Source organism: Jannaschia sp. W003 (assembly GCF_025144335.1).
GTDB lineage: Bacteria > Pseudomonadota > Alphaproteobacteria > Rhodobacterales > Rhodobacteraceae > Jannaschia.
The window spans coordinates 1,400,634-1,509,542 of the sequence record NZ_CP083539.1 but is presented as its reverse complement, the minus strand read 5'-3'; the positions used below and the strand labels follow the sequence as shown (position 1 = coordinate 1,509,542).

The following is a 108,909-nucleotide window of genomic DNA, read 5'->3' as shown; positions in this document are numbered from 1 at the left end:
CGGCCCACGCGGCAGTGCGCCTCGGCGTCGCCCGCCGGCGCGCCCATCTTGGCGAGGCGCCCGCGGGCGATGGCCTCCAGGCGGTCCTTCTCGGCGCGGTCGTCGATGAAGGCCTCGATCTCGGCGCCCGAGTAGCCCAGGGCGCGGGCCTCGTTGCGCAGTGACAGCAGCGCCGCGATGCCGCGGAAGCGGCGGGCGTCGATGGAGGCGCAGCGCTCGCTGATCTCGTAGGCGATGCCGATCGTGATCAGCCCTTCGGTGATGGCGCGCTCGTCGCGCAGCCCCGCCGAGGCAGGGGCGGCGACGGTGGCAATTGCGAGGGCGGCTAGCAGGGATCGGGTCATGGGACCTCCGGGGGCTGGAGCCGCAAGAGGTCGGGGCTGGGCCGCCGATATTCAATGTCGCCGCGCCGAGGGGCGGTGACGTCACCCCGGCGTCAGCGCGACACGCAGAGGCCCGCGACGGTGACGGTGTCGCCCGCGCCCGGCGAGACGCCGGCGCGGCCCGGAGGCAGGCTCCAGAGGATATCCGAGGCGCCCGCCGTCTCGAGGCAGTGGCGCACGGCGCGCACGCGTCCGGCCTCCAGCGCGGCGGCGGGACCGCGCGAGGCGGGACGGGTGGCGACGGCGAAGCGGCGCGCGTCGCCGGCGTCCACCGCGATGCGCGAGCGGAACGTGGCGCCGCCGATCTCGGTGGCCTCGCCGCGCAGGTTGTCGAGCCGCGGCAGGCGCGGCACCCGGTCACCCACGGCCGAACCGACCGCGGCGACCTGCCCGCAGCCCGCCAGCACCAGGAGAAGCGGGAGCGCGAGCCTCACGGCGCGACCTCCACCAGCAGCGCGCCGAGGGGCGTGGCTTCGGCGATCTCGGCCCGGCCCGCAGCGCAGACCGCCGCCTCGGGCGCGCCGTCGGCGAGTTCGTGCCGCGCGAGGAACGCCGCCTGGCGCTCGGCGATGGCGTCCGCCGGGTCGTCCATGCGCTCGGCCAGCGTCTCGGGGGTGAAGCCGTCGGCGGTGAGGCGGCCCAGAACGTCCTCGGTCACGCGGGCGGCGGCGATGGGGTCGACCGACAGCGCGGCGCAGCCCCTGGCCAGCGCCTGGGCCGTGGTGGTTTCGAACACGGCATCCACGAAATAGCCGGGCGCCGGCTCGGCCGCATGCGCCGGCGCGGCGGCGAGGATCAGCGCGAGCGCCCCGATGCCCCTCACGCGAAGGCCCCCGCGAGGGCGAGCACGGCCAGTCCCAGAACGCAGAGCAGCGCCAGCGACCAGAAGGCCGAGCGGGCGGGCTGGTTCTCGGTCATGACGTGCACGGCGGCCATGGCGACGCGGAGCACGATGAAGAGCGAGGCCAGCAGGTTGACCCAGAAGGGCGCCGCGCCGGCCAGGATCGCGGCCACCGTGGCGGCCACGAAGGGCCCCGAGATCTCGACCGCGTTCGCGAAGGCCCGCTCGCGCCGGTACCACGGATCGGCGTAGTCCCGCACCGGCTTGCCGCAGGGCGCGCGGTCGGACGTGCGCCCGCGCGTGGAGACGGCGGCCAGCACCGGCACCACGACCGCCCACAGGGCGAGCGCGGCGATGGCGTGGGCGTAGGGATCGAAGGCGTCCAAGGGGGCCTACTCTGCGGCCACGGCGGGCGCGCGGCCCGCGCGCTTGTGCTTGATGCGGTCCTCGATCTCGTCGCGGAAGTGCCGGATCAAACCTTGGATCGGCCAGGCCGCGGCGTCGCCGAGGGCGCAGATCGTGTGGCCCTCGACCTGCTTGGTGACGTCCAGCAGCATGTCGATCTCCTCGACCTCCGCCTCGCCGCGCACCAGCCGGTCCATGACGCGCATCATCCAGCCGGTGCCTTCCCGGCAGGGCGTGCACTGGCCGCAGCTCTCGTGCTTGTAGAAGGCCGCCAGCCGCCAGATCGCCTTGATGACGTCCGTCGACTGATCCATCACGATCACCGCCGCCGTGCCCAGGCCCGACTTCTGCTCGCGCAGCCAGTCGAAGTCCATGATCGCCTCCTTGGCGATCGCCGAGGGCAGCAGCGGCACCGAGGAGCCGCCGGGGATGATCGCCTTGAGGTTCTTCCAGCCGCCGCGGATGCCGCCGCAGTGGCGGTCGATCAGCTCCTCGAACGGAATGCTCATGGCCTCCTCGACCACGCAGGGGTGGTTCACGTGGCCCGAGATCGCGAACAGCTTGGTGCCCGCGTTGTTGGGCCGCCCGAACGACGAGAACCAGTCCGCGCCGCGCCGCAGGATGGTGGGGACGACGGCGATGCTCTCGACGTTGTTCACGGTGGTGGGGCAGCCGTAGAGGCCCGCGCCTGCCGGGAAGGGCGGCTTCATGCGCGGCATGCCCTTCTTGCCCTCGAGGGACTCAAGGAGGGCCGTCTCCTCGCCGCAGATGTAGGCGCCCGCGCCGTGGTGGAGGTAGAGGTCGAAGTCGTAGCCCGAGCCGCAGGCGTTCCGGCCGATCAGCCCGGCGTCGTAGGCCTCGTCCACGGCGATCTGCAGCGCCTCGCGCTCGCGGATGTACTCGCCGCGCAGGTAGATGTAGCAGGCGTTCGCGCCCATCGCGAACGAGGCGATCAGGCAGCCTTCGATCAGCGTGTGCGGATCGTGGCGCATGATCTCCCGGTCCTTGCAGGTGCCCGGCTCGGACTCGTCGGCGTTGACCACGAGGTAGGCGGGGCGCCCGTCGGATTCCTTGGGCATGAACGACCACTTAAGGCCGGTCGGGAAGCCCGCGCCGCCGCGGCCCCGCAGGCCGGAGTCCTTCATGACCTGGACGATGCCGTCGCGGCCCATCTCCAGGAGCCGCTTGGTGCCGTCCCAGTGCCCCCTCTCCTTTGCCCCGGCGAGGCTGCGATCGGCCATGCCGTACAGGTTGGTGAAGATCCGGTCTTCGTCCTTCAGCATCGCGTCTACTCCTTGCGGGTGCGCCAGAGGCCCACCGCCATCACCACGGCCCAGCCCAGCGCCGCCAGCGCCGCGAGGTCGGCCAGGGCCACCCAGCGCACCGGCCAGCCCAGGCGCGAGGCCGCGAACTGGACCGCGATCCACAGGGCGAAGGTGCCTAGGATCACGGCTCCGATGCGGCGCTGCTGCGTGGCGGCGTGGCGGGCGGGGTCGCTCATGTCCGGCTCTCTTGACCAGCCGGGGCGGGCGCCGTCAAGCGCGCGGGGGTGCGGCGGATCGGTGCGGCGGGAGGGGGGCGCCCCCCGTACACCCCCCGTACGCCCCCCGTGCATACCCGGGAGCGCCGGGGCTCTGCCCCGGACCCCGAGGTATTTCGGGCAAGATGAGGATGGGGCGGCGGGTCGAGGGCGTGCCCCCCCCTACCCCTTCGTCTCGCTCAGGAGCTTCGCCTGCGCAACCCACTCGTCGCGGCTGGCGCGGCCGCGGAAGCCCTCGAGGTGGGAGTCGACCCAGGCCAGCTCCTCGTCGTCCCAGGCGGCGATCTGCCGGAAGTGGAAGACGCCCATGTCGTGGAGCATGGTCTCCAGCTTCGGGCCGACGCCGCGGATCAGCTTGAGGTCGTCGGCGCCGCCGCGCGGCTCCTTGAGGGCCTCGGGGCGGCGGCCCGCGCCGGCGGAGCCGCCGATCTCGGGCCCGCCCGAGACGCCGCCCGCGTCGGTCTGGGCGTCGTGGCCCGTGGCGCTGCCGGCGGCGGGCGCGGAGCCGCGCGCTTCGGACCGCGCACCCGGGCCCACGGGCGCCTGCTGAGCGTCGGCGCGGGGGGGCGAGATGTCGCCGGACTTGCCGTGCGGGTCGGCGGCGCCGGTGGAGCCGTCGGGGGTGGAGGTGGACTCGGCCGCGGTCTCGGTGCCCTTGGGCTCGCCGTCGTCGTCGGTGGTGCCGGTGATCTGGGGCGAGGGATCGACGCCGCGCTCGGCGGCGGTCGCGGCCTCGCCCAGCCCCTCGCCGGGATGGCCCTCGGGGTCCTCGGCCACGCTGTCGAGCGCGGGGCGGGCGATCGAATCGCCCTCGGAGCCGTCGACGTTGGCATAGCCGTCGGAGCTGTCGCCGCGGTCCCGGTCGGCGGGCACGTCGTCCGGCGCGCGGCCGTCGGGGCGCCCGTCGGGGCCGTCGGGGTGCATCATGGGATCGCGCGAGGCGGCCTCGGGGTCGGGGTCGGCCTGCTCGGCCACGTGCCACGGGGTGCGCAGCGGCACCTCGGTGCCGTCGATGCGCTTGAGGGTGTCGCCGATCTCGCGCGCGAGGGCCACGGAGGCGTTGGCAGCCTCGCCCGCCGCATCCTTCAGCGAGGTCAGCCCGCCCGCCGGCTCCGAGGCCCAGCGGCCCTTCTGGGGCCCCGGCTCGGGCACGTCGCCGCGGCGGAAGGCGTCGAGCAGCTCGACCATGCGCTCGGGCGTCAGGTCCTCGTAGTAGTCCTTGCCGATCTGGGCCATGGGCGCGTTGGAGCAGGCGCCGAGGCACTCGACCTCCTCCCACGACAGCATCCCGTCCTCACTGATCTGGTGGGGCTTGGGCGCGATGCGCTCGCGGCACACGGCCACCAGATCCTCGGCGCCGCAGATCATGCAGGACGTGGTGCCGCAGATCTGGATGTGCGCGGCCCGACCCACGGGCTGGAGCTGGAACATGAAGTAGAAGGTCGCGACCTCGAGGGCGCGGATGTAGGCGAGGCCCAGCCGCTCGGCCACGTGCTCGATGGCGGGGCGGGTGAGCCAGCCCTCCTGCTCCTGGGCGCGCCAGAGCAGCGGGATGATCGCGGAGGCCTGCCGGCCTTCGGGATACTTCGTGACCTGCGCCTCGGCCCAGGCCTCGTTCTGGGGCGTGAAGCGGAAGCTCTCGGGCTGCTGGGCGTGGAGGCGGCGGAGCATGGGCGTCCCCTTCAGGTGTCGGCGCGGGCACCTCCTACCCGCCGGGCGCGGGCGGAGGCAAGCGGCGGCGGGCGGGCTAGTCGCCGCAGTCCGCGAGGGCCAGCGTCGCGCCGCGGCGGTCCACGGCGAGCACGCCGCGCGCCTCCAGCGAGTCGATGGCCGCTTGCAGGGCGCGGTAGTGCGGCGAGCGGCGGTCGGCGATCTCGATGGCGGGCACGCGCAGGCTGCGCGAGACCTGCCGAGCGAAGCGCACGCGCTCGCCGTCCTCGGCCAGCCCGAACGAGCAGCCGTGGACGCGAAGCGCCTCCACCAGCGCCCCCTCGTAGCGCAGCGACTGGGCGCCCGCGGGCGCGGCGAGGGCGGCGAGCGCGAGGGTCAGCAGCGCCTTACGCACAGCCCGGCCCCCGCGAGGTGACGATCCGGGGGTCGGCCGCGTCGGGCACCAGCACGCCGCGGTCGATCAGCGCGAAGGGCGCGGCGTCCACAAGCGCGGCGGTCTGCAGGAGCGCGATGCCCCCCGGCCCGGCCAGTTGCGCTTCCGTAGGCGCGAGCCCGTCGGCGCGGCGCTGGGCATCCAGCGCATCGAGCGACACGGTGCAGCCGCGCCGGGCGGCGAAGTCGAGCACGTAGGCTTCGGCGTCGGCGGCCGTGAGGATGGAGACCGGCCCGGACGGGGCCGCGGAGGGCACGCCCGCGGGGCCAATGGGGGCCGGGGCGATGGGCGCGTCGGGCGCCGGGACGCACGCGGCGAGGAGCGGGAAGGCGAAGAGGGCGTGTCTCATGCGCAACCCATCCCCGCCCCCGCCCCGGAACGCAAGCCTCGGCTAGCGGTCGATCTCGCCGAACACCACGTCCATGGTGCCGATGATCGCGGCCACGTCGGCGAGCTGGTGGCCCGTGGCGACGTGGTCCATCGCCTGCAGGTGCAGGTAGCCCGGCGCGCGCAGCTTGGCGCGGTAGGGTTTGTTCGAGCCGTCCGAGACCATGTAGACCCCGAACTCGCCCTTGGGCGCCTCGACGGCGGCGTAGACCTCGCCCTCGGGGACGTGGAAGCCCTCGGTGTAGAGCTTGAAGTGGTGGATCAGCGCTTCCATCGAGGTCTTCATGTCGCCGCGCTTGGGCGGCGTGACCTTGCCGCGCGCGAGGATGTCGCCGCGGCCCTCGGGCGCGCGCAGCTTCTCGATGCACTGGGTCATGATGCGCAAGCTCTGGCGCATCTCCTCCATGCGCACGAGGTAGCGGTCGTAGCAATCGCCGTTGGTGCCCGTGGGGATCAGGAAGTCGAACTCGTCGTAGAGCTCGTAAGGCTGGGCGCGGCGCAGGTCCCACGCGAGGCCCGACCCGCGCGCCATCACGCCCGAGAAGCCCCAGTCGAGGACCTCCTGCTCGGTGACCACGGCGATGTCGACGTTGCGCTGCTTGAAGATGCGGTTCTCGGTGATGAGGCCGTCGATGTCGGCGAGCACGGCCGGGAAGTGCGCGATCCAGGTCTCGATGTCGTCGATCAGGTCGGGCGGCAGGTCCTGGTGCACGCCGCCGGGGCGGCAGTAGGCCATGTGCATGCGGCCGCCCGAGGCGCGCTCGCAGAACACCATGAGCTTCTCGCGCTCCTCGAAGCCCCAGAGGGGCGGCGTCAGCGCGCCCACGTCCATGGCCTGCGTGGTGACGTTGAGGAGGTGGCTCAGGATGCGGCCGATCTCGCAGTAGAGGACGCGGATCAGCGAGGCGCGGCGGGGGATGTCGAGGCCCATGAGCTTCTCGATCGCCAGGCACCAGGCGTGCTCCTGGTTGAAGGGCGCCACGTAGTCGAGGCGGTCGAGGTAGGGCAGGTTCTGGAGGTAGGTGCGGCTCTCCATCAGCTTCTCGGTGCCGCGGTGCAGGAGGCCGATGTGCGGGTCGCACCGCTCCACGATCTCGCCGTCGAGCTCCAGCACGAGGCGGAGCACGCCGTGGGCGGCGGGGTGCTGGGGGCCGAAGTTGATGTTGAAGTTGCGGATCGACTGCTCGTCGGTGTGCACGTCGATAGAGCCGTCGTCGTAGCGGTCCTGCCGGAGATCGCCGTCCATCATGTCGCCTCGCGGTTTCGGGGCTCGGAGAAGGCGAGCACCCACAGAAGGATCAGGGAGAGGAGCGGGAACACCGCCAGGAGGGCGAACCACTTGGAGTAGCCGAACTTCGGCAGCAGCAGCCAGAAGGGCACGACGAAGACGGCGGCGACCATGATCATCAGCAGGAGGCCCCAGAGCCCCCCGCCGGCCATCATCATGCCGCCGTCGTCCATCATGCCTGCCCCCCGGACTTCTCGTCGCCGGGCAGCACGTAGTCGGCGCCCTCCCAAGGGCTCTCGAAGTCGAACATCCGGTATTCCTGGGTCAGCTTCACCGGCTCGTAGACCACGCGCTTCTTGGCCTCGTCGTAGCGCATCTCGACGTAGCCCGTGGTGGGGAAGTCCTTGCGCAAGGGATGCCCGCGGAAGCCGTAGTCGGTGAGGATGCGGCGCAGGTCCGGGTGGTCCGTAAACAGGATGCCGAACATGTCGAAGATCTCGCGCTCGAACCAGTTGGCGCACGGATGGATCGCGGTGATGGAGGGCATCATCTCCTCCTCGCGGATGCGCGCGCGCAGGCGGATGCGCTGGTTCCGGCGCATGGAGAGGAAGTGGTAGACCACCGCAAAGCGGCGCTCGTCGCCGGGCCAGTCCACGGCGGTGATGTCCACGAGGGTGGTGAAGCGGCAGGTCTCGTCGGACTGAAGGAACTCCACCAGCGCGGGCACGTCCGAGGGCCGGACGTCGAGGGTGAGTTCGCCGCGGTCCACGGAGGCGGCGGCCACGAGGTCGGGCTGCTTGGCCTCCAGGTGGGCGGCCAGCTCCTCGAGGGCGGCGGGGTCGCCCACGTGGGCGGTGCGGACGAGGGCCATCAGCGGGTTCCCTTCGGTTGGCATGCGGCGCTCATCGCACGAGCGTCCCGGTGCGGCGGATCTTCCGCTGGAGCTGGAGCAGGCCGTAGAGCAGCGCCTCGGCCGTGGGCGGGCAGCCGGGGACGTACAGGTCCACGGGCACGATGCGGTCGCAGCCGCGCACCACCGAGTAGCTGTAGTGGTAGTAGCCGCCGCCGTTGGCGCAGGAGCCCATGGAGAGCACGTAGCGCGGCTCGGGCATCTGGTCGTAGACCTTGCGCAAGGCGGGGGCCATCTTGTTGGTCAGCGTGCCGGCCACGATCATCAGGTCGGACTGGCGAGGGCTCGCGCGCGGCGCGGTGCCGAAGCGCTCCATGTCGTAGCGCGGCATGGCGGTGTGCATCATCTCCACGGCGCAGCAGGCCAGGCCGAAGGTCATCCAGTGGAGCGAGCCGGTGCGCGCCCAGTTGATGATGTCCTCGGTGGAGGTGAGCAGGAAGCCCTTGTCCTGCAGCTCGCGGTTCAGGAGCTGCGTCGCATGCTCCTTGTCGCCGCCCGCGGTGTTCAGTCCGGTCTGCACGCCCATGGAGCATTCCCTGTCTGGAGGTCGGAGGCCTGCCGCTTCCGGTCGGGTCGCGGTGTAGCCCGCGCCCCCCGAGCGGTCAACGCGAGGGACACGGGAGAAGATAGGGGCCGGGCGCCTTCGCTCCCAGCCCCGGAGGTGCGACCGATCCGCCCGCCCTAGCCGCGGGCGAGCAGGAAGCGCACCATCTCGGCCGAGGCGTCCGGGCCGGCGGCATCGGCATAGGAGCCGGAGGCATCCCCGCCCTGCCAGGCGTGGCCCGCGCCGCGCACGCGCCACAGCTCCACCGGGGTGCCCGACGCCGTGCTGCCGGCCTCCACCTCCCAGGCGCGCCCGCCGGCGCTGCCCGCGCGGCGCTTCGCGTCCTGCAGGGCCTTCGCGTAGCCCTCGGCGTTGGCGGGCGCGACCGTGCGGTCGGCGTCGCCGTGGAACAGGATCGTGGGCACCGCGGGCGCGTGCGCCCGCCCCGCCCCGTCGCCGCGCATGGCCGCGAAGGCGCCCGGCATGTCGCGCGCCGAGCCGGGGACCAGGCCCGAGTGGATGCCGGCGGCGGCGAAGATCTCCGGGTGCGCCTCGGCGGTCTCGGCGGCCATGGCGCCGCCCGCCGAGAGGCCGGCCACCATCACGCGGCCCGCGACCCCGTGCTCGGCCGCCAGGGCGCGGGCGAGATCGGCCACGAGCGCGGACTCGCCGCTGCGGCCCTGATCCCCGGGCTGGAACCAGTTCCAGCAGGCCTGCATGTTGTGGGTCCGCTCCTGCGCCGGGTAGGCGACCACGAGCCCGTGCGTCTCGGCCAGCGCGTTCATGCGCGTGCCCCGGGCGAAGTCGTCGGGATTCTGGGTGCAGCCGTGGAGCATCACCACGAGGCCCTCGGCCGCGCCTCCCGCGGCGACCGCGGCGGGCACGTAGAGTTTGTAGGCACGGGTACCAAAGGGCGAGGCGTGGCGCCGCTCCTCCCACACCGCGCCGGGCGCGATCTCGGGCGCCGCGGCGGGCGCCGAGCGGCGGCGCAGGCGGGCGACGGTCTCGCGCAGGCTGCTGCGGGCGCGGGGCGGCGTCTCGCCCAGCACCTCGGCATCCTCGACGCGGGGCGCGCGGCGACGGGGCTTGGCCTCGGATGCCGGTTCGGCCTCGGGCGCGGAGGCGGGCGCGGTGCCCCCGCCCAGCGCGGACTGGATCATCCGCGTGGCGGCGGCGGGGTCGCCGGCGCGCACGGCGTCGAGCGAGCGGCGCATGGCCGCCATGAAGTCCTGGGACATTGGTCGTCTCCTCGGGTGGGGGATCAGCGGATGCGATCCCGCAGGGCGTCCTTGAGCGCCGGGGAGGCCTGCAGCGCCCCCAGCACGGTGATCGAGCCGATCGCGGCGCGCGCCAGCTCGGGGTCGATGTCGGAGGCGAGCCGGGCGAGCCCGACGACCTTGACGTGCAGCACCTCGCCGGCGCGGCGCGCGGCCTCGAGCTCGGCGCGGTCGATGTCGCGCAGGCCCATGTCGAGCGTGCGCCGCTCCACCAAGGCCTCGACCTCGCCGCCCTGGGCGGCGAGCTGGGCGCGGATAGCGGAGCGGATGAAGTCGGTGCGGCTGGTGTAGAAGCCCTCCTCGACCAGGAGGTCGATGCGGCCGAGGTCCACGTAGCCGAGGTTCACGGTGACCTTCTCGGTGTCCACGGGCTTGATCTTCTTCGGCACGGGGGCGGCTCCTTCCATCCACTTGGATGGTATATGGTCGTGCTGCAGTGCAGCGCAAGGGCGCGCCGGGGTGGGTCACGTCGGGGCAACGTGTTGAGATGGCGAGGGTTCACGCATTGCCGCGATGCGGCGGGGGCATGGGTGGGGAAACGCGAGAACCCCGCCGCGGGTGCGACGGGGTTCTGGGGTCGGGTCAGGGTTGTAGGTGGTGATTGCGCACCCGCGGAAATGACGGACCCCGCCGCTTGCGCGGCGGGGTTCCTCGCTTCGGTCGGTCCACTGGACCGACCGATCCGACGGTCAAACCGTCGGACCGCTCGTCATTCCCAATCCAGCGCGCCCTTCTTCCACTCGTAGGCAAAGCCCACGGTGAGCACGGCGATGAACGCCATCATCGACCAGAACGCCGCCTCGGAGATCGCCGCGAAGCTGACCGCCCAGGGGAACAGCATCGCGATCTCGAGGTCGAAGATGATGAACAGGATCGCCACGAGGTAGAAGCGCACGTCGAACTTCATGCGCGCGTCGTCGAAGGCGTTGAAGCCGCACTCGTAGGCCGAGACCTTCTCGGGGTCGGGGTTGCGCACCGCCACCACCGCGGCGGCCAGGATCAGCACCACCCCGAGCGCGATCGCCACGCCGAGGAACATCAGGATGGGCAGGTACTCGCGCAGCATCGCGTCCATGGCGGGGGCCTCCGTGGGGGTTTCGTGTGGTCTAGGGCGCGGGGGGAGCGGGAGCAAGGGTTGGGGGCGGTCCCGAGGTTCGCGGGTGCCGCACGCCCCGGCCTTGCGCCGGGGCCTCGGCCCACCGCGGGCGCTTCGCTCCGGAACGGCACCGCCTACGGCTGCCGGAGGCCCCGGCGCGGGGCCGGGGCGCGGCGGGGCGCCCCCCCTACCCGCCCAGCGCGCGCAGGAGCGCGGGGCTGGGATCGCCCGTCACCGCCACCCCGAGGCTCCGCTGCGCGGCCTCGATGGCTTCGCGGGTGCCGGTGCCGATCACGCCGTCGGGCTTGCCCGCGTCGAAGCCCGCCGCACCGAGGCGGCGCTGCAGCTCCTGGCGTTCGGCGAGCGTGAGGCCGTAGCGATCGGGGCCGAAGCTGGCCTCCAGCGGCCCCGCCCCCGCGATGCGGTCCGACAGGTAGCCGACGGCCAGCGCGTAGCTGTCGGAGTTGTTGTAGCGCTTGATGACGCCGAAGTTGCGCCCCGTGGCGAAACGCGGGCCGCCGGGGTCGGGCTGGAGCCCGCCCGAGCCGGTCTCGCCGCCCCAGCGCTCGCCCCGCCGCCAGCCGGAACGCTCCAGGTAGGCCGCCGTGGAGGCCAGCGCGTCCGAAGGGTCGTCGCTCCAGATGTCGCGTCGGCCGTCGCCGTCGAAGTCCACCGCGTAGGCCTGGTAGGAGGTGGGGATGAACTGGGTGTGCCCCATGGCGCCGGCCCAGGAGCCGACGAGGCGGTCCGGCGTGGTGTCGCCGCGCTGGAGGATCCGGAGGGCGGCCGTCAGCTGCTTCTCGAAGAACGAGCCGCGCCGCCCGTCGTAGGCCAGCGTCGAGGTGGCCGAGACCACGCCGATGTCGCCGCGCCGCTCGCCGTAGCGGCTCTCGACGCCCCAGATGGCGGCCACGACCTCGGCGGGCACGCCGTGGCGGGCCTCGATGGCCTCGAGCTTCGAGCGCTGGCGCGCGAAGGCTTCCCGGCCCAGCCGCACCCGCTCCTCGGAGGCGACCAGCTGCAGGTAGTCCTCGAACGAGCGCTTGAATTCGGTCTGGTTGCGGTCGCGCTCGACGACGCCGGCGAGGTAGCCGGCCCGCGCGAAGGCCCGGTCGATCACGCCCGCGTCGATGCCGGCCGAGCGCGCGCGGGGCTTGTAGCCCTCGACCCAGGCGAGCCAGTTGGCCGTCCGCTGGGGCACCAGCCCCGGATCGGCGCCGCGGGGCACGGGGCGGACCTGCGCCTCGGCGGTGCAGGCGGCGAGCGCGAGGGTGCTCAGGACGAAGGCGCGGCGCGTGAACATGGTTCGGCTCCCGGGACGGTGAGTCCCGGCATATGAATCGCCCGCCCCCGCGCGGCAAGCGGGCTCGTCAGCCTTCCGTCGACCAGTCGGGCTTCCGCCGATCGAAGAAGGCGCCCACGCCCTCGCGCGCCTCCGGGTCCTCCCAGCGGGCCATGAGCGCGTCGATGGAGCGGGCGACGGTGTCTTCCGTCACCGATCCGCCCAGCATCCGCGCGAGGCGCTTGGCGTCGCGCACGGCGCCGGGGGCGCAGGCGAGGTAGGGCGCGACCTCGGCCTCGACGGCGGCGTCCAGATCGGCGGCCGGCACCGCGCGGGCGACGATGCCGAGGCGCACGGCCTCGTCCGCCCCGAAGCGGCGCGAGGACATGAAGACCTGCCGCGCGCGCCCCTCGCCCATGCGGCCCACCACGTAGGGTCCGATGGTCGCGGGGATCAGGCCGAGGCGGGTCTCGGTCAGGCCGAACTTGGCCTCTTGGCTCGCCACCGCCACGTCGGCCACGCAGGCCATGCCCACGCCGCCGCCGAAGGCCGCGCCGTTGACGCGCGCCACCAGCGGCACGTCCATGGCATCCAGCGCGCCGAGCATGTGGGCGAGCCGCTCGGCCTCCCGGCGCCGCCCCTCGGGGGTCGCGTCGAACTGAGCGCGCATCCATCGCAGGTCGCCGCCGGCGCAGAACGAGGCCCCTGCCCCGGTCAGCACCACCACGCGGGCGTCGGGCGCGCGGGCGAAGGCCGTCAGCGCGTCCATCGTCGCGGCTTCGAGCGCGTTGTGGACGTCGGGGCGGTCGAGCGTCACGGTCGCCACGCCCCGTTCGTCGCAGCTTACGGTGATCGTCATGGGCGCATCTCCCTCGCCATCCGTCCCGCCTCGGCCACCTTCGCCGCATCCAGCCCGGTGGCGAAGCCCTTCGACTCGACGTGGGCGAGCACCGCCTCGGTGGCGACGTTGCCGGCGGCGCCCGGCGCGTAGGGGCAGCCGCCGAGCCCGCCCACGGCGGCGTCGAACACGCGCAGACCGCGCGCGAGGCCGACGTCGACGTTCTCCAGCGCCCGGCCGCTCGTATCGTGGAAGTGGCCGGCGAGCTTGTCCGCCTCCATCTCGCCGAGCACCGCCGAAAGCATGGCGTCCACCGCCTCGGGCGTTCCGCGTCCGATGGTGTCGCCCAGGGACACCTCGTAGCAGCCCATGTCCCGCAGGGCGGCGACCACGCGGGCCACGTCGCCCGGCGGCACGGCGCCGTCGAAGGGGCATTCGACTACCACCGAGACGTAGCCGCGCACCGGCACGCCGTCGGCGCGTGATGCCTCGGCCACGGGGCGGAACCGCTCCAGGCTCTCGGCCACGGTGGCGTTGAGGTTGGCCTTCGCGAACCCTTCCGAGGCCGATCCGAAGATCGCCACCTCGTCAGCCTTCGCCGCGCGGGCGCGTTCGTATCCCTTCATGTTGGGGGTCAGCGCGGCGTAGCGCACGCCGGGGGCGCGGCGGATGCCCGCCAGCACCTCGGCGGAGTCGGCCATCTGCGGCACCCATTTCGGGGACACGAAGCTGGCCGCCTCGATGCGGCGGAAGCCGGCGTCCGACAGGGCGTCCACGAGGGCGACCTTGGCAGCGGTGGGGATCGCGCGCGCCTCGTTCTGCAGGCCGTCGCGGGGGCCGACTTCGAAGATTTCTACGCTATCGCTCACCGCCCGCTCTCCCGCCAAGCCGCGCCGTTCCGTCCCGCGCCCCCGGCTTTCGCGGCGCCACTGGCGCCACGGTCCGGGGGCGCCTCGAATATCTCTACTGCATCGCTCATCGCTTTCCCTCCGGTGGCACCACCTCGGGTGGCTCGAAGAACTCCCGCGGGTAGAGCGCACCGCCCGCCGTCGGCAGGCTCGCCCGGAAGCCCTCGCGCGCGGCGCAGCGGTCGTACCATTCCTGGAGGCGCGGCCGCTCGCCGATGTGGGCGAAGTGGCGCGCCATGTAGACCGCCTGCGCCACGCTCACGTCCGCCGCCGAGAAGCCCCCGGCGAGCAGCCAGTCCCCCGCCAGCCCCCGCTCCACGGCGTCGAAGCACTTGCCGAGGCGGGCGGCCTCCAGCTTCATCACCACCGGAGAGCGCATCCAGTCCTCGCGCAGCATGACGTGCTGCTGGGTGAGCACCTGCGCGTGGGTCGAGATCGTCTCCGAGAAGTGGACCCAGATCAGCCAGTCGGCGCGCTCGGCATGACCCGGCGCGCGGCCCAGCCCGGCGTCCGGGAAGCGCTCGCACAGCACTTCGGTGATCGCCCCGGTCTCCCAGAGCGACCGCCCGTCCATCTCCAGCGCGGGCACCCGGCCCACTGGGTTGAGGGCTAGGAACTCGGCCGAGCGGAGCGCCTTGTCGAAGGGCCATTCGGTGACCTCGAACGGCACGCCCAGCTCGTGCAAGAGCCAGAGCGTGCGCATCGAGCGGGTCTGCGGGCAGTGGTGCAAGCGGATCATGTGGCCCTCATCTTGCCGAAAATACCTCGGGGGAGCCGCCGGAGGCGGCGGGGGCAGCGCCCCCTACCCCGCCTCGTCCTCGAGCCGCACGATCGCCGCCCCCGCCTCGACCTGGGCGCCGGCCTCGGCCAGCACCTCGGCCACCGTGCCGGCGCGGGGCGCGCGCAGGGCGTGCTCCATCTTCATGGCCTCGAGCACGGCCAGCCGCTGGCCCTCCTCGACCGCGTCGCCGGCGGCGACCAGCACCTCGCGCACGAGGCCGGGCATGGGGGCCTCGACCGCGCCGGCGCCGCCCGCGCCCTCCTCGCCGCGCGCGAGGGGGTCGGGGATCTCGAACGGGTAGGCGTTGCCCCAGAAGATCGTGAGGGTGCCGCCGTCCCGTGCCCAGTCAGCGGCCACGGGGCGGCCGTCCACGCGCCAGCCGGCGGCGGTGCGCAGGGCCTCCACGGCGCCGTCGCCGAGGTCCACGGCGTAGCGTCCCGGCCCCTCCACGGCGACGAAGCCCTCCACGGCCTCGCCGCGGTGCGTCATGGTGACGGGCCAGCGCAGCGGGGTCCAGTGGTGGGCGCCCTCGTGGGGCTGGGGGCGGTCCAGCCCGAGGGCGAGGCAGGCGGCCAGCGCGCGGGTGCGCTCGCAGGCGACCGGATGGGGGCTGAGGCTGTCCGCCTCGCGGTCGATCAGCCCGGTGTCCACCTCGCCGCGCCCGAAGCCCTCGTGCCGCGCGAGGCGGCGAAGGAAGGCGAGGTTGGTGACCGTTCCCGCGACCTGCGTATGGGCGAGCGCGCGGTCCAGTTGGCCGAGGGCCGCGCCGCGGGTCTCGCCGCGCACCACGATCTTGGCGATCATCGGGTCGTAGTGGGGGGAGATGCGGTCGCCCTCGCGCACGCCGGTCTCGATGCGCACGCCTTGCGGAAAGCGCAGGCGCGAGAGGCGGCCCGTGGCGGGCAGGAAGCCGACCGAGGGGTCCTCGGCGTAGAGGCGGGCCTCGAAGCTGTGGCCTTGCAGCGAGAGGTCGGACTGATCCAGCCAGAGGGATTCGCCCGAGGCCACGCGGAGCTGCCATTCCACGAGGTCGACGCCCGTCACCTCCTCGGTCACGGGGTGCTCGACCTGGAGGCGGGTGTTCATCTCCATGAAGTAGAAGCGGTCGGCGCGCAGGCCGTCCGAGGCGTCGACGATGAACTCCACGGTGCCGGCGCCGGCATACCCGATGGCCTCGGCGGCGCGCACGGCGGCGGCGCCCATGGCCTCGCGCATGTCCTCGGGCATGCCGGGCGCGGGCGCCTCCTCGATCACCTTCTGGTGCCGGCGCTGGAGCGAGCAGTCGCGCTCGAAGAGGTGGACCGCGCGGCGCCCGTCGCCGAAGACCTGCACCTCGATGTGGCGGGGGGTGGCGACGAACTTCTCGACCAGCACGCGGTCGTCGCCGAAGGCGCCGCGTGCCTCGGCGCGGGCGGAGGCTAGGGCATCCTGGAAGTCGGCCTCCCGGTCCACGCGGCGCATGCCCTTGCCGCCGCCGCCCGCGACGGCCTTGATCAGCACGGGCCAGCCGATCCCGGCCGCCTCCTGCGCGAGCCGCACGTCGGCCTGGTCGCGGCCGTGGTAGCCGGGGACCACTGGGACACCAGCTTCCTCCATGCGCTTCTTGGCGGCGTCCTTGAGGCCCATGGCGCGGATCGCCGACGCGGAAGGCCCCACGAAGACGAGGCCGGCCGCCTCGACCGCCTCCACGAAGTCCGGGTTCTCGGACAGGAAGCCGTAGCCGGGATGGACGGCCTCGGCGCCGGTGGCGCGCATGGCCTCGACGATGGCGTCGCCGCGCAGGTAGCTCTCGGCAGGGCTCGCGCCGCCGAGGGACACGGCCTCGTCGGCCATGGCCACGTGGCGTGCGTCCGCGTCGACGTCCGAGTGGACGGCGACAGTGCGGACCCCAAGGCGGCGGCAGGTGTCGATGACGCGGCAGGCGATCTCGCCACGGTTGGCGATGAGCAGCTTGCGGATCATGGGGCGTCCTCCAGGGCGGCGCGGAGCGTGGCCGCGGATCGGGCGTCGAAGGCGACGAGGATGGGGTGGGGCGGCTCGCCCATCTCGCGCAGGGTGGCGACGGCGATGCGCGCCGCGCGCTCGGGCGGGAAGCCGTAGATGCCGGTGGAGATGGCGGGGAAGGCGACCGTCCGCGCACCCAGGCCCCGCGCCACCTCGACCGAGTGGCGGTAGCAGGAGGCCAGCGCCGCGTCCTCGCCGGCGCCGCCGCCCCGCCAGACGGGGCCGACGGTGTGGATCACGTGAGCGGCCGGCAGGCGGTGGCCGCGGGTCGCCTTCGCGTCGCCGGTCTCGCAGCCGCCCAGGGCGCGGCATTCCTCCAGCAGCTCCGGCCCGGCGGCGCGGTGGATCGCGCCGTCCACGCCGCCGCCCCCCAGGAGCGAGCGGTTCGCGGCGTTCACGACCGCGTCCACCGCCATGCGCGTGATGTCGCCTTCGCGGACCTCGATCACAGGACCTCCACCAGCCGGAAGCGCTCGCACATCAGCCACATGTCCTCGGAGAAGCCGCCCGTGCGGCGGAAGTAGGCGACGTGCCCGGCGCGCCACTCCGCGAAGTCGCCCTCGCCTTCCGCCAGCGCGAAGGCCTCGGGCACGTCGCGGAAGCGGCACTCCGCGACCTCGCTGGTCTCGATCACGGCCGCCGGCGTCCAGTCCCACCAGCAGGCCACGTCGCGGCGCCCCACCACGGGACGGGCCGGATCGCCCTCGGGGTAGTCCTCGAGCGGCGCGCAGGTGGCGGTCTTGTCTCCCGAGCGCACGAGCTGCGTGAGCGAGGCGCACAGGTCCGGCCCGTCGCCGAAGCGGAAGGCCTGCGCGCCGGGATGGCGCGCGAGCACGCGGTCGAGGGCGCTCACGGGCAGGCTCCCTCGTGCCTGAGCGTCTGCGGCCCGTAGGGGCAGGCAACCGCACCCGCACCGGGGCCGTCGTTGCATCGGCGTGCCCGGCCCGAGGCGGCTAGCGGCAACTCGGCGGGACTTGGAAGCGGATGGCCCCCCGCATCACGGTGCCCCCCGGTTGGCAGTCCGGCTCCCGCGCCGGCGCGGTGCGAGCGGTCGGCGCGCGCGGGGACGCGCCAGGGGCCGGCGGCGTCCGCGCATCGTCCGGCGGCGCGATCGCCAGGGCTACGAGCGAAGCAACGCCCGCGATCATCCACGGCAGGACCGACGTGAGCCAATGCCGCGACCTGCCATGGGGCTTGCGGTGCGGCCCCCCAAGATTCCACACCGGCGTCGCCGCCGCGCCCCCCTGCTTCAGCTTCCGGCCGCCGTGTAGGTCGTACCGGCTGCGGAACGGCGGCTCGTCCTTCGGGTCGAACCTGTCCCAGACCGGGAGCGAACGCCCCGCGCCGGGGCCCTTCGGTTTCTTCCATGCCATGCCGAACGGATGCGCGGGGAATCCGGCGGGACGGGGGCAGCTGCGCGCACGCCCGAAGGCGAGCGACGTAACTGGCGCAAGCGCGGGAATGCCCGGACATGCGGCGGACGCCATCCTGGCGCTTGCGCGCTCGGTTCCTCGCTTCGATCGATCCACCGGACCGATCGATCCCTGCGGGAGCGCCAGCCTCGCGCTTGCGCGCTCGGTTCCTCGCTTCGATCGGTCCACTGGACCGATCGATCCCTGCGGGAGCGCTCGTCACATTCTGAAGACGCCGAACCGCGTCTCCTCCACGGGGGCGTTGAGGGCCGCGCGCAGGCTCAGGGCCAGCACCTCGCGGGAGCGGCGGGGATCGACGATGCCGTCGTCCCACAGGCGGGCCGAGGCGTAGAGGGGGTGGGACTGGCGCTCGAACATCTCCTCGGTGGGGCGCCGGAACTCGGCCTCCTCCTCGGGGAGCCACTCGCGGCCCTCCTTCTCCATCGCGGCGCGCTTCACGGTGGCGAGGACGCCGGCCGCCTGGGCGCCGCCCATCACCGAGATGCGGCTGTTGGGCCAGGTCCACAGGAAGCGCGGCGAGTAGGCGCGGCCCGCCATGCCGTAGTTGCCCGCGCCGAAGGAGCCGCCGACCAGCATGGTGATCTTTGAGACGTTCGTGGTGGCCACCGCCGTGACCATCTTGGCGCCGTGACGGGCGATGCCTTCGTTCTCGTAGCGGCGGCCGACCATGAAGCCCGTGATGTTCTGCAGGAACACCAGCGGGATGCCGCGCTGCGAGCACAGCTCCACGAAGTGCGCGCCCTTCTGGGCGGCCTCGGAGAAGAGCACGCCGTTGTTGGCGACGATGCCGACGGGGATGCCCTCCACGTGGGCGAAGCCGGTCACGAGGGTCTCGCCGAAGCGGCGCTTGAACTCGTCGAAGCGCGAGCCGTCCACGATCCGGGCGACGACCTCGCGGATGTCGTAGGGCGTGCGCAGACCGGCCGGGACCACGTCGAGGATCTCGTCGGGGTCGTAGGCGGGCGGCTCGGGCGGGGCGAAGTCCGCGTGGGCCACGGGCGCGGCGTTCAGGAACCGCAGGCTCTCGCGCGCCAGCGCCAGGGCGTGGGCGTCGTCCTCGGCCAGGTAGTCGGCCACGCCCGACAGGCGCGTGTGCACGTCGCCGCCGCCGAGGTCCTCGGCCGAGACCTCCTCGCCCGTGGCGGCCTTCACCAGGGGCGGGCCGGCGAGAAAGATGGTGCCCTGGTCGCGCACGATGATGGACACGTCCGACATGGCGGGGACGTAGGCGCCGCCGGCCGTGCACGAGCCCATCACCACGGCGATCTGGGGGATGCCCTTCGCGGACATCTGGGCCTGGTTGTAGAAGATGCGCCCGAAGTGGTCGCGGTCCGGGAACACCTCGTCCTGCTGGGGCAGGTTCGCCCCCCCGCTGTCCACGAGGTAGACGCAAGGAAGCCGGCAGGCTTCGGCGATCTCCTGGGCGCGCAGGTGCTTCTTGACGGTCATGGGGTAGTAGGTGCCGCCCTTCACAGTGGCGTCGTTGCACACCACCATGACGTCGCGGCCGTGCACGCGCCCCACCCCGGCGATGGCGCCCGCGCCGGGGGCGGCACCATCGTACATGTCGTGGGCGGCGAACTGGCCGACCTCGAGGAAGGGCGAGCCGGGGTCGAGGAGGCCCGCCACCCGGTCGCGGGGCAGCATCTTGCCGCGGCTCATGTGGCGCGCGCGCGAGCGCTCACCGCCGCCGGCCGCGGCCAGGGCGGCGGCCTCAGCGACGGGGGCCAGGGCGGCCTCGTGGGCGGCGCGGTTCGCGCGCGCCTCCTCGGAGCGGGGGACGAGGGCCGATCGGAGCTTCACTGCGCGTCCTCCGCGTGGATGTCGAACCAGTGGATCGCGCCCTGCAGCGCCACCGCGGCACGCACCGTGGGCAGGGCGCCGCAGATCACCTGCCGCGTCATGGGCGAGAGCGAGTCGGCGGGCACCGGGCACTCGGGCTCGCCGGGGATCACGGGGGTGCGGGCGGCGGCGAGGGCCTCGCCGAAGGCGCCGCCCGCCTCGGGCAGCGACTGCAGCACCTCGGGCGGGGGCATCACCGCGCGCAGCGCGGCGTAGTGGGTCGATACGTCCTCGGCCACGTGGCGCACGCAGCGCGGCACGGCGGGGCGTTCGGTGCAGGCGAGCATGGTCTCGATCACGCAGTCGGCCAGGATCGTGGCGAGCGCATCGTAGTTGCAGCCCGGCCCGCAGTCCGGGTCGGCCCAGGCCGCGCGGTCCGCGGCGGAGAGCGCGGCGAAGCAGCGCGAGACGTCGTCCGCGGCGGCCGGTGCGGCGAGGCATGCGAGCAGCAGGGCCAGACGGCGCATCATGCGTTCCCCTTGGCGTCGGCCAGCTCGGCCCCCTCGCCCAGCTCGCGCTTCACCTCGGCGAGCTCGCGGTCGAGGAAGAACGAGATCAGCGAGCGGATGACGACGAGGAGGCCGAGGAACACGAGGTCGGCCATGGCGAGGCTGAGGGCCGTGTGGATGATGTCGGAGACGATCAGCAGCTCCAGCCCGCCCAGGATGTAGCGGCCCAGCTCCACGCGCTCGGCGTTCACGCCGCGGATGCGGCGGCGTTCGTCGCGCGAGATCTCGGCGCGGGCGAAACCGACGATGAAGCGGATCGCGCCGATCAGGAGGATCGCGCAGGCGAGGATGTCGATGCCGGCGGCCAGCCACTCGAACAGGTGCACGAGCCAGTCCACCTTGCCGTGCAGCACGGTGTCCTCGCGCACGTAGTCGAAGAAGCGGAGCGGCTCGGCTCCCGGTGTGGTCTCGGCCATCGGCGTCTCCCTTCAGGCGACCTTGGGCACGGCGGCGGGCGGCGTCCAGCGCCGCCGCCGCGTCAGCCCATCGCGCCCACCAGCTCGCGCCCCACCAGCATGCGGCGGATCTCGGAGGTGCCGGCGCCGATCTCCATCAGCTTGGCGTCGCGGAAGAGCCGCGAGACCGGCACGTCGTTCATGAAGCCCGCGCCGCCCATGGCCTGCACCGCCTGGTGCGCCTGCACCATGGCCTGCTCCGAGGCGTAGAGGCAGCAGGCCGCCGCGTCCTGGCGTGTGACCCGGCCCGCGTCGCAAGCCTTGGCCACCTCGTAGACGTAGGCGCGGGCCGAGTTCATGGCGGTGTACATGTCGGCGATCTTGCCCTGCATGAGCTGGAAGCTGCCCACGGGCTGGCCGAACTGCCGCCGCTCCGAGACGTAGGGCATCACCTCGTCGAGGCAGGCCGCCATGATGCCGAGGCCGATGCCCGCCAGCACCACGCGCTCGTAGTCGAGGCCGGACATGAGGACGCGCACGCCGCGCCCCTCCTCGCCCAGCACGTTCTCGAACGGCACCTCCACGTCCTCGAACACCAGCTCGGCGGTGTTCGAGCCGCGCATCCCCAGCTTGTCGAAGTGCGGCGAGGCGGAGAAGCCGGTCATGGCCTTCTCGACCAGGAAGGCGGTGATGCCGCGGGCGCCGGCCTCGGGGTCGGTCTTGGCGTAGACCACCAGCGTGTCGGCGTCGGGGCCGTTGGTAATCCAGTACTTGGTCCCGTTGAGCACGTAGCGGTCGTTGCGCTTCTCGGCCCGCAACTTCATCGACACCACGTCGGAGCCGGCGCCCGCCTCGGACATGGCCAGGGCGCCCACATGCTCGCCCGACACGAGGCCGGGGAGGTACTTTTCCCGCTGGGCGTCGGTGCCGTTCAGGGCGATCTGGTTCACGCATAGGTTGGAGTGCGCGCCGTAGCTGAGGGAGACCGAGGCCGAGGCGCGGGCGATCTCCTCCACGGCGACCACGTGGGCGAGGTAGCCCATGCCGGCGCCGCCGAAGCGCTCGGGAACGGTGATGCCGAGCAGGCCCAGCTCGCCCATCTCGCGCCAGAGCGCGGCGGGAAACGCGTTCGAGGCGTCGATCTCGCCGGCCATCGGCTTCACGCGCTCCTGCGCCCAGCGATGGGTCATCTCGCGCAGCGCCTCGACGTCCTCGCCCAGGTCGAAGCGCATGGTGTGGGTGAACATCGCGGACCTCCCTGCCCCCGGCGCGCCCAAGGAATTGAACGCTCGTTCAGTTCATAGCGGCCGCCGCGCCCGGCGTCCAGCGGGGGCGGGGATTCCCCACTTGCCCGCCCGCCTCCGCGGCCGCAATCTGGTGCGGAGGAGCCAGGCCATGGGCGACTACACGATGGCGTTCTACCAGGGCATGGGCGACGGCAAGGACCGCATCGCCCGCGCCTTCGGCCGCGTGCAGGCTTGGATCGTGCGGGGGGCGACGCGGTCGGCGTTCAGCCACTGCGAGCTGATCCGCCACCCGGACGCGCCGCCGCCGGGCCTGCCGGTGGAGTCGATCTCGTCGTCGGGGCGCGACGGGGGGGTTCGGATCAAGTGGATCCGCTACGACGCGGGCAAGTGGGCGTTCAAGCCGGTGCCCTGGGCGCCCGCCGACGCCTGGGACCGGGCCGCCCGGCACCTGGGCAAGCCCTACGACTACGCGGGCCTCCTCAAGAGCCACGTCATCCCCCTGAACCGCGAGGACCCCGAGGCGTGGTTCTGCTCGGAGCTGTGCGCCGAGGCGCTGGGGCTGCGGATGCCCAACGCGCTCTCGCCCGGCGCGCTGCACCGGGCGCTGGAGGACGACTGCGACATCTGGCGCCGGACGCTGCGCGTCTCGCACGGACGCCGGGAGGGCGGCGCGCGGCGGGGCTGGCTGTAGGGGGCGCGGGCGGCTGGCCCGGGGAAAGGCCTCGGCACGCCGTCGCTCGGGGGGAAGGAGGAGGCGCGTGCCGCCCGCATTCCACAGATGGGGGCGCGGGGGCGCGCCTGCGAATCACGCCGGATCGCGGGCGCGTGACGGGGCGCCGAGGTGCCGCGCCGCCTCGGCGGCCACGATCCGTCCGATCAGGGCGCAGTCCGCGGCGTCGAAGGTCAGCGGCACGCGCATGTCGAGGAGCCGGGCGAGGATCGCGTCGGAGCGCGGCAAGCGCTGGGGCGCCACGTAGCCCCAGTGGTGGTGGCGCGAAGTGAACCCGTGGGCCTCAGCGCCGCCGAACCACTTCCACTCCACGCCCCACGCGGCGCAGGCGGCGAGGAAGGCGGGCACGCGGGCGGGATCATGGGCCAGCACTTGGATCGAGGAGCCGACGAAGGCTTCGGCCTGCGGGCGCTCGACGACCGCGAGGCCGGGGGCGTCCCGGAACGCGTCCTCCAGGGCGCGGTAGAGGGCGTTCCAGCGCTCCACCTGCCGGGGCAGCGCCCCGATCTGGGGGCGCAGGATCGCGGCACGCAGCTCGTCCATGCGGCCCGAGACGTTGGGGACCGTGCCCTTGTGGCGGGCGAAGACCGCCTCGGCGGGCGCGGTGCCGTGACGGGCGTAGAGCATGTAGCTGCCCGACAAGAGGATCATGCGCGCGGCGAGGTCCGGGTCGTCGGTGCAGACCAGCCCCCCCTCGCCCGCGTTCACGTGCTTGTAGGTCTGGCACGAGAAGCAGCCCACCGCGCCCCAGCGCCCCGAGGGCCGGCCGTTCCAGGCCGCGCCCATGGTGTGGGCGCAGTCCTCGACCACGGCCACGCCGGCGGCGTCGCACAGGGCCATCAGCGCCTCCATGTCGGCGAGGTGGCCGCGCATGTGGCTGACGAGGAGCACGCGGGCCTGCGGAAGCTTCACTTCGAGGTCGCCGAGGTCGATCCGCAGGGAGTCGTCCACCTCCACCAGCACGGGGCGCGCGCCCACGGCGGCGATCGCGCCGGGCACGGGCGCGAGGGTCCAGGCGTTGGTGAGCACCGGATCGCCCGGGCCCACGCCCAGCGCGCGCAGGGCGGCGGTCATGGCGTAGCCGCCCGAGGCCACGGCGAGGGCGTGGGCGGCCCCTACGCTCGCGGCGAACTCCCGCTCCAGCGCCGCCACCTCGCTCGGCTCCGCGCCGTAGCGGTGCAGCGCGCCGGAGCGCATGACGCGCACGGCGGCCTCGATCGCGGGCTCGGGGATCGGCTCCTGCCGGGTGAAGGACTTGGCGAAGCGTTCCATGGCGGCAAGCTAGGCGCGCACGCCGCGTGCATTGCAAGCGTCGTGGGGGGGCTCTGCCCCCGCCGCCTGCGGCGGCTCCCCCGAGGTATTTAGGAAACGAAGACGAGGGCGTTCCCTCATCTTGCCAGAAATATCTCGGGGGGAGGCCCGACGGGCCGGGGGGCAGAGCCCCCCTCTCAGGCGATCCGCTGCGCCTCGGCAGCGGTCAGGCGATGCGCGGCGGCATCGAGCGCGGCGAAGTCGGCGAGCAGTTCCGAGCCGTCCCGCACGAGGTGGTCGACCGGATCCATGAAGCCCACCAGCAGGCAGGGCAGCCCGGCGGCCTCGGCGGTGTCGCGGTCGGTGGTGGTGTCGCCCACGAGGATCGCGCGCTCCGGGTGCCCGCCCGCCCGGCGGATCGTCTCGCGCAGGGGCTCGGGGTCGGGCTTGCGCACGGGCAGCGTGTCGGCACCCACGAGCGCGTGGAACTCGGCCGAGGCGCCGAGGCCCTCCATCAGCGCCACCGCGAGCCCCTCCGGCTTGTTGGTGCAGATGCCGACCGCGTAGCCCGCCTCGCGGAGTCGCGCCACCGCCTCGCGGGCGCCGGGAAAGAAGGTGGTGTGGACGCAGACCGCCTCGGCGTAGGCGTCGAGCAGGGGCTGGTAGCCGCGATCGACCTCGTCTTCGTCCACCTCGCCCAAACGGGCCAGCCCCGCGCGCAGCATGGAGCGCCCGCCCTTCAGCGCCGCGGCCCGGTGCGCGGGGTCGTCCGCATCCAGCGCGGTGTCGCGGCCGAGGTGCCGGAACGCGGCGTTGGCGGCCGCGATCAGGTCGAGCGACGTGTCGCACAGCGTCCCGTCGAGGTCGAAGATGACGCATGGTTTCATCAGGCGGCTCCCTTTCGCCGACGCTCGCCTTGCGGCGCCGCCGGGGGGAGGTAGAACGGCCGGCGTTCGAGGAAAAGGGGTGCGCGCATGGCCGCCGCGTTGATCGTCCTGGCCGCCGGCCAGGGCAGCCGCATGAAGTCCGAGCGCCCGAAGGTGCTCCACGAGGTCGCCGGCGCGCCGCTCCTGCGCCACGCGCTCTTGTCGGGCGCCGCCTTGGAACCGGTGCGGACCGTGGTCGTCGTCGGCCACGGCGGCGAGGCGGTGGAGACGGCGCTACGCGGCTTCGACGAGGACGCGGTGGTGGCGGTGCAGACCGAGCAGCGCGGCACCGCCCACGCGGTGGCGCAGGCGCGCGGCGCCCTGGAGGGCTTCGACGGCGACGCCTTCGTGCTCTACGGCGACACCCCCTTCATCGAGGGCGAGACCCTCCAGCGCATGGCCGAGGCGAGGGCCGCGGGCGCCGACGTGGTGGTGCTGGGCTTCGAGGCCGCCGACCCCATGCGCTACGGCCGCCTCGTGACCGACGGCGACCGGCTGGAGCGGATCGTGGAGTTCAAGGACGCCACCGAGGCGGAGCGCGCGATCCGGCTGTGCAATTCGGGCGTGATGGCCTGCGACGCCGCCACCATGTTCTCGCTGATCGCGGAGGTGGGCGACGACAACGCCTCCGGAGAGTTCTACCTCACCGACCTGCCGGCGCTGGCGGCGAAGCGCGGCCTCTCGGCCCGCGTGGTGGTCTGCGACGAGAGCGAGACGCTGGGCGTGAACACCCGGATGGACCTCGCCGCCGCAGAGGCCGCGTTCCAGCGCCGGGCGCGGGCGGCGGCGATGGAGAACGGCGCCACGCTCGTGGACCCCGCCACGGTGCACTTCGCCTTCGACACCCATCTGGGGCGCGACGTGGTGGTGGAGCCCCACGTGGTGTTCGGCCCCGGCGTCACGGTCGAGTCCGGCGCCACGATCCGCGCCTTCAGCCACCTCGAGGGCGCTCACGTCTCGGAAGCCTGCGTGGTCGGACCTTACGCCCGCCTGCGTCCCGGCACCGAGCTGGACCGCGGCGCCAAGGTCGGCAACTTCGTGGAGGTGAAGGCCGCGCAGGTCGACGAGGGCGCCAAGATCAACCACCTGAGCTACGTCGGCGACGCGCATGTGGGCGCGCATGCCAACGTCGGCGCGGGTACGATCACCTGCAACTACGACGGCGTGGGCAAGCACCGCACCACCATCGGGGCGCACGCCTTCATCGGATCGAACACCATGCTGGTGGCGCCCGTTGCGGTGGGCGACGAGGCGATGACCGGCTCCGGCTCGGTCGTCACGCGCGACGTGCCGGACGGCGCGCTCGCGCTGTCGCGCGCGCGGCAGGAGAACAAGGACGGCATGGCGCGGCGCCTCATGGCGAAGCTGCGCGCGGCGAAGGAGGCCCGCTGACATGTGTGGAATCATCGGCATCCTGGGCGACCACCAGGCGGCGCCCATCATGGTCGACGCGCTCAAGCGCCTCGAGTACCGCGGCTATGACAGCGCCGGCATCGCCACCGTCGAGGACGGGCGCCTCGACCGGCGGCGCGCGGTGGGCAAGCTCGTGAACCTGGCCGACCTCCTGGTCAGCGACCCGCTCGCCGGCAAGGCCGGCATCGGCCACACCCGCTGGGCCACCCACGGCGTGCCGTCGGTCGCCAACGCGCACCCCCACCGCTCGGGGCGCGTGGCCGTGGTGCACAACGGCATCATCGAGAACTTCCGCGAGCTGCGCGCCGAGCTGGGCGGCACCTGGGAGAGCCAGACCGACACCGAGACCATCGTGCGCCTGTGCGAGAGCTTCCTCGACCGCGGCATGTCCCCGCAGGACGCCGCCTTCGCCACGGTCGACCGCCTGCGCGGCGCCTACGCCCTGTGCTTCCTGTTCGACGGCGAGGCGGACCTCCTGGTCTGCGCCCGCGCCGGCAGCCCCCTCGCCATCGGCCATGGGCAGGGCGAGATGTTCGTGGGCTCCGACGCCATCGCGCTCGGCCCCCTCACCGACCGCCTCACCTACCTCGAGGAGGGCGACCGCGCGGTCGTCACCCGCGAGGGCGCGACGATCTGGGACAGCAATGGTGCCCGCGCCAACCGCGACGTGGTGCGCGTGCCCGTGGACTCCCAGCGCATCGAGAAGGGCGGCCACCGCCACTTCATGGCCAAGGAGATCCACGAGCAGCCGCAGACGCTCTCGGACGTGCTCGACCTCTACCTCGACGGCGACCGCGTCTCGCCGCCCGCGGAGGTGGACTTCGCCGCGCTCTCTCGCCTCACCATCGTGGCCTGCGGCACGGCCTACATCGCCGGCACCGTGGCGAAGTACTGGTTCGAGCAGATCGCGCGCATGCCCGTGGAGTGCGACATCGCCTCCGAGTACCGCTACCGCGACCCGGTGATCGACCCCGAGGGCGCGGCGCTGTTCGTGTCGCAGTCGGGCGAGACCGCCGACACCCTGGCCGCCCTGCGTCACGCCGCCTCGGGCGCCAAGGCGATCCTGTCGGTGGTGAACGTGCCCGAGAGCTCGATCGCCCGCGAGAGCGACGTGGCCTTCCCGATCCGCGCCGGCGTCGAGATCGGCGTGGCCTCCACGAAGGCCTTCACGAACCAGCTCGCGGTGCTCCTGTGCCTCGCAGTGCTCGCCGCCCGCCAGCGCGGCGCCATAGATGCCGCGCGCGAGGCCGCCATCGTGGGCGAGCTGCGCCGCCTGCCGGGGCTGATGAGCCTCGCGCTCGCCACCGAGGGCCGCTGCGCCGAGTTGAGCCACTGGCTGGCTGAGGCCTCCGACATCCTGTTCCTCGGGCGCGGACCGATGTTCCCGCTGGCGCACGAGGGGGCGCTGAAGCTCAAGGAAATCTCCTACATCCACGCCGAGGCCTACGCCTCGGGCGAGCTGAAGCACGGGCCGATCGCGCTTGTGGACCGGACCCTGCCGGTGGTGGTCCTGGCCCCCACGGATGCCCTGTTCGAGAAGACCGTCTCGAACATGCAGGAGGTGATGGCCCGCGAGGGACAGGTTCTGCTGGTGACGGACGCCGAAGGCGAGGCGGCGGGCGGCGGGGGCTGCCGCGCGGTGCTGCGGATGCCGGCCTGCGACCCGGTGCTGGCGCCGATCCTCTACTCCGTGCCCGCGCAGCTGCTGGCCTACCACACGGCCGTCCACAAGGGCACGGACGTGGACCAGCCGCGCAACCTGGCGAAGTCCGTCACCGTGGAGTGATCCGACGAAACGGGGCGCGCAATCGCCGCTCGCCCGCCGCCGTCGCGCCCCATTCCCCCCGCAGATCACTGGGGTGGCGGACGCTCCGCCGCCCCGACCTGCGACGGAGGACGAACCCCGTGGACGCGCATACGCCCCTGACGATCCCCGCGGCCCTTCGCCGCTTCGCGCGCGCCGAATGCGGGGCGGTGGCCGTCGACTGGGCCGTGCTCACCGCGGCCGCGACCGCGATGGCCCTGGGCGCCGGCGTGCTGCTGGTCGCGGGCAGCGACGCCTTCCAGACCCACGTGCGGAGCGACCTGAGCCGCGACGTGTCGGGCGTGAAGCCTACCAGCGCGCGCACCGACGCCGCGCGCGGCCAGGAACCCGACGGCACGTCCGCCGAGGACGACGGCGAGCTACGCTTCAAGGCCGTCTCGATCCGCAAGGCCACCGCCTCCACGCGGGTGAGCTGCGGCGACTCGATCAATTGCGGCGAGAGTTCCGAGACCGTGACGCGCCGCTACCTCATGAGCGACGGCTCGGTCTGGACCCGCACCTCCGTGTACCATGCGTCGGACTCCGACCCCGAGGACCAGTGGTTCGACGGCGACGGCCGCGAGACCCGCGACGTGCCCGACATGCCCGAGGACGTGCCCGAGGCCTGGATCGACTGATCCGCGCGCCTTGCGCCCCCGCCCGCCCTTCCGTAAGGGCGGCGCGTCCGAGACGGGGGGGTGGCATGACGCGCCTGGTGATGAAGTTCGGCGGCACGTCCGTCGGGAACCTCGAGCGCATCAAGCGCGTCGCCAAGCGCGTGGGCGTCGAGGTCGCGCGCGGCCATGAGGTGATCGTGGTCGTCTCCGCCATGTCCGGCAAAACCAACGAGCTGGTGGGCTGGGTCGGCGAGACCGGCCCTCTCCACGACGCGCGCGAGTACGACGCCGTGGTCTCCTCGGGCGAGAACGTCACCGCCGGCCTGCTCGCGCTGGTGCTGCAGCACAACGGCATCGACGCGCGCTCCTGGCAGGGCTGGCAGGTGCCGGTCCGCACCACTTCGGCCCACGGCTCGGCGCGCATCGAGGACATCCCCACGGACAACCTCGCGACGAAGTTCGGCGAGGGCATGCAGGTGGCCGTGGTGGCGGGCTTCCAGGGCATCAGCCCCGAGGGGCGCATCACCACGCTGGGGCGCGGCGGCTCGGACACCACCGCGGTGGCCTTCGCCGCCGCCTTCGGGGCGGAGCGCTGCGACATCTACACGGACGTGGACGGCGTCTACACCACCGATCCGCGTGTCAGCGCCAAGGCCCGCCGCATCGACCGCATCGCCTTCGAGGAGATGCTGGAGCTGGCCTCGCTGGGTGCCAAGGTGCTCCAGACCCGCTCCGTGGAACTGGCGATGCGCTACGACGTGCGCCTGCGGGTGCTGTCGAGCTTCGAGGAAATGGACGAGAATGCCGGCACGCTGGTGTGCCGCGAGGAGGACATCGTGGAATCCAAGGTCGTATCGGGCGTCGCCTTCAGCCGCGACGAGGCGCAGATGACCCTCGTGAGCGTGGCCGACCGCCCCGGCATCTCGGCCGCCATCTTCGGCCCCCTCGCCGAGGAGGGCGTCGTGGTCGACATGATCGTGCAGAACATCGGCGAGGACGGCCGCACCGACATGACCTTCTCGCTGCCCGTGGACATGGTGCCGCGCGCCCGCCGCGCCATGGACGGCGTGAAGGCGGGCGGCGAGGTGAACTTCCGCGACCTGCTGGTCGACTCCGAGGTGGCCAAGGTCTCGGTGGTGGGCATCGGCATGCGCTCCCACGCCGGGGTCGCGGCCAAGATGTTCCGCGCGCTCTCGGAGTTCGGCGTGAACATCAAGGTCATCACCACCTCGGAGATCAAGATCTCGGTGCTGATCGACCGCAAGTTCACGGAGCTGGCCGTGCAGGCGCTGCACGACGCCTTCGAGCTGCAGAAGGCCTGACCCGCAGGCCCCGCGGGCGCCCCGTTATCGCATGACGGGGCCCCTGCCGGCGCATGACCGCGCGCCGCATTGGCCTGACGGGCGGCCCCGGGGCCACGATCGCCCCATGATGACCCGACACACCCCTCCCCCGTTCTGGCTCGCCGTGCTCGGCGCCCTCTCGCTCGCCTCCGTGGCCGTTCTGGCGCCGCCCGACAGGCCTTCGGCGGGCACGGTCCAGGCCGCGATGCAGGCCGGGCGCTAAGGCGCCGCCGAGCCCCCTCCGCCCTTTCCCCCGCCCCGCCCGGCGGGGTATGGGGGCGCGAGGGAGACAGGCGCATGACCGCACCGGACACCGAGAGCCGCAAGCTGCTGCGGCGCCTCCAAGCGGTGATGGCCGAGGAGGCGCAGGGCCAGGAGCGTCTCGACCGCATCGTCGCCCTCGTGGCCGATTCGATGGGCACCGACGTGTGCTCCATCTACCTGCACCGCGACGAGAACACGCTGGAGCTGTGCGCCACGCAGGGCCTCAACCCCGAGGCGGTCCATGTCACCCGCCTGCGCCTCGGCGAGGGACTGGTGGGCCGCGTCGCGCGGCGCCGCGGCCCCGTGAACACTGCCGACGCGCCCTCCACCCGCGGCTTTCGCTTCATGCCCGAGACCGGCGAGGAGGTGTTCTCGGCCTTCCTCGGCGTGCCCGTCCAGCGCCTCGGCGAGCGGCTGGGCGTGCTGGTGGTGCAGTCCAAGGAAGCGCGCGAGTACTCCGAGGACGAGGTCTACGCCCTTGAGGTGGTGGCCATGGTGCTGGCCGAGATGGCGGAACTCGGCGCCTTCGTGGGCGAGGGCGAGGCCCTGCGCGCGCCCCATGCCGGCCAGCGCATGTTCCGGGGTGTCACGGGCCAGGAGGGCGCGGCCGAGGGGCTGGTTCATCTCCACGACCCCCGCGTGGTGATCACAAACCCCGTGGCCGACGACCCGGACGCGGAGAAGCGCCGGCTCGCGGACGCGATCGACGCCCTGCGCCTGTCGGTGGACAAGATGCTGGATGCCGCCTCGGGCGACCGCGAGCAGATGGAGGTCCTCGAGACCTACCGCATGTTCGCCTACTCCCGCTCCTGGCTGCGGCGCATGGAGGCGGACATCGACGCGGGCCTCTCGGCGGAGGCGGCCGTCGAGAAGGAGCAGACCACCGCGCGCACGCGCATGAGCCAGTCCGGCGACGCCTACCTGCGCGACCGGCTGGCCGATCTGGACGATCTGTCAAACCGCCTCCTGCGCACGCTCACGGGACAGGGGCGCGCCACGCGCGCGGCGCCCGACGGCAGCGTCCTGGTGGCGCGCAACCTCGGCCCCGCGGAGCTTCTGGAATACGGGCGCGGGCGCCTGCGGGGCATCGTGCTCGAGGAGGGCTCGGTCGGATCCCACGCGGCCATCGTCGCGCGCGCTTGGGCGATCCCGCTGGTGATCCAGGCCCGCGGCATCCTCACCGAGGCGCTGTCGGGCGACCCGATCCTCGTGGACGGCGACCAGGCCATCGCCCACCTGCGTCCCGACGAGAAGGTGCGCGAGGCGTTCCGCGAGAAGCTGGCCATGCAGGCCGACGCCCAGCAGCGCTACGCGGCGATCCGCGACCGGCTCTGCGTCACCGAGGACGGGCAGCGCATCGAGTTGACCATGAACGCGGGGCTTATGGCCGACCTGCCCTCGCTGCCCTCCTCGGGGGCCGAGGGCGTGGGGCTCTTCCGCACCGAGCTGCAGTTCCTCGTGCGTTCCAAGATGCCGCGCCGGGGCGAACTGGCCACGCTCTACGCGCGGGTCATGGACGCGGCGGGCGGCAAGCCGGTCACCTTCCGCACCCTCGACATCGGCTCCGACAAGGTGCTGCCCTACATGAAGCCCGCCGACGAGCCGAACCCGGCGCTGGGCTGGCGCGCGATCCGGGTCGGGCTCGACAAGCGCGGCATCATGCGGATGCAGCTCCAGGCCCTCCTGCGCGCCGCGAACGGGCGCCCCCTGCGGGTAATGTTCCCGTTCGTGGCCCAGATGGAGGAGTTCCTGGAGGCGCGCGGCCACGTCCTGCGCGAGATCCACCGCGAGCGCAGCCTCGGCCACGTGCTGCCCGAGAAGGTCTGCGTCGGCGCCATGCTGGAGACCCCGAGCCTCGCCTTCGCGCCTCGCCGCTTCTTCGAGGAGGCGGACTTCATCTCGATCGGCGGCAACGACCTCAAGCAGTTCTTCTTCGCCGCCGACCGCGAGAACGAGCGGGTGCGCCGGCGCTACGACACGCTCAACGTCTCGTTCCTGTCGCTGATCGAGCAGATCGTGGCGCGCTGCGACGAGGCGGGCACGCCCGTCAGCTTCTGCGGCGAGGACGCCGGCCGGCCCATCGAGGCGCTGTGCTTCGCGGCCATGGGCCTGCGCGCGCTGTCGATGCGCCCCGCGAGCATCGGCCCGGTGAAGCACCTGCTGCTGCGCTCCTCGCTCGCGGAGGTGCGCGAGGTCATCGCCAACGCCCGCGAGGCGGGCGAGCAGTCGGTGCGCCCCGCGGTGATGGACTACCTGCGCCACCGCTGAAGGGGGCGGCGCGCGAAGCCTCAGGCCGCGGCGGCGAGCGTCTCCATGCGCGAGGCGAAGTTCGACACCCGCTCCTTGTAGCGCTTCGCCAGCGACGCGCGCGCAAGCCGGGCCGACTGCAGCAGCAGCCGCGCCGAGAGGGTGCGAGCCCTGGCCTCCGTGACCACCGTGAGCCGCGTCAGCGCCGGGCCCCGCGCCTCGAGCGCGACCTCCAGCACGACGGTCATGCCGTCGGTCCCGCCCTCGATCACGAGCTGCCGCCGGGGATCCAGCGCGACCAGCGTGGCGGCGACGTCGCGGCGCTTGCCGCTCACGGTGCCGCGCCCCATCCAGCGCGTGCCCGGGCCCGGCGGGCCGGGCGGCTGGCGCTCCAGCCGGTCGGCGCCGCGCCTGATCAGGCCCTCCCAGCGCTCGATCGCCGAGACCTCGTCCCAGACCAGGTCCAGCGGCGCGCGGATGTCCTCGGTGGCGACGAACTTCATGGGGGGTCTCCGGCTCCTGTCGGCACATCTGGTGCCCGCGGGTTAGGATTCAATTAGGGCGCCATCGCGGCGCGGGGTCAGAGCCGGTCCTCCAGCCACGCCTGCAGGAGGAACCGGGCGATCGCTCCCTCGCGCGCGGGGCTCATGTGCGGGTCGCGCCCGGCGAAGACCTCGACCAGCCGCTCGCGCGTGACCCAGCGCGCCTCGGCGATCTCCTCGGGGTCGATCTCGATGCGGTCGTCCAAGGCCTCGCCGTGGGCGCCCAGCATCAGCGAGCCGGGGAACGGCCAGGGCTGCGAGGCGAGGTAGCGGACGCGCCCCACCCGCACGCCGCACTCCTCCCAGGTCTCGCGGCGCACCGCCGACTCCACCGTCTCGCCCGGCTCCATGAAGCCCGCGAGGCACGAGAAGAACCCCTCGGGCCAGGCCGGCGAGCGGCCCAGAAGGGCGCGCTCGCCGTGGATCACGAGCATGATCACCACCGGGTCGGTGCGCGGGAAGTGCGCGTGCCCTTCGCCGCACATCCGCATCCAGCCCGCCTTGCCCGGCTCCGTGGGCGCGCCGCAGCGGCCGCAGAAGCGATGGGTGCGGTGCCATTCGAGCACCCCGCGTGCCGTGGCGGCGATCTCGGCCTCGACGGGCGCGAGGCGGGTCATCGCGGCGCGCAGCTCCGCGAAGGCGCCCGGCAGGCCCGCGGCGCGCTGGGTCGAAGGGTCCTGGAAGGCGCCGAGCGTGTCGGCGAAGCCTTCGACCTCCAGCGCGCTCACGTCGCGGGCGAACAGCGCGTGGCCGTCGATGCGGCCGATCAGGACCGGGTGGCCCGCCTCCGGGGCGTGGCCGTCGAGGATCTGGAGCGCGTCTCCGGATTCCTTCAGCAGCGGCTTGCCGCGCCAGAGGGGCAGCGTGCGGGCGGGCAGAGCGGCCAGCAGCTCGGGGTGGCGGCGCAGGTCCTCGGCCCGGTCCAGCCCGCCGCCCCCGAAGGTCACCGTCTCGGCATGGTCCATGGCGCGCGTCCCCCTCGGGCCGCGTGGTGCCCGCCGCCGCGCGCGAGGGCAAGCGGGGCGCGGTGAACCCCGCCCCCCCGGCGCGCGTTCGCCCCCGCAACCGGAGAGCCCCATGACCGTCCGCGCAGTCCTCGTCCTCGTGCTCGCCGTCGCCTTCGCGCTGGCCCCCGTGCTCGGCCCGTCCTTCGCAGGCTACGACCCCGCGCAGTTCCCGGTGCGGATCGAGGAGCCGCCCGTGCAGCCCGCGGGCTACGCCTTCGCGATCTGGGGCGTGATCTACCTGTGGCTCGTCGTCTCCGCCGCGTTCGGGCTGTGGCGGCGCCGCGACGACGCCGGCTGGGACGCCACACGCCTGCCCCTGATCGTCTCGCTCGGCGTGGGCGTGCCGTGGCTGGCGGTGGCGCTCGCCTCGCCGCTCTGGGCCACGGCGATGATCTGGACGATGCTCGTCGGCGCGCTGGTGGCGCTGATCCGCACCCCGTCCCGCGACCTGTGGCTGCTGCGCGCGCCGGTCGGCCTCTATGCCGGGTGGCTCACGGCGGCCTCGGCGGTGTCGCTGGGGCTGCTCGCCGCCGGCTGGGGCCTGCCGCCCTTCGGCCCCGTGGGCTGGGCCTTCGCCGCCCTCGCCGTGGGCATCGTGGTGGCAGCGGCGATGCTGCTCCGCCGCCCCTCGCTGCTCTATGGGGTGGCGGTGGCCTGGGCGCTGGTGGCCGTCACGGTGCGCAACGGGCTGTCGCCACTGGGCCTTTTCGCGCTCGTCGCGGCGCTGGCGGTGTTGGGCCTCGCCCTCGCCCGCCTGCGCCGCGAGCGCGCGCCTTAGATCGTCGCGTTGGTCGCCCCGCCGTCGAGCAGGATGTTCTGCCCGACGATGAACCCCGCATGGACCGAGGCGAGGAACGCGCAGGCCGCGCCGAACTCGGCCGCCGTGCCGTAGCGCCGGGCCGGGATCGTCGCCTCGCGCTGGGCGCGCGCCTCGTCCATCGTGACGCCCTGCGCCTTCACCACGCCTTCGTCGAGCGAGGTCGCCCGGTCGGTGTCGTGGATGCCGGGCAGGAGGTTGTTGATCGTCACCCCGTCGGCGGCCACCTGCCGCGCGGTGCCGGCCACGAAGCCCGTCAGCCCGGTGCGCGCGGCATTCGACAGTCCCAAGACCGGGATCGGCGCCTTCACCGACTGCGAGGTGATGTTAACCACCCGCCCCCAGCCGCGCCGCTGCATGGCGGGCAGGCAGGCCTGCATCAGGGCGATCGGCGTCAGCATGTTGGCGTCGAGCGCGGCGATGAAGTCGTCGCGCGACCAGTCCGACCACATGCCCGGCGGCGGCCCGCCCGCGTTGGTCACGAGGATGTCCGGCTCGCCCGCCGCGGTCAGCAACTCGGCCCGCCCCGCTTCCGTGGTCACGTCGCAGGCCACCGCGTCCACGCGCACGCCATGCGCCGCGCGGATCGCCTCGGCCGTCCGCTCCAGCGCTTCGGCCCCGCGCCCGTTGACCACGAGGTCGCAGCCCGCCGCCGCCAGCGCCTCCGCGCAGCCGCGCCCCAGGCCTTTCGAGCTGGCGCAGACCAGCGCCCGCTTGCCCCGGATTCCCAGATCCATGTACGTCTCCCCCTGCTTCGCGGCCCGGCCTAGCACCGCCCCGCGCCCGCGTCATCTGTACCGCGTCCGCGCAAGCCTCGGAAACGTGACCGGGATCGCCCCGCGGGGGCCGTGATTATGCCCGCGCCGTGGACGATGATGGCCCCCATGACCGACTCGCCCCTCCTGCGCATGAGCCGCTGCGCCGCGCTGCCCGCCGGCGCCCTCCTCGTCGAGACCGGCGCGCTGATGGGCGACCCCATCGGCGGGCTCGGGGACGTGGTGGCCGGCGACGTCTACGCGCTCGACCCCGGGGCCGCGGAGCGCGAGCTTGTGATCGCCCGCGGCAGCCGCGGGCCGGAGGTGGGCGCCGGCTCCTCGCTGGGCACGCCTGGCGCGGCCATCGCGCCCCTCGCGCGGCACCAGCTGATGAGCGAGCGCGGCGCCGGCGTCGAGGTGCTGGTGGTGGAGATCGAGGGCGCGCGTCACGTGCTGCCCCTCGGCCCCCTCGGGCCGCGCGACGAGTACACCCTGATCGCCTCCGAGGCCGTGGCGGGCGAGCTGGCCAGCGTGGCCTCGGTGTCGTTCACCCGCGGCACCTGCGTGACCATGGCCGGCGGCCTCCAGCGTCCCGTGGAGACGCTGGAGCCGGGCGAGCGCGTGCTGACCCGCGACCACGGCCCCCGCCCCGTCCGCTGGATCGGCCGCCAGTCGGTGCGCGCCGAGGGCGCCAACGCCCCCGTGGTCATCTCCGAGGGCGCCATGGGCAACGCCCGCACCCTGATCCTGTCGCCCGACCACCGCCTGTTCGTGTACCAGCGCACCGACGCGCTGCGCGCCGGCCGCCGCGAGCTGCTGGTGCGCGCCCGCCACCTCGTGAACGACGACACGGTCTGGCGCGACGCGGGCGGCTACGTGGAGTATTTCCACCTCCTCTTCGATGCCCACGAGATCATCTACGTGGAGGGCATCCCGGCCGAGAGCCTTCTGGTCTCCGAGGACGTGCTCGCCGGCTTCGACGAGGCCCTGAGCGCCGACGTCACCCTCCGCCTCGGCGGGCGCGCGCAGGCGCCCGCGCCGGGATTGGAGCCCAGCGCCTCGGACTTCGACGGCGTTGATGCCGCCGCGATCCTGCGCCGCGCCTCCACGCGCTGACTTGGCGCTTGCAGCCGCCGCCCCGCTGCGGTCCCCTCGCCCGCGGGAGGACCGGGCCATGAGACTCGAAGGAAAGTGCGCGATCGTCACGGGGGGCGCCTCGGGCTTCGGGCGGGGCATCGTCGAGGTGTTCCGCCGCGAGGGCGCCGAGGTCATGGTCGCCGACCTGAACCGCGACGGGGCCGAGGCGGCCGCGCGCGAGACCGGCAGCCGGGCGGCCGGCTGCGACGTGTCGAAGGACGCCGACTGGCGGGCGCTGACCGCCGCCGCGCTCGACGCCTTCGGCCGCATCGACGTGCTGGTGAACAACGCCGGCATCACCCACCTGCCCAAGCCCATGGAGGAGGTGGACGAGGCGGAGTTCGACCGTGTGCTCGCGGTGAACGCGAAGTCCGTCTACCTCTCGGCCCGCCACGTGGTCCCCGTCATGAAGAGTGCGCGGGCGGGCGCGATCCTGAACGTCGCCTCCACGGCGGGCGTCTCGCCGCGCCCCCGGCTCAACTGGTACAACGCGTCGAAGGGCTGGATGATCACCGCCACCAAGGCCATGGCGGTGGAGCTGGCGCCCGAAGGCATCCGCGTGAACTGCTTGAACCCCGTGGCCGGCGACACGCCTCTGTTGAAGTCGTTCATGGGCGAGGACACCCCCGAGATGCGCGCGAAGTTCCTCTCCACCATCCCGCTGGGCCGGTTCTCGACGCCGCAGGACATGGGCGAGGCTGCCGCGTTCCTGTGCTCCGATGCGGCCTCCATGATCACCGGCGTCGGGCTCGAGGTCGACGGCGGGCGCTGCATCTGATGCGCCTCGCGGTACGCGTCGACGTGCTGGCGGGGCGCTTCGCCTCGCAACGGCTCGCGTTCGCGCACCTCCTGGATGCGGCCGGCGCGGCGGGGCTGTCGCCCGATTTCGACCACGTCGAGGTGATCGCCCCGCCGCACGGCCCGCGCCTGCGCGGCTACTTCGACGAGGCGACCGCCGCGCGCATCGCCGACGAGGCGGGCGCGGACACCGTGATCCTCGTACTGCCCGGCGCGCTGATCACCGGCGCCTTCCGCGAGGACGCCCGCCTGCGCCGCCTGGGCCGCTTCGACGGCACCATGGTGCGCGCGTGAGGCCCGGGCCGCGCAACGCGATCACCGACGTGACGGGCCTACGCGTCGGCTCGGCCCACGACGACGCCTTGCGATCGGGCACCACGGTGCTGGTGGGAGAGCGCCCCTTCGTGGCCGGGATCGACATCATGGGCGGCGCGCCCGGCACGCGCGAGAGCGACCTGCTAGCCCCCGACAAGCTGGTGCAGGACGTGGACGCGCTGGTGCTGTCGGGCGGCTCGGCCTGGGGGCTGGCGGCCTGCGACGGTGCGATGGCGGGGCTGCGCGCGATCGGGCGCGGCTTCGCGGTCGGCGCGGCGCGCGTGCCCATCGTGCCCGGCGCGATCCTGTTCGACCTCCTGAACGGCGGCGCGAAGGACTGGGACGCGAACCCCTACCCCGCGCTCGGGCGCCGCGCGCTGGAGGCCGCCTCGGTGGACGTCCCCTGCGGCAGCTTCGGCGCGGGTTTCGGCGCGCACGCGGGCGACCTGCGCGGCGGTCTCGGCACTGCCTCCGCCGTGCTGGACGACGGCACGACGGTGGGCGCGCTAGTGGCCTGCAACGCCTTGGGCCGGGTCTGCGACGACGGGGGCCGCTTCCTGACCGCCCCTTGGGCCTTCGCGGGCGAGCTGCCCGGCGGTCCCGGCACCCTGCCCCCGGACTGGGAACCCCAGACCCCGCGGATGCCCGGCGAAAGCACCACCATCGCCATCGTCGCCACCGACGCCGCCCTCACGCAGGCGCAGGCCACGCGGCTGGCCGCGGCCGCACAGGACGGGCTGGCCCGCGCCATCGCGCCCAGCCACACGCCGCTCGACGGCGATCTGGTGTTCGCCGCCAGCACCGGGGCGCGCCCCCTCGCCGATCCGGTGTGGGACGCCATGCGGCTGGGCCATGCTGCCGCGACCTGCCTCGCGCGCGCCGTGGCGCGCGGCGTGGCGGCGGCGGCGCCCGGCGGCGCCCTGCCCGCCCACCGCGAGCGCTGGCCCGGCGCGTAGTCCGGCGCCGTTGCCGCGATCGCGCCGATCGGGCGGCGGCGTCGCGCGATCGTGGCGAAACCGTGGCGGCACCGATCGCGTTAACCTTTCGGATCAACCGGAGGACATCCCATGCGCGCCGCTCTCGCCCTCGCCGCCACCCTCGTGGCCCTGCCGGCCGGCGCGCATGTCGCGCCGGTCGTGCCGATCCTGCCCGACACCCTCGGCCTGTCCACCACGCCGCCGGTCACGGAGTTCAGGATCCGCTCCGGCGCCGACGAGATGGCGCGGCCCCAGCTCGGCGCCTACGTGGGCGCCGCCGAGGAGAACGCCACCGCGTTCCGCGGCCCCTACGGCTTCGGCCAGTGCCCTGCCGGCACGCTCCTGACCACGTTCGGCACCTGCGCCGACGAGCGCGGCCGCTAGCGCCGCGCCGCGAAGAACACCCGCAGGAGCTCGGCCGCGCGCGCGGCCTCCAGCCCCTCGATCACCTCGGGCGCGCCGTGCGCCTGCGGGTGCTCGAAGACACGCGCCCCGTGGAGCACGCCGCCCGACTTCGGGTCCGGCGCGCCGAAGCACAGCCGCGTCACCCGCGCGTGGGCGATCGCGCCCGCGCACATGGCGCAGGGCTCCAGCGTCACCCAGAGCGTGCAGCCCTCCAGCCGCTCGGAGCCGAGCGCTTCGCAAGCCGCGCGCAGCACGAGCATCTCGGCATGGGCAGTCGGGTCGCTCCACTCGCGGCAGCGGTTGCCTGCGCGCGCGATCACCGAGCCCCCGCGAGTGACGCAGGCGCCCACGGGCACCTCGCCGCGCCGCGCGGCGGCCTCGGCCTCCTCCAGCGCGACGGGCATGAACGAGCGGAACATGGGGCCGTGCCTGCCGCCCCCGGGGCGCGCGCGCAAGGCGCTTCCCATGTGGCCCGCGTGGGCGTAGGGGCGCCCCATGTCCGACGAACAGCAAGAACGTCTCGCCAAGCGCATCGCCCGCGCGGGCCTCGCCTCGCGCCGCGAGGCCGAGACGATGATTGCCGAGGGCCGTGTCGCGGTGAACGGCAAGCCCGCCGACGGCTCCGAGCCGGTCGGCCCGCGCGACCGCGTGGCGGTGGACGGCACGCCCCTGCCCGCCGCCGAGCCCGCGCGCCTATGGCTGCACCACAAGCCCGCGGGCCTCGTGACCACCGAGTCCGACGAGCTGGGCCGCCCGACCGTCTTCGACGCCCTGCGCGCGGAACTTGGGCGCGTGCTGTCGGTGGGCCGGCTGGACCTCAACTCCGAAGGCCTACTGCTGCTGACCAACGACGGCGGGCTGAAGCGCCGGCTGGAGCTGCCCGAGACCGGCTGGCTGCGGCGCTACCGGGTGCGCGTGAACGGGCACCCCGACGAGGCCGCGCTGGAGCGGCTGCGCGCGGGCATCGAGGTGGACGGCGAGCGCTTCGCGCCGATGCAGGCGGTGCTCGACCGCGAGGTGGGCGCGAACGCCTGGCTCACGGTCGGCCTGCGCGAGGGGCGCAACCGCGAGATTCGGCGTGCGATGGAGGCCGTGGGGCTGAAGGTCGCGCGGCTGATCCGCACGAGCTACGGGCCGTTCCAGCTGGGCAACCTGCGCCCCGGCGCGGTCGAGGAGGTGCGCCCGCGGGTGCTGCGCGAGCAGCTCGGCGGGCTGTGGGAGGGCGAGATCGCGCAGGCGCGCCGCCCCGGAGAGGCGGGCCCGGCGCCCGCGAGGGATCAGGCGATGAGCGACGACGAGCGACGGGGCGGCAAGGGTCCGGGCAAGGCCGGTGGGCGCGGACCGGGCAAGCCGGGTGGTGCGGGACGAGGACGGCCTGGGGATCGCCCCGGCGGCGACCGTCCGCGGAGCGGCGGTGGCGGCAAGCCGGGCGGGTTCGCGGGCGGCAAGCCCCGGCGCGACGGCGACGAGCGTCCCCGCGACGGCGCCAAGCCGCGCGGCGAGGGCCGCCCGCCCCGCGCCGAGGGCGAGCGCCGCTTCGAGCGCCGCGACGGCCCGGCGGGGGATCGCCCCCGCGGAGACGGACCCCGGGGCGAGTCGCGCGGCCCCCGCTCGGGCGGCGACCGGCCTCGCGGCGAGGGAGGCGCTCGCAAGGAAGGCGGCCCGCGCAAGGACTACGGACCCCGCAAGGACTATGGCCCGCGCCGGCGCGACGAGGACGCGGGGCGCGACGGCACGGGCGATGCCAAGGCGCGGCGGCCCCGGCCCTCGGGCGACCGGCTCGTCGACCACGGCAAGGGCCGCTCCGACGACGCCCGCCCGCCGCGCCCCCGCCGCGACGACGCCGGCCCTAAGCGGGCGGGCGGCGGCGGCAAGCCGTTCGCCGACCGGCCCCGCGGGGACGGGCCTCGCGGCGATCGGCCGGGTGGCGACAAGCCGCGCGGCGACCGGCCCTATGGCGACAAACCCCGCGGCGACGGCCCGCGCGCCCCCCGTTCCGGCGACCGGTTCGACCGGGGCGGCAAGCCGGGCGGCCCGCGCTTCGGCAAGCCGCCGGTGACGCGCAACGACGGCAGCGGGTCGACGCCCGCGCGCCCTACCTCCGACGAGCGCAAGCAGGCCATGCGCGACGACCCCTCGGTCAGCATCCGAAAGGGCGGCCAGCGCGGCGGCCCGAAGCGCGGCGGCCCCCGCAAGCACCCCAAGGGCGGCGGCAAGACGTAAGGACGGGCGCTCCCGCCGAGGAGGCGCCGCTCAGGCGTCGGGCGTGTGGCGCTTGATCATGCCGATCTGGCTAAAGATGAACACGAACATCGCCAGCGGCAGGCCGAAGGTCTTGAACGACACCCAGGCGTCGGTGCTCATGGTCCGCCAGATCGCCTCGTTGGCCACGGCCAGCGCCACGAACAGCCACATCATGCGCCGCGTGAGGATGGTCCATCCTTCGGCGTCCAGCGGCATGGTCTCGCCCAGCACCATCGACAGGTAGGACCGGCCCCGCCACAGCCCGAACGCCAGCACGGCAGCGAAGAGGGCGTAGATCAGCGTGGGCTTCATCTTGAAGAACCGCTCGTCGTTGAGCCACACCGACAGCCCGCCGAACACGGTCACCAGCACCGCCGTCACGATCTGCATCTGACTCAGCTTGCCGGTCAGCCACCACAGGGTCGCGGTGGAGAGGAGGATCAGCGGGATGAAGGCGGCCGTGACGACGATGAAGCCGTCGTACTCGGTGCCGCCCACCGTGAGGCTGCTGTCGCGCAGGCGCAGGTAGGCTAGGAAGAACAGCGCCACCGGGCCCAGCTCCAGAGCCGTCCTCACCCATCCGGGCACGCGTCGTTCCGCCATCGGTGGTCCTCCCTCGGGCCACGCGGGGGCATAGCGGAGCGGGCGACGGGGGTCCAGCATGCCACGGGACACCGTTCCGCGACGGGGACGCTACCCCAGCTCCACGAGCACCGCGCCCAGCGCGATCGCCCCCATCAGCGCCACCCGGCGCGGCCCCGTGCTCTCGCCCAGCCAGACCCAGCCGATCAGCGCGGCGAACACCGCCGAGGTCTCGCGCAGCACGGCGGCCTCGCCCACCGAGCCCAGCCGCGTCGCCATCATCACCGCGCCGAAGCTGCCCCATGCGATCACCGCGCCGGACAGGCCCAACCGGACCAGCTCGCGGGTGGGGCGGAAATGGCCCCGCGCGGCTGCGATCAGCGGAAAGTCGAGGGCGGTGAGGAAGAAGAACCAGAACAGGAAGGTGAAGGGGTTGGGCGTCGCGCGTATGCCGGCCGCGTCCCAGGTGGTGTAGATCGCCACCGTCAACCCGGTGGCCACGGCGAGGCCGAGCGCCGCCGGAAGCGTCCGGCGCGCGGCCGCATCGACGTGGCGCAGGTTGTAGGCCGACAGCCCGAACAGCCCCGCAAGCACGACGGCCACGCCGGCCCATTGCCCGGGCGAGAACCGCTCGCCGAACACGATGCCCGCAGCGATCACCGCGAAGAGCGGCCCCGTGCCCCGCACCACCGGATAGACCACGGTGAAGGCGCCGCGCTGGTAGGTCTCGGCCTGCAGCACCTTGTAGAGGAAGTGGATCACCACCGCGCCCGCGAGGAAGCCCCACTGCGCGCCGCCCTCGGGCCAGGGCACGAGGAACAGGGCGGCCGGCGCCGAAATCGCGACCAGGCCGGTGTCGATCGACGCGCGCGCGGCGTAAGGAGGAACCCGGCCCTTCTGGAGCGCGCCGAACAGGGCATGGAGGAACGCCGCCGTCAGCGCCAGCGCAGAGGCGATGGCGGCACCCGTGGGGGTGCCCTCGACGGCCATGATCCAGTCGATCACGTCAGCGCAGCCAGCGGTCGCGCGGATCGGGCCCCAGCGCGTCGAGGGTGGACAGGAGCACGGGCGCGCGCGCTTCGCCCACCCAGATCAGCGCGTCGCGGCAGGGCACGCGGATGCGGAACAGGGTGCACAGGCTGCGCACGATGCGCTCCTCCAGTCCGATCTCGCGATACTCGGGGATCACGCCGAGCAGCTCGATCAGGCCGATCGGCCCTTCCCAGCCCGCGGGCGCGAGGTGGGGGCGCGCCTCGGCGCGGCGGTGCAGCTCCAGGGCGACGCCCTGCCCCACAAGCATGTCGCGGTCCCGTGCCCACAGGGCTGCCACGCCGCGGAAGCCCTCGGGGGCGGCGGCCTTGGGCGTCAGACCGGAGGCGAGCATCATCGCCTCGTGCTCGGCGCCCGAGGGCGGGCGCTCGTCGATCCGGGGCTCGGCGAGGCGGCTCAAGCGCGCGGCATCCGGCGGAACCCCCGCCCCGCCGCGAAGGTTTTTCCGCGAGGAGGACGGAGCGTGGAGAGTTTCGCGGACGAGTTCACGGGGGCCTTCGGGTCGGTCTCGATGCCCGTGGTGGCGGCGCGGATGCTGGCCGCGCTCGTCCTCGGCGCGGTGATCGGGTTCGAGCGCGAGTGGCGCGACAAGCCCGCGGGCCTGCGCACCCACATGCTGGTCGCCGCCGCCGCGGCTCTCTTCGTGATCGTGGGCCAGCAGCTCGGCACGCTGCATCTGGATGCCGACGTCGACAAGCGCATGGACCCGCTGCGGCTGATCGAGGCCGTTACCTCGGGCGTGGCCTTCCTCGCGGCGGGCGTGATCTTCACGCAAGGCGGCAAGGTCCGGCACCTGACCACGGGCGCCTCGATGTGGATGGCGGGCGCGATCGGGCTGGCCTGCGGCGCGGGGCAGATGCCGGTGGCCGCGCTCGCCACGGCGCTCGTGGTGCTGGTGATGGTCTGCGTGCGGCAGCTCGAGAAATGGATGGGCACGTACGACTGAAGGCTCACACATCGATCTCCGCGCCCGTGAGGGCGGCAGCGAACTCCTCGGGGTCGAAGGCATCCAGATCGTCGATCTGCTCGCCCACCCCGATCGCGTGGATCGGCAGGCCGAAGCGGTCCGCCAAGGCCACCAGCACGCCGCCCCGCGCGGTGCCGTCAAGCTTGGTCATCACCAGCCCCGTGACGTCGGCGATACGCTGGAACACCTCCACCTGCGCCAGCGCGTTCTGCCCCGTGGTCGCGTCGAGCACGAGCACAGTGTTGTGCGGTGCCTCCGGGTCGCGCTTGCGCAGCACGCGCACGATCTTGGCCAGCTCCTCCATGAGGTCGGCCCGGTTCTGGAGGCGCCCCGCGGTGTCGATCAGCAGAAGGTCCGCGCCCTCGGACTCGGCCCGCCCGTAGGCGTCGAAGGCGAGGCTGGCCGGGTCGGTGCCGTGGGCGGCCGTCATCACGGGGACGCCCGCCCGCTCGCCCCAGATCTGGAGCTGCTCCACGGCGGCGGCGCGGAACGTGTCGCCGGCGGCGATCACGACGCGCTTGCCTGCGGCGCGGAACTGCGAGGCGAGCTTGCCGATGGTGGTGGTCTTGCCCGAGCCGTTCACGCCCACCACCAGAACCACCTGCGGGCGCTTCGCGTAGAGCGGCAGGGGACGGGCCACGGGCTCCATGACGCGGGCGATCTCGGCGGCCAGCAGCGCCTTGATCTCGGGGACGGACAGGCGCCGGCCCATGCGTCCCTCGGCGAGGTTCGCGGCGATGCGCGTGGCGGTGTCCACGCCCATGTCCGAGGCGATCAGCAACTCCTCGAGACGCTCCAGCATGTCGTCGTCGAGCACGCGGCGCGGCGCGCCGGCGCCGGGCACGACACGCTCCACGAGGCGACCCAGCAGGCCGGGGCGCGCGGGCGCCTCGGGCGCAGGCGCGGGCGTCTCGGGCATCGGCGCGGGGGTGACGTCGAGCGGGGGCACGACCGGGGCGGGCGCCGACACGGGCGGCGTCTCGGCGGGGGCCTCGGCGGCGGGGGCGGCCGCGGCCCCGTCCTCGACGATCTCCTCTAGCCCCTTCTCCAGCCGCGCGGAGGAGTTAAACATCCGGTCCTTGAGCTTCTTGAAGAACGACATGGCGCCTCCCCTTTCCCGCCCCCCCTAACCCGCAGGGTGTGTGGGGAAAAGCGCGGTTGACACCGCGCCGCCCCCGCCCAACCTCCTTCCCATGCTCCGTGCCTGCGTCGCCCTCCTCGTCGTCGCCCTGTCCGGGGCCGCCCCCGCGGCCGCGGCGGAAGCGGCGGCCCCCGAGGCCCCGGCGGCGCGCTGGTGCTCCGAGGGGCGCTACGGCCCCGCGCGCTGCATCCGCCGCGAGACCTTCGCGCGCGACGTCTGCGCCCAGATCGAGGCCGAGGCGCGCCAGCACGCCCTGCCCCCCGCCTTCCTCGCCCGCCTCCTGTGGCAGGAGAGCCGGTTCGACCCCAACGCCGTCAGCCCCATGGCGGCGCGCGGCATCGCCCAGTTCATCGACGGCACCGCCAAGCTCCGGGGGCTGCGCGACCAGTTCAACCCGGCCGAATCCATCGAGAAGTCGGCGCACTATCTGGCCGAGATGGCGCGGCGCTACGGCAACGTCGGGCTGGCGGCGATCGGCTACAACGGCGGCGAGCGCCGCGCCGAGGGCTGGATCGCGGGCACCGGCGGGCTCGCGCGCGAGACGCTGGACTACGTGCGCATCATCACCGGGGCCTCCGCCGAGACGTGGCGCGACGCGCCGCCCGAAGGCAAGACCTTCGCGCTCGACGGCGGCGACGACTTCCGCGCCGCCTGCGAGGCCATGGCCCGCACGCGCCGCGTCTCGCCCCTCGCCGCGCCGCCGCCGCGCCTCGCCCCCTGGGGCGTGCAGGTGGGCTACGGCGCCGACCGCGGCGCGGCGCAGGCCTCGTTCGCGCGCCAGACGAGTAGCTGCGCGGGGCTGGCCAACGCGGCGCGGCGCGAGCTGGTGACCGTGCGCGGCCGCGGGCCGGGCCGTCCCGATTACGTGGCCGTGCGCCTCGCGGCGCCGTCGCGCGACGAGGCCGAGGGCCTGTGCCGCCGCCTCGCCCGCGCGGGCTGCGTCTGCCGGGTCTTCCGCAACCCCTGAGGGCTCGGCACGCGCCGGCCCCATCGCCATCCCCTTGACGGCGCATGCCTTTCCCGTTTCCCATTCCGGCCCGAATTGGGCGTCATACCCGGCGTGTCCCGCAGCATGGTGGTGGAACCGATGCGTCCGTTGATCCCCTTCGTCCTCGCCCATGGCCTCTCGGTCGCGCTCGTCGTCGCCGGCGCGCTCTTCGACGGGGTCTGGGACTACGCCTCGTTCCTGTGGATGGCCTGGGTCACCGCGGCGCTCGACCACTTCTTCCAGGAGAACGGCCCCGCCCCCTCGGAGCGCGGCGCGCGGATCCTCTCGACCGTGCTCGGCCTCACCCACTTCGCGGTGCTGCCCCTCGCGGTCCACGCGCTCGCGCAGGGGGGCTTCTGGCTCAACTGGGCGGTCTACTTCATGGCGGTGGGCCTCTTCATGGGCCAGATCATGAACTCCACCGCCCACGAGCTGATCCATACCTCGGGCCGCTTCCGCCGCGCCGTGGGGCGCTGGATCTACGTGACCCTGCTGTTCGGCCACCAGACCACCGCCCATCCGGGCATCCACCACATCTGGGTCGCCACGCCGCGCGACTCGAACACCGCGCGCTACGGCGAGTCCTGGTGGCGCTTCGTGATGCGCGCCTGGCACCACTCGTTCTGGAGCGGGCTGGCCCTCGAGAAGGCCCGCCTGCGCCGCATCGGCCTGCATGGCTGGCACCGGCGCAATCCCTACTGGCAGTACCTCCTCGGCGCCGGCGCCACGATGCTCGCGATGGGCCTGTGGCTCGGCTGGGCCGGGCTCGGGGCCTACTTCGCGATCTGCATGCTCGCGCAGCTCCAGCTCCTGCTGACCGACTACGTGCTGCACTACGGCATGCGCCGCCGCGAGATCGGCGAGGGCCGCTGGGAGCCGGTGGGCCCGTCCCACTCTTGGAACTCTCCCCACGCGATCTCGAACCTGCTGACGCTCCACGGCCCGCGCCACTCCGACCACCACGCGCACCCCACCCGCGGCTTCGAGGCCCTGCGCCTCGATCCCGAGCTGCCGATGCTGCCCTACGCGCTGCCGGTGATGGTGACGCTCGCCTTCGTGCCGGCGGTGTGGCGCCACGTCATGAACCCGCGGGTGGACGCCCTGCACGGCCAGACCCTAGTGTCGCCCGAGCCGCCCCCCTCCGGAGACCTCGAATGCGCGCCGTCCTGATCCTCGCCCTGCTCGCCCCGCTTCCCGCCGCGGCGGCGGAGCGCGCCGTCACCGCCACCGAGTTCGCCGCGATGGTCGAGGGGCAGACCGTGCGCTTTGACCGCTACGGCGAGCCCTTCGGCGCCGAGCAGTACTTCAGCGACGGCCGCGTGATCTGGGCCTTCGAGGAGGGCACCTGCCAGCGCGGCATCTGGTTCGAGAACACCGCCGGCAAGATCTGCTTCGTTTACGACAGCGCGCCCGAGCCGCAATGCTGGGACTTCCTGGAGACAGACGACGGCGCGTTCCACGCCCGCGCCGAGGGGGAAGCGCCCGAGGCCGACCTCGTGGCACGTGCGTTCGACACCGAGGACCTGGACTGCCCGTTGCCCGATCTGGGGGTGTAAGGGGCTAGACGGTGAAGGGGGCTCTGCCCCCGGCGCTGCGCGCCTCCCCCGAGATACTTGGGGGCCAGAGGAAGGGGGGCGGCGCGCTGCTGACCCCTCGTAAGTCATCAACTGCTGAGAAGTGCTCTTAGAACAGCGAGCCCTGATCGGGGGGCGCGTCCTTCGCCTTCGCGGGGCGCGCGCCGCCGATCCGCATGCGGCCGTCGGCGAACTCCAACTCCAGCGCGGGGGCGTCGCGGGCCTCGGCGGCGGTCTTGACCACGCGCTCGCCGGAGCGGGCGATGGCGAAGCCGCGCGCCAGCGTCTCGCGGTGGCCAAGTGACTGGCGCAGACGGTCGAGCGCCCGCAGGCGATCGGCCAGCCGCGCCTGCCGCGCGCGGGCGATCGAGGCGAGCCGCGCGACGGCCTGCCCCAGCCGACGCCCGTCGCGCTCTGCAGCGCGGGTGAGCGGGCGGGACGTCAGCCGCGCTGCCGCCGTGTGGAAGCGCCGGCGGGGATCGCGGAGGAGCCGCGCGGGCGCGGGCATCGCGAGGCGGTCGAGCCGCGCGCGCAGCCGCTCGGTGCGCCGCCCCGGCGCCTGCGCGAGCCGAGCGGCCACCGCCTCCAGCCGCGCGCGCGCCGTGGCGAGGCGGGTCCGCAGCGCCTCGGGGCTGGCGCGCGCATCGAGCCGCTGGAAGTGCAGCCGCGCCCGCCCCGCCCGCGCCCGCAGCGCGGCCGGCAGCCGCTCGGCGGCCCGGTCCAGCCGCGTGCGGGGCCGCTGGAGCAGCGCCTCGGGACGCGGCAGGCCCCGCCCGACGTCGCCTAGCCGCTGCCGCGCGCGCCGCGCACGGCCTTCCGCGGCACGGCGCCCGCGCTCGCCCAGGGTGTCGACGTGGGCGGCGAGGTCGCGCCGCACCGGCACCGCCATCTCGGCGGCCGCCGTGGGCGTGGGCGCGCGGCGGTCGGCGGCGTGGTCGATCAGCGTGGTGTCGGTCTCGTGGCCCACGGCCGAGATCAGCGGGATGCGGCAGTCGGCGGCGGCGCGCACCACCACCTCCTCGTTGAAGCCCCACAGGTCCTCGACCGAGCCGCCCCCCCGCGCCACGATCAGCAGGTCGGGCCGCGGGATCGGCCCCCGGCCGTCCATCGCGTCGAATCCGCGGATGGCGGCCGAGACCTCGGGCGCGCAGGCCCGCCCCTGGACCGCCACGGGCCAGATCACCACGCGCCGCGGGAAGCGGTCGCGCAGGCGGTGGAGGATGTCGCGGATCACCGCGCCCTGGGGCGAGGTGACCACGCCGATCACCTCGGGCAGGAACGGCAGCGGGCGCTTGGCCGAGGCCTCGAACAGCCCCTCGGCGGCGAGGGCGAGGCGGCGCTTCTCGAGCATCGCCATGAGCGCGCCCTTGCCGGCGGCCTCCACGGCGTCGACGTTCATGTTGTACTTGGACTGCCCCCCGAAGGCCGAGAGCTTGCCGGTGACGATGACCTCCAGCCCCTCCTCGGGGCGCACCGCGAGGCCGGCGACCTGGCCCTTCCAGGTGGTGCAGGCCAGCACGTTCCGGTCGTCCTTCACGTCGAAGTAGAGGTGCCCCGACTTGGCGCGGAACACGCGCCCCACCTCGCCGCGCACGCGGATGCGCCCGAAGCGGTCCTCGAGCGTGCGCTTCACCGCGCCCGACAGCTCGGCCACGGTGAACTCGGGCTCGTTGCGGCCCGGGGGGCCGTCGTCTTCCAGCAGGTCGTCCATGGGGGGCGGTCTAGCGCCCGGGGCCGCGCGGGGCCAGCGCTTGCCGCCGCCCCCGCCCTGCGGCTAGGGGACGTGAAACCCAGGAGGCATGCCCCGTGAACATCCTGATCCTCGGCGGCGGCGGCCGCGAGCACGCCCTCGCCTGGGCGACGTTGCAGAACCCCAAGTGCGACCGCCTCGTGGTGGCCCCCGGCAACGCCGGCATCGCGCGCATGGCGGAATGTGCGGACCTGCGCGTGGACGATCCCGCCGCGGTCGTCGCCTTCGCCGACGAGGAGAGCATCGACCTCGTGATCGTCGGCCCCGAGGCGCCGCTGGTGGCGGGCGTGGCCGATGCGCTGGCCGAGGCGGGGGTCGCCTGCCTCGGGCCGACGCGCGAGGCGGCGCGGCTGGAGGGGTCGAAGGCGTTCACCAAGGAGATCTGCGCCGCCGCGGGGGCGCCCACCGCCGCATACGCGGTGTTCGACGATCTCGATGCGGCGCTGGACCACGTCACACAGCGCGGCGCGCCCGTGGTGGTCAAGGCCGACGGACTGGCCGCCGGCAAGGGCGTCACCGTGGCCGCGACGGTCGAGGAGGCGCACCTCGCCCTGCGCGACGTGTTCGACGGCCGCCACGGCGAGGCCCGCGCCGTGGTCGAGGACGTGCTGCGCGGCGAGGAGGCCAGCTTCTTCTGCCTCGTGGACGGCGAGACCATCCTGCCCCTCGGCTCCGCGCAGGACCACAAGCGCGTCGGCGAGGGCGACACCGGCCCCAACACCGGCGGCATGGGCGCCTACTCCCCCGCCCCGGTGATGACCCCCGAGGTGGAGCGCCGGGCGCTCGAGGAGATCGTGTGCCCCTGCATGGCGGAGATGGCGCGGCGCGGCACGCCGTTCCGGGGCGTGCTGTTCACCGGGCTGATGATCGAGGACGGGGCGCCGAGCCTCGTGGAGTTCAACGTCCGCTTCGGCGACCCCGAGTGCCAGTGCCTGATGATGCGCCTCGGCGGGCAGGCGCTCGACCTCGTGCAGGCCTGCGCCGAGGGGCGGCTGGGTGACGCGCGCGTCCGCTGGGCGGACGATCACGCGATGTGCGTGGTGATGGCCGCGAAGGGGTATCCGGGGGCCTACGCGAAGGGCTCCGCGATCGGCGGGATCGAGGATTTCGCGGGCACGTCCGACCGCATGGTGTTCCACGCCGGCACCGCGCGCGAGGGCGGACGCTACGTGGCCGCGGGAGGGCGCGTGCTGGGGGTAGCCGCGCGGGGCGACACGTTGCGCGAGGCGCGCGATGCGGCCTACGCGGTCGTCGACGCGGTGGACTGGCCCGAGGGGTTCTCGCGCCGCGACATCGGCTGGCGCGCGCTGTGACCGGCTGGCCCCGCTGGGCGCTGCTCGGCGCGCGCGTGCTGCTGGCGATGCTGTTCGTGGCGGGCACCGTGCAGAAGCTGCTCGACCCCGGCCCGGCGGGGCTGCTCTTGGCCGAGCGGGGCCTGCCCGAGGCGCTGGTCTGGCCCGCGCTCGCCTTCAACGCGGCCGTGGCGGTGGCGCTGCTCGTGGGCTGGCGGCTGGTGCCGGTGGCGCTGCTGGCGGCGGCCTATTGCGGAGCGACGAGCCTGTTTCACTTCGTACCCGAAGATGGGTGGCAGATGTCGATCTTCGTGAAGAACTGGGCGATCGCGGGCGGGCTGCTGGCGCTGGCCGTGGCGGCGGAGGCGGCGGCGCGACAGGTCACGCCCCGGACTTGATCCGGGACCTCCGGGTGCGGTTGGTTGCTTTGCAGCGGGTGCGCCCGTGGAGGGCGGAAGCCCCGGCGCAAGGCCGGGGCGTAAGGGGTGGCTTACGAGGCGCATTCGGGCACCGGCCCGCTTGCGGGGCCGAGGTCGCGGGGGATCAGGCGGCCCCGGTTGAGGCGCACGGCGACGTGGCGGGTGCGGTCCGCCGAGAGCAGCACCATCTCCGCCCCTGCCCCGCAGCGCCGCACCGTTCCGCCAATCAGCTCCTCGCCGATGGCGTGGTTGGTGAGGCCGGGCAGCTCGGCCACCGGCTCCAGCGCGCCCGCCCGCCAGCGCCAGACGCGCAGGACCTTCGCGAGGTGGGGGCGGTCGACGAAAGGAAGTTCCACCGCGCCGTCGCCGTCGAGGTCGGCGGGCGCGAGGGGCGCCAGCCAGCGGAAGCGCGTGCCGATGGGCGGCGTGGCGTCCAGGAGCCGCAGGGTGCCCGCGCGCAGGCCGTAGACGGCGAGCTGCGCCCCGCGCGAGAGCGAGGAGCGCACGGCGACGACCTCGGGCTGGCCGTCGCCGTCGAGGTCGGCGAGGCGCGGCACGGTGTCCTCGAACACGTGCTCGGGACCCGAGCCTATGGCCGCGAAGGTGCAGCCCCCGGCCGCGCCGGGCACCGCGAGGCGCAAGGTCAGCGCGTCGGGGACCGTGCCGAGGATCCCGTGGGCGTAGGCGCGCGTCGGCTCCTCGTACCAGGCGGCCCAGTCCCCCGCGACCGCCGCGCCCGGCGCCAGGGCGCGGGCGTGGACCTCGGCGAGGCAGTCCGCGGCGCCGGCCCCGCCGCCTGCCAGAAGCAGCGCGAGCGCGGCCGCCGCGAGGCGGCGCATCAGATCTGCTTCTCGGGCATCCGCACCACGAGGCCGTCGAGCGCGTCCGTCACCTTGAGCTGGCAGGTCAGGCGCGACTTGGCGGGATCGGGCTCGTAGGCGAAGTCGAGCATGTCCTCCTCCATCGCGTCCTTGGCGGGCAGCTTGTCGGTCCAGGCGGGGTCCACGTAGACGTGGCAGGTGGAGCAGGCGCAGGCGCCGCCGCAGTCGGCCTCGATGCCGGGGATGCCGTTGTCGCGCGCGCCCTCCATCACCGTCAGTCCCACGGGCACGTCGACGATGTGCTCCCGGCCGCCGTGCTCGATGTAGGTGATCTTGGGCATGGGTCTCTCCCTGGGGATTTTCGCATCAGGTAGTCCGCGGGTGGCGGCGGCGCAACAAGCCCGCGGCACGCGGCGCGCCCCCGTTCCCGCCCCGCTCCGCCCCCGGTAGCGTCCCGGCAATGATCCGCGCCCTCGCCCTTCCGCTCCTGCTGGCCGCCTGCGCCGCCGCGCCCGAGACCCGCCGCGACGCGCCCCCGCGCCAGTGCCACGCCCGCGCCGCCATGCCCGAGGCGAGCCTCGATGCCGCGCCGGGCGTCGGCGGGGCGTGGTTCCCGGCCCCCTGCCCGCTCATGGCGAACGATCCGCTGTTCGTGGCGCAGGTGCAGCGCGCGCTCGCGGCGCGGGGGCTCTACCGGGGCGAGGCGTCGGGCTTCTACGACGCGGCGACCCGCGACGCCGTGCGCCGATACCAGGGCGACGCCGGCCCCGACAGCGACTGGCTGAGCCTCGACGCGGCGCGGCGCCTCGGGCTGGTAACCGTGGCGCGCGATGCGGGCTGAGGCGCCCGGGCGCCTGCCGCTCCTCGACCTCGCGCGGGCCTTCGCACTGGTGCAGATGGCGCTGTTCCACCTCGGGCGCGACCTCGACACCATGCTGCCGCCGGCGCTGCGCGTAGCGGAGTGGGGCTTCTCGTTCGGGCCGCTCTGGCAGGGCTGGGCCGCGTCGATCGCGGGCAGCTTCGTGTTCCTGGCCGGCGTGTCGCTGTGGCTGGCGCACGGGGCGGCGTTCCGGCCCGCTTCGTTCCTGCGGCGCCTCGGGGTGCTGGTGCTGGCGGCGGCGGCCGTCAGCCTCGCGACGTGGGCAACGTTCCCGTCGCAGTGGGTTCGCTTCGGGATCCTCCACTCCATCGCCCTGAGCAGCGTCGTCGGCCTCCTGTTCCTGCGCCTGCCGGGCCCCGTCACGGTGCTGGCGGGCCTCGCCGCGGTCTGGGCGGGTCGGACCCTCGACCTCGCGGCCTTCGCGGACCCGTGGTGGCTCTGGACGGGGCTGAGCGCGCAGATCCCGCCGATGATGGACTACGAGCCGCTCCTGCCCTGGACGGGGCCGTTCCTCATCGGGCTGGGGGCCGCCAGGATCGCGGACCGGGCGGGATGGATCGATCGGCTGCGGGGCTGGCCCGAGGGGCCGGTCTGGCGGCGGCTGGGCTGGCCGGGGCGGCACAGCCTCGCCGTGTACCTCGTGCACCAGCCGGTGATCGTGGGGGCGATCCTCGCGGGGGCATGGGTGGCGGCGCGGCTCTAGAGACGAGAACGGGCGCCCGGAGGCGCCCGTCCCGTGCACGTCGGTGACCGGAGGGTCACTCGGCGTCCGCTTCCTCCAGCGACAGCGCCACGAAGCGCGGATCGCCCTGCCGGCGGACCAGCAGGAGGAAGGATTTCTGCCCGGCCTCGCGGGCCTCGGCGATGCGCGCCTCCAGCTCGCGGATCGTGGAGACGCGGACCTGCCCCGCCTCCTCGATCACGTCGCCCGCGCGCAGGCCCTTCTCGTAGGCCGCGGAGTCGGCGTCGATGTCGGCCACCACGAGGCCCTCGGCGTCGTCCTCCAGCCCGAGCTGCGTGCGGAGCTCGTCGTTCAGCGTGGCGACCGTCAGGCCCAGCAGCTCCTTGCTGTCGGGGCCCTCTTCGATCTCCTCCTCGGCGCTGGCGGGCACGGGGCGCTCCGCGTCCTCGCGGCGGCCCAGGGTGACCAGCAGCGTCTGGGTGGCCCCGTCGCGGAACACGGTGACGCGCACTGCCTCGCCCACGGGCGCGTTGCCCACGGTGCGGACCAGCTCGCGCGTGTCCTCGATCTCCTTGCCGTCGAAGCTGAGGATCACGTCGCGCGCCTCGATGCCGGCCTCCATCGCCGGGCCCTCGGGCACGTCGGTGATCAGCGCGCCACGCGCCGTCTCGAGGCCAAGCGCCTCGGCCAGCTCGGGGTCGACGTCCTGGATGCGCACGCCCAGCCAGCCGCGGCGGGTCTCGCCGAACTCCTGGAGCTGGTCGATCACGCGGGTGACCACGTTCGAGGACATCGCGAAGCCGAGGCCGATCGAGCCGCCGTTGGGCGACAGGATCGCGGTGTTCACGCCGATCACCTCGCCGTCCATGTTGAACAGCGGGCCGCCGGAGTTGCCGCGGTTGATGGCCGCATCGGTCTGGATGTAGTCGTCGTAGGCGCCCTGAAGCTCGCGCTCGCGGGCCGAGACGATGCCGGCCGAGACCGAGAAGCCCTGGCCGAGCGGGTTGCCCATGGCCATGACCCAGTCGCCGGTGCGCATCACGTCCGAGTCGCCGAACGGCACGAACGGCAGCGGCGCGTCGCTCTCGACCTTCAAGAGCGCGATGTCGGTGTTGGGGTCGGTGCCGATCACCTCGGCGGGCAGCTCGGCCCCCGACCAGAACTCGATCAGGATCTCGTCGGCGTTCTCGATCACGTGGTTGTTCGTGACGATGTAGCCGTCCTCGGAGATCACGAAGCCCGAGCCGAGCGCGGAGCCGCGGCGCGACGGGGGCCGGCGGGGGCCGTCCTCGCCCTCGGGCAGGTTGCGGCGGAACTCCTCGAAGAAGTCCTCGAGCGGGTTGCCGGGGTTGGGGCCGCGGACGCCGGCGGCGACCGTCGAGCTGGTGGTGATGTTCACGACGCTGTCGTCGACCTTGTCCACGAGGTCGGCGAAGGTGTCGGGGCGACCCTGCGCGGCGGCCGGATCGGCGGCGACGCTGCCCAGGCTCAGCGCCACGCCGAGGGCGGCGGGGGCGAGGAATCGCCGGTTCAAGGTGTCTGCGAGCAAAGCTGTCCCTCCTGCGGATCGCGTCCCTGTCGCCCCGCGAAGCCGCGCGGGCGCGGACGCCTACGTGGCATATCCGCATCACCCCTCGGGGGATCAACGCGCGGGGGGTCACGTTGCCGAGAGTGCGCGCGCGGCCTGCGCTTGGCAAGCCGCCGCACCGCCCCCCGGACGTGCGAAGGCCCCCGCGCGGGGGGCCTTCGGAAGCTTCGGTTGGGGGCCGATCAGTTGCCGGTAGTGGCGTCCGGCGCGGCGGGCTGGATCGGCACCGTGACGGTGGTGGTGCCGTCCAGCACGGTGCCCTCGGAGTCCGTGCCGTCGTCGATCGGGACGCCGTCCACGTCGACGGTACCGCCGAGCGCCGCGTCGTCGCCGGTGGCGGTGTCCTCGGATGCCGCGTCGTCGCCGCGCGGGCCGGTTAGGCCGTCCACGGGCGCCTCGGGCGTCGGATCGCCGCCGACGATTCCGTCGTCGGCGGCGGGCTCGTCGGGCTCCGACGGGGCGGCCTGCGGCTCGGACACCGCAGGGGTGGGCGCGGCGGCCTCGGACGGGGCCGGACGCGGCGCACTGCCGCGGTCGGTCTTCAGGTAGTCGAAGAACTCCGAGTCGGGGCTGAGCACCAGCGTCGAGTTGGTGCCCTTGATCGCGCGCTCGTAGGCGGTGAGCGAGCGATAGAACTCGAAGAACTCCGGGTCCGACGAGAAGGCCTCGGCGAAGATGCGGTTGCGCTCCGCGTCGGCCTCGCCTCGCGCGATCTCGCCCTCGCGGCGGGCGTCCGAGGTCAGCTCGACCACGGTGCGCTCGGCCTGGGCGCGGATGCGCTGCGCGGCCTCCTCGCCCCGGGCGACCTCGTCGGCGGCCTCGCGCTCGCGCTCGGCGCGCATCCGGGCGAAGGTCGCATCCAGGTTCTGCGGCGGCAGGTCGGTGCGCTTGAGGCGCACGTCGATGATCTGCAGGCCCAGCGCCAGCGCCTCGTTGCGCGCCGCCTGGGCGATGCGGGCCATCAGGGCCGCCCGGTCCTCGGACAGGATCTCGTTCGAAGAGACCGAGCCGAGCACCTCGCGCATCTCGGCACGCAGGATCGAGTCGAGCCGCTGCTCGGCGGCGACCACGCCGCCGGTGCCGACCGCCTGCCGGAACCGCTCCACGTCGGCGATGCGGTAGCGGGCGAAGGCGTCCACCACGAGGCGGCGGTCGTCCGAGGGCGTCACCTCGATCGGATCCACGTCGCGCGACAGGATGCGGTCGTCGTAGAACACGACGTTCTGGAGGAACGGCAGCTTGAAGGCGAGGCCGGGCTCCTCCTTCACGTCGACCACGCGGCCGAACTGGAGCACGAGGGCCTTCTGGCGCTCGTCGACCACGAAGACGGAGGCGAAGATCACGACGAGGGCGACCAGCGCCACCGGGATCAGGAGTGCGGTGCGCTTCATCAGTTGTCTCCTCCCTGGGCGGCACGGCCACCGCGGAGTTCGTTGAGGGGCAGGTAGGGCACGATGCCCTGACCGCCGCCGGCGCCACCGCCGCCGAGGTTGTTGTCGACGATGATCTTGTCGACGTCGCCGAGCACCCGCTCCATGGTCTCGAGGTAGAGGCGCTTGCGGGTCACATCCGGCGCGAGGGCGTACTCGCCGAGCACGGCCGAGAAGCGCGACGCCTCGCCCGAGGCCTCGTTCACGGTCTGGGCGCGGTAGGCCTCGGCCTGCTCCAGCACCTGCGCGGCCTCGCCCCGGGCGCCCGCGAGCACGCGGTTGGCGTAGGCGTCGGCCTCGGACTGCAGGCGGTCGCGCTGCTGCTCGGCGGCCTGCACCTCGCGGAAGGCGTCGATCACCTCGGCGGGCGGGTCGGCGCGGTCGAAGTTGACGCGCAGGATGTTCACGCCGGCGTTGTAGCTGTCGAGCGTGGCTTGGATGAGCTGGTCCAGCTCGTCGGCGATGATGCCCCGGTCCCGGTTGAGGATGGGGGCGAGCTGCGAGCGGGCCACGATCTCGCGCATGGCCGACTCGGACACGGCGCGGATGGTGGCCTCGGGGTCGCGCAGGTTGAACAGGAAGCGCGCCGGGTCGGCCACGTTCCAGACCACCTGGAAGTCGATGTCGACGACGTTCTCGTCGCCCGTGAGCATCAGGCCCTGCTCGCCGCGCGCGCCGCGGTTCACGCCCACGTCGATGGTGCGCTCGGTGGTGACATTGATCACCTCCTTGGTGACCAGCGGCCAGGGCGCGAAGTTGAGGCCAGGCTCGCCAAGCTCCGAGAACTCGCCGAGGAACAGCTCCACGGAGCGCTGCTCGGGCCGCACGGTGTAGAACGAAGCCACGAGCCAGAGCACCGCGAGGAGCGCAGCGATGATGCCGACCGTGACGCGGTTGAACTCGAAGCCGCCGCCGCCCGGGCCGCGCCCGTTCGTGCCGCGGCCGCCGCGGCCACCCATGAGCACGCGGAGCTGGTCCTGACCCTTGCGCACGAGGTCGTCGATCTCGGGGATGCCCTCGCCGCGCGGGCCGCCGGGCCGGCGCGGACGCTGGGGCGGGCCGCCGCGCGGGGGCCTGTCGTCCCCGCCGCCGCCGCCCGAGTTGCCGCCGCCGCCGCCCCAGGGGCCAGTGGGTCCTGCCATGTGCTCCGTTCCTTCGTGAAGTCCGTTGGGGGGCATTTGAGCCTTCCGGCGCCGCGGTTCAACCGCGAACCCCCCGCCCTGCGACCGCCGGGCGCAGCGGGCGCCGCCCTGCGGCCCCGGTTCCCCGCACCCTAGTCGAGCGAGCGCACCGGCTCGCGCATCAGCACCATCTCCTCGGCGAGCGTCGGGTGCAGCGCGCAGGTGCGGTCGAAGTCGGCCTTGGTGGCGCCCATCTTCAGGGTCACGCCGACGAACTGGATCATCTCCGCAGCGCCCGGTCCGACGATGTGCACGCCGAGCACCTTGTCGGTCTCGCGGTCCACCAGCATCTTGAACAGCGCCCGCTCGTCGTCGCCCCCGAAGGCGCGCTGCATGGGGCGGAAGGCGGTGGCGTACACGTCCGTCGGGCCCGCCTCCTCGGCCTCCTCCTCGGTCATGCCGACGTTGCCCATCTCGGGCTGGGTGAAGGTGGCGGTGGGGATCAGGTCGTAGTCCATCGCCGTGGGCTCGCCGCGGAACACGGTCTTGTGGAACGCCACCGCCTCGCGGATCGCCACGGGGGTCAGCTCCACGCGGCCGATGGCGTCGCCCACGGCATAGATCGAGGGCACCGCCGTCTGGCCGTACTCGTCGACCTCGATCGAGCCGTCGCGGGCTAGCGTCACGCCCGCCTCCTCCAGCCCCAGGCCGAGGGTGCTGGGCTTGCGCCCCGTGGCCCAAAGCAGGGCGTCGTAGACCTCCTCGTGGCCCGAGGAGCCCTTCACGCGGATGCCGCCCTGGACCTTCTCGATCTCGGTGGGCGCGCAGCCGGTGTGGATCTCGACACCGCGGGCCTGCATGCAGTCGGCAACGTGGCCGCGCGCCTCGTCGTCGAAGCCGCGCAGGATCTGTGCCTTGCGGATGAACATCGACACGTCCACGCCGAGGCCGTTGAAGATGCCCGCGAACTCGCAGCCGATGTAGCCGCCGCCGACGATCAGCATCTTCTTCGGCAACGCCTCCAGCCCGAACACGTCGTCGGACACCATGCCGAGGTCGGCGTTCTCCATGGGCGGCACCACGGGGTGCCCGCCGGTGGCGACCAGGATGTGCTTGGCGGTGACGCGGCGGCCGTCCTCCAGCTCCACGGTGTGGGGGTCGGCAATGGTCGCGCGCATGTGGTGGATCTCGACGCCCGCCTTCTCGGCGTTCTCGGTGTAGGCGGCCTCCAGGCGGTCGAGCTCCGTGTGGAGCTTCGTGCGGAAGTGCCCCCAGTCCAGGGCCCCGGCGTCCATGCTCCAGCCGTACTCGCAGGCGAGCCGCGCGGCGTCGCGGTACTCCGAGGCGTAGACCATCAGCTTCTTGGGCACGCAGCCGCGGATCACGCAGGTGCCGCCCATGCGGCTGGATTCGGCGAGCCCGACCTTGTGGCCGTCCTGCGCGGTCAGGCGCGCGGCGCGCACCCCGCCCGAGCCGCCGCCGATCACGTAGAGGTCGTAGTCGAAGTCCATGGGGTGCCCTTCCGGTTGGCGCTGCCGCCTCCAGCTAGGGCCGGCGCGGACGGGCTGCAACGTGGCCCGCCGCCCCGGGGCGTCAACGGCGCGCGGCTCTAGCGGTCCGCCGACACCGGGATCGGCGCGCCCTCCGGCGCCGGCACCACGATGCCTAGCTCCTCGCGCACGAAGCGCTCGCGCTCGGCAGGTGCGAGGTCCGCGATCTCGTCCTCGAGGCCCGTCATGTCGCCCAAGGGCGCGGCGGCCTGGGCGTCCAGCTCGGCCAAGAGGCGGTAGGAGACGTAGTACTTGAAGATGTTGCGCACGTAGATCGCCGGCTCGCGGCTGACGGCGCGCTGGATCGCCAGCTCCACGTTCTCGAACCACACGTCCGGGTCGAGCCCCATCTCCTCCGCGCGCCTCTGCGCCCGGCGCACGCCGCCCGGCCCGGCGTTGTAGGCCGCGAAGGCCAGCAGCGTGCGGTCGAGGGGGTCCATGTCCGGCGCGTCGAAGAAGGTGTCGCGCAGCCAGCGCAGGTACTTCACGCCCGCGTGGACGTTGTCGTCGAGCCGGTCGATGGCGGGGATGCCCACCACGGGATCGGCGGCGGTGGCGGGCATCACCTGCATCACGCCCACCGCACCCACGTGGGAGCGGCGCGTCTGGTCGAGCTGGCTCTCCTGGTAGGCCTGGGCGATCAGCAGCTCGGGGTCGAACTCGAACTGGGCGGCGTACTTCTCGATCACGGGGCCGACCTCGGCGATGCGCCCGCGGGCCTCGTCGGTGCCGATGTTCTCGATCCAGTCGGCGGTCGACATGTAGCGTTTTAGCACGACGTTGCCGAGCAGCGTGCCCTCCCTCGCCGTCTCCGCAAAGTCGTCCAGCACGGCCAGAAGCTCGGGGTTCGAGGCGCGCACGCTCCAGGCGATGCGGGCCGGCTCCGAGAGGGCGAGGTCCTCGCGCACCACCGTGCCCTCGTAGGCGGTCTGCCAGAACCGGGCCTTGAAGTCCGAGGCGACAGTGGCCGGGATCAGGCCGATCTCCACCATCTCGATCAGGTCGTAGTCGTCGAGGCGCCCGTCCACGAAGCGCAGGTCCAGCGGCGGCTCGCCCGCGGCCTCGCGCTCCGCGTTCAGCCGCAGGGCGCCGCGGGCGTAGCGGCTGTCCTCGGAGAGGTAGACGGGGATGCCGGCGAGGTCGTCCAGCGTCTCGACGCCCTCCACGCCCGCGCCCAGCACGGGCACGTCCACCACGTCCGCGATCAGCGGCCGGGTGTAGGCGAGCGCGGGATCCTCGTCGGCGCGCGAGACGGTGAGGGTGGTGAAGTCGGTCAGCCCCTCGATCACGTTGGCGGCGATCTCGCGGCGCGGCATCGGCGTAGGCACCACCACGGTGGGTGTGGGGCTCGCGCCGGGCTGCGCGGCGAGGAACAGCTCCAGCTCGCGGGCGATCTCCACGGCCACGCCGAGGGCGCGCTCGCCGTCGAAGGCGATCATCAGGGGGTCGGGCGCCACGGCCATGCGCAAGAAGCCGCGGTCCCGCATCCGCTCCAGCCCCCCGGTGCGCGGCTCGAGCACCGCCTCGATCAGAACGTCGCCGTCGAGCGGCGCGGTCTCGGCCAGCAGCGCGGCGGCGAGGGCCTCCAGCCCGTGGGGCGGAATCTCGTAGCCCGGCGCGGGGCGCGGCTCGGGCAGCACGGCGCGCAGGGCGGCGAGGTCGGGGCGGGGCATCATCTGCTGGGCGGTGGCGGGCGGCGGGGCGGTGGCGGCGGCGAGGCTCGCGACGGCGGCGGCGAGAAGGGTCGGGCGAAGCGTCATGGGCGTCTCCCTCGGTTCGGGCACGGACGGCTGCGCAAGGGGCGCGCGCGCCGGTCCGGCCGGGGGTGGGTTCGCCGAGTCAACGTGGTCCCCCGGGGGGCGGGTTCAGCGCCGTGCGGACCAGGAGGGCGCGCATGCGCCTTCCACCGAAGCTCCACGCGGGGGCCGTGCCGGCCTGCTGCAGAGGAAAACGGACGCAGCGTCAGGGACTTGCGCCGGACCCGCCGCGGGCGGTCGGCGCCATGCCGCCGACGGCACCGCGGGACCGTCCTAGTCGGTCACGCCCGCGAACAGGTTGTCGTCGTCGCGCAGGTCCACGCGCTCGTCGGTGGTGGTGCCGTGGTTGATGTCGCGCACCTCCACGGTGCCGTCCTGCCGCCCCGTGACCACCACGTCGGCGATGTCGAGGAACAGGCCGTTCTCGACCACGCCGGGGATCTGGTTGAGCAGGAGCGCGAGCTGGCGCGCCGAGCCGATGCGGCGCAGGTGCAGGTCGAGGATCATGTTGCCCTCGTCGGTGCGGAACGGCGCGTCCTGCGCGAGGCGCAACGTGACGGCGCGGCCGCCGATGTCCTGTCCGATCAGGCTCTCCTCAATCAGCGCCTTCGTGGTCTGCCAGCCGAACGGGATCACCTCGACGGGCAGCGGGAAGGCCCCCAGCGTCTCCACGCGCTTGGCGGGGTCGGCGATCACCACCATCATGTCCGAGGCGGTGGCGACGATCTTCTCCTGCAGGAGCGCCCCGCCCCCGCCCTTGATGAGGTTGAGGTCGTCGTCCACCTCGTCGGCCCCGTCGATCGTCAGGTCGAGCCACTTGGCGTCCTCGAGCGTGGTGATCGGCACGCCGCAGTGCCGCGCGAGGTCGGCGGTGCGCGAAGAGGTGGGCACGCCGGTGACGCGCAGCCCGTCCTCGCGCACGAGCTCGCCGAGGCAGCGCACCATCCACGCGGCGGTGGAGCCGGTGCCGAGGCCCACGCGCATTCCGTCCTGCACGTAGTCCACCGCGCGCCGGGCCGAGACGTACTTCGCCATGTCGATGGGGTTGGGACGTCCCATGTCGTGCTCCTCAGCGGTGTCGGCCCCGTCTTACCCCGGCGCCGCCCCCCTGCCCAGCCCCGCGAGCAGCGCGGGGAGCCGGGCGTGGTCGAGGATCAACAGGCAAGGGCCGCGGCATTCGAGGCGCACCGCGCCCTCGGCGCGGTTCGAGGTGCCCACGCGCCCCGCCGGATCGAGCGCGATGCCCTCGAGCGGCCAGCGCAGACCGGAGGAGCGCGCCCGCACGGGCCCCAGCGGCCAGAGCGACACCCGGTCGCCGGGCTGGAGCGCGAGGTCGATGCGCGGCGGCAGGAGCGCGATGCAGTCGTGCTCGCTCAGGAGGATCGCGGGCGGCGCCGCTCCGCCCCGCTCGGCGAGGTGCGAGAAGGCGGCGAGGGCGTGATCGACGCGCGCCGCAAGGAACCCCACGGCGAGCACGAACGGGGCGTCGAGCCCGCGCAGCGCCTTCGCGAAGTCGGTGCTGTCCTGCTCGGGCACCGGCACGAGGCGGTCCGCGAAGCGGCGCGCGGCCTCGGGCGACAGGCTGTCCATGTCGCCCACCACCCGTTCGGGAACCAGTCCGCGGGCGAGGCAGGCGTCGGCGCCGCCGTCGGCGGCCAAGAGGCGCGGCGCGCGCGTTAACGCGTCCTCAAGGACCGGCGTGGCAAGGGGGGCGCCACCGACGAGGGTCACCGCGTCCCTGCCCCGCCCGTTCATGAACAATTCCGGCAAGATTTCGCCCTTCGTTTCCGCAAATCGTCCCGATCCGGGCACGAATTGTCTTGAATCCTATCGTTAGGTGCGCGGTGAACGTGGTAGACAGACCCCGGGGCTCGGGGAGAAAGCGGTATGACAGCATGACACCCGCGAACAAGATCCTGACGGTTGCCTACGGAACCTTCTCCTGCACGCTGGAAGGCTTCGACGACCCCTTCTCGACCATGACCGACATCGCGGAGTACTTCCGCGATCTGGCCGCCGAGGACCGCTACTTCGGCGCCGAGCCCCCGACCCCAGACATGGCCATGCTGCGCTCCATCGCCGAGGCCCGCGCCAAGCGCCAGGTCGAGGCGCGCCCGAACGAGGGCGGCGAGGGCGTGACCCTGCGCCCCTCCGAGGACGTGGCGCCCGAGCCGGCCGCGGTGGACACCGCGACGCGCATCGCCGCCGAGGCCGCCGAGAGCGCGGCGCCGATGCCGCTGGCCGCGCCGCGCCGCGAGGCCGCGCCCGAAGCCCTGCCGGAGGCCGCCGAGGCGGCGGTCACCGAAGCGCCCGCCGCGGAGCCCGCGGCCCCCGAGGCGGAGCCCGAGGCCGCCGCGGCCGCGGCACGCGCGCCCGAGGTGATCGACCTCGACGCGATCGACGACGCCGAGGACGACGTGGGCGAGGCCGCCTTCACGGCCCCCGCCCGGCGCGCGACCTCGGACGACTCCGTGGCCGCGAAGCTCGCCCGCATCCGCGGCATGGTGGAGGCCGACCGCGCCGAGGGCGCCCGCGAGGCCGCCAGCCTCGCCGCGCGCTTCGAGGACGAGGCGGCGCGCCCCACCTTCCGCATCGACATTCCCGCCGACGAGACCGCCGACATCGACGCCTACGACGAGGACGAGCCGCTCAGCGCGTCGAGCGCAGTGGCCGCGCTCGCGCAGGCCACCGAGGCGGACCGCGCGGAAGCCTCCGAAGCCGTCTCCTCGGGGGCCGTGCCCGAGCATGTCGCCGAGGAAGCCGACGAGATGCCTGCCGGGGATGAGGAAGTGGCATTCAGCGGCGAGGCGGAAGGCGAGGACATGACCGCCGAGGACCGCGAGGCGGATGCCGGCGAGGCGTCGGCCGAGATCGTCGCCGCCGACGGCACGCTCCACGCCGAGCCGGACGGCGAGGCGGAAGCGACGGGCGCCGAAACGGTGGCTGCGGACCTCGCTTACGGCGAAGGCGATGACGGCGCCTATATCGAGGACGCGGCGACCGTCGAAGCGGACGAGATGGCCGCCCCTGCCGATGCCGCGGACCAGGAAGCCGTGGTGGGCATGGACGAGGCGCCCGAACTGGCGTTCGAATATGCGGACGTGGCGCCGGCGGCGCTCGATGGCGACGACGCGCCGGAGGCACACGACGAGGGAGCCGACGCGGTGGGCAAAGCGGACGAGGCCGATGCGGCGCTCGCCGACGACGCTGCTGCGGACGACGCATCGGACGCCCCCATGGACCCGCAGGCTGCCGACGAGGCCGCTGCGGAGACCGAGGCGCTGCCGTACGCCGTGGAGACGGCCGAGGAGGTGGTCGCCGAGGAGCTGTCCGAGGGCGCGACCGACCGGAAGCCCGCCCGCCGCCTGCGCCGCATCCGCATCCGCCGCCTCGGACGCGCGGACCCCGCGCCGATCGCCGCCGCGGACGAGCCGGCCGAGACCGCCACGGCCGCCCCGGAGGCCGAAGCGGACCTGCCGCCGGTCGAGGCCGAGGCCGACGACTTCGCGCGGGACGTTACGCCCGACACGGTTTCCGACCAGCCGGAAACGGCGCCCGCCGCCGAAGCCGACGAGGCGCCTGCGTTCGGAGAATCTGCCTTCGAGGAGCCGATCGCCGAAACGCCCGCCTTCGAGGAGCCGGCTGCCGAGGCGGACGATGCGCCCGCCGCGATGGACGAGGACGAGGACGCCGACCTGCTTGCCGAGCTCGCCCTGATCGCGGCCGAGGGCGACGAGCCCGCCGCCGCGATGGACGCGGCGGACGAGGATCAGGACGAGGACGACCTGCCCGACGACCTCGAGGCGCTGCTGGCCGCGGCCGACGCCGACCCCGTGGGCACCGAGCCCGAGGCGGAGGCCGGCGAGGACGACATCGAGGCCGAGCTTCGTCGCATCGCCGCCGAAAACACCGTGGACGAAGAGGACCGCGAAACGGACGTCGCCGAGGAGGCCGCCGAAGTGGCCGGCCCCGCCGGGGACGACGCCGCGCCGGACGCGCCTGCCACCGACCGCCGCGCGGCCCGCCCCGAGGCCGCCTCGGCCGAGGAGCCCCGGACCGACGGGGGCGAGGCGGCGCAGTCCTCCGACGGCAGCCCCGACCTCGAGCGGCTCTTCGCCGCCACCGACAGCCGCCTGTCGGGCGTGGAGACCAGCCGGGCGCATGCGAACATCTCGCACCTCAAGGCGGCGGTCGCCGCGCGCCGGGCCGACAGCTCGCTCGACCAGCCCCGCGAGGACGACACCGGCGCCTACCGCGCGGACCTCGCGAGCACGGTGCGCCCGCGCCGCGCCTCGCCGCCCGCCGAGGGCGCGGGCCGGACCGAGCGGCCGACCCCGCGCCCCGCGCCGCTGGTGCTGGTCTCGGCGCAGCGGATCGAGGAGGAGCCCACCGCCGCGACGACCGCGGGCGCTCCGAGCGAGAGCGTGCGGCCCCGCCGCGTGCGCCGTGCCATCGAGGCCGACACCGAGGAGCTGGAGATGCTGGCCGCGGTGAACGCGACCGCGGCCGAGGGCACCGCGCAGGGCGGCGCCGCAGACACCGAGTTCGAGGCCTTCGCGGCGCGGCTCGGCGCCGAGGACCTCGCCGAGGTGCTCGAGGCGGCGGCGGCCTACAGCGTGCAGGTGATGGGCGAGGAGAGCTTCTCGCGCCCCCGCCTCCTCCACCTCGCCTCGGAGGCCGACGACACGTTCAGCCGCGAGGACGGGCTGCGCGCCTTCGGCCAGCTCCTGCGCGAGGGCACGATCCGCAAGCAGCGCCGCGGCAGCTTCGTGCTCGACGAGAACTCGCGGTTCCTGGCCGCCGCCACCCGCCGCGCGGGCTGAGAGCCTTACCACGACCGATGGAGCGCCCCCGCAAGGGGGCGTTTGGCGTTCCGGGGACGGCGCGACGCGGCCCCCGGGACCGCCCCGTGGAAGGTCGCTCGTTAGCGCTCGTCCGCCGGGGGCGGCGGCGCGTCTGGATCGGGCTGGCCCACGCCGCGCACCACGGCGCGGAAGGGCAGAATCCACAGCACGCCCAGCACCGCGTAGAGCAGAAGCTCGAGCCAGATCGGGGGGCGGTCGAACCAGCCCACGACAGTGACGGCAACCACCACGTAGAGCGGCAGCCCGACGAAGATCAGCAGGTAGCTCAGTCGCTTGCGGGTCTTGTAGCGCAGGGCCATGGGCGCTCCTCGTCAGTCCTCGAACGGGTCGCGCACCAGAATGGTGTCCTCGCGCTCGGGCGAGGTGGACAGTAGCGCGACCGGGCAGCGCACCAACTCCTCGATGCGCCGCACGTACTTGATGGCCCCGCCCGGCAGGTCGGCCCAGGAGCGCGCGCCTTCCGTGGACTCGCTCCAGCCCTCCATCTCCTCGTAGATCGGCTCGCAGCGGGCCTGCGCCTCGGCGGCGGTGGGCAGGTGGTCCAGCGTCTGGTCGCCCAGCCGGTAGCCGGTGCAGATGCGCAAGCGCTCGAACCCGTCCAGCACGTCGAGCTTGGTCAGCGCGATCCCGTCCACGCCCGAGGTGGCGCAGGTCTGGCGCACGAGGGTGGCGTCGAACCAGCCGCAGCGCCGCTTGCGCCCGGTGGTGGTGCCGAACTCGTGGCCGCGGGTGCCGAGGCGCTCGCCGTCGGCGTCGTGCAGCTCGGTCGGGAACGGCCCCTCGCCGACGCGCGTGGTGTAGGCCTTCACGATGCCCAGCACGAAGTCGATCGCGCCCGGCCCGAGGCCGACCCCAGTGGCCGCCTGACCGGCGATCACGTTCGACGAGGTGACGTAAGGGTAGGTGCCGAAGTCTATGTCGAGCAGAGCGCCTTGGGCCCCCTCGAAGAGGATGCGGCGGCCGGCGCGGCGCGCTTCGTCCATGCGGCGCCAGACGGGGCCGGCGAAGGGCAGGAGGTCGGCGGCGACGGCGCGTAGGCGCGCGAGCAGGTCCTCGCGGTCCACCGGCTCCATGCCCAGCCCGCGGCGCAGGGCGTCGTGGTGCAGCAGCGCGCGGTCGACGCGGGCCTCCAGCGTGGCGGCGTCGGCGAGGTCTGCCACCCGGATCGCGCGGCGGCCCACCTTGTCCTCGTAGGCCGGCCCGATGCCCCGCCCGGTGGTGCCGATCTTCACGTTTCCGGTGGCGGCGGCCTCGCGGGCGCGGTCCAGCTCGCCGTGGAGCGGCAGGATCAGCGGCGTGTTCTCGGCCACCACCAGCGTCTCGGGGGTGATCTCCACGCCCTGCCCGCGCAAGGTGGCGATCTCCTCCATCAGGTGCCACGGGTCGAGAACCACGCCGTTGCCGATCACCGAGAGCTTGCCGCCCCGCACCACGCCCGACGGAAGCGCGTGGAGCTTGTAGACCTTGCCGTCGATCACCAGCGTGTGGCCCGCGTTGTGGCCACCCTGGAAGCGGGCGATCACGTCGGCCCGCTCCGAGAGCCAGTCCACGATCTTGCCCTTGCCCTCGTCGCCCCACTGGGCGCCGACCACCACCACGTTCGCCATGACCCGTATCCCCCGGCTGCGCGGGCGCCCCTCTAGCGCGGGGGGGCGCCCGGCGAAAGGGCGGTCGTCAGGCCGCCATCTTGCGGCATTCCTCCATGCAGCGCTTGCAGGCCTCGGCGCAGGCCCGGCAGTGCTCGTTGTCGTGGCCCGAGCAGATCTCGTGGCACCGCTCGCAGGCCTCGGCGCAGACCTTGGCGTGGGCCGGCGCCATGTCGCTGTTGGCGGCGCACAGGCGCGCGCAGGTGGCGCAGATCAGCATGCAGTCGCGGCAGGCGCGGATGCACGCCTCCATGCCGTCCATCCCGATGCACTTGTCGAGGCAGGTGGCGCAGCGGTTCATGCAGGCGGCGCAGGCTTCGGCGCAGTCGTCCATGGCGATTCTCCTTCGCGTCCAGTGACTTCACCCCAATGCGCGGCACGGCGCGCCCGTTCCGCCCCCGGGCTTGCGGCGCCGCGCCCCGGTCTCTAGACAGCGCGGGTCATTCGGAACCGGAGCGCCGCCTTGGAAAACGTCCTGCTCGTCGTGCACCTGATCCTGGCCCTCGGGCTGATCGGCATCGTGCTGCTGCAGCGCTCCGAGGGGGGCGGGCTCGGCATGGGCGGGGGCGGCGGCGCCATGACCGGGCGCCAGGCGGCCAGCGCGATGACCAAGGTGACCTGGGGCTTCGCGATCGCGTTCCTGGCGACCTCGATCGCGCTCACCATCGTGGCGGGCACGCGGTCCGGCTCGGGCTCGGTGGTGGACCTCTTGCCCCCGCCGGCGGCGGAGGACGGCGGCGTCGCGCTGCCGCCCGTGGGCGAGGGCCTGCTGCCGCCGTCCGCCACCGACGCGCCGCTGACGCCGCCGCGCTCCGAATAGACGCTCACCACGCGGGACGAGGGCCGGGCTTGACCCCGGGGCGCCGGTTGCGGCTCCCCGCGGGGCGGTGCTACGTTCGAATCCCGTGGCTACGGGCCCGGCGCGCGGCGCCGGCCGAAACGCGGGGACTTCCATGGCACGGTTCATCTTCATCACCGGCGGCGTGGTGTCGTCGCTCGGCAAGGGGCTGGCCTCGGCCGCGCTCGGGGCGCTGCTGCAGGCGCGGGGCTACACGGTGCGCCTGCGCAAGCTCGACCCCTACCTGAACGTCGATCCGGGCACGATGAGCCCCTACGAGCACGGCGAAGTCTTCGTGACCGACGACGGCGCCGAGACCGACCTCGACCTCGGCCACTACGAGCGCTTCACCGGCGTCGCCGCCCGTGCGACCGATTCCATCTCCTCGGGGCGGGTCTATTCCAACGTGCTCGAGCGCGAGCGGCGCGGCGACTACCTGGGCAAGACGATCCAGGTGATTCCGCACGTCACCGACGAGATCAAGGACTTCATCCGCATCGGCGAGGACGAGGTCGACTTCATGCTCTGCGAGATCGGCGGCACGGTCGGCGACATCGAAGGCCTGCCGTTCTTCGAGGCGATCCGCCAGTTCGCGCAGGAGAAGGACCCGGGCCAGTGCATCTTCATGCACCTGACGCTCCTTCCCTACATCAAGGCCTCTGGCGAGCTGAAGACCAAGCCCACCCAGCACTCCGTGAAGGAGCTGCGTTCGATCGGGCTGGCGCCTGACATCCTGGTGTGCCGCTCGGAAGGCCCGATCCCGCAGAAGGAGCGCGAGAAGCTGGCCCTCTTCTGCAACGTGCGCCCCGGCGCCGTGGTGGCGGCGCAGGACCTCAAGTCGATCTACGAGGCCCCCCTCGCCTACCATGCGGAAGGCTTGGATCAGGCGGTGCTCGATGCGTTCCGCATCACCCCCGCCCCGCGCCCCAACCTCGACCAGTGGGAGGACGTGGTGGACCGCATCCGCAACACCGACGGCGAGGTGCGGGTGGCGATCGTGGGCAAGTACACGCAGCTCGAGGACGCCTACAAATCCATCGCCGAGGCGCTGACCCACGGCGGCATCGCCAACCGCGTGAAGGTGCGCGCCGAGTGGATCCCCTCGGAGACCTTCGAGCGCGAGGACCCGGGCGCGCATCTGCAGGGCTTCCACGCGATCCTGGTGCCCGGCGGCTTCGGCGAGCGGGGCACCGAAGGCAAGATCCGGGCCGCTCAGTTCGCGCGCGAGAAGAAGGTGCCCTACCTCGGCATCTGCCTCGGCATGCAGATGGCGGTGATCGAGGCGGCGCGGAACACGGCCGAGCTGGCCGATGCGGCCTCCGAGGAGTTCGCGGGCGACGACCCGCGCGCGTTCACGCCCGTGGTCTATCACTTGAAGGAATGGGTGAAGGGCAACGCCAAGGTCACGCGCCAGAAGACCGACGACAAGGGCGGCACCATGCGCCTTGGCTCCTACGACGCCCAGCTCCGGAGCGGGTCCCGGGTGGCCGAGGTCTACGGCGCCACCGCCATCGAGGAGCGCCACCGCCACCGCTACGAGGTGGACATCGCATTCCGCGAGGCGCTGGAGGCGCAGGGCCTGTGCTTCTCGGGCCTCTCGCCCGACGGCCGCCTGCCCGAGATCGTGGAGTGGGCGGACCACCCGTGGTTCATCGGCGTGCAGTTCCACCCGGAGTTGAAGTCCAAGCCCTTCGCGCCGCACCCCCTGTTCCGCGACTTCGTGCGCGCCGCCAAGGAGCAGTCGCGGCTGGTCTAGGCGGCGGGCCGCCGAGCGGCGCAACGCCTTGGAACATCTATGATTCTCCGCGGTTGGGTCAGTCCAACAGGAGGACATCCCCATGGCGAACGAACATCAGACCGAAGGCAAGGGCAAGGATCTTGGCGGCAAGCTGAAGGAAGAGGCCGGCGACCTTCTGGGCAACGACAAGATGAAGCGCGAAGGCCAGGCCGACCAGGTCGAGGGCAAGGTCCAGAAGGGCTACGGCGACGCCAAGGAAAAGCTGAAGGACTGACGCCACGACCGCGCGCCCCGGAGGACCGGGGCGCCCGCGGGTGCCCCCCGCGCCGCTCCGCCGGACGGGACGCGGGGGGACTGATCGAGGCTGCGCCGCACCCCTTCGGGCACGGAAACCGACATGGCGGATTTGCGCGAGCGCCTCGACGTCCGTTCAACCGGTGTTTGCATTCGGCCATTTTCCGCCGATGCTGTCCACCCGTCACCGTGCAACGCCCGGATCGCGCAATTCCCGTTCCGCATGGCGGAATCGGGCACCTCAGCCGTCGGGGAGATAGCGCAGCACCGTCTCGCGCCCGGCCTCCGACGCCATCACCCGGAGCAGTGCGACGTTCAGCGGCTCCAGCAGCGCGGAGCCCTCGGGCAGCGCGAAGGCGATCAGCACCGGATCGAGCCGCGTGGTGGTCAGCGCGAGCTTCGTGCGCTCCGCCTCGCGCCGCAGCGACGGCGCAGCGCCGAGGGCCGCGTCGGCCCGCCCCTCCTCGACCGCCGCCACCGCCGCCTCGGGTCCGTCGTAGAGCACGAAGGCGAGCCCCTGCCGGTCGGCATAGGCCGCAGCGGCGCTGCCCTCGACCACCGCGATGCTGCGGCCCTGCAGGTCCTCGGGCAGGGTCAGGCTTCCGGCGCCCGTGCCCGCCAGCGTGACGATGGTCGCAGTGAGGGCCGCCGACACGGCGAGGCCCATCAGCATCCACAGCATCGCCACCGCGCGCCCCAGCGCCGTGACCGGGGCCTTGTCTCCGTAGCCGATCGTGGTCAGCGTGACGCCCGCCCACCAGAAGCCGTCGCCGAGCCCCTTCGACGCGGACTCCGAGAACATCTCGCCGTTCTTCCTGCGCTCCAGCGCCCAGACCACCGCGCCCACGCCGAGCAGCAGCAGCGAGAGCGACAGGAGGAGGCGCAGGAAGTCCCACGAGGCGAGGCGCGTGAGCACCGAGAGCACGCGGCTCTCGCGCTCCGAGGCGACGCCGAGCGTGGCGGAGTAGATCGGGTGGGTGAGGCTGGCTGCCGCCTCCAGCGCGGGCGAGGCCTCCACCGGCAGCACGACGTCGGCGCCCGCGTTCAAGGCCGTGAGGGCGTCATCCGCAGGCTCCAGCCGGAGCGCCATCCCCATGTCGTCGGCGGCGAGACGCAGGAGGTCCACCGCGATGCCGGTGTGCAGCCCGGCCGCGTCGCGCATGGCGAAGGGCGGCCGGTCCAGCACCGCGACGGACAGGGGCGCCGGGTCCGCGGTCTGCGCGGGGGCGGGAGCGGCGAGGAGGAGGAAGGCGAGCGCGGGGCCGAGGGTGGCGAAGGGGCGGTGCATGGGGCACCAACCCCCCGGGATGCGCCCCCGGTTCCGTCGCGTGTCCCTTCCCGTCGGTGGGATCAGAAGCCGAAGGTGAAGCGGCGGGTCACGCCGATCGAGGCCGAGACCTGATCCTGGTCGAGCACCACCGGGCTGTCGCCCGCGTCGCCGGTCAGCACGTCGTAGCGCACCGTGGCGTCCACGCCCCAGCTGTCCGACAGGCGGTAGCCCGCGCCCAGCTCCACGCCCGCGGAGATCAGGCCGCCCGACGGATCGTAGGTGGCCAGTCCGCTGGTGGCGGATTCGGCCGGGGTGACGCCGAAGTAGGTGTCGGCGTAATCGTCGGTGCCGAACAGGGCACGCGGGCCGGCGCGCAAGGTGAGGCGGTCCGTGGGGCGCGAGAACACGTCGGCCCCCAGCTCGCCCACGAAGGTCTCGTGGCCCGTCACGCCGTAGCGCACGGCGCCGAACACCTCGTAGGAGGGCGCGGCGTAGCGGACGCCCGCCCCCAGCTCGATCGCGGAATCCACCTCGTCGAGGCCCGCGAGCGCCGCGTCGTCCGAGGCCGAGCGCTCGTCCACGAAACGGAACGAGCCGGTCACGCCGAAGCCCTCGGGGCGGTAGAGCGGGTCGGGGTCGCCGAACGACAGCGGCCCGAGGTTCAGGTAGTTCAGCTCCGCGCCGAGGTCGGGGCCGACCTCGTTGCTCTCGGCGCCGAAGTACTTGGGCGTGGACTGCACGCCGCCGCGCAGCGTGAAGCCCAGCGCGGGGCCGCCGGTTCCTTGCGTGGACGGGCCGGTCCGCGCCGCATCCTGGGCGGCGGCGGGCGCAGCGAGCGCCAGGAGGGCAGCGGCGAAGGCGATGGTCTTGGACATGGGGCGGGAACTCGGAGCGTTGGCGTTGCGCGCTTCTGAAGCGTATCACGGAGAGAACCACCCGCAACGCCGCAAGGTTGCCGTGTTTTGCCAGGGAAGGACAAAATCGTTGCCAAAAGGTTACTGGATCGCCCACGGCCGGGTCGACGACCCCGCCGCCTACGAGCGCTACCGGGCCGCCAACGCCGCCCCGCTCACCGCCCACGGGGGCCGTTTCCTCGTGCGCGGCGGCGCGCGCGAGGACGTGGAAGGCGCGGCCAAGCCCCGCACGGTGGTGATCGAGTTCCCCTCCTACGAGGCCGCGCTGGCCTGCTACCGCTCCGACGCCTACCAGCAGGCGGTCGATCTGCGCCGCGGAATCTCCGAGACCGATCTGGTGATCTGCGAGGGCTGGGAAGGCGAGCCGGCCTGATGCCCTCCCCACGGGCGCGAGCGCCGCTAGTTCCCCTCGGAACTCCGACGCCGTAAGAGGCCCGCCATGATCTCCGACCTCCTCCGCCGCCTCGCGGCCCCCGCGCCCGAGCGCCTGCCCGAACCCGACAGCCGCCTCGCCCTCGCCGCCCTCCTGGTGCGCGTCGCCCGCACCGACGGCGACTACGCCGCGGTGGAGCGCCGGCGCATCGACGCCGTGCTCGCCCGCCGCCACGGGCTCGACGCCGAAGGCGCCGCCGCGCTGCGCGCCGAGGCCGAGGCGCTGGAGGCCGAGGCCCCCGACACCGTGCGCTTCACCCGCGCCATCAAGGACGCCGTGGACGTCGAGGAGCGCACGAAGGTGCTCGAGGCGATGTGGGCCGTGGTGCTGGCCGACGGCGAGCGCGACGACGACGAGGACGCGCTGCTGCGCCTCGTGGCCAACCTCCTCGGCGTGACCGACCGCGACTCCGCGCTGGCGCGCCAGCGGGTCGAGCGGGACATCCCGGGGTGATCGCCGCCCTGCCCTGGTATCCCGCCGCCCGCCCCGTGCTGGAGCGGCTGTGGCGGGCGGCCCGGGCGCACCTGGGCTTCGGCCCCGAGTCGCTGTCCTGGCCCGCCGACTGCGCGCGCCACTGGCAGCGGCCCGACATCCTCTTGACCCAGACTTGCGCGCCGGTCTGGCGCCGCCACCTCGTGGGCCGCCTCCACGTGGTCGGTGCCCTCGACTTCGGCGTGGCCGCGCCGGGCCTCTACCGCTCGGCGCTGGTCGCGCGCCTGGATGACCCGCGCCCCGTCGCGGCCCTCGCCCGCGCCGCGGTGAACGACTGGGAGAGCCAGTCGGGCTGGGGCGCGCTCGGCGGCCTGCCGCTCCGCGCCGCCTTCGCCACCGGCAGCCACGAGGCCTCCATGCGCGCCGTGGCGGCCGGCGAGGCCGACGTGGCCGCCATCGATGCGGTGTCCTGGCGCCTCGCGCCGCACCCCCGCCTCGCGGTGCGGGCGTGGACCGCTCCCACCCCGGCACCGCCCCTCCTCACGGGCGATCCGGCGCTGGTGGCGCCGCTGCGCGCGGCCCTCCGCGCGGCGCTGGCGGACCTCGCGGCGTCCGACCGCCGCCGCACCGGCCTGCGCGGGCTGGCGGAGGTTGACGCAGCGTTCACCGCCGCCTCGCCGCCCCTCCCCGCCCCGTTCGGTTGCAAATCCGCGGCGGATGCGGCGTAACTCGCCCGACCCCACCGCAGGACCCCCGTGCCCGAAGCCGCCGTCATCGAAGTCCGAGACCTCCACAAATCCTACGGGGCGCTCGAGGTGCTGCGGGGCGTGGACCTCCGGGCGCCGCAGGGGCAGGTCGTCTCGCTGATCGGCTCGTCGGGCTCCGGCAAGTCCACGCTCCTGCGCTGCGTGAACCTCCTGGAGGACAGCCAGGACGGCGAGGTCCTGTTCGAGGGCGAGCCGGTGCGCTGGCGCGGCAAGGGGCACCACCGCCACCCGGCCGACGCGAAGCAGGTGACGCGCATCCGCACCAACCTCTCGATGGTGTTCCAGCAGTTCAACCTCTGGTCCCACATGACCGTGCTGCAGAACGTCACGGAGGCACCGGTCCACGTGCTCAAGCGCGACCCCGCGGAGGTGGAGGAGCGGGCGCGCCACTACCTCGACAAGGTGGGCATCGGCGACAAGGCGGATGCCTGGCCCGCGCAGCTCTCGGGCGGACAGCAGCAGCGCGCCGCGATCGCCCGCGCGCTGTGCATGGAACCCCGCGCGCTCCTGTTCGACGAGCCGACCTCGGCGCTCGACCCCGAGCTGGAGCAGGAGGTGGTGCGCGTCATCAAGGCGCTGGCCGAGGAGGGACGCACGATGCTCCTGGTCACCCACGACATGGACATGGCCCGGGACTGCTCGGACCACGTGATCTTCCTGCACAAGGGCAGGATCGAGGAGGAGGGCGCGCCCGGCGCGCTGTTCTCGCAACCACGCAGCGAAAGACTGCGGCAATTCCTCAGCGCGACCGCCGCCTGAGGATACCAACGGGAGACCGACCATGAAGAACCTGATCGTCGCCGCGGCCGCCCTGGCCGTCACCACCGGCGCCGCCCTAGCCGACGCCCACTCGGTGGTCCGCATGGGCACCGAGGGCGCCTACCCTCCGTACAACTTCCTCAATGACGCAGGCGAGGTCGACGGCTTCGAGCGCGAGGTCGGCGACGAGTTGTGCGCCCGCGCCGAACTGACCTGCGAGTGGGTCACCAACGAGTGGGACTCGATCATCCCGAACCTCACCTCGGGCAACTACGACACGATCATCGCCGGCATGTCGATCACCGACGAGCGCGACGAGGTGATCGACTTCACCCAGAACTACTTCCCGCCCGCCGCCTCGGCCTACGTCGCCATGGACGAGGGCGCGGACCTCTCGGGCGGCGTGGTCGCGGCGCAGACCAACACCATCCAGGCCGGCCACGTAGCCGAGTCGGGCGCCACCCTCCTGGAGTTCGCCACCTACGACGAGACGGTCGCGGCCGTGCGCAACGGAGAGGCCGATGCGGTGTTCGCCGACAAGGACGCGCTGGCGCCCACGGTCGAGGAGTCGGGCGGCGAGCTGATGTTCGTGGGCGACGACGTTCCCCTGGGCGGCGGCATCGGCCTCGGCCTGCGCGAGAGCGACTCGGAACTGCGCGAAAAGTTCGACGCCGCGATCCAGTCGATGAAGGACGACGGCACGCTCAACGAGCTGATCGTGAAGTGGTTCGGCGAGGACGCCAAGACCTTCGACTGAGCGCTTCGGCAAAAGGGGGCGGATCTACGGATCCGCCCCCGGCACTCGTGAACCAACGAACTCAAACAGTCGACGCGGTTCGACGTCGTGCAGAGGTAACGCGGCTCCCGGTGTCTGGATCCACTGCCCACCCCTACGTCACCGCGCTTTCGTGCGGCCCCGCCCGCCCGGGCGGACGACGGCGCGTGGGGGCCTGAGGCGTGTTCGCCGCCTGCGCCGACCCTTCCACCCTCGAGGGCCTCGGCTGGCTCGCCTGCTACCTCACGACCGGCAAGCACCTGAGCTTCTACGCCGCCTTCGGCACCGTGCTGGTGCTGCTGGCCGTGACCGCCCCCACGGCGCTGGCCTTCGGCATGGGGGGCGCCATGGCGGCGCGCTCGCCGCTCCCGCCCCTCGCGTGGCTGGGCCGGGGCTACATCGCCATCGTGCGCGGCGTGCCCGACATCGCCTTCTTCCTGTTCTTCGTGATCGCCCTCGACCAGGGCTTCGAGTGGCTGCGCCACCACGCCCTGTGCCCCGACTGGGACCAGCCCGTGCGCCAGGGCAACGACTTCATCGTCTGCGCCGCAGCCAAGCTTCCCCTGGGCAACGCGCCCCAGTGGGTCCACGAGGTCTACGGCTTCGCGCTCGCCGTCCTCACCTTCGCGATCGTGTTCGGCGCCTTTGCGGCCAACGTCCTCTTCGGCGCCATGCGCGCCGTGCCCCGCGCGCAGGTGGAGACCGCCGAGGCCTACGGCATGACGCCGCGCCAGGCCTTCCGCCGGGTGGTGGTGCCGCAGATGTGGATCTACGCGCTGCCGGGCCTCGGCAACCTGTGGATGATCCTCGTGAAGGCCACGCCGCTCCTGTTCCTGCTCGGCGTCGAGGATATCGTCTACTGGGCGCGCGAGCTGGGCGCCTCCAAGACCGCGCGCTTCTCGGACTACCCCCACGGCGACTGGACCATCTGGTACTTCCTGGCCCTGCTGGTCTTCTACCTCGCCTTCACGAAGCTGTCCGAGATCGTGCTCGCCCGCCTCACCCGCCGCCTCAGCCATGGGCAGGCCACGGCGGGCGGCGAGGCACTGCGCCGGGCCGCGCCCGCGGGGCCGGCGGCATGAGCTGCTGGGAGACGGTCCAGTCCTACGCCCTGCGCTCGCTGGGCTACGGCGAGCGCCTGCTGCCCCGCTCCGACTTCACCTTGTGCGAGCAGTTCGTGCTGATCGGCTCGGGCATGATCTGGAACGTCTACTTCGGCGCCCTTGCCCTGCTCGCGGGCTTCGCCCTTGCCACGCTGCTGGCCGTGGGCAAGGCCAGCCCGCACCCCTGGGCCCGCAAGCCCGCGGAGTGGTTCGTGTTCCTGTTCCGCGGCTCGCCGCTCTTCATCCAGTTCTTCTTCGCCTACTTCGCGTTCCTGGCCCTGAAGGGCCCGCTGCCGGTCTTCACGCCCTTCACCTCGGCCTGGGCCGGCGCGCTGGTCGTCCTGTTCTGCAACACCGCCGCCTACTCGGGCGAGATCTTCTTCGGCGCGCTCCAGTCGGTGCCGCGCGGCGACCTGGAGGCGGCCTCGGCCTACGGGCTCACGGGCTGGCGCCGGTTCCGCCGCATCACCTGGCCCACGATGCTGCGGCTGGCCTGGCCCGCCTACACCAACGAGGCGATCTTCCTGTTCCACGCCACCACGCTGGTGTTCTTCACCGGCTTCCCGGCGCGCCAGCAGCGGGGCGACGCGCTGTATTACGCCAGCTACTTCGCGGACAAGACGTTCAACCCCTTCGTCCCCTACCCCATCCTCGCAGGCTACTTCATCCTGCTCACCCTCGGGATCATCGCGCTCATGGGCACCATCAATCGCCGCCTCAACCGGCACCTGCCCGCCGAGCGCCGCGCGCCGATGCGCCTGCGCCCCGCCTTCCTGCGATGAGCTGGCTCGAGGCGAACCCCGCGATCCACTCCGTGCGCGCGGTCGCCTGCGACCTGAACGCCCAGGCCCGCGGCAAGCGCATCCCCCGCCGCTACGCCGGCAAGCTGGAGACCGAGGGCACGCGCATGCCCTTCTCGGTCCTGAACCTCGACATCTGGGGCGAGGACGTCGAGGACTCGCCGCTCGTGTTCGAGACCGGCGACCCCGACGGCGTGCTGCTGCCCACGGATCGGGGCTACGTGCCGATGCCTTGGCTGGAGACGCCAACCGCGCTCCTGCAGCACTGGATGTTCCATGACGACGGCCGCCCCTTCGCGGGCGACCCGCGCCACGCCTTGGCCTCGGTGCTGGAGCGCTACCGCGCGCGCGGCCTCACCCCCGTGGTGGCGACGGAGCTGGAGTTCTACCTGATCGACGACTCCACGCAGGTGCTGCGCCAGCCCCCCTCGCCCCGCTCCGGCAAGCGGCGGCTCGGGGCCGAGACGCTGGCCCTGCGCCAGCTCGACAGCTTCGACCGCTTCTTCACCGGCGTCTACGATGCCTGCGAAGCCATGGACATCCCGGCCGACACCGCGATCTCCGAGGCCGGGCTGGGGCAGTTCGAGATCAACATGATGCATCAGGCGGACGCCCTGAAGGCCGCGGACGACGCTTGGCTGTTCAAGCTGCTCCTGCACGGTCTGGCCCGCGCCCACCGCTTCGCCGCTTCGTTCATGGCCAAGCCCTACCCGGACTACGCGGGCAACGGCTTCCACGTGCACTTCTCGGTGCTGGACGCCGAGGGCCGCAACGTGTTCGACGACGGCGGCCCCCACGGCACCGATGCCTTGCGCCACGCGGTCGCCGGCTGCCTGGCCGCCGCTCCCGCCACCACCCTCTGCTTCGCGCCCCACGCCAACAGCTACGCGCGGCTGGTGCCCGAGGCCCACGCCCCCACCGGCCTCGCCTGGGCCTACGACAACCGCACCACCGCCGTGCGCATCCCCTCGGGCCCGCCGGCCGCGCGCCGCATCGAGCACCGCGTCGCGGGCGGCGACATCAACCCCTACCTCGCGCTCGCGGCGATCCTGGGCGCGGCCCTCCGTGGCATTGAGGACGCCGCAGAGCCGCCGCCGCCCGTGCGGGGCAACGCCTACGCCATGGACCTGCCGCAGATCCCCGCCACCTGGGAGGAGGCCATCGACCGCTTCGAGGCCGACCCCTGGACCGCGCGCATCCTGCCCGGCGCGCTGATCGACAACCTCGTGCGCACCAAGCGCCAGGAGCTGCGAGACATCGCGGAGCTGGACGCCGCCCAGCGCACCGAGCTGTATCTCGACGTGGTCTGACCCGCGCGGCCGTCAGCCGCCGCAGCGCTTGCCCAGCACCATCGCCCACCAGATCGTGCCCTCGCGGTCGCGCACCTTCGCCACGGCGCCGTGCTGCATGCCGTCCTCCAGGATGTTGCGGCGGTGGCCCGGCGAGGCGGTCCAGCCCGCGACCACGCGGTCCGCGGTGCGCTGTCCGTAGGCCACGTTCTCGTTGGCGTCGCAGGGCCTGTAGCCCGCGGCCCGCATCCGCGTCAGCATGTCCGATCCGCCCGCCCCGCGGTGGGACATCGTGCCCGTCCGCGCCATCCACCGCGCGTGGGACTCGGCGGCCGCCTGCAGCTTCCGGTTCGCCGCCACGGGGGGAAGGCCCGCGCGCCGCCGCCGGTCGTTGACCATCGCCAGCGCGCGCCGCTCGGCCTCGTCGGCCCGCGCCGGCGCGATCCGGACCGCCGAGACGTCGCCCTTGCCCACGGGCGGCACGGTGCGGACGCTGTAGGACACGCTGGCGCAGCCGCCCAGGACGGTCGCGGCCGCGAGGGCCGCGGCGATCACGGTGTTCATCGGGATGGTCCTGCCTGCTCGTGTTCTGCTCGGTGCTCTTGCGGCACGGCGGATCGTACGCACCGGAGCCGGGTCCGGAACCGCGGCGGCGGCCCCGCCCGGATCCCGGCGGTTTCCCGCTGCCTAGCCCGCATCGCCACAGGGCCGCGCCATCACCATCGCCCAGTAGAGCAGGCCGTTCGGCCCCTCCGCCACGCCCACCGCGGCCTCCGCGAGGTTGGCGTCGAGCACGTTGCGGCGGTGGCCGGGCGACCCCATCCAGTCCGCGACCACCTCGGGGGCCGAGAACTGCCCCGAGGCCACGTTCTCGGCGCCCCAGCAGGCGTCGTAGCCGGTGGCGAGGATGCGCTCGCGCATGCCGGTGCCGCCCGCGCCGCGGTGCTTCGTGACGTTGGCGCGTGCCATCCAGCGGGCGTGCCCCTCGGCCGCGCGCGCGAGCAGCGGGTCGTGGCGCAGCGCGGGCATGCCGTGGCGCTGCCTCGCCTCCGAGGCCAGCCGCAGCGCCTTCGCGGCGTCGGGACGGGCGGCGGGCGCCACGGGACCGCGCGAGGCGCTGGTCACGGTGGAGCCGTCCATCGTGACGACCAGGGGGGGGCGGCGCGCCGCAGGCCGACAGCGCGAGCGCGGCGGCGATGGCGAGGGGGGCGAAGGCGAGACGGGTCATGGCGGCTCCTGCACGGCTCGGGAACGGGATCGGTTCCTGGCTCGCCCGCATCCGGGGCCGCCTTGCGGCGGGAAGGTGCCGGGAATACGGTCCTCCGGTTCCATTCTCCGGAGGTTCCATGCGCATCGGCATCCTCGAGGCCGGCCACGCACCCGACGCCGTGCAGCCCCAGCACGGCGACTTCGCCCAGATGTTCGAGCGCCTGCTCGCCGGCCAAGGCTTCGCGTTCCAGCGCTACGACGTGGAGGGCATGGAGCTGCCCGCGGGCCCCACCGAATGCGACGGCTGGCTCATCACCGGTTCGAAGCACGGCGCCTACGAGGACCATCCCTTCATCCCGCCCCTGGAAGCGCTGATCCGGGGCGTGGTGGAGGCGGACGTGCCCGTGGTGGGCATCTGCTTCGGCCACCAGATCGTCGCCCAGGCCTTGGGCGGGCGGGTCGAGAAGGTCGCCCACGGCTGGGCCATCGGCAAGCAGACCTACGAGACCCGCGACGGCCCCCTGCGCCTCAACGCTTGGCACCAGGACCAGGTGGTGGAGCTGCCCGAGGGCGCCGAGGTGCTGGGCGGCAACGCCCACTGCCCCACCGCCTTCCTGGGCTACGGCCGTGCCGCCTGGACCACGCAGCCCCACCCCGAGTTCGGCGACGCCCTGATCGGCGCCTACGTGGACGCGCGCGCCGGCACCGGCACCTACCCCGACGAGCTGATGGACGCCGCCCGGCGCACCGCCGCCGCCGGCGAGGGCACCGACGCCCCCCGGGTGGCGCGCGCCATCGCCGCGTTCTTCCGCGACAGGTCGCTCCATGCCGCACTCTGACTGGCTGGAGCACGCCCCCCAGCACGCCCGCGACTACGTGGACGGGCGCCGCCTCGACGAGGTGGAGTGCGTGGTGGCCGACCTCTCGGGCATCGCCCGCGGCAAGGCCATGCCGGCCGCCAAGTTCGCCACGCAGCCCTACTTCTACCTGCCCAACTCGATCTTCCAGCAGACCATCACCGGGGACTGGGCCGACGACGGCGACGCCGCCTTCACCGAGCCCGACATGATCCTGCGCCCCGACTGGGCCGCCACCCGCGCCGCCCCCTGGACCGCCGACTGGACCGTGCAGGTCATCCACGACATGTTCGACCAGTCCGGCGAGCCCGTGCCCGCCGCCCCCCGCAACGTGCTCAAGCGCGTGGTCGGCCTCTACGAGGCGCGCGGCTGGAAGCCCGTGGTGGCGCCCGAGATGGAATTCTACCTCGTGGCCCGCAACATCGACCCTGCCAAGCCGGTCGAGCCGCCCATGGGCCGCTCGGGGCGGAGGGCCGCGGGGCGGCAGGCCTACTCGATGTCCGCGATCGACGAGTACGGCCGCGTGATCGACGACATCTACGACTTCGCCGAGGCCATGGGCCTGGAGATCGACGGCATCCTGCAGGAGGGCGGCTCGGGCCAGGTCGAGCTGAACCTGCGCCACGGCGACCCGGTGCGCCTAGCCGACGAGATCTTCTGCTACAAGCGCATGATCCGCGAGGCCGCGCTGCGCCACGACTGCTACGCGACCTTCATGGCCAAGCCGATCCAGGACGAGCCGGGCTCGGCCATGCACATCCACCACTCGGTCGTCGACATCGCCACGGGCCGCAACATCTTCGTGGACGAGAAGGGCCTCGAGACCGAGCGCTTCCTCCACTTCATCGGCGGCATGCAGCGGCACCTTCCGGAGGTGATCGCCCTCCTCGCCCCTTACGTGAACAGCTACCGCCGCTACGTCCCGGACTTCGCGGCGCCCATCAACCTCGAATGGGGCCGCGACAACCGAACCACCGGCCTGCGCGTGCCGGTGTCCGAGCCCTTCGCGCGCCGCGTCGAGAACCGCATCGCCGGCATGGACTGCAACCCCTACCTCGGCATCGCCGCCTCGCTCGCCTGCGGCTACCTCGGCCTCGTGAACCGCATCGACCCCGCGCCCCAGTTCACGGGCGACGCCTACGAGAGCCAGGAGGGCATCCCCCGCGACCTGTCCGAGGCACTCGACCGCTTCGAGGCCGCGAGCGAGATCCACGAGGTGCTACACCCCCGCTTCGCCTCGATCTACGCCGCCGTGAAGCGGCTGGAATACGGGGCCTTCCTGCAGGTCATCTCGCCCTGGGAGCGCGAGCACCTGCTCCTGAACGTATGAGCTGGCTGCACGCGAACGGCGAGCGGGGCGAGTACCCCGCCAGCTTCTACGCGTCGCGCGCCCGCCCCCTCGCCCGCCTCGCGCCCCTGCGCGAGGACACGGAGGCGGACCTCTGCGTGGTGGGCGCGGGGCTGACCGGCCTCTCGGCGGCGCTCCACGCGGCGCAGGCGGGACGCCGCGTCGTGGTGCTCGAGGCGCACCGCGTCGGCTGGGGCGCCTCGGGGCGCAACGGCGGACAGATCGGCTGGGGCCTCAACTGGGACCAGCCCCGGCTCGAGCGGCGGCTGGGGCACGCCGCCGCCCGCCGGGTCTGGGATCTCTGCGCCGAGGCCGGCGACCTCACCCGCGCGCTGATCGCCGCCCACGCCCCCGAGGCCGGCTACACCCCCGGCCTCGTCCACGCCGACCTCACCGCCGCCGAGTTCGCCGAGGCCGGCGACATGGCCGCCTACCTGCGCGACCACTACGGCGCCGTGAACGCCGTCCTGGACCGGGGCGCCCTCGCCGACCTGATCGGCTCGGAGGCCTACGCGGGCGGCGTGCTCCACGAGGACGGGGGCTTCTGCAACCCGCTCGCCTACGTGCTCGGCCTCGCGCGGGCCTGCGTGGCGGCGGGCGTCACGATCCACGAAGGCTCCGAGGTCCACGCCGTCGGCCCCCACCGCGTGCGCACCGGCGCGGCCACGGTGCGCGCGGGCGCGGTGCTCCACGCCACCAACGGCTACAGCGCCCACGCCGTGGGCCGCCTCGCCCGGCGCGCGCTGCCCATCAACAACTACATCGCCGCCACCGAGCCGCTCGGGGATGCGGCCCCCATGCGCCGCCCCCTCGCCGTGGCCGACGGGCGCTTCGTGGTGAACTATTTCCACCAGACCGTCGACGGCACGCTCGTCTACGGCGGCGGCGAGAGCTACGGCCGCCGCTTCCCGCGCGACATCGAGGGGCGCGTGCGCTCGAACCTCGCGCGGGTCTATCCCAGCTTGCGGGACGCGCCCCTGCCCTTCCACTGGGGCGGCACCCTCGCGGTCACCGCGACGCGCCTGCCCTACCTCGCCGAGATCTCGCCCGGCCTCTTCGCGGCGGGCGGCTACTCGGGCCACGGGCTGGCCCTGTCGGCCCTCTTCGGCAAGCTCGTCGCCGAGGCGCTGGAGGGCGAACGCGAGCGTTTCCGCGCCATGGCCGCCCTGCCCGTGCCCGCCCTGCCCGGCGGGCGCTGGATCGGCGGGCTCGCCGCCACCGCGGGGCTGGCCGCCGCGGCCCTGGGCGACCGCATCCGCCAGCGCTAGGGCCGCGCGTCCGCTCCAAATCGCGGAAACATCGTCGCGACTCCGGCGCATCCGCCGCGCCCCGGCCACCGTCGCGCACCGCACCGCGACGCCCCCCGCCCCGACACCGTGCCCGAAGCCACGGCACGGGAGCGCGGGCGATGCGGTTCACCCTTCACGGCACCAGCGGCACCGGCGCCGCCCGCGACGCCACCGCGCCCGACCTCTGGGTCGAGACCGCGGGCGGGGCCGCGACGGTCAAGCTCCAGTCCCTCTCCGGCGCCACCGTGCAGAGCCACCGCCTTCGGGACGGCGACCTCTCGCTGCAGGGCACCGCCGCGGCACCCGGCGCTACGGTGGACGTCGCCGTCGCGGGCCGCACCTTCTCCCTGCGCGCCGACATGCTGGCGCGGATCGACGACGGCCACGGCGCCCGCATCCTGGGGGGCGGGGGCGGCTTCACCGGCGACGCGCTCCTGCTCGCAGCCGCCACCCACCGCGGCGCCCCCGCGCTCCTGGCCGCGGTGCCCGGCGAGGGCGGCTTCTACACCCTCGCCGCCGACGGCGCAGGCGGCTGGCAGCAGGCCTACTTCCGCCGCGACGGCACCGACACCTACGCCGCGCTGCCCACCGCCATGGCGGGCTACACCGCCGGCGGCCGCGACTTCGTGGTGACGGCGGACGGCGCCGAGCACGGCGTCACCGTCTGGGAGTTGGACGCCGCCGGGCGCCTCCATGCCAGGGACAGCCTCGGCGCCAACGAAGCCTTCGGCATCAACGCCCCCTCCGTGCTGCGCGTCTTGGAGCTGGAGGGCCGCACCGTCGCCCTCGTGGGCGCCGCGGGCACCGGCAGCCTCTCGGTGCTGGAGCTGGATGCCGCCGGCACGATCCACGTGCTCGACCACGTGCTCGACGACCGCACCACCCGCTTCGCCACCGCCTCCGTACTGGAGACCACCGAGGCGGGCGGCATCCACTACGTGGTTGCGGGCGGCGGCGACGACGGCCTGACGGCCTTCGCGCTCCTGCCCACGGGACGGCTGGTCGCGCTCTCGACGGTCGCCGACAGCGCGGGCGCCGCGCTTGCTAACCCGAACGCCCTCGCCCTCCACGTGGCGGGCGGACGGCTCCACGTCTTCGCCACCTCCGAGACCGAGGGCGGCGTCACCCACCTCTCGCTCGACGTCTCCGGCACCCGCGTCGTCGCGGGCGGCGACCGCGCCGAGTCCCTCGCGGGCGGCGCGGGCGACGACGTGCTATGGGACGGCGCCGGCGCCGACACCCTTCGCGGAGGTGCGGGCGCCGACCGCTTCGTGATGGATGCCGACGGCGCCGCCGACACGGTCGCCGACTTCGAAGTCGGCGTGGACCGCATCGACCTTTCGGCCTGGGACGGCCTCTACGCGGTCTCGCAGCTCCGCATCGAGACCACCGAAGGCGGCGCCGTCCTGCGCCACGGCGCCGAGACCCTGCGCCTCGTGACCCGGAACGGCGCCCCCATCGCCCGCGACGACTTCGACGCGGTCGACATGCTCGGCCTCGCCCGCGACCTGCAGGTCCTGCCCGACCCCCGCGACGCGATCCGCGGCAACCGCGTCCACGGCAGCGGCGAGCGCGACAGCCTCACCGGCACCGACGACGCCGACACCATGCGCGGCTACGGCGGCGACGACTGGATCGAGAGCGGCGCGGGCGACGACACCGTCTCGGGCGCGGACGGCCGCGACGTGATCCAGCTCGGCACCGGCGACGACGTGGCCCGGGGCGGCCTCGGCGACGACGTGATCCTCGGCGGCGAGGGCCGCGACAGCATCCTCGCCGACGAGGGCAACGACACGCTCGGCGGCGATGGCGGCGCCGACACGCTGGCGGGCGGGCTCGGCAACGACCGGATCGTGGGCGGCAGCGGCGGCGACCGGGCGTCGGGCGGCGACGGCGACGACTGGATCGAGGGCGGCACGGGGCGCGACACGCTCGACGGCGACGCCGGCAACGACACCCTGCGCGCGGGCACCGGCGGCGGCCTCGCGCGCGGCGGCGAGGGCGACGACTCCCTCGTCGGCTCCGCCGATTCCGAGACCCTGGACGGCGGCCCCGGCGCCGACGTGCTGCGCGGCGACGGCGGCACCGACCACCTGCACGGCGGCTCGGGCCACGACCGGCTCCACGGCGGCTCGGGCCGCGACCGCGCTTGGGGCGGCGCGGGCGATGATCGCATCGACACCGGCGGGGGCGCCGACACGATCCACGGCGAGGCCGGCGACGACCGCATCCTCGCCGGCGAGGGCAGCAACCACGTCTGGGGCGAGGCCGGCGACGACCGCATCGCGCTGGGCCGCGGCACCGACCGCGCCAGCGGCGGCGACGGGCGCGACACGATCGAGGCCGCGGGCGGCTCGAACCGCCTTCTCGGGGGGCGCCACGACGACCGCATCACCGCCGGATCGGGGCGCGACTCGATCCGCGGCGAGCACGGCGACGACAGCCTCATCGCGGGCGGCGGGCGCGACCGGGTCTGGGGCGACGACGGCGACGACTCCCTGCTCGGCGCCAGCGGCGACGACGCGCTCTGGGGCGGCGGCGGCGACGACCGGATCTGGGGCGGCTCGGGCGCCGACTCGGTCTGGGGCAACGCCGGGCGCGACCGCATCCAGGGCGGCAGCGGCAACGACCGCCTCCTCGGCGGCGACGACCGCGACACGCTGCGCGGCGAGGACGGTCACGACAGCATCGACGGCGGCGGCGGCGCCGACCGGGTCGAGGGCGGCGCGGGCCGCGACACGCTCGTGGGCGGCGCCGGTGACGACACGCTCGAGGCCGGCTCGGGCGGCGGACGGATCTACGGCGGCGACGGCGCCGACCGCCTCGGCGGCGGCGCGTCCGCCGACTGGCTCGACGGCGGCGCGGGCGCGGACCACTTCCTCGGCCGCGGCGGCCACGACAAGCTGTACGGGCGCGCCGGCGACGACCGCCTCTTCGGCCAGGCGGGCAACGACTCGCTCTACGGCGGCGAGGGCGCGGACACCGTGAAGGCCGGCCCGGGCAACGACTGGCTGCTGGGCCACGGCGGCGACGACGTGCTGCGCGGGCACAACGGCCACGACCGCATCCACGGCAACGCCGGGGCCGACCTGCTGGTGGGCGAGAACGGCAACGACACCATCGGCGGCGGGGCGGGCGATGACGACCTGCGCGGCGTGGCGGGCAACGACGTGCTGCGCGGCGGCGCGGGCGATGACACGCTCTACGCGGGCCGGGGCCGCGACACGATGTTCGGCGAGGGCGGGCGCGACATCATGCGCGGCCACGTCGACGTCGACCGCATGTTCGGCGGCAACCATGACGACCGCATGTTCGGCTACGGCGGCGACGACCAGATGCGCGGCGAGCACGGCGCGGACCGCCTGTTCGGCGGCAGCGGCCGGGACCGGCTCTGGGGCGGCGCGGGCGAGGACAGCCTCTACGGCGGCCCGGGGGACGACACGATCCACGGCGGCGGCGGGCGCGACACGATGCGCGGCGACGGCGGCGCGGACCGCTTCGTGTTCGACGCCCGCGGCTTCGGGCGCGACGTGATCCAGAACTACGACACCCGCGCCGACGAGATCCACATCGCCCGCGCCCTCGCCGGAGGCGCCGCGGGCGGAGCCCAGCTCGTCGACCGCTTCGCCGCCCTCGAGGGCGGCCGCGTGGTGATCGACCTCGGCGCGGCGGGCGAGATCGTGCTCGCGGGGATCACGACGACGGCGGGGCTGGCGGACGACATCGTGCTGATCTGAGGGGGCCTATCCCCGCGTGCAGTCGCGGCAGCGCGGGATGGCGGTGTCGGCCTCCAGCCGCGCGGGCTCGATGGTCTCGCCGCATTCGGTGCAGGAGCCGTACTCCCCCGCCTCCAGCCGTTTGAGCGCGGCGAGGAGGCGCGCCCGCTCGGCGCTCGGCCGTCTCTCTTGCGCCTGCGCCATGGCCTGGTTCTGAAGCGCATCCATCCGGGAGAGCCACCCGACGGCCTGCTGATCGAGCGCAAGGGCATGCGCGTGTCAGCCGAGGCCGCGTCCTCGGCGGCGCGGGGGTTATGGGTGAAGGATAGCTTGGCGAGAGAAGCATAGGCGGAGTTCCGTAGAATTATGCAATAACGCTCACACATCACCATCACAGTTTAGATTATTGAGAAGAGTCAATTACCGAATGACTAAACCAAGGGCGAGTCTTGGGCAGCATTGCGAATAGCGAATTTATCTCCTTACGAACAGTGTTCCCTCTAACTCTGCAAGCACCAATGCTGGGACTCTTTTAAAGTACTCGCTGCACAAACTTTCCGCTATCATTGCAATTCCTGCATGCGCGGAAATGCGTTCCATCCAAAAGTCAGCATAGTAGCGACACAGATTGCTAAGTATGAAGAGAGCGGCGAGAAAAGCGCCAAATTCGTTGATTGACGTCTTAACTCCGCAGATCCTCACCTCCCCGGAAGTTAGCGAAGTGACCATTGGCAAACTTAGATTCACTTTTTGGCCGCGATAGATGTTCGCCGTCAAAGCAAAGCCGCTCTGAAACTCCTCGATCTCTATGCCCGGAACTAGCGCAGGAGATACCAATATGTTTTCAGATACACCGCTTATTATCTCTTCGGGACCCGGATGAACAAGCACAGAAATTGAATGGCATTCGCCACTCTTCGTCGAAGAAATTATCCCCCGTGCGTAACTCGAGTATGCTCCATAACGCGCCAGTTCTTCTGATAGGCTTGGAATGAGCTTTATGCACTCGAGCAAGGAAACACCACCTTCGTCGAGCAATTCGAATCGTTCGTCACCGCCTATCATTAAAGGAATAGGCCCTGAGGTTTTACCGTCCTGATCGCTATGGACGCCGATGACTGGATGTTCACGAGCAGTTCGATGCCAAAGCTCAAACGTTCCTCTTCTCTTACCTGATGACACCATCGGCTTAGCCTTGCAGGCGCTCATTTGTTGCAAAGTTGTTGCATCTCGAGAGACATTAGATGGCGCACCAAAGCTTAAACCGTGATGTGAATGCTCAGCTCTCGCTAACGTGAGGCTCGAGTCGCCGCTCTGCTTCATCAACAACTCTGCAAGCGCAAAGTTCATTGCCGAATAATACAACAAAACCGGCTTTGTTGCCAGTGTTGCAACTTTGGAATTCTCCATATACTCCAAGCCCAAGGCTAGGCAGAATCCGATTTGCTTGGCTTGCTTTCTAGCATTTCGGTGATGGCGCACCGGTACATTTTGCCGGTCTATTAAGCGCTTCGATGCGTATTCCAAATTGAGGAACTGTTTCAGGCCGCGGATGCAGAATGCGTCGAAGTTATCTGGCGCGATGGAGCTAGCTCGTTTCACTATCACCCCAACAACCCCCGAAACTCCCGCCACTCCCCCTTGCTCATCCCGCTTGTCTCCTGCGTCACCTCCTCGCCCCGCGCCATCCGCCGCACGCACTCCACCCCCTTCGCCGAGAGCTGCGCGCCCCCGACCCGGTAGTCCTCGAAGGCCCGCCAGGCCATCGGGACCCAGTCGCGCACCGACTCCGCGATGGCGTCCGCATAGACGCGGATCTCCCACTGGGCGTGGGCATCCGAACGTAGGCGGAGGAAGTGGAGGAGGTTGTGGAGGTCCACCTTCCAGTACCACTGGGTGTAGACGTTCGCCGGCAGGTTCATGCGCGCCAGCTCCCGCGCCAGGCCCTGCTGGCCGTCCTGGGAGATCATCGCCTCGTAGTGGTCGTAGGCCCGGTCCGCGTCCTCGCGCAGCCAGCGCAGCACGCGCTCGGCCTCCTCGCCCTCCAAGGCGGCCCCCCGCCCCTGGTTGTTCTGCGTCGCCTGCGCCGCGAGGTGCCGCGCCTCGGGCACGTAGAACTCGCGGTCCAGGATGGAGTAGCGCGCGGAGTACTCGTTCACGTTGGCGGTCCGGTGCCGGATCCACTGGCGGGCCACGAACACGGGCAGCTTCACGTGGAGCTTCACCTCGCACATCTCGAACGGCGTCGAGTGCCAGTGGCGCATGAGGTAGCGGATCAACCCCTCGTCGTTCGACACCGCCTTGGTGCCGCGCCCGTAGGAGACGCGCGCCGCCTGGCAGATGGCCTCGTCGTCGCCCATGTAGTCGACCACGCGCACGAAGCCGTGGTCGAGGACCGGTTTGGCAACGTAGAGGTGCCGCTCCATGCCCTCGGACACGGCGCGCAGCGTGGGGCGCGGGGTGCTGCGGGTCTCGTCGATCTCGGCTTGCTGCTCGGGGGTGAGGGGCATCGGGGCTCTCGCATGGCTCGGGTCGCCGGGAACCGTAGTCTCCCCCGCCCGTCCCGCAACCGCGGGTGCCGCCCGCCCCCGGTTGCCTGTGGCCCCCGCGCCGCTAGGGTCGCGGCGGGCCACACACAGGGGAGCCACCCATGGGCATCGAATACCTCCACACCATGCTGCGCGTGAAGGACCTGGACGCCACGATCCGCTTCTTCGAGCTGCTCGGCCTGCGCGAGCGCCGCCGCATCGACAACGAGGGCGGGCGCTTCACGCTGGTGTTCCTCTGCCCGCCCGACCAGGACGACGGCCATGCGGACGTGGAGCTGACCTACAACTGGGACGGCGACGACGCCCTGCCCTCCGACTCGCGCCACTTCGGCCACCTCGCCTACCGCGTGGACGACATCTACGAGACCTGCGCCGCGCTCCAGGATGCGGGCGTCGTCATCAACCGCCCCCCGCGCGACGGGCACATGGCCTTCGTGCGCTCGCCCGACAACGCCTCGGTGGAGCTGCTCCAGCGCGGCGACGCCAAGGCGCCCGCCGAGCCCTGGGCCTCGATGGAGAACACCGGCCACTGGTAGCGGCGGCCCCGCGGATCGGCAGGAGCGCCTTCGCGGAAACGCGTCGTTTCCATCGGCTTGGACGGGGTCTGCCCCGATTTCGCCACGAAGCGGTGCGATCTCCGCCAGATCATCGATACCAGGAGGTTCCGATGCCGATTCCCTTCCTGCGCTGCGAGAGCGGCGCCGTCTCGATCGACTGGGTGGTCCTGTCCGCGGCCGTGGCCGGCCTCGGCATCGCCGTGGTCACCGTGGTCAGCGTCGGCGCCGAGACCCGCTCCAACGCCTTCGTCACCCAGACCGAGGTCTGGCGGAAGGGCGAGCACGCCAAGGAGGCCTACGCGGCCCACCAGCAGGACGGTTTCATGGCGATGTACGAGGTCGCCGCCACCCTGGAGGACGTCGACCTCGCCACCGTGAACGGCTACGCGAACAGCTACCGCGGCACCGAGGACTACGAGGCCTGGGACGAGGCCACCCGCAACATGTTCGACGACTTCGACGCCTCGATCGCGGCCCACTACGCCGAGATGCGCGCCGTGCGCTCCTCGGAGACCACCTACGAGCAGGAGCGGTTCGACCGCCTTTACCGCGACGAGTACCACCCCATCGCGCAGTCCTACCAGGGGGACGGCCAGACCTACGCCTACTAGGCCCCGCCGCGGGCGCATCGCCCCCTGATCGAAACGCGCGCCCCTCCGGGCGCGCGTTCGCGTTCGCGGGGGGCCGCTACCGGCGCCGCGCGGCGCCCGCCACCGGCAGCACCGCCGCCGCCACCCGCCGCCCTTCGCCCAAGAGCACGTTGTAGGTGCGGCAGGCGGGCGGCGTGGCCATCACCTCCAGCCCGATCCCCGCCTCCTCGACCGCAACGCGCAGCGAGGCGGGCGGATGGGCGATGGCGCCGCCCATGCCCAGGAGGATCACGTCCACCGCCCCCGCGAGCGCGAGGAGCGGCCCCGCATCCGCCAGCCCCTCCCACCGCTCCAGCCCGCCGGGGTGGAGGATCAGCGCGCCCTCGTGGCGCGCCCCGCCGATGCGGAAGAACCCGTCGCCGTAGCCGTCGAAGGGGCGCCCGCCGCCGTAGTCCACGTCCCTGAGGTCCATGCCGGTCTCCCTCCCGCCTGTGCGCCCCCGACCTAGGGCGGGCCCCGCGCGGCGCCAACCCCGCACCGTGGCGGAACCGGGGCACGCGCCCCGCCCCCGCCCCGTTTCGCGGCCCCGATTCCGCCCCCGATCAGGGCGATCGTCCGCGCCCGGGCGACGGTGCGTGGCACGCCGACCCACCGTCCCACCCGAGAGGGGCAATCGGCGCCGCGACGGTCATATTTTCCGCCCCATTCGGAGCGCATTTCGGCCCCGAACACGACACGAACCCCACGGAGGCCACCATGCGGATGACACACTTCCTCCAGGACCAGACCGGCACCGTCACCGTGGACTGGTCGTTCCTCACCGCCGCCGCCGGGGTCATGGCGCTCACGGCCGCGGGGCTGCTGACCGTGGCGACGAACGGGTTCACCGAGTACAACGTCCGCGAGCTCGCGCTGCGCGAGGCGGGCGGCCTGGCCGACCGGGCGCTGGGCTACCTGCCCGCCGACGCGGATCTGTTCGACACCTACGTCGAGGGGCTGGACGCGCTGGACGTGGCCGAGCTCGACGCGCTGGCGGGCTATGCCAACCGCCTCTGGGCCGCGGGCGTGCCCGACATGGACGACGAGGGCGCTGCCACGCTCGCCGAGTTCGTGGCCGCGGTGGACGCCGCCTACGCCGCCCGCGGCCTCGTGCGGCCCACGCACACCCGCATCGACACCGCGCGGATCGGGCACGCGCTGGGCTCCATGGGTCTGAGCCACCGCGAGATCGCGGCGCTCATGCCCGCCTGACCCGCGCGAGCGACCGGCGCAGGCTCAGCCCGCCCGGCGGCGGCGCAGCAGCGCGAGGCCGCCGAACCCGGCGAGCAGCAGCGGCAGGGTGGCCGGCAGCGGGACGGGGGCCGTGGGGCCGAAGCGCACGGTGATCGTGTCGTTCGGCAGCGAGAACACGTAGCTTCCGGGGGTGACCCCGAGCGCGGCGAAGGTCTGGTTCGCGAACGTCAGCGTGCCGGCCAGCGCTTGGCCACTGGCGTAGCCGGTGGGAACGCCCACCTCGTTTCCGGAATTGGCCCCTAGGACCGCGAACGCGTCGCCCGTTCCGGAGGTCGCGAGGGTCAGCCCGTCGGTCCCGAAGTTCGCAGGGGCGGCGTCGAACTCGTAGGTATCGAACGAGCCGGTGGAATCGGATTGTATCGCCGCGGCGTCGCTGGCCGAGAACAGGTCGAAGGGCAGGCCGCCCGCGCCCGCGGAGCCCGCACCGCTCAGGTCGAGCGACCCGGCGAAGATGCCGACGACGTCGCCCCCCGTCTCCTGGAAGTCCCACAACACGGCGGCGTTCGCGGCGCCCGCGCTCAGCGCGGCACCCAGCAGGCCGGCGGCAATCGTCTTCAGCATAGGTCCATCCCCACCCCTCGCGTCCGGCGCCGGGATCGGCGGCCGGTCGTTCCTTGTAACCGGGGGGAACCGTGGCGTCGACGGATCAGGGCGGAAATGCGGCCGTTTCGCGGGCTTTCGGTGCCGGCCCGTCGAGACGCGTTTCCGCCCGCGATACGGATCGGCGATCGACGGGGCTTCGGCTCCGTCGCGGAGACGGCCGATCGGCGCGCGGGGTCACGAGGGCGCGCGGACGGGGGGAATCACCCCCGCCCCGACGACCGGTCCCCCTGCCCCCCCCCTCAGGCGCCGGGCCCGGCGAACTGCGTCCCGGCGTCCGAGGGCGCCTTGGGGTCGCGCTCCACGCCCAGCATCAGCACCACGTTCTTGGCCACGTAGACCGACGAGTAGGTGCCCACCACGATGCCCCAGGTGATCGCGAACACGAAGCCCCGGATCACGTCGCCGCCGAGCACCAGGAGCGCGATCAGCGCCAGCAGCGTAGTGCCCGAGGTCATCAGCGTCCGGCTCAGGGTCTCGTTCACGGAGCGGTTCATGACCTCGATCAGCGGTGTCTTCTTGTACTTCACGAGGTTCTCGCGAAGGCGGTCGAAGATCACCACGGTATCGTTGATCGAGTAGCCGATGATGGTCAGGATCGCCGCGATGGTGGCCAGGTCGAAGCGGATCTGGAACAGCGCGAAGACCCCGATCGTCAGCACCACGTCGTGGACGAGGGCGGCGATGGCGCCCACCGAGAACTGCCACTCGAAGCGCAGCCAGATGTAGACTAGGATCGCCGCCAGCGAGGCCAGCACCGCGATCACCGCGGTCTGGATCAGCTCGCCCGACACCTTCGGCCCGACCGACTCCACGGACGGGAACGTCACCGACGGGTCCACCGAGGCCAGCGCCGCCTCGACCTGCGCGATGGTCTCGGCGGTCACGGCCTCGGCCCCGTCCTGCGCCTGGATGCGGATCTGCGCCACGTTGCGCCCCGCCTCGAAGGTCGGGTCGAACACCTCCGTGATCGACACGTCGCCGAGGCCGAGGGGCGCGATGGCGTCGCGGTAGGCGCCCACGTCCACGGCGGCCGTCGACTCGGTGCGGATCGTGGTGCCGCCCAGGAAGTCGATGCCGAAGTTCAGGCCCATGACGGCCCACACCACCAGCGCCAGCACCATCGCCACCACCGAGGCCCCGAAGGTCCAGTGGCGCCAGCGCATGAAGTCCCAATTCGTCTCGTCGGGAACCAGCTTCAGGCGCATCTCAGACCTCGATCGTCTTGGGGCGGCGGCGCTCGAACCACAGCACGATGAACAGGCGCGTCACGAAGATCGCCGTGAACACGGACGTCAGGATCCCGATGCCCAGGGTCACCGCGAAGCCGCGCACCGGCCCCGAGCCCAGGGTGAACAGGATCGCGGCGATGATGAACGTGGTGATGTTGGCGTCCACGATCGCCGACAGCGCGCGCTCGTAGCCCAGCTCGATGGCGCGCGCCGGGCCACGCGCGGTGCGCAGCTCCTCGCGGATGCGCTCGAACACCAGCACGTTGGCGTCGACCGCCATGCCGATGGTCAGCACGATGCCCGCGATGCCCGGCAGCGTCAGCGTGCCGCCGATGGTCGAGAGGACCGCGAAGATCAGCGCGATGTTGATGCCCAGCGCCGCCATCGCGAACACCCCGAACAGCCCGTAGGCCGCCACCATGAACACGACGACCGCCGCCAGCGCCACCAGCGAGGCCACCTTGCCCGCGTCGATGGAGTCCTGCCCCAGCTCGGGGCCCACGGTGCGCTCCTCCAGGAAGGTCATCTCGGCGGGCAGCGCGCCGGCGCGCAGGAGGATCGCCAGCCGGTTCGCCTCCTCCACGTCGAAGTTGCCGGTGATCTGCCCCGAGCCGCCGGTGATCGCCTCGCGGATCGTGGGCGCGGTCACCACCTCCTCGTCCAGCACGATCGCGAAGGGCGCGCCCACGTTGGCGCCGGTGAACTGCCCGAAGGCGCGCGCGCCCGAGGGGTTGAAGCGGAAGGTCACGCTCGGCAGGCCGTTCTGGTCGAAGGCCGGCTGGCTGTCGGTCAGGTCGTCGCCGGATACGACGGGCGCGCGCTCCAGCACGTAGAACACGCCCTCCTCGTCGAGCGAGGGCCGGAGCAGCTCGTCCGCGTCCACCCGCGTCTCGGGGTCGGCGGTGCGGCCCGAGACAGCGTGGAAGGTCAGCTTCGCGGTGGTGCCGATCAGCGCCTTCAGCTCCGAGGCCGAGCCGATGCCCGGCACCTGGATCAGGATGCGGTCGGCGCCCTGGCGCTGGATCGTCGGCTCGCGGGTGCCGGCCTCGTCGACGCGGCGGCGGATGATCTCCAGGGACTGCTGCATGGTGCGGTCGTCGGTGGCGCGGCGCTCGGCCTCGCCCAGGGTCACCGACACCACGTCGCCCGCGCCGGTGACGGCCAGGTCGCTCTCGCCCACGCCGGTAACGGAGACCACCGGCGAGGCCAGCGCGCGCACCGCGTCCACGGCGGCCTGCAGGCCTTCGGGCTGCGAGATGCGCACCCGCAGCTCGCCCGGGGGCGCGTCCTGGCGGCGGATCGTGCCGACCTCGCCGCGCACGTCGCGCAGCGCGTCGCGCACCTCGGGCCACAGGCCCTCGACGCGCGCGGCATAGACGTCCTCGAGCTGCACCTCGGCGAGCAGGTGCGCGCCGCCCCGCAGGTCCAGCCCGAGGTTCACCAGCCCCGAGGGCAGGAACCCGGGCCAGCGCGCGAGCGCGGCCTCGATCTCGGGCGTGGACACCGCCCCCGCCTCCACGGCGGCGGCGGCGTCGTTGTACGGCTCGACGCGGCTGTAGAACAGGTTCGGCAGGGCCCACAGGAGGCCGAGCAGGCAGACCCCGAGGATCAGGACCCGCTTCCAGGCGTCGATCTGGATCATGTCAGGCGGCCGGTTCGGTCTTGGACACCACCTGCGCGATGGTGGAGCGCACGACGCGCACCTTCACGTTCTCGGCCAGCTCCACCTCGACCTCGTTGTCGTCGCGCACCTTCACGACCTTGCCGATCAGCCCGCCCTGGGTGACGATCTGGTCGCCCCGGCGCAGGGCGTCGACCATGGCGCGGTGCTCCTTCACCTTCTTCTGCTGGGGACGGATCAGCAGGAAGTACATGATCGCGAAGATCAGGATCAGCGGGATGAAGCTGCCGAGGGTGGAGGCGGCGCCACCGGCGGTCTGCGCGTAGGCGGGGGATGCGAACATGTCGGGCCTTGCTGTTGGGGCGGGGCGGGCGCCCCGCGCGGCCGCGGGGGGCCGGTCGGAAAATCGGCGGCAACCTATGCGCGCCCCCCGGGCGGCGCAAGCAGGCGGGCGGCCCGCGAGGCGGGGCGCGGCGGTCTGGTCGCAGCCCCCCGCCCGTGGCAAGAGGCGCGCGACAACGCCGGAGGCCCCAATGCACGACATCCGCCAGATCCGCGAGAACCCCGACGCGTTCGACGCCGCCCTCGCGCGCCGCGGCATCGCGGCGGTCTCGCCCGAGCTGATGGCGCTCGATGCCGCGCGCCGCGCCCACATCGGGGCCGCCGAGGAGGCGCAGGCGGAGCGCAACGCCGCCTCCAAGGAGGTGGGCGCCGCCAAGGCCCGCGGCGACGACGCCGAGTTCGAGCGCCTGCGCGCGCTGGTCGCCGCCAAGAAGGACGAGATCGCCGCCCTCGAGGAGAAGGCCCGCGAGGCCGACGCCGCCCTCGGGCAGCGCCTTCTGGAGCTGCCCAACCTTCCCGACGCCGACGTGCCCGACGGCGCCTCCGAGGACGACAACGTGGAGCTGCGCCGCGACGGCACGCCCCGCGAGATGGACTTCGCGCCGCGCGAGCACTTCGCGATCCCGGGCGTGGTGCCCGGCATGGACTTCGAGACCGCCGCCAAGCTGTCGGGCTCGCGCTTCGTGGTGCTGCGCGGCGCGGTGGCCCGCCTCCACCGCGCGCTGGCCCAGTGGATGCTGGACGTGCACGTGAACGAGAACGGGCTGGAGGAGACGGCGACCCCCGTGCTGGTGCGCGACGACGCCATGCTCGGCACCGACAAGCTGCCGAAGTTCGGCGGCGACAGCTTCCTCACCCGCGAGGGCTACTGGCTGATCCCCACCTCCGAGGTCACGCTCACCTACTCGGTGGCGGGCGAGGTGCTCGACGAGGCCGCCCTGCCCCGCCGCATGACCGCGCACACCTTGTGCTTCCGCTCCGAGGCCGGCTCGGCGGGGCGCGACACGGCCGGAATGCTGCGCCAGCACCAGTTCGAGAAGGTGGAGATGGTCTCGGTCACGCATCCCGACCGGAGCCGCGAGGAGCTGGACCGCATGACCGGGCTGGCAGAGGACCTCCTGCGCCGCCTCGGCCTGCCGTTCCGCACCGTCGTGCTGTGCACCGGCGACATGGGCTTCGGCGCGCGGCGCACCCACGACATCGAGGTCTGGCTGCCGGGCCAGGCGAAGTACCGCGAGATCTCGTCCTGCTCCACCACGGGCGACTTCCAGGCCCGGCGCATGAACGCGCGCTTCCGCCCCGCGGAAGGCGGCCGCCCCCGCTTCGTCCATACCCTCAACGGCTCGGGCCTCGCCGTGGGCCGCTGCCTGATCGCGGTGCTGGAGAACGGCCAGCAGGCGGACGGCTCCGTGGACATCCCCGAAGCGCTCCACCCCTACCTCGGCGGCCGGACCCGGATCGCGGCGGACGGCGCGCTGGTCTGAGGGGCGGCGCCGCTTCCGGTTCTGACACGCCTCCCAGCGCCGAACGCCCGCGACACGCTCCTCTTCGTCTTCGTTTCGGAAATACCTCGGGGGAGCGTCCGCAGGACGCGGGGGCAGAGCCCCCTCCCCGGCGCCGGCCCTTCGCTTGCGCTCCGGGCGTTCGCACCTCGGATCGGTCCACCGGACCGATCCGCCCGGCTTCGCCGGACCGGCGTCTCCCGGTATGCACGGGGGGTGTACGGGGGGTGCACGGGGGGCACCCCCCGATTCCGCGCCCTCGCCTTGCGCGGATCGCCCCGCCCCGCTATCTGCGCCCCCGAGGGGTTGGCGCGGGCAGGCGCCTTGCCAACCTGGTCAGGTCCGGAAGGAAGCAGCCACAGCGAGCCCCGCCTGGGTCGTCGTCCAGCCCCTCACCCCGCCGCGCTTTCGCAAGGCGAAAGCGTCGGCCCGGCCCCACTCCGCACAACACAGTGACAGGGTATCTGGCGCAGCCGGATGTCCCGAGAACGGTCCCCCTCCCCGGACACCTCCGCGTCTCGAACCCCGAGAAAACCCTTCCATCTCAACCCCCTGCCCCCACCCGCTCGCCCCAGCCCCCCCGCGCCCTACGTCACCTCCCCATGAAGGACGGCACCCCCGACCAGGACAAGAAGACCGACTGGGCCGAGAGCCGCACGGACTGGGCCGAGGACCGGACCGTGCTCGCCAACGAGCGCACCTTCGCGGGCTGGATGCGCACCGGCATGGCCTCGGTCGCCCTCGCCCTCGGCCTCAAGGCGGTGTTCAAGGACGCCGAGCCCGACTGGCTCCCCCGCGCCGTGGCCCTCGTGTTCATCGCCATCGCCGTGGGCATCTTCTGGGCCGCCCGCTCTCAGGCCATCAAGGCCCACACCCGCCTCGACACCCACGCCGCCGAGGCCCAGCCGAGCCGGCTCTACACGCTCGCCTCGGTGGCCTTCTCGCTGGCGGCGGTCGCCACCGGCTTCGTGCTCGTCACGCTCTGAGGGGCTTCCGCCCTGCCCGCGCGGCGCCTAAGACATCCCCATGTCCGACACAGAATACCAGGTGCTGGCGCGCAAGTACCGCCCCCAGACCTTCGCCGACCTCGTGGGCCAGGACGCCATGGTGCGGACCTTGCGCAACGCCTTCGAGCGCGGGCGCATCGCCCAGGCCTTCATCCTCACCGGCATCCGCGGCACCGGCAAGACGACCACCGCGCGCATCATCGCCAAGGGCCTGAACTGCGTCGGCCCTGACGGTTCCGGCGGTCCCACCACCGATCCCTGCGGCGTGTGCGAGCCCTGCCGCGCCATCGCCGAGGGCCGCCACGTCGACGTGCTGGAGATGGACGCCGCCTCGCATACGGGCGTGGGCGACATCCGCGAGATTATCGACTCGGTGCGCTACCGGGCCGCCTCGGCGCGCTACAAGATCTACATCATCGACGAGGTGCACATGCTCAGCACCTCGGCCTTTAACGCGCTCCTCAAGACCCTGGAGGAGCCGCCCGAGCACGTGAAGTTCATCTTCGCCACCACCGAGATCCGCAAGGTGCCCGTCACCGTGCTCAGCCGCTGCCAGCGCTTCGATCTGCGTCGCATCGAACCCGAGACCATGATCGCCCATCTGAGCGGCGTGGCCGAGAGGGAGGGCGCCACCGTGGCCGCCGATGCGCTCGCCCTGATCGCGCGTGCGGCGGAAGGATCCGTGCGCGACGCCATGAGCCTCATGGACCAGGCCATCGTGTCGGGCTCGGGCGAGGCCGATGCCGCCTCGGTGCGCGACATGCTGGGGCTGGCCGACCGGGGCCGGGTCATGGACCTGTTCGAGATGGTCATGCGCGGGGACGCGGCGGGGGCCCTTAACGAGCTGTCCGCCCAGTACTCCGAGGGTGCCGACCCGCTCGCGATCCTGCGCGACATGGCCGAGATCGCGCACTGGGTCTCGGTGGTGCAGATCACGCCCGAGGCCGCCGACGACCCCACCGTGGCGCCCGACGAGCGCGCGCGCGGGCAGGCCTTCGCGCAAGCCCTGCCGATGCGCGCGCTGTCTCGCATGTGGCAGATGCTGCTCAAGGCGCTGGAGGAGGTGGCCGCCGCGCCCTCGCCGATGATGGCCGCCGAGATGGCCGTGATCCGCCTGACCCACGTGGCCGACCTGCCCTCGCCCGACGAGCTGATCCGCAAGCTGCGCGACGCGCCGCCCACCGGGGGCGACGCCGCGGCGCCGCGGCCCGCGCCCACGAACGGCGGCGGGGGCGGCGCCACGGCGCGGGTGAGAAGCGGCGGCGGCGGCGCGGCGGCCCATGCGCTCCAGCCCGACCCCGAGGCCGAGGCCTCGCTCGCGCGCTTCGGCACCTTCGCGCAGGTGGTGGAGCTGATCCGCGCCAACCGCGACGCCAAGCTCCTGTTCGACGTGGAGACCGGCGTGCGGCTGGCCCGCTATGCCCCCGGCCGCATCGAGTTCGAGCCCGCGCCCGGCGCGCCCTCGGACCTCGCGGCCCGGCTCGCGGGACGGCTGCAGGGCTGGACCGGCGCGCGCTGGGGGGTCTCTGTGGTCTCCGAGGGCGGCGCGCCCACCGCCGAGGAGGTGCGCGACGCGGCCCGCCTGGAGGCCGAGCGCGCCGCCCTTGACCACCCGCTCACGCAGGCGGCGATGCAGGCCTTTCCGGGCGCCAAGCTGGTCGAGGTCCGCACCCGCGAGGCGATGGAGGCGGATGCCGCGGGCGAGGCGCTGGAGGAGGTCGAAGGGGAGTGGGACCCCTTCGCCGACGAGTAGGCTCGCGGAACTCGGCTTCCTCATCTTGCAGAAAATACCTCGGGGAGCGCGAGGGGCTGGCCCCTCGCCTCCGCACCCCCCACCCCGCACGGGCGCACCGTCCCCCCGTGCAACCGAATCCCGCCCCGCGTCGTTGGCCCGCAGCACGACACGGAAAGGATTTCCCATGCCCGAGAGTTTCGTCGAAGGCCTCGAGAGCCAGACGCAATCGCAGATGATCGACCTGCTCAACGCCCGCCTGGCCGACTCCGTCGACCTGACGCTGGCGGTCAAGCAGGCGCACTGGAACCTGCGCGGCTCCGGCTACATCGGCGTGCACGAGCTGCTCGACCAGGTGGCCGACCGCCTGCGCGAGCAGAGCGACCTGATGGCCGAGCGCGTCGCCATCATGGGCGGCTACGCCGCCGGCACCACCCAGGAGGCGGCGAAGAACACCTCGCTCGCGCCCTACCCAGTCGAGCTGACCGACATCCAAGACCACATCGAGGAGCTGGTGCAGCGCTTCAAGCACCACGGCCGGAACCTGCGCGAGGCGATCGAGTCTGCGGGCGAGGCCGGCGACGACGACGTCGAGGACCTGTTCACGGAAGTGAGCCGCGAGGTCGACAAGGACGCCTGGTTCATCGGCGCCAACCGCGTCCGCGCCTGACGCGCGCCCCACACCGCACGAACGCGCCGCCCCCTTCCCCGGGGGCGGCGTTCTTCGTCCGGGCGTCTTGTTGCTGCGGGGCGCGCTCGCTACCTGTCGCCCACACCCCCACGAGGAGAGGCGCGATGTTCAAGGGATTGGGCGGGCTCGGCGACATGGCCGGCATGATGAAGAAGGCCCAGGAGATGCAGGGCAAGATGGCCGAGTTCCAGGAGGAGCTGGGCGCCATCACCGTGGAGGGCGAGAGCGGCGCGGGCCTCGTGCGCGCCACCGCCACCGCCAAGGGCGAGCTGACCAAGCTCGACATCGACCCCTCGATCTTCGACCCATCGGAGAAGGAGATGGTCGAGGACCTGATCCTCGCCGCCATCAAGGACGCGCAAGCGAAGGCCCAGGCCCGCTCGCAGCAGGAGATGCAGCGGATGGCCGAGAATATGGGCCTGCCGCCGGGCATGAAGCTGCCCTTCGGAGGGTGATTCCCCGCCTCCGAAGCCCTATATCCGCTTGATGGAAGCGCATCGCGACATCGAGCGTCTGATCGACGCAATGGCCCGCCTGCCGGGCTTCGGCCCCCGCTCCGCGCGGCGGGCCGTGCTCCATCTGGTGAAGCGCCGCGACGCGCAGATGCTGCCTCTCGCCCAGCTCATGGACGCGGTGGGGCGGCAGGTGCGCGAGTGCCTGAACTGCGGCAACGTGGCGACCGGCGACGTCTGCGCGATCTGCTCCGCCGAGAAGCGCGCCAACGGCCAGCTCTGCGTGGTCGAGGGCGTGGGCGACCTTTGGGCCATGGAGCGCGCGCAGGTGTTCGGCGGGCGCTACCACGTGCTCGGCGGCACGCTCTCGCCGCTCGACGACGTGGGCCCCGAGGACCTGCGCATCCCGCAGCTGCGCGACCGCGTGGCCGCCGAGGGCGTCGAGGAGGTGATCCTGGCCCTCAACGCCACCGTGGACGGCCAGACCACCGCTCACTACGTGGCGCGCGAGCTGGAGCCCACGGGCGTCGCGATCACCGGGCTGGCGCAGGGCGTGCCGGTGGGCGGAGAGCTCGATTACCTGGACGATGGGACGCTGCGGGCGGCATTGTCCTCGCGGCGGCGCTATTGACCCATTATTCATGGTAAAATGCCGCATTGATGCCGGCAAAGTGCCCTACCGTAAGGCAGCGTCGCCAAACGGGGGCCGCGTCTTGGAACTTCTCTCGGCCTTCATTCTCGGCGGCGTCTGCGGGGCGGGCGCGTTCGCCGCCGGCACCGCTGTCCGTGGGCGCGGCGGTCGCGCCGACGGGCTGCGCCCCGTGCCCCTGCCCGCTGCGGCGGCCGTTCCCGTGCCCGCGGCGGAGCCCCCCGCCGGCGGGCGCCCCGAGGCGCTGGTGCTCGTCGACGTTGACGGGCTGGCGCGGCTGAACGAGGCGGCCGGCCCCGACATCGGCGACCGCCTGCTCGAACGGATCGCCGACGTCTCCCGCCGCACCATGCCCCCCGGCGCGGCGATGGAGCGGCTCGACGGCGGGCGCTTCGTGTTCTGGCTCGCCTCCGGGGGGACGGATGCCGCGATCGACTTCGCCGAGGCGCTGCGCATCCACGTAACCCGCACCTCGGTGGAGGCGAGCGGCACTCGCATCTCGCGGACGGTGTCGGCGGGCGTGGTTCGGCTGTCGGGCGGCGAGGCGCGGGCCCGCGCGCTCATGGCCGCCGAGGCGGCGCTCCGGCGGGCCAAGCGCCTGGGGGGCGACCGGGTGGCGCTCGCCGCTGGGCCGGTCCATCCCAAGGGCCCCACGGTGGACGAGGTGCAGGCGGCGATCCGCTCCGGGCAGCTCGGCTACCACGTGCAGCCGATCTGGGACCTCGCTTCGGGCCGCGCGGTGGGCGTCGAGGCGCTGCTGCGGTGGACGCGGGGCGACGGGCGCACCATGCGCCCGGCCGACTTCCTCCACCGCCTCGACCGCCTCGATGGGGACACCGCGGCGCTGTTCGTGGATCTGGCCGTGGACGCGGCCCGTCCCTTCGTGGAGGCGGGCCGCCCCCTCTTCGTGTCGTTCAACGTCTCCGCCGGCGCGCTGGAGGACGACCAGTCGCAGAGCCGCGCCTGGCTGCGCGCCCTCATGGACCGCCTGCCCACCGACCGCCTGATGCTGGAGCTGCTGGAGAGCGCCGTGGTGACCTGTCCCGACCGCGCCCGCGCGGCGCTGGGGGGCGCGCGGACGCGCGGCACGCGCATCGCCCTCGACGACTTCGGCACCGGGCTGAGCAACCTCGACCGGATGCTGGACCTCGCTCCCGACGTGGTGAAGCTCGACCGCGCCCTGCTGTCCGGTCTGGGCGAATGCCCGCGCGCGGAGGCGATGGTGCGCGGCGTGGCGGGCATGGCGGACGCAATGGGCTTCGTGCTGCTGGCCGAGGGCATCGAGACCCCGATCGACGCCGAACTCGTGCAGGGCCTCGGCGCGCGGTGGGGCCAGGGCTTCCACCTCGGGCGCCCCGCGCCGGTGGCCGAGTGGGCCGCGCGCCTGCGCTAGCGCGCAGGCTCCAAGAGCGCGTCGCCGAGCGTGCAGTCCCGCCGGGCGCGCCCCTCGCAGCTCCGCGGGTCCAGCCCGCGCGTGAGGCACAGGCGCACCTCGCGGATGCGCCCCTCGCGGCACAGCACCGTCACGCCGTCGGCGGGAAAGTCCGGGTTGGCCTCGAGGAACGCCTCCTCGACGACCGCCGCGGGCAGCGTCACCGCCCGCTCCAGGGCCTCGAGCACCGCGGGCCGCTCGACCCGGGCATGGGCCTCGCGGGCGAGGCGGTAGTACTCGTCGGCCGACAGCCCCGTGCAGGTGCCGTGCTTGCGCCACTGATGCCAAGCCAGTCCGCTCGAGCCGTAGAGGTCCGCCTCCTCTGCCGTGCGCGCGCGGGACGGCGCGCGCTCGGCGGTGGGGCAGTAGGCCGGCCAGCCGCCGCCGTCCTGCGGCCAGAGCCCGTGCAGCGTGAACCCGCGCCCCGTGCCCGCGTCGCACTCCGCCGCGCCGCGGGCGTCGCCCTCCAGCGCGCACCATGCGGGCGTCCAGCTCAAGGCCAGCACGTAGTGGTCGAACGCGCCCGGCCGCTCGCCGTCGGCCCGCGCGGCGCCGCCCAGAGCCAGCAGCGCCAGGAGCGCCAGGAGCGCCGTTCCCCAGCGTCCGAATGGGGTCTTTTCCCGCATGGTCGTCTTCCCTATACAGCGCCCCAAGTTCCCCGACAGCGAGAACCCGCGGAGATGGCTCCGCCGCCGGCGGCGCCGGCGATCGGGGAAGTCATCGCAGGAGGCGAACGCATGAACAAACCGCTCCACGCCAAGGCCACCGCCGTGTGGCTGGTCGAGAACACCACGCTCACCTTCAAGCAGATCGGCGACTTCTGCGGGCTCCACGAGCTGGAGGTCCAGGGCATCGCCGACGGCGACGTGGCCGTGGGCGTGCGCGGCTTCGACCCCGTCGCCAACAGCCAGCTCGACCGCGCGAGCATCGAGGCCTCCGAGAAGGACCCGACGCGGCCCCTGAAGCTGAAGTTCAACCCTGCCTCGGTGGGCGAGGAGAAGCGCCGAGGCCCCCGCTACACCCCGCTGTCAAAGCGCCAGGACCGCCCCGCCGCGATCCTGTGGCTGGTGAAGTTCCACCCCGAGCTGGCCGACGCGCAGATCTCGAAGCTGGTGGGCACCACGAAGCCCACGATCCAGTCGATCCGCGAGCGCACGCACTGGAACATCCAGAACCTGCAGCCCGTCGATCCCGTGGCCCTCGGGCTTTGCAAGCAGTCCGAGCTGGACGCCGCCGTGCAAAAGGCCGCCGCGAAGAAGGCCGCCGAGGGCGCGGTGATGTCGGACGACGAGCGCCGCAAGCTGGTGTCCACCGAGCAGTCGCTGGAGATGGACACCGAGCCGCGCATCCCCTCGGCGATCTCGGGGCTGGAGACGTTCACGCTCTCGGGCGACGACGAGGACGAGGCGGCGCGGCGCAAGCGCGATGGCCTGTCCGCCGACACCCTGTTCAACCTGCCCGAGGGCGAGGACGACGACGACAAGGCCTGAGACCACTCAGCCCGCGCCGCCGCACCCCTCGATCTCCACGGCGCCGCGCGGGCCGATCACCGTCAGCCGCACCGCGCCGCGGTCCACCGCGAGCGCCGCGCCCTCCCTCGCCTCGACCGGGGCCGCGGCATGGAGCGTGGCGCCCTCGCGGCGCACCGCGGCGTCGCCGACCCACAGGCCCGGGGCGTCCAGCTCGATCACCACCGCCTCGCGGGGGCCCATCGCGGGGGCGCGGATCTCGGCCTCGATCGCCACGCCGCGCCCGTGCGGGCGCACCCGGCACTGGGCCGAGCCCTCGCGCCGCGGCGCCCGCGCCAGCGCCGCCTCGATCCGCCCGTCGCGCGCGCCCGCCGCGGGCAGCGCCGCGTCGATCCGCACCGAGGCGGGCACGCAGATGTCAGCGCAGACCCCGAGGTCGACGCGGCCCCGCAGGCGGACAGGGGCGCCCGCGTCGCGCGGGCGCACCACCAGCGGCAGCACGAAGCCCTCGTCGTAGCCCACCGACCGCCCGCCCGGCCCGGCGAACACCTTCGGCGCGGGCCAGCGCGGCGCGATCCCCGCCAGGTTCTCGGCGCCGCGCCAGTCGAAGGCCGGCGAGATGCCGAGCGAGCCGGCGCTGCGCCAGTAGGTCTTCCAACCGGGGCGCAGGTGGAAGCGCAGCCCCGCCACGTGCGTGCCCCCCGCCTCGCGCCAGCCGGGCAGCACCTCGATGCGCAGCACCTCGGAGACGTCGCCGAACGCCTGCGCGCGCGCTGTGGCGGCCCCGCCCAGGGCGAGCGCGGCGGCGAGGAGGAGCGGGGCTAGGGGGATTCGGATCGGCATGGGGCTTGCCTACGCGCCGTGCGAAGCGGTGGGAAATCACGTCCCCTCCATCACATCAACGCCCCGGCGGCGGATCCACGCCCATGGGGGGAAATCCCTTTCCCTTCCGATACATGAACCTTGCTTCAGCGCGGCCGCCCCCTTAGCGTTCCGCCATGGCACCCGAACTGGAACCCGCCGGTTTCACCGGCACGTTGCTGGCCGCCATGCCCGCGCTGCAGGGCGCGGACTTCCGCGGCACGGTGGTGCTGGTCTGCGCCCATTCCGCGGAAGGTGCGATGGGGCTGGTGCTGAACCGGCCAGGCCGCGTCGTGGTGGCGGACGGGGCGGAGGGCGACCTGCCCGCCCTCGTGCGGCGGCTGGCGGCGCGCGGCCCCGTCCACGTGGGCGGCCCGGTCGAGACGCGGCGTCCCTTCGTGCTCCACGATCCCGCCTGGCGGCCTGGCGGATCGACGCTCCACGTCGACGACGGCCACGCGCTCAGCGCCTCCGCCGAGGCGCTGGAGGCGGTCGCTTCGGGCGAGGCGCCGGGGGACGTGCTCGTGGCGCTGGGCTACGCCGGCTGGGGCGCGGGACAGCTCGAGGCCGAGGTGCTCGCCAACGTCTGGCTCACGGTGCCCGCCGATCCGGCGATCACCTTCCACGGGGACGCGGACGCGAAGTGGCGCCTCGCCGCCGGCTCGCTCGGGGTCGCGGCGGGCGGCCTGTCGGCGCAGGCGGGCCGGGCCTAGGCGCGCGGAGCCGCCGCCCGGCGCAGACGGTCGTTCACGGCGCGCCCCAGTCCCCGCTCCGGCACCGGCGCGACCTCGATCCGTGACGCCCCCCGCGCCCCGGCCAGCGCGTCGGCCCGGTGCAGCACGTCGAAGAGCGACGCCGCCGCCTCGGCCACGTCGCCCGCGGGCGAGAGCGACAGGTCGCCCCGCGCCGCCCCGAACCCGATCCGCACCGCATCCGGCGCGAAGGTTGCCACGTCCATCGCGAGGGGTCGCGCGGGCGCGTAATGCGAGGCGAGCTGCCCCGGCGCCGCCACCCGCCCCGGCGTCACGTCGCGGGGCAGCGGGCGGCCCAGCAGCGCCTCGATCCGCTCGGCCGCGAGCCCCCCCTCGCGCAGGAGCGTCGGGGGGTCGGCGCGCAGGATCGTGGACTCCAGCCCCACCGCGCAGGCGCCCCCGTCGAGCACCGCGTCGACCCGGTCCCCGAGGCCCGCCACGACGTGCTCCGCCCGCGTCGGCGAGAGCCGCCCCGACGGGTTGGCCGACGGCGCCGCCACCGGCACCCCCGCCGCCCGCAGCACCGCCTGCGCCGGGGCAGCGGCGGGTACGCGCACGGCCACGGTGTCCAGCCCGGCCAGCACCAGCGAGGCGAGCCCGTGCCCCTCGGCGAGGGGAAGCACCAGCGTCAGGGGGCCGGGCCAGAACGCCTCCGCCAGCCGCTCGGCCACGGCGTCCAGCCGGGCGATGCGCCGGGCGGCGGCCAAGTCCGCCACGTGGACGATCAGCGGGTTGAAGGCGGGCCGGCCCTTGGCTTCGTAGATGCGCGCCACGGCGCGCCCGTCGCGGGCATCAGCACCGAGGCCGTAGACCGTCTCGGTGGGGAACGCGACCAGCCCGCCGCGCGCGATCAGCCGGCCCGCGAGCGCGGCGTCGCGGATCGTGCCGTGACGCGGTGTTCCGGTTGCCGCCATGGGTGCGCCCGCCCTACCTTCCGCGCAGCCGCATAGCGCCGCCCGCGCGCCCGCGCCAGAGTGAGGTCCCCGATGCCCTACCGTGCTCCCGTCTCCGACATCCGCTTCTGCCTCGACCACGTGGTCGGCTTCGACCGCGTCGCCGCCACCGAGACCTTCGCCGAGGCCACCCCCGAGACCGTCGACGCCATCCTCACCGAGGCCGGGCGCCTGTGCGAGGAGGTGCTCGCCCCCCTGAACCGCGAGGGCGACCTCCACCCCGCACGGCTGGAGAACGGCGTGGTGCGCACCTCGCCGGGCTACGCCGAGGGCTTCCGCGCCATCGCCGAGGGCGGCTGGATCGGCATGTCGGCCCCGGAGGACTTCGGGGGCATGGGGCTGCCCATCACCCTCGCCACCGCCGTCAACGAGATGCTCTCCTCGGCCTGCCTGGCCCTCCAGCTCAACCCGCTCATGAGTCAGGGCCAGATCGAGGCGCTGGAGGCCCACGCCTCCGCGGAGATCCAGGAACTTTACATCCCCAAGCTCATCTCGGGCGAGTGGACCGGCACCATGAACCTCACCGAGCCGCAGGCCGGCTCCGACGTGGGCGCGCTGAAGACGCGCGCCGAGCCGCAGGGCGACGGCAGCTACAAGGTCACCGGCCAGAAGATCTACATCTCCTGGGGCGATCACGACATGGCCGAGAACGTCTGCCACCTCGTGCTCGCGCGCCTGCCGGATGCCGCCGAGGGCACCAAGGGGATCAGCCTCTTCATGGTGCCGAAGCGCATCCCGAACGAGGACGGCACGCCGGGGCCGGCCAACGACCTCCACGTGGTCTCGCTGGAGCACAAGCTCGGCCTCCACGGCTCGCCCACCGCCGTGATGCAGTACGACGGCGCGCGCGGCTGGCTGGTGGGCGAGCCGCACCGGGGCATGGCCGCCATGTTCACGATGATGAACAACGCCCGCCTCGGCGTGGGCGTGCAAGGATTGGGCGTGGCCGAGCGGGCGCTGCAGCACGCGGTCGCCTACGCGCTGGAGCGGCGGCAGGGTCGCTCCCACGTCGAGGACGGCTCGATCCTGGAGCACGCCGACGTGCGCCGCGCGGTCCTGACCATGAAGTCCGAGACCTTCGCCGCCCGCGCCCTCTGCCTCGACTGCGCGGTCGCGCTCGACATGGGCCGGGCCACGGGGGACGC

115 protein-coding genes, 1 other RNA gene and 1 pseudogene (2 of these 117 running past the window's edge) are annotated in these 108,909 nt (G+C 73.3%); 52 read left to right on the top strand and 65 right to left on the bottom strand.

Annotated elements, in window-relative coordinates:
* From K3554_RS07400 to K3554_RS07270, 27 genes are all read right to left on the bottom strand, one after another.
* On the bottom strand, window positions 1-344 hold the 5' portion of the coding sequence (locus tag K3554_RS07400; protein WP_259945479.1) for a DUF5333 domain-containing protein. 52 nt of this gene lie to the left of the window's left edge; 344 of the gene's 396 nt are visible here — the first part of the coding sequence; its start codon is at window positions 342-344; its stop codon lies beyond the left edge, outside the window.
* Between the two features lie 92 nt (window positions 345-436).
* Entirely contained in the window at window positions 437-817 is a 381-nt protein-coding gene (locus tag K3554_RS07395; protein ID WP_259945477.1) for a hypothetical protein, read from the bottom strand.
* The gene (locus tag K3554_RS07390) at window positions 814-1,206 is read right to left on the bottom strand and encodes a DUF5333 domain-containing protein (RefSeq protein ID WP_259945475.1); all 393 of its coding nucleotides are present in this window, start codon (window positions 1,204-1,206) and stop codon (window positions 814-816) included. Before K3554_RS07390 ends, K3554_RS07395 begins: the two co-directional genes overlap by 4 nt.
* A complete protein-coding gene (locus K3554_RS07385; RefSeq protein ID WP_259945472.1) occupies window positions 1,203-1,610 on the bottom strand; it encodes an MAPEG family protein in 408 nt (135 codons plus the stop codon). Before K3554_RS07385 ends, K3554_RS07390 begins: the two co-directional genes overlap by 4 nt.
* A gap of 6 nt (window positions 1,611-1,616) precedes the next feature.
* Entirely contained in the window at window positions 1,617-2,912 is a 1,296-nt protein-coding gene (gene nuoF / locus K3554_RS07380; protein WP_259945471.1) for an NADH-quinone oxidoreductase subunit NuoF, read from the bottom strand.
* 5 nt (window positions 2,913-2,917) lie between these two features.
* On the bottom strand, window positions 2,918-3,130 hold the full coding sequence (locus K3554_RS07375) for a DUF5337 domain-containing protein (protein WP_259945469.1): 213 nt from the start codon (window positions 3,128-3,130) through the stop codon (window positions 2,918-2,920).
* A gap of 201 nt (window positions 3,131-3,331) precedes the next feature.
* The gene (gene nuoE, locus K3554_RS07370) at window positions 3,332-4,840 is read right to left on the bottom strand and encodes an NADH-quinone oxidoreductase subunit NuoE (protein ID WP_259945467.1); all 1,509 of its coding nucleotides are present in this window, start codon (window positions 4,838-4,840) and stop codon (window positions 3,332-3,334) included.
* A 76-nt stretch (window positions 4,841-4,916) separates the two neighbouring features.
* Window positions 4,917-5,234 carry a hypothetical protein gene (locus K3554_RS07365; RefSeq protein ID WP_259945465.1) on the bottom strand — a complete coding sequence of 106 codons (318 nt, stop codon included), beginning with the start codon at window positions 5,232-5,234 and terminating at the stop codon, window positions 4,917-4,919.
* On the bottom strand, window positions 5,227-5,622 hold the full coding sequence (locus K3554_RS07360; RefSeq protein ID WP_259945463.1) for a hypothetical protein: 396 nt from the start codon (window positions 5,620-5,622) through the stop codon (window positions 5,227-5,229). Before K3554_RS07360 ends, K3554_RS07365 begins: the two co-directional genes overlap by 8 nt.
* A 42-nt stretch (window positions 5,623-5,664) precedes the next feature.
* The gene (locus K3554_RS07355; protein ID WP_259945462.1) at window positions 5,665-6,909 is read right to left on the bottom strand and encodes an NADH-quinone oxidoreductase subunit D; all 1,245 of its coding nucleotides are present in this window, start codon (window positions 6,907-6,909) and stop codon (window positions 5,665-5,667) included.
* Window positions 6,906-7,124: a hypothetical protein gene (locus K3554_RS07350; RefSeq protein ID WP_259945461.1), complete on the bottom strand. Its 219-nt coding sequence runs from the start codon at window positions 7,122-7,124 to the stop codon at window positions 6,906-6,908. The genes K3554_RS07355 and K3554_RS07350 overlap by 4 nt, the downstream gene beginning before the upstream one ends.
* A complete protein-coding gene (locus K3554_RS07345) occupies window positions 7,121-7,759 on the bottom strand; it encodes an NADH-quinone oxidoreductase subunit C (protein WP_259945459.1) in 639 nt (212 codons plus the stop codon). The genes K3554_RS07350 and K3554_RS07345 overlap by 4 nt, the downstream gene beginning before the upstream one ends.
* Window positions 7,760-7,790: 31 nt before the next feature.
* Complete coding sequence (locus tag K3554_RS07340; protein ID WP_055084349.1) at window positions 7,791-8,324, bottom strand: NADH-quinone oxidoreductase subunit B family protein; 534 nt, start codon at window positions 8,322-8,324, stop codon at window positions 7,791-7,793.
* A gap of 155 nt (window positions 8,325-8,479) precedes the next feature.
* Complete coding sequence (locus tag K3554_RS07335; RefSeq protein WP_259945451.1) at window positions 8,480-9,580, bottom strand: PHB depolymerase family esterase; 1,101 nt, start codon at window positions 9,578-9,580, stop codon at window positions 8,480-8,482.
* 23 nt (window positions 9,581-9,603) lie between these two features.
* Window positions 9,604-10,008 (bottom strand): CopG family transcriptional regulator, encoded by a 405-nt coding sequence (locus K3554_RS07330; RefSeq protein WP_259945449.1) that lies wholly within the window; start codon window positions 10,006-10,008, stop codon window positions 9,604-9,606.
* Window positions 10,009-10,328: 320 nt separating this feature from the next.
* Entirely contained in the window at window positions 10,329-10,694 is a 366-nt protein-coding gene (locus K3554_RS07325; protein ID WP_259945446.1) for an NADH-quinone oxidoreductase subunit A, read from the bottom strand.
* Between the two features lie 208 nt (window positions 10,695-10,902).
* Window positions 10,903-12,018, bottom strand: coding sequence for a lytic murein transglycosylase (locus tag K3554_RS07320; protein ID WP_259945444.1), 1,116 nt, complete (start codon window positions 12,016-12,018; stop codon window positions 10,903-10,905).
* 67 nt (window positions 12,019-12,085) lie between these two features.
* Complete coding sequence (locus tag K3554_RS07315) at window positions 12,086-12,856, bottom strand: crotonase/enoyl-CoA hydratase family protein (RefSeq protein WP_259945442.1); 771 nt, start codon at window positions 12,854-12,856, stop codon at window positions 12,086-12,088.
* Window positions 12,853-13,704: a hydroxymethylglutaryl-CoA lyase gene (locus K3554_RS07310; protein WP_259945440.1), complete on the bottom strand. Its 852-nt coding sequence runs from the start codon at window positions 13,702-13,704 to the stop codon at window positions 12,853-12,855. Before K3554_RS07310 ends, K3554_RS07315 begins: the two co-directional genes overlap by 4 nt.
* A 106-nt stretch (window positions 13,705-13,810) precedes the next feature.
* Window positions 13,811-14,482, bottom strand: coding sequence for a glutathione S-transferase family protein (locus K3554_RS07305; RefSeq protein ID WP_259945438.1), 672 nt, complete (start codon window positions 14,480-14,482; stop codon window positions 13,811-13,813).
* Window positions 14,483-14,545: 63 nt separating this feature from the next.
* Window positions 14,546-16,486 carry a biotin carboxylase N-terminal domain-containing protein gene (locus tag K3554_RS07300; protein WP_259945436.1) on the bottom strand — a complete coding sequence of 647 codons (1,941 nt, stop codon included), beginning with the start codon at window positions 16,484-16,486 and terminating at the stop codon, window positions 14,546-14,548.
* Window positions 16,483-16,977 carry an O-acetyl-ADP-ribose deacetylase gene (locus tag K3554_RS07295; RefSeq protein WP_311200385.1) on the bottom strand — a complete coding sequence of 165 codons (495 nt, stop codon included), beginning with the start codon at window positions 16,975-16,977 and terminating at the stop codon, window positions 16,483-16,485. Before K3554_RS07295 ends, K3554_RS07300 begins: the two co-directional genes overlap by 4 nt.
* A complete protein-coding gene (locus tag K3554_RS07290; RefSeq protein ID WP_311200384.1) occupies window positions 16,974-17,381 on the bottom strand; it encodes an ASCH domain-containing protein in 408 nt (135 codons plus the stop codon). Before K3554_RS07290 ends, K3554_RS07295 begins: the two co-directional genes overlap by 4 nt.
* A 778-nt stretch (window positions 17,382-18,159) precedes the next feature.
* The gene (locus K3554_RS07285) at window positions 18,160-19,764 is read right to left on the bottom strand and encodes a carboxyl transferase domain-containing protein (RefSeq protein WP_259945434.1); all 1,605 of its coding nucleotides are present in this window, start codon (window positions 19,762-19,764) and stop codon (window positions 18,160-18,162) included.
* Window positions 19,761-20,273: a hypothetical protein gene (locus K3554_RS07280; protein ID WP_259945433.1), complete on the bottom strand. Its 513-nt coding sequence runs from the start codon at window positions 20,271-20,273 to the stop codon at window positions 19,761-19,763. The genes K3554_RS07285 and K3554_RS07280 overlap by 4 nt, the downstream gene beginning before the upstream one ends.
* Window positions 20,270-20,728 carry a DUF1622 domain-containing protein gene (locus K3554_RS07275; RefSeq protein ID WP_259945431.1) on the bottom strand — a complete coding sequence of 153 codons (459 nt, stop codon included), beginning with the start codon at window positions 20,726-20,728 and terminating at the stop codon, window positions 20,270-20,272. The genes K3554_RS07280 and K3554_RS07275 overlap by 4 nt, the downstream gene beginning before the upstream one ends.
* Window positions 20,729-20,790: 62 nt before the next feature.
* Window positions 20,791-21,954, bottom strand: a complete 1,164-nt coding sequence (locus K3554_RS07270) for an isovaleryl-CoA dehydrogenase (protein WP_259945428.1) — start codon at window positions 21,952-21,954, stop codon at window positions 20,791-20,793.
* 148 nt (window positions 21,955-22,102) lie between these two features.
* Between K3554_RS07270 and K3554_RS07265 the strand changes: the two genes are divergently transcribed.
* A complete protein-coding gene (locus tag K3554_RS07265; protein ID WP_259945426.1) occupies window positions 22,103-22,645 on the top strand; it encodes a hypothetical protein in 543 nt (180 codons plus the stop codon).
* 114 nt (window positions 22,646-22,759) lie between these two features.
* Here K3554_RS07265 and K3554_RS07260 read toward each other — a convergent pair whose 3' ends face one another.
* On the bottom strand, window positions 22,760-23,956 hold the full coding sequence (locus tag K3554_RS07260) for a DegT/DnrJ/EryC1/StrS aminotransferase family protein (protein ID WP_259945424.1): 1,197 nt from the start codon (window positions 23,954-23,956) through the stop codon (window positions 22,760-22,762).
* 176 nt (window positions 23,957-24,132) lie between these two features.
* The gene (locus K3554_RS07255) at window positions 24,133-24,822 is read right to left on the bottom strand and encodes an HAD-IA family hydrolase (protein ID WP_259945422.1); all 690 of its coding nucleotides are present in this window, start codon (window positions 24,820-24,822) and stop codon (window positions 24,133-24,135) included.
* 87 nt (window positions 24,823-24,909) lie between these two features.
* Between K3554_RS07255 and glmU the strand changes: the two genes are divergently transcribed.
* The 6 genes from glmU to ptsP all read left to right on the top strand — a co-directional run bounded on the left by glmU (window position 24,910) and on the right by ptsP (window position 32,570).
* On the top strand, window positions 24,910-26,253 hold the full coding sequence (glmU, locus tag K3554_RS07250; RefSeq protein ID WP_259945420.1) for a bifunctional UDP-N-acetylglucosamine diphosphorylase/glucosamine-1-phosphate N-acetyltransferase GlmU: 1,344 nt from the start codon (window positions 24,910-24,912) through the stop codon (window positions 26,251-26,253).
* 1 nt (window position 26,254) lies between these two features.
* On the top strand, window positions 26,255-28,060 hold the full coding sequence (gene glmS, locus K3554_RS07245; RefSeq protein WP_259945418.1) for a glutamine--fructose-6-phosphate transaminase (isomerizing): 1,806 nt from the start codon (window positions 26,255-26,257) through the stop codon (window positions 28,058-28,060).
* 119 nt (window positions 28,061-28,179) lie between these two features.
* Window positions 28,180-28,716 (top strand): hypothetical protein, encoded by a 537-nt coding sequence (locus tag K3554_RS07240; protein WP_259945416.1) that lies wholly within the window; start codon window positions 28,180-28,182, stop codon window positions 28,714-28,716.
* 65 nt (window positions 28,717-28,781) lie between these two features.
* Complete coding sequence (locus tag K3554_RS07235) at window positions 28,782-30,017, top strand: aspartate kinase (RefSeq protein ID WP_259945414.1); 1,236 nt, start codon at window positions 28,782-28,784, stop codon at window positions 30,015-30,017.
* Window positions 30,018-30,126: 109 nt separating this feature from the next.
* The gene (locus tag K3554_RS07230) at window positions 30,127-30,261 is read left to right on the top strand and encodes a hypothetical protein (protein WP_259945412.1); all 135 of its coding nucleotides are present in this window, start codon (window positions 30,127-30,129) and stop codon (window positions 30,259-30,261) included.
* 74 nt (window positions 30,262-30,335) lie between these two features.
* Entirely contained in the window at window positions 30,336-32,570 is a 2,235-nt protein-coding gene (ptsP, locus tag K3554_RS07225; RefSeq protein WP_259945409.1) for a phosphoenolpyruvate--protein phosphotransferase, read from the top strand.
* 20 nt (window positions 32,571-32,590) lie between these two features.
* Here ptsP and K3554_RS07220 read toward each other — a convergent pair whose 3' ends face one another.
* Window positions 32,591-33,052 (bottom strand): SRPBCC family protein, encoded by a 462-nt coding sequence (locus K3554_RS07220; RefSeq protein ID WP_259945406.1) that lies wholly within the window; start codon window positions 33,050-33,052, stop codon window positions 32,591-32,593.
* Between the two features lie 77 nt (window positions 33,053-33,129).
* Entirely contained in the window at window positions 33,130-34,056 is a 927-nt protein-coding gene (nudC, locus tag K3554_RS07215; RefSeq protein ID WP_259945403.1) for an NAD(+) diphosphatase, read from the bottom strand.
* Window positions 34,057-34,168: 112 nt separating this feature from the next.
* Between nudC and K3554_RS07210 the strand changes: the two genes are divergently transcribed.
* Window positions 34,169-34,876: a tryptophan-rich sensory protein gene (locus K3554_RS07210; RefSeq protein WP_259945401.1), complete on the top strand. Its 708-nt coding sequence runs from the start codon at window positions 34,169-34,171 to the stop codon at window positions 34,874-34,876.
* Here K3554_RS07210 and K3554_RS07205 read toward each other — a convergent pair.
* Complete coding sequence (locus K3554_RS07205) at window positions 34,873-35,652, bottom strand: SDR family oxidoreductase (RefSeq protein ID WP_259945399.1); 780 nt, start codon at window positions 35,650-35,652, stop codon at window positions 34,873-34,875. The genes K3554_RS07210 and K3554_RS07205 overlap by 4 nt on opposite strands.
* 147 nt (window positions 35,653-35,799) lie before the next feature.
* On the opposite strand from K3554_RS07205, the gene K3554_RS07200 reads away from it, so the two are divergent.
* The 5 genes from K3554_RS07200 (at window position 35,800) to K3554_RS07180 (ending at window position 39,281) form a co-directional block, all read left to right on the top strand.
* On the top strand, window positions 35,800-36,786 hold the full coding sequence (locus K3554_RS07200; protein ID WP_259945397.1) for a Hint domain-containing protein: 987 nt from the start codon (window positions 35,800-35,802) through the stop codon (window positions 36,784-36,786).
* Window positions 36,787-36,844: 58 nt separating this feature from the next.
* The gene (locus K3554_RS07195; RefSeq protein ID WP_259945394.1) at window positions 36,845-37,585 is read left to right on the top strand and encodes an SDR family oxidoreductase; all 741 of its coding nucleotides are present in this window, start codon (window positions 36,845-36,847) and stop codon (window positions 37,583-37,585) included.
* Window positions 37,585-37,899 (top strand): hypothetical protein, encoded by a 315-nt coding sequence (locus K3554_RS07190; protein ID WP_259945391.1) that lies wholly within the window; start codon window positions 37,585-37,587, stop codon window positions 37,897-37,899. The genes K3554_RS07195 and K3554_RS07190 overlap by 1 nt, the downstream gene beginning before the upstream one ends.
* The gene (locus tag K3554_RS07185) at window positions 37,896-38,876 is read left to right on the top strand and encodes a P1 family peptidase (RefSeq protein ID WP_259945389.1); all 981 of its coding nucleotides are present in this window, start codon (window positions 37,896-37,898) and stop codon (window positions 38,874-38,876) included. Before K3554_RS07190 ends, K3554_RS07185 begins: the two co-directional genes overlap by 4 nt.
* A 111-nt stretch (window positions 38,877-38,987) precedes the next feature.
* Window positions 38,988-39,281, top strand: coding sequence for a hypothetical protein (locus tag K3554_RS07180; RefSeq protein ID WP_259945387.1), 294 nt, complete (start codon window positions 38,988-38,990; stop codon window positions 39,279-39,281).
* Here K3554_RS07180 and K3554_RS07175 read toward each other — a convergent pair.
* On the bottom strand, window positions 39,278-39,721 hold the full coding sequence (locus K3554_RS07175; protein WP_259945385.1) for a nucleoside deaminase: 444 nt from the start codon (window positions 39,719-39,721) through the stop codon (window positions 39,278-39,280). The genes K3554_RS07180 and K3554_RS07175 overlap by 4 nt on opposite strands.
* Window positions 39,722-39,797: 76 nt before the next feature.
* Here K3554_RS07175 and K3554_RS07170 point away from each other — a divergent pair, with 76 nt between their 5' ends.
* Window positions 39,798-41,525: a pseudouridine synthase gene (locus K3554_RS07170; protein ID WP_259945382.1), complete on the top strand. Its 1,728-nt coding sequence runs from the start codon at window positions 39,798-39,800 to the stop codon at window positions 41,523-41,525.
* Window positions 41,526-41,555: 30 nt separating this feature from the next.
* On the opposite strand, the gene K3554_RS07165 is transcribed toward K3554_RS07170, so the two are convergent.
* The 3 genes from K3554_RS07165 to K3554_RS07155 form a co-directional block, all read right to left on the bottom strand.
* Window positions 41,556-42,149: an inner membrane-spanning protein YciB gene (locus K3554_RS07165; protein ID WP_259945378.1), complete on the bottom strand. Its 594-nt coding sequence runs from the start codon at window positions 42,147-42,149 to the stop codon at window positions 41,556-41,558.
* 90 nt (window positions 42,150-42,239) lie between these two features.
* Window positions 42,240-43,133, bottom strand: coding sequence for a DMT family transporter (locus K3554_RS07160; RefSeq protein WP_259945375.1), 894 nt, complete (start codon window positions 43,131-43,133; stop codon window positions 42,240-42,242).
* Between the two features lies 1 nt (window position 43,134).
* A complete protein-coding gene (locus K3554_RS07155) occupies window positions 43,135-43,578 on the bottom strand; it encodes a hypothetical protein (RefSeq protein ID WP_259945373.1) in 444 nt (147 codons plus the stop codon).
* Window positions 43,579-43,689: 111 nt separating this feature from the next.
* Here K3554_RS07155 and K3554_RS07150 point away from each other — a divergent pair, with 111 nt between their 5' ends.
* Window positions 43,690-44,124, top strand: coding sequence for an MgtC/SapB family protein (locus tag K3554_RS07150; protein ID WP_259945824.1), 435 nt, complete (start codon window positions 43,690-43,692; stop codon window positions 44,122-44,124).
* 4 nt (window positions 44,125-44,128) lie between these two features.
* Here K3554_RS07150 and ftsY read toward each other — a convergent pair whose 3' ends face one another.
* Window positions 44,129-45,247 (bottom strand): signal recognition particle-docking protein FtsY, encoded by a 1,119-nt coding sequence (gene ftsY / locus K3554_RS07145; RefSeq protein WP_259945371.1) that lies wholly within the window; start codon window positions 45,245-45,247, stop codon window positions 44,129-44,131.
* Window positions 45,248-45,338: 91 nt separating this feature from the next.
* On the opposite strand from ftsY, the gene K3554_RS07140 reads away from it, so the two are divergent.
* From K3554_RS07140 to K3554_RS07130, 3 genes are all read left to right on the top strand, one after another.
* Window positions 45,339-46,253, top strand: coding sequence for a lytic transglycosylase domain-containing protein (locus K3554_RS07140; RefSeq protein WP_259945369.1), 915 nt, complete (start codon window positions 45,339-45,341; stop codon window positions 46,251-46,253).
* A gap of 120 nt (window positions 46,254-46,373) precedes the next feature.
* Entirely contained in the window at window positions 46,374-47,444 is a 1,071-nt protein-coding gene (locus tag K3554_RS07135; RefSeq protein WP_259945822.1) for an alkane 1-monooxygenase, read from the top strand.
* On the top strand, window positions 47,429-47,830 hold the full coding sequence (locus tag K3554_RS07130; protein WP_259945367.1) for a hypothetical protein: 402 nt from the start codon (window positions 47,429-47,431) through the stop codon (window positions 47,828-47,830). The genes K3554_RS07135 and K3554_RS07130 overlap by 16 nt, the downstream gene beginning before the upstream one ends.
* A gap of 127 nt (window positions 47,831-47,957) precedes the next feature.
* On the opposite strand, the gene xseA is transcribed toward K3554_RS07130, so the two are convergent.
* On the bottom strand, window positions 47,958-49,559 hold the full coding sequence (gene xseA / locus K3554_RS07125; protein ID WP_259945364.1) for an exodeoxyribonuclease VII large subunit: 1,602 nt from the start codon (window positions 49,557-49,559) through the stop codon (window positions 47,958-47,960).
* 95 nt (window positions 49,560-49,654) lie between these two features.
* On the opposite strand from xseA, the gene purD reads away from it, so the two are divergent.
* Entirely contained in the window at window positions 49,655-50,911 is a 1,257-nt protein-coding gene (gene purD, locus K3554_RS07120) for a phosphoribosylamine--glycine ligase (protein ID WP_259945362.1), read from the top strand.
* On the top strand, window positions 50,908-51,288 hold the full coding sequence (locus tag K3554_RS07115; RefSeq protein WP_311200383.1) for a DoxX family membrane protein: 381 nt from the start codon (window positions 50,908-50,910) through the stop codon (window positions 51,286-51,288). Before purD ends, K3554_RS07115 begins: the two co-directional genes overlap by 4 nt.
* 92 nt (window positions 51,289-51,380) lie before the next feature.
* On the opposite strand, the gene K3554_RS07110 is transcribed toward K3554_RS07115, so the two are convergent.
* Both K3554_RS07110 and K3554_RS07105 read right to left on the bottom strand, forming a co-directional pair.
* Window positions 51,381-52,148 carry an FG-GAP-like repeat-containing protein gene (locus tag K3554_RS07110; protein WP_259945359.1) on the bottom strand — a complete coding sequence of 256 codons (768 nt, stop codon included), beginning with the start codon at window positions 52,146-52,148 and terminating at the stop codon, window positions 51,381-51,383.
* The gene (locus K3554_RS07105) at window positions 52,148-52,471 is read right to left on the bottom strand and encodes a 2Fe-2S iron-sulfur cluster-binding protein (RefSeq protein WP_259945357.1); all 324 of its coding nucleotides are present in this window, start codon (window positions 52,469-52,471) and stop codon (window positions 52,148-52,150) included. Before K3554_RS07105 ends, K3554_RS07110 begins: the two co-directional genes overlap by 1 nt.
* A 119-nt stretch (window positions 52,472-52,590) precedes the next feature.
* Between K3554_RS07105 and K3554_RS07100 the strand changes: the two genes are divergently transcribed.
* Together K3554_RS07100 and K3554_RS07095 are read left to right on the top strand one after the other, a co-directional pair.
* Window positions 52,591-52,971, top strand: coding sequence for a peptidoglycan-binding domain-containing protein (locus tag K3554_RS07100; protein ID WP_259945355.1), 381 nt, complete (start codon window positions 52,591-52,593; stop codon window positions 52,969-52,971).
* Window positions 52,961-53,713 carry a DUF1624 domain-containing protein gene (locus K3554_RS07095; protein WP_259945354.1) on the top strand — a complete coding sequence of 251 codons (753 nt, stop codon included), beginning with the start codon at window positions 52,961-52,963 and terminating at the stop codon, window positions 53,711-53,713. The genes K3554_RS07100 and K3554_RS07095 overlap by 11 nt, the downstream gene beginning before the upstream one ends.
* Window positions 53,714-53,768: 55 nt before the next feature.
* Here K3554_RS07095 and K3554_RS07090 read toward each other — a convergent pair whose 3' ends face one another.
* The 7 genes and pseudogenes from K3554_RS07090 to K3554_RS07060 all read right to left on the bottom strand — a co-directional run bounded on the left by K3554_RS07090 (window position 53,769) and on the right by K3554_RS07060 (window position 62,908).
* Window positions 53,769-55,241 (bottom strand): DegQ family serine endoprotease, encoded by a 1,473-nt coding sequence (locus tag K3554_RS07090; RefSeq protein ID WP_409197340.1) that lies wholly within the window; start codon window positions 55,239-55,241, stop codon window positions 53,769-53,771.
* 563 nt (window positions 55,242-55,804) lie between these two features.
* Window positions 55,805-56,671 (bottom strand): annotated as a pseudogene (gene hflC / locus K3554_RS07085) (protease modulator HflC); the annotation flags it as partial.
* Window positions 56,671-57,852: an FtsH protease activity modulator HflK gene (gene hflK / locus K3554_RS07080; protein ID WP_259945351.1), complete on the bottom strand. Its 1,182-nt coding sequence runs from the start codon at window positions 57,850-57,852 to the stop codon at window positions 56,671-56,673. The gene hflK and the pseudogene hflC, both read right to left, overlap by 1 nt.
* A gap of 131 nt (window positions 57,853-57,983) precedes the next feature.
* Entirely contained in the window at window positions 57,984-59,342 is a 1,359-nt protein-coding gene (gorA, locus tag K3554_RS07075) for a glutathione-disulfide reductase (protein ID WP_259945349.1), read from the bottom strand.
* A gap of 98 nt (window positions 59,343-59,440) precedes the next feature.
* On the bottom strand, window positions 59,441-61,141 hold the full coding sequence (locus tag K3554_RS07070) for a transglycosylase SLT domain-containing protein (protein ID WP_259945348.1): 1,701 nt from the start codon (window positions 61,139-61,141) through the stop codon (window positions 59,441-59,443).
* A gap of 270 nt (window positions 61,142-61,411) precedes the next feature.
* Complete coding sequence (gene rpiA, locus K3554_RS07065) at window positions 61,412-62,197, bottom strand: ribose-5-phosphate isomerase RpiA (protein WP_259945346.1); 786 nt, start codon at window positions 62,195-62,197, stop codon at window positions 61,412-61,414.
* Window positions 62,198-62,227: 30 nt separating this feature from the next.
* Window positions 62,228-62,908 carry a thiamine diphosphokinase gene (locus K3554_RS07060; RefSeq protein WP_259945345.1) on the bottom strand — a complete coding sequence of 227 codons (681 nt, stop codon included), beginning with the start codon at window positions 62,906-62,908 and terminating at the stop codon, window positions 62,228-62,230.
* A 125-nt stretch (window positions 62,909-63,033) separates the two neighbouring features.
* On the opposite strand from K3554_RS07060, the gene K3554_RS07055 reads away from it, so the two are divergent.
* The gene (locus K3554_RS07055) at window positions 63,034-65,961 is read left to right on the top strand and encodes a hypothetical protein (RefSeq protein WP_259945343.1); all 2,928 of its coding nucleotides are present in this window, start codon (window positions 63,034-63,036) and stop codon (window positions 65,959-65,961) included.
* A gap of 101 nt (window positions 65,962-66,062) precedes the next feature.
* Here the strand turns inward: K3554_RS07055 and K3554_RS07050 are convergent, their stop codons facing one another.
* The 3 genes from K3554_RS07050 to K3554_RS07040 form a co-directional block, all read right to left on the bottom strand.
* Window positions 66,063-66,302: a DUF2842 domain-containing protein gene (locus tag K3554_RS07050; RefSeq protein WP_259945341.1), complete on the bottom strand. Its 240-nt coding sequence runs from the start codon at window positions 66,300-66,302 to the stop codon at window positions 66,063-66,065.
* 12 nt (window positions 66,303-66,314) lie between these two features.
* Window positions 66,315-67,610 (bottom strand): adenylosuccinate synthase, encoded by a 1,296-nt coding sequence (locus K3554_RS07045; RefSeq protein ID WP_259945338.1) that lies wholly within the window; start codon window positions 67,608-67,610, stop codon window positions 66,315-66,317.
* A 67-nt stretch (window positions 67,611-67,677) separates the two neighbouring features.
* On the bottom strand, window positions 67,678-67,983 hold the full coding sequence (locus K3554_RS07040) for a four-helix bundle copper-binding protein (RefSeq protein ID WP_259945336.1): 306 nt from the start codon (window positions 67,981-67,983) through the stop codon (window positions 67,678-67,680).
* 129 nt (window positions 67,984-68,112) lie between these two features.
* Between K3554_RS07040 and secG the strand changes: the two genes are divergently transcribed.
* The 3 genes from secG (at window position 68,113) to K3554_RS07025 (ending at window position 70,499) form a co-directional block, all read left to right on the top strand.
* Entirely contained in the window at window positions 68,113-68,469 is a 357-nt protein-coding gene (secG, locus tag K3554_RS07035) for a preprotein translocase subunit SecG (protein WP_259945334.1), read from the top strand.
* 133 nt (window positions 68,470-68,602) lie between these two features.
* Window positions 68,603-70,243 carry a CTP synthase gene (locus K3554_RS07030; protein ID WP_259945333.1) on the top strand — a complete coding sequence of 547 codons (1,641 nt, stop codon included), beginning with the start codon at window positions 68,603-68,605 and terminating at the stop codon, window positions 70,241-70,243.
* Window positions 70,244-70,325: 82 nt separating this feature from the next.
* On the top strand, window positions 70,326-70,499 hold the full coding sequence (locus tag K3554_RS07025; protein ID WP_259945332.1) for a CsbD family protein: 174 nt from the start codon (window positions 70,326-70,328) through the stop codon (window positions 70,497-70,499).
* Between the two features lie 261 nt (window positions 70,500-70,760).
* Here the strand turns inward: K3554_RS07025 and K3554_RS07020 are convergent, their stop codons facing one another.
* Together K3554_RS07020 and K3554_RS07015 are read right to left on the bottom strand one after the other, a co-directional pair.
* Window positions 70,761-71,807 carry an ion channel gene (locus K3554_RS07020; RefSeq protein ID WP_259945331.1) on the bottom strand — a complete coding sequence of 349 codons (1,047 nt, stop codon included), beginning with the start codon at window positions 71,805-71,807 and terminating at the stop codon, window positions 70,761-70,763.
* A gap of 62 nt (window positions 71,808-71,869) precedes the next feature.
* Window positions 71,870-72,664 carry a MipA/OmpV family protein gene (locus K3554_RS07015; RefSeq protein ID WP_259945330.1) on the bottom strand — a complete coding sequence of 265 codons (795 nt, stop codon included), beginning with the start codon at window positions 72,662-72,664 and terminating at the stop codon, window positions 71,870-71,872.
* A 109-nt stretch (window positions 72,665-72,773) separates the two neighbouring features.
* Between K3554_RS07015 and K3554_RS07010 the strand changes: the two genes are divergently transcribed.
* The 8 genes from K3554_RS07010 to K3554_RS06975 all read left to right on the top strand — a co-directional run bounded on the left by K3554_RS07010 (window position 72,774) and on the right by K3554_RS06975 (window position 79,082).
* On the top strand, window positions 72,774-73,076 hold the full coding sequence (locus tag K3554_RS07010; protein ID WP_259945328.1) for a DUF1330 domain-containing protein: 303 nt from the start codon (window positions 72,774-72,776) through the stop codon (window positions 73,074-73,076).
* Window positions 73,077-73,142: 66 nt separating this feature from the next.
* Window positions 73,143-73,589 carry a TerB family tellurite resistance protein gene (locus K3554_RS07005; RefSeq protein WP_259945325.1) on the top strand — a complete coding sequence of 149 codons (447 nt, stop codon included), beginning with the start codon at window positions 73,143-73,145 and terminating at the stop codon, window positions 73,587-73,589.
* On the top strand, window positions 73,586-74,296 hold the full coding sequence (locus tag K3554_RS07000; protein WP_259945322.1) for a PhnD/SsuA/transferrin family substrate-binding protein: 711 nt from the start codon (window positions 73,586-73,588) through the stop codon (window positions 74,294-74,296). Before K3554_RS07005 ends, K3554_RS07000 begins: the two co-directional genes overlap by 4 nt.
* Window positions 74,297-74,323: 27 nt before the next feature.
* A complete protein-coding gene (locus K3554_RS06995; protein ID WP_311200382.1) occupies window positions 74,324-75,094 on the top strand; it encodes an amino acid ABC transporter ATP-binding protein in 771 nt (256 codons plus the stop codon).
* A 22-nt stretch (window positions 75,095-75,116) separates the two neighbouring features.
* Window positions 75,117-75,851, top strand: a complete 735-nt coding sequence (locus tag K3554_RS06990; protein WP_259945319.1) for a transporter substrate-binding domain-containing protein — start codon at window positions 75,117-75,119, stop codon at window positions 75,849-75,851.
* 200 nt (window positions 75,852-76,051) lie between these two features.
* Entirely contained in the window at window positions 76,052-76,951 is a 900-nt protein-coding gene (locus tag K3554_RS06985; protein ID WP_259945316.1) for an ABC transporter permease, read from the top strand.
* Window positions 76,948-77,754 carry an ABC transporter permease subunit gene (locus K3554_RS06980; RefSeq protein ID WP_259945315.1) on the top strand — a complete coding sequence of 269 codons (807 nt, stop codon included), beginning with the start codon at window positions 76,948-76,950 and terminating at the stop codon, window positions 77,752-77,754. The genes K3554_RS06985 and K3554_RS06980 overlap by 4 nt, the downstream gene beginning before the upstream one ends.
* Window positions 77,751-79,082, top strand: coding sequence for a glutamine synthetase family protein (locus K3554_RS06975; RefSeq protein ID WP_259945313.1), 1,332 nt, complete (start codon window positions 77,751-77,753; stop codon window positions 79,080-79,082). Before K3554_RS06980 ends, K3554_RS06975 begins: the two co-directional genes overlap by 4 nt.
* A gap of 12 nt (window positions 79,083-79,094) precedes the next feature.
* Here the strand turns inward: K3554_RS06975 and K3554_RS06970 are convergent, their stop codons facing one another.
* Both K3554_RS06970 and K3554_RS06965 read right to left on the bottom strand, forming a co-directional pair.
* Window positions 79,095-79,625 (bottom strand): CAP domain-containing protein, encoded by a 531-nt coding sequence (locus tag K3554_RS06970; protein WP_259945310.1) that lies wholly within the window; start codon window positions 79,623-79,625, stop codon window positions 79,095-79,097.
* Between the two features lie 123 nt (window positions 79,626-79,748).
* Complete coding sequence (locus K3554_RS06965) at window positions 79,749-80,201, bottom strand: CAP domain-containing protein (RefSeq protein WP_259945308.1); 453 nt, start codon at window positions 80,199-80,201, stop codon at window positions 79,749-79,751.
* Window positions 80,202-80,407: 206 nt separating this feature from the next.
* On the opposite strand from K3554_RS06965, the gene K3554_RS06960 reads away from it, so the two are divergent.
* The 4 genes from K3554_RS06960 (at window position 80,408) to K3554_RS06945 (ending at window position 87,501) form a co-directional block, all read left to right on the top strand.
* Window positions 80,408-81,109: a type 1 glutamine amidotransferase gene (locus K3554_RS06960; RefSeq protein WP_259945306.1), complete on the top strand. Its 702-nt coding sequence runs from the start codon at window positions 80,408-80,410 to the stop codon at window positions 81,107-81,109.
* Window positions 81,096-82,457 carry a glutamine synthetase family protein gene (locus K3554_RS06955; RefSeq protein ID WP_259945305.1) on the top strand — a complete coding sequence of 454 codons (1,362 nt, stop codon included), beginning with the start codon at window positions 81,096-81,098 and terminating at the stop codon, window positions 82,455-82,457. Before K3554_RS06960 ends, K3554_RS06955 begins: the two co-directional genes overlap by 14 nt.
* Entirely contained in the window at window positions 82,454-83,743 is a 1,290-nt protein-coding gene (locus K3554_RS06950) for an FAD-binding oxidoreductase (RefSeq protein WP_259945303.1), read from the top strand. The genes K3554_RS06955 and K3554_RS06950 overlap by 4 nt, the downstream gene beginning before the upstream one ends.
* A gap of 140 nt (window positions 83,744-83,883) precedes the next feature.
* Window positions 83,884-87,501, top strand: a complete 3,618-nt coding sequence (locus tag K3554_RS06945; protein ID WP_259945301.1) for a calcium-binding protein — start codon at window positions 83,884-83,886, stop codon at window positions 87,499-87,501.
* Between the two features lie 6 nt (window positions 87,502-87,507).
* On the opposite strand, the gene K3554_RS06940 is transcribed toward K3554_RS06945, so the two are convergent.
* The 3 genes from K3554_RS06940 to thyX form a co-directional block, all read right to left on the bottom strand.
* Window positions 87,508-87,708 carry a TraR/DksA C4-type zinc finger protein gene (locus tag K3554_RS06940; RefSeq protein WP_259945299.1) on the bottom strand — a complete coding sequence of 67 codons (201 nt, stop codon included), beginning with the start codon at window positions 87,706-87,708 and terminating at the stop codon, window positions 87,508-87,510.
* A 246-nt stretch (window positions 87,709-87,954) separates the two neighbouring features.
* Window positions 87,955-89,181 (bottom strand): YaaC family protein, encoded by a 1,227-nt coding sequence (locus K3554_RS06935; protein WP_259945296.1) that lies wholly within the window; start codon window positions 89,179-89,181, stop codon window positions 87,955-87,957.
* A complete protein-coding gene (gene thyX, locus K3554_RS06930) occupies window positions 89,085-89,990 on the bottom strand; it encodes an FAD-dependent thymidylate synthase (RefSeq protein ID WP_259945293.1) in 906 nt (301 codons plus the stop codon). Before thyX ends, K3554_RS06935 begins: the two co-directional genes overlap by 97 nt.
* Before the next feature lie 140 nt (window positions 89,991-90,130).
* Here thyX and K3554_RS06925 point away from each other — a divergent pair, with 140 nt between their 5' ends.
* Both K3554_RS06925 and K3554_RS06920 read left to right on the top strand, forming a co-directional pair.
* On the top strand, window positions 90,131-90,565 hold the full coding sequence (locus K3554_RS06925) for a VOC family protein (RefSeq protein WP_259945291.1): 435 nt from the start codon (window positions 90,131-90,133) through the stop codon (window positions 90,563-90,565).
* Window positions 90,566-90,696: 131 nt separating this feature from the next.
* Window positions 90,697-91,197 carry a hypothetical protein gene (locus tag K3554_RS06920; protein WP_259946006.1) on the top strand — a complete coding sequence of 167 codons (501 nt, stop codon included), beginning with the start codon at window positions 90,697-90,699 and terminating at the stop codon, window positions 91,195-91,197.
* Window positions 91,198-91,273: 76 nt separating this feature from the next.
* Here the strand turns inward: K3554_RS06920 and K3554_RS06915 are convergent, their stop codons facing one another.
* The gene (locus K3554_RS06915) at window positions 91,274-91,648 is read right to left on the bottom strand and encodes an Mth938-like domain-containing protein (RefSeq protein ID WP_259945288.1); all 375 of its coding nucleotides are present in this window, start codon (window positions 91,646-91,648) and stop codon (window positions 91,274-91,276) included.
* Between the two features lie 284 nt (window positions 91,649-91,932).
* Between K3554_RS06915 and K3554_RS06910 the strand changes: the two genes are divergently transcribed.
* Window positions 91,933-92,427: a hypothetical protein gene (locus K3554_RS06910; RefSeq protein ID WP_259945286.1), complete on the top strand. Its 495-nt coding sequence runs from the start codon at window positions 91,933-91,935 to the stop codon at window positions 92,425-92,427.
* 24 nt (window positions 92,428-92,451) lie between these two features.
* Here K3554_RS06910 and K3554_RS06905 read toward each other — a convergent pair whose 3' ends face one another.
* The 4 genes from K3554_RS06905 to yajC all read right to left on the bottom strand — a co-directional run bounded on the left by K3554_RS06905 (window position 92,452) and on the right by yajC (window position 96,265).
* Window positions 92,452-93,030 carry a VPLPA-CTERM sorting domain-containing protein gene (locus K3554_RS06905; protein ID WP_259945284.1) on the bottom strand — a complete coding sequence of 193 codons (579 nt, stop codon included), beginning with the start codon at window positions 93,028-93,030 and terminating at the stop codon, window positions 92,452-92,454.
* Window positions 93,031-93,311: 281 nt separating this feature from the next.
* Window positions 93,312-94,277 (bottom strand): protein translocase subunit SecF, encoded by a 966-nt coding sequence (gene secF / locus K3554_RS06900; RefSeq protein ID WP_259945282.1) that lies wholly within the window; start codon window positions 94,275-94,277, stop codon window positions 93,312-93,314.
* A 1-nt stretch (window position 94,278) separates the two neighbouring features.
* Window positions 94,279-95,943, bottom strand: coding sequence for a protein translocase subunit SecD (gene secD / locus K3554_RS06895; RefSeq protein WP_259945280.1), 1,665 nt, complete (start codon window positions 95,941-95,943; stop codon window positions 94,279-94,281).
* 1 nt (window position 95,944) lies between these two features.
* Window positions 95,945-96,265, bottom strand: a complete 321-nt coding sequence (yajC, locus tag K3554_RS06890) for a preprotein translocase subunit YajC (protein ID WP_259945278.1) — start codon at window positions 96,263-96,265, stop codon at window positions 95,945-95,947.
* 190 nt (window positions 96,266-96,455) lie between these two features.
* Between yajC and serS the strand changes: the two genes are divergently transcribed.
* The 8 genes from serS (at window position 96,456) to K3554_RS06850 (ending at window position 103,690) form a co-directional block, all read left to right on the top strand.
* Window positions 96,456-97,748: a serine--tRNA ligase gene (gene serS, locus K3554_RS06885; RefSeq protein WP_259945276.1), complete on the top strand. Its 1,293-nt coding sequence runs from the start codon at window positions 96,456-96,458 to the stop codon at window positions 97,746-97,748.
* A gap of 317 nt (window positions 97,749-98,065) precedes the next feature.
* An RNA gene (ffs, locus tag K3554_RS06880) (signal recognition particle sRNA small type) lies at window positions 98,066-98,164 on the top strand.
* A 204-nt stretch (window positions 98,165-98,368) separates the two neighbouring features.
* Window positions 98,369-98,752, top strand: coding sequence for a YidH family protein (locus K3554_RS06875; protein WP_259945273.1), 384 nt, complete (start codon window positions 98,369-98,371; stop codon window positions 98,750-98,752).
* A gap of 40 nt (window positions 98,753-98,792) precedes the next feature.
* Window positions 98,793-100,526 carry a DNA polymerase III subunit gamma/tau gene (locus K3554_RS06870; protein ID WP_259945271.1) on the top strand — a complete coding sequence of 578 codons (1,734 nt, stop codon included), beginning with the start codon at window positions 98,793-98,795 and terminating at the stop codon, window positions 100,524-100,526.
* A gap of 166 nt (window positions 100,527-100,692) precedes the next feature.
* Window positions 100,693-101,175 (top strand): DNA starvation/stationary phase protection protein Dps, encoded by a 483-nt coding sequence (dps, locus tag K3554_RS06865; RefSeq protein WP_259945269.1) that lies wholly within the window; start codon window positions 100,693-100,695, stop codon window positions 101,173-101,175.
* 125 nt (window positions 101,176-101,300) lie between these two features.
* On the top strand, window positions 101,301-101,651 hold the full coding sequence (locus tag K3554_RS06860; protein ID WP_259945267.1) for a YbaB/EbfC family nucleoid-associated protein: 351 nt from the start codon (window positions 101,301-101,303) through the stop codon (window positions 101,649-101,651).
* A gap of 28 nt (window positions 101,652-101,679) precedes the next feature.
* Window positions 101,680-102,279 (top strand): recombination mediator RecR, encoded by a 600-nt coding sequence (gene recR / locus K3554_RS06855; protein ID WP_259945264.1) that lies wholly within the window; start codon window positions 101,680-101,682, stop codon window positions 102,277-102,279.
* 82 nt (window positions 102,280-102,361) lie between these two features.
* Complete coding sequence (locus K3554_RS06850) at window positions 102,362-103,690, top strand: bifunctional diguanylate cyclase/phosphodiesterase (protein ID WP_259945260.1); 1,329 nt, start codon at window positions 102,362-102,364, stop codon at window positions 103,688-103,690.
* On the opposite strand, the gene K3554_RS06845 is transcribed toward K3554_RS06850, so the two are convergent.
* The gene (locus K3554_RS06845; protein WP_259945257.1) at window positions 103,687-104,355 is read right to left on the bottom strand and encodes a ribonuclease T2; all 669 of its coding nucleotides are present in this window, start codon (window positions 104,353-104,355) and stop codon (window positions 103,687-103,689) included. The two genes, K3554_RS06850 and K3554_RS06845, sit on opposite strands and share 4 nt — an antisense overlap.
* Before the next feature lie 111 nt (window positions 104,356-104,466).
* On the opposite strand from K3554_RS06845, the gene K3554_RS06840 reads away from it, so the two are divergent.
* On the top strand, window positions 104,467-105,219 hold the full coding sequence (locus K3554_RS06840; RefSeq protein ID WP_259945255.1) for a DUF1013 domain-containing protein: 753 nt from the start codon (window positions 104,467-104,469) through the stop codon (window positions 105,217-105,219).
* A gap of 6 nt (window positions 105,220-105,225) precedes the next feature.
* Here the strand turns inward: K3554_RS06840 and K3554_RS06835 are convergent, their stop codons facing one another.
* On the bottom strand, window positions 105,226-106,041 hold the full coding sequence (locus tag K3554_RS06835) for a protein-disulfide reductase DsbD domain-containing protein (RefSeq protein WP_259945252.1): 816 nt from the start codon (window positions 106,039-106,041) through the stop codon (window positions 105,226-105,228).
* A gap of 155 nt (window positions 106,042-106,196) precedes the next feature.
* On the opposite strand from K3554_RS06835, the gene K3554_RS06830 reads away from it, so the two are divergent.
* Entirely contained in the window at window positions 106,197-106,772 is a 576-nt protein-coding gene (locus K3554_RS06830) for a YqgE/AlgH family protein (protein WP_259945249.1), read from the top strand.
* On the opposite strand, the gene K3554_RS06825 is transcribed toward K3554_RS06830, so the two are convergent.
* Window positions 106,769-107,725, bottom strand: a complete 957-nt coding sequence (locus K3554_RS06825; RefSeq protein WP_259945246.1) for an L-threonylcarbamoyladenylate synthase — start codon at window positions 107,723-107,725, stop codon at window positions 106,769-106,771. The genes K3554_RS06830 and K3554_RS06825 overlap by 4 nt on opposite strands.
* 72 nt (window positions 107,726-107,797) lie before the next feature.
* On the opposite strand from K3554_RS06825, the gene K3554_RS06820 reads away from it, so the two are divergent.
* On the top strand, window positions 107,798-108,909 hold the 5' portion of the coding sequence (locus tag K3554_RS06820) for an acyl-CoA dehydrogenase (RefSeq protein WP_259945243.1). It continues 559 nt past the right edge of the window; the window shows 1,112 of its 1,671 coding nt (coding positions 1-1,112); its start codon is at window positions 107,798-107,800; its stop codon lies off the right edge, out of view.

Coding starts and splice junctions, on each gene's coding strand:
- nuoF (WP_259945471.1), bottom strand. CDS start 2,912: ATGCTGAAGGACGAAGACCGGATCTTCACCAACCTGTACGGCATGGCC.
- K3554_RS07375 (WP_259945469.1), bottom strand. CDS start 3,130: ATGAGCGACCCCGCCCGCCACGCCGCCACGCAGCAGCGCCGCATCGGA.
- nuoE (WP_259945467.1), bottom strand. CDS start 4,840: ATGCTCCGCCGCCTCCACGCCCAGCAGCCCGAGAGCTTCCGCTTCACG.
- K3554_RS07360 (WP_259945463.1), bottom strand. CDS start 5,622: ATGAGACACGCCCTCTTCGCCTTCCCGCTCCTCGCCGCGTGCGTCCCG.
- K3554_RS07355 (WP_259945462.1), bottom strand. CDS start 6,909: ATGATGGACGGCGATCTCCGGCAGGACCGCTACGACGACGGCTCTATC.
- K3554_RS07350 (WP_259945461.1), bottom strand. CDS start 7,124: ATGATGGACGACGGCGGCATGATGATGGCCGGCGGGGGGCTCTGGGGC.
- K3554_RS07345 (WP_259945459.1), bottom strand. CDS start 7,759: ATGGCCCTCGTCCGCACCGCCCACGTGGGCGACCCCGCCGCCCTCGAG.
- K3554_RS07340 (WP_055084349.1), bottom strand. CDS start 8,324: ATGGGCGTGCAGACCGGACTGAACACCGCGGGCGGCGACAAGGAGCAT.
- K3554_RS07335 (WP_259945451.1), bottom strand. CDS start 9,580: ATGTCCCAGGACTTCATGGCGGCCATGCGCCGCTCGCTCGACGCCGTG.
- K3554_RS07325 (WP_259945446.1), bottom strand. CDS start 10,694: ATGGACGCGATGCTGCGCGAGTACCTGCCCATCCTGATGTTCCTCGGC.
- K3554_RS07320 (WP_259945444.1), bottom strand. CDS start 12,018: ATGTTCACGCGCCGCGCCTTCGTCCTGAGCACCCTCGCGCTCGCCGCC.
- K3554_RS07315 (WP_259945442.1), bottom strand. CDS start 12,856: ATGACGATCACCGTAAGCTGCGACGAACGGGGCGTGGCGACCGTGACG.
- K3554_RS07305 (WP_259945438.1), bottom strand. CDS start 14,482: ATGATCCGCTTGCACCACTGCCCGCAGACCCGCTCGATGCGCACGCTC.
- K3554_RS07300 (WP_259945436.1), bottom strand. CDS start 16,486: ATGATCCGCAAGCTGCTCATCGCCAACCGTGGCGAGATCGCCTGCCGC.
- K3554_RS07280 (WP_259945433.1), bottom strand. CDS start 20,273: ATGATGCGCCGTCTGGCCCTGCTGCTCGCATGCCTCGCCGCACCGGCC.
- K3554_RS07275 (WP_259945431.1), bottom strand. CDS start 20,728: ATGGCCGAGACCACACCGGGAGCCGAGCCGCTCCGCTTCTTCGACTAC.
- K3554_RS07270 (WP_259945428.1), bottom strand. CDS start 21,954: ATGTTCACCCACACCATGCGCTTCGACCTGGGCGAGGACGTCGAGGCG.
- K3554_RS07265 (WP_259945426.1), top strand. CDS start 22,103: ATGGGCGACTACACGATGGCGTTCTACCAGGGCATGGGCGACGGCAAG.
- K3554_RS07260 (WP_259945424.1), bottom strand. CDS start 23,956: ATGGAACGCTTCGCCAAGTCCTTCACCCGGCAGGAGCCGATCCCCGAG.
- K3554_RS07255 (WP_259945422.1), bottom strand. CDS start 24,822: ATGAAACCATGCGTCATCTTCGACCTCGACGGGACGCTGTGCGACACG.
- glmU (WP_259945420.1), top strand. CDS start 24,910: ATGGCCGCCGCGTTGATCGTCCTGGCCGCCGGCCAGGGCAGCCGCATG.
- glmS (WP_259945418.1), top strand. CDS start 26,255: ATGTGTGGAATCATCGGCATCCTGGGCGACCACCAGGCGGCGCCCATC.
- K3554_RS07235 (WP_259945414.1), top strand. CDS start 28,782: ATGACGCGCCTGGTGATGAAGTTCGGCGGCACGTCCGTCGGGAACCTC.
- K3554_RS07230 (WP_259945412.1), top strand. CDS start 30,127: ATGACCCGACACACCCCTCCCCCGTTCTGGCTCGCCGTGCTCGGCGCC.
- ptsP (WP_259945409.1), top strand. CDS start 30,336: ATGACCGCACCGGACACCGAGAGCCGCAAGCTGCTGCGGCGCCTCCAA.
- K3554_RS07220 (WP_259945406.1), bottom strand. CDS start 33,052: ATGAAGTTCGTCGCCACCGAGGACATCCGCGCGCCGCTGGACCTGGTC.
- nudC (WP_259945403.1), bottom strand. CDS start 34,056: ATGGACCATGCCGAGACGGTGACCTTCGGGGGCGGCGGGCTGGACCGG.
- K3554_RS07210 (WP_259945401.1), top strand. CDS start 34,169: ATGACCGTCCGCGCAGTCCTCGTCCTCGTGCTCGCCGTCGCCTTCGCG.
- K3554_RS07205 (WP_259945399.1), bottom strand. CDS start 35,652: ATGGATCTGGGAATCCGGGGCAAGCGGGCGCTGGTCTGCGCCAGCTCG.
- K3554_RS07200 (WP_259945397.1), top strand. CDS start 35,800: ATGACCGACTCGCCCCTCCTGCGCATGAGCCGCTGCGCCGCGCTGCCC.
- K3554_RS07195 (WP_259945394.1), top strand. CDS start 36,845: ATGAGACTCGAAGGAAAGTGCGCGATCGTCACGGGGGGCGCCTCGGGC.
- K3554_RS07190 (WP_259945391.1), top strand. CDS start 37,585: ATGCGCCTCGCGGTACGCGTCGACGTGCTGGCGGGGCGCTTCGCCTCG.
- K3554_RS07180 (WP_259945387.1), top strand. CDS start 38,988: ATGCGCGCCGCTCTCGCCCTCGCCGCCACCCTCGTGGCCCTGCCGGCC.
- K3554_RS07175 (WP_259945385.1), bottom strand. CDS start 39,721: ATGTTCCGCTCGTTCATGCCCGTCGCGCTGGAGGAGGCCGAGGCCGCC.
- K3554_RS07170 (WP_259945382.1), top strand. CDS start 39,798: ATGTCCGACGAACAGCAAGAACGTCTCGCCAAGCGCATCGCCCGCGCG.
- K3554_RS07165 (WP_259945378.1), bottom strand. CDS start 42,149: ATGGCGGAACGACGCGTGCCCGGATGGGTGAGGACGGCTCTGGAGCTG.
- K3554_RS07150 (WP_259945824.1), top strand. CDS start 43,690: ATGCCCGTGGTGGCGGCGCGGATGCTGGCCGCGCTCGTCCTCGGCGCG.
- ftsY (WP_259945371.1), bottom strand. CDS start 45,247: ATGTCGTTCTTCAAGAAGCTCAAGGACCGGATGTTTAACTCCTCCGCG.
- K3554_RS07140 (WP_259945369.1), top strand. CDS start 45,339: ATGCTCCGTGCCTGCGTCGCCCTCCTCGTCGTCGCCCTGTCCGGGGCC.
- K3554_RS07135 (WP_259945822.1), top strand. CDS start 46,374: ATGCGTCCGTTGATCCCCTTCGTCCTCGCCCATGGCCTCTCGGTCGCG.
- K3554_RS07130 (WP_259945367.1), top strand. CDS start 47,429: ATGCGCGCCGTCCTGATCCTCGCCCTGCTCGCCCCGCTTCCCGCCGCG.
- xseA (WP_259945364.1), bottom strand. CDS start 49,559: ATGGACGACCTGCTGGAAGACGACGGCCCCCCGGGCCGCAACGAGCCC.
- K3554_RS07110 (WP_259945359.1), bottom strand. CDS start 52,148: ATGCGCCGCCTCGCGGCGGCCGCGCTCGCGCTGCTTCTGGCAGGCGGC.
- K3554_RS07105 (WP_259945357.1), bottom strand. CDS start 52,471: ATGCCCAAGATCACCTACATCGAGCACGGCGGCCGGGAGCACATCGTC.
- K3554_RS07100 (WP_259945355.1), top strand. CDS start 52,591: ATGATCCGCGCCCTCGCCCTTCCGCTCCTGCTGGCCGCCTGCGCCGCC.
- K3554_RS07095 (WP_259945354.1), top strand. CDS start 52,961: ATGCGGGCTGAGGCGCCCGGGCGCCTGCCGCTCCTCGACCTCGCGCGG.
- hflK (WP_259945351.1), bottom strand. CDS start 57,852: ATGGCAGGACCCACTGGCCCCTGGGGCGGCGGCGGCGGCAACTCGGGC.
- gorA (WP_259945349.1), bottom strand. CDS start 59,342: ATGGACTTCGACTACGACCTCTACGTGATCGGCGGCGGCTCGGGCGGG.
- K3554_RS07070 (WP_259945348.1), bottom strand. CDS start 61,141: ATGACGCTTCGCCCGACCCTTCTCGCCGCCGCCGTCGCGAGCCTCGCC.
- rpiA (WP_259945346.1), bottom strand. CDS start 62,197: ATGGGACGTCCCAACCCCATCGACATGGCGAAGTACGTCTCGGCCCGG.
- K3554_RS07055 (WP_259945343.1), top strand. CDS start 63,034: ATGACACCCGCGAACAAGATCCTGACGGTTGCCTACGGAACCTTCTCC.
- K3554_RS07050 (WP_259945341.1), bottom strand. CDS start 66,302: ATGGCCCTGCGCTACAAGACCCGCAAGCGACTGAGCTACCTGCTGATC.
- K3554_RS07045 (WP_259945338.1), bottom strand. CDS start 67,610: ATGGCGAACGTGGTGGTGGTCGGCGCCCAGTGGGGCGACGAGGGCAAG.
- K3554_RS07040 (WP_259945336.1), bottom strand. CDS start 67,983: ATGGACGACTGCGCCGAAGCCTGCGCCGCCTGCATGAACCGCTGCGCC.
- K3554_RS07030 (WP_259945333.1), top strand. CDS start 68,603: ATGGCACGGTTCATCTTCATCACCGGCGGCGTGGTGTCGTCGCTCGGC.
- K3554_RS07025 (WP_259945332.1), top strand. CDS start 70,326: ATGGCGAACGAACATCAGACCGAAGGCAAGGGCAAGGATCTTGGCGGC.
- K3554_RS07020 (WP_259945331.1), bottom strand. CDS start 71,807: ATGCACCGCCCCTTCGCCACCCTCGGCCCCGCGCTCGCCTTCCTCCTC.
- K3554_RS07015 (WP_259945330.1), bottom strand. CDS start 72,664: ATGTCCAAGACCATCGCCTTCGCCGCTGCCCTCCTGGCGCTCGCTGCG.
- K3554_RS07005 (WP_259945325.1), top strand. CDS start 73,143: ATGATCTCCGACCTCCTCCGCCGCCTCGCGGCCCCCGCGCCCGAGCGC.
- K3554_RS06990 (WP_259945319.1), top strand. CDS start 75,117: ATGAAGAACCTGATCGTCGCCGCGGCCGCCCTGGCCGTCACCACCGGC.
- K3554_RS06980 (WP_259945315.1), top strand. CDS start 76,948: ATGAGCTGCTGGGAGACGGTCCAGTCCTACGCCCTGCGCTCGCTGGGC.
- K3554_RS06975 (WP_259945313.1), top strand. CDS start 77,751: ATGAGCTGGCTCGAGGCGAACCCCGCGATCCACTCCGTGCGCGCGGTC.
- K3554_RS06970 (WP_259945310.1), bottom strand. CDS start 79,625: ATGAACACCGTGATCGCCGCGGCCCTCGCGGCCGCGACCGTCCTGGGC.
- K3554_RS06965 (WP_259945308.1), bottom strand. CDS start 80,201: ATGGACGGCTCCACCGTGACCAGCGCCTCGCGCGGTCCCGTGGCGCCC.
- K3554_RS06960 (WP_259945306.1), top strand. CDS start 80,408: ATGCGCATCGGCATCCTCGAGGCCGGCCACGCACCCGACGCCGTGCAG.
- K3554_RS06955 (WP_259945305.1), top strand. CDS start 81,096: ATGCCGCACTCTGACTGGCTGGAGCACGCCCCCCAGCACGCCCGCGAC.
- K3554_RS06950 (WP_259945303.1), top strand. CDS start 82,454: ATGAGCTGGCTGCACGCGAACGGCGAGCGGGGCGAGTACCCCGCCAGC.
- K3554_RS06945 (WP_259945301.1), top strand. CDS start 83,884: ATGCGGTTCACCCTTCACGGCACCAGCGGCACCGGCGCCGCCCGCGAC.
- K3554_RS06940 (WP_259945299.1), bottom strand. CDS start 87,708: ATGGATGCGCTTCAGAACCAGGCCATGGCGCAGGCGCAAGAGAGACGG.
- thyX (WP_259945293.1), bottom strand. CDS start 89,990: ATGCCCCTCACCCCCGAGCAGCAAGCCGAGATCGACGAGACCCGCAGC.
- K3554_RS06925 (WP_259945291.1), top strand. CDS start 90,131: ATGGGCATCGAATACCTCCACACCATGCTGCGCGTGAAGGACCTGGAC.
- K3554_RS06920 (WP_259946006.1), top strand. CDS start 90,697: ATGCCGATTCCCTTCCTGCGCTGCGAGAGCGGCGCCGTCTCGATCGAC.
- K3554_RS06915 (WP_259945288.1), bottom strand. CDS start 91,648: ATGGACCTCAGGGACGTGGACTACGGCGGCGGGCGCCCCTTCGACGGC.
- K3554_RS06910 (WP_259945286.1), top strand. CDS start 91,933: ATGCGGATGACACACTTCCTCCAGGACCAGACCGGCACCGTCACCGTG.
- K3554_RS06905 (WP_259945284.1), bottom strand. CDS start 93,030: ATGCTGAAGACGATTGCCGCCGGCCTGCTGGGTGCCGCGCTGAGCGCG.
- secF (WP_259945282.1), bottom strand. CDS start 94,277: ATGCGCCTGAAGCTGGTTCCCGACGAGACGAATTGGGACTTCATGCGC.
- secD (WP_259945280.1), bottom strand. CDS start 95,943: ATGATCCAGATCGACGCCTGGAAGCGGGTCCTGATCCTCGGGGTCTGC.
- yajC (WP_259945278.1), bottom strand. CDS start 96,265: ATGTTCGCATCCCCCGCCTACGCGCAGACCGCCGGTGGCGCCGCCTCC.
- serS (WP_259945276.1), top strand. CDS start 96,456: ATGCACGACATCCGCCAGATCCGCGAGAACCCCGACGCGTTCGACGCC.
- K3554_RS06875 (WP_259945273.1), top strand. CDS start 98,369: ATGAAGGACGGCACCCCCGACCAGGACAAGAAGACCGACTGGGCCGAG.
- K3554_RS06870 (WP_259945271.1), top strand. CDS start 98,793: ATGTCCGACACAGAATACCAGGTGCTGGCGCGCAAGTACCGCCCCCAG.
- dps (WP_259945269.1), top strand. CDS start 100,693: ATGCCCGAGAGTTTCGTCGAAGGCCTCGAGAGCCAGACGCAATCGCAG.
- K3554_RS06860 (WP_259945267.1), top strand. CDS start 101,301: ATGTTCAAGGGATTGGGCGGGCTCGGCGACATGGCCGGCATGATGAAG.
- K3554_RS06845 (WP_259945257.1), bottom strand. CDS start 104,355: ATGCGGGAAAAGACCCCATTCGGACGCTGGGGAACGGCGCTCCTGGCG.
- K3554_RS06840 (WP_259945255.1), top strand. CDS start 104,467: ATGAACAAACCGCTCCACGCCAAGGCCACCGCCGTGTGGCTGGTCGAG.
- K3554_RS06835 (WP_259945252.1), bottom strand. CDS start 106,041: ATGCCGATCCGAATCCCCCTAGCCCCGCTCCTCCTCGCCGCCGCGCTC.
- K3554_RS06830 (WP_259945249.1), top strand. CDS start 106,197: ATGGCACCCGAACTGGAACCCGCCGGTTTCACCGGCACGTTGCTGGCC.
- K3554_RS06825 (WP_259945246.1), bottom strand. CDS start 107,725: ATGGCGGCAACCGGAACACCGCGTCACGGCACGATCCGCGACGCCGCG.